The sequence below is a fragment of the Rhodoferax sp. LB1P47 genome (genome assembly GCF_056521445.1).
In genome coordinates, this window is the sequence record NZ_JBWMAU010000005.1 from 114,544 (window position 1) to 200,229 (window position 85,686).

General features: G+C 62.3%; 88 protein-coding genes, 1 tRNA gene, 1 other RNA gene and 4 pseudogenes (1 of these 94 only partly in view). 24 read left to right on the forward strand and 70 right to left on the reverse strand.

Annotated features, from left to right (window positions below):
• The 20 genes from ftsW to rnpB all read right to left on the reverse strand — a co-directional run.
• Window positions 1-1,227 carry the 5' portion of a putative lipid II flippase FtsW gene (gene ftsW, locus AC0969_RS08450; protein WP_479623709.1) on the reverse strand. 30 nt of this gene lie to the left of the window's left edge, so 1,227 of the gene's 1,257 nt are visible here — the first part of the coding sequence; its start codon is at window positions 1,225-1,227; its stop codon lies beyond the left edge, outside the window.
• Window positions 1,224-2,816, reverse strand: coding sequence for a UDP-N-acetylmuramoyl-L-alanine--D-glutamate ligase (gene murD, locus AC0969_RS08455; protein ID WP_479623710.1), 1,593 nt, complete (start codon window positions 2,814-2,816; stop codon window positions 1,224-1,226). The genes ftsW and murD overlap by 4 nt, the downstream gene beginning before the upstream one ends.
• Window positions 2,817-3,995 carry a phospho-N-acetylmuramoyl-pentapeptide-transferase gene (mraY, locus tag AC0969_RS08460; RefSeq protein WP_479623711.1) on the reverse strand — a complete coding sequence of 393 codons (1,179 nt, stop codon included), beginning with the start codon at window positions 3,993-3,995 and terminating at the stop codon, window positions 2,817-2,819.
• Window positions 3,985-5,364 (reverse strand): UDP-N-acetylmuramoyl-tripeptide--D-alanyl-D-alanine ligase, encoded by a 1,380-nt coding sequence (locus AC0969_RS08465; RefSeq protein ID WP_479623712.1) that lies wholly within the window; start codon window positions 5,362-5,364, stop codon window positions 3,985-3,987. The genes mraY and AC0969_RS08465 overlap by 11 nt, the downstream gene beginning before the upstream one ends.
• A complete protein-coding gene (locus tag AC0969_RS08470; RefSeq protein WP_479623713.1) occupies window positions 5,361-6,857 on the reverse strand; it encodes a UDP-N-acetylmuramoyl-L-alanyl-D-glutamate--2,6-diaminopimelate ligase in 1,497 nt (498 codons plus the stop codon). The genes AC0969_RS08465 and AC0969_RS08470 overlap by 4 nt, the downstream gene beginning before the upstream one ends.
• Window positions 6,857-8,587, reverse strand: a complete 1,731-nt coding sequence (locus AC0969_RS08475) for a peptidoglycan D,D-transpeptidase FtsI family protein (protein WP_479623714.1) — start codon at window positions 8,585-8,587, stop codon at window positions 6,857-6,859. Before AC0969_RS08475 ends, AC0969_RS08470 begins: the two co-directional genes overlap by 1 nt.
• A complete protein-coding gene (gene ftsL, locus AC0969_RS08480) occupies window positions 8,584-8,868 on the reverse strand; it encodes a cell division protein FtsL (protein WP_479623715.1) in 285 nt (94 codons plus the stop codon). Before ftsL ends, AC0969_RS08475 begins: the two co-directional genes overlap by 4 nt.
• A gap of 124 nt (window positions 8,869-8,992) precedes the next feature.
• The gene (gene rsmH, locus AC0969_RS08485) at window positions 8,993-9,943 is read right to left on the reverse strand and encodes a 16S rRNA (cytosine(1402)-N(4))-methyltransferase RsmH (protein ID WP_479623716.1); all 951 of its coding nucleotides are present in this window, start codon (window positions 9,941-9,943) and stop codon (window positions 8,993-8,995) included.
• A gap of 8 nt (window positions 9,944-9,951) precedes the next feature.
• Complete coding sequence (mraZ, locus tag AC0969_RS08490) at window positions 9,952-10,380, reverse strand: division/cell wall cluster transcriptional repressor MraZ (protein ID WP_315183183.1); 429 nt, start codon at window positions 10,378-10,380, stop codon at window positions 9,952-9,954.
• 271 nt (window positions 10,381-10,651) lie between these two features.
• Window positions 10,652-11,986 carry an ATP-dependent protease ATPase subunit HslU gene (gene hslU / locus AC0969_RS08495; protein WP_479623717.1) on the reverse strand — a complete coding sequence of 445 codons (1,335 nt, stop codon included), beginning with the start codon at window positions 11,984-11,986 and terminating at the stop codon, window positions 10,652-10,654.
• Between the two features lie 3 nt (window positions 11,987-11,989).
• On the reverse strand, window positions 11,990-12,538 hold the full coding sequence (gene hslV, locus AC0969_RS08500; RefSeq protein ID WP_315244551.1) for an ATP-dependent protease subunit HslV: 549 nt from the start codon (window positions 12,536-12,538) through the stop codon (window positions 11,990-11,992).
• 86 nt (window positions 12,539-12,624) lie between these two features.
• Entirely contained in the window at window positions 12,625-14,448 is a 1,824-nt protein-coding gene (locus AC0969_RS08505; RefSeq protein WP_479623718.1) for an STAS domain-containing protein, read from the reverse strand.
• Window positions 14,449-14,490: 42 nt separating this feature from the next.
• Entirely contained in the window at window positions 14,491-15,192 is a 702-nt protein-coding gene (gene dksA / locus AC0969_RS08510) for an RNA polymerase-binding protein DksA (protein WP_479623719.1), read from the reverse strand.
• A 53-nt stretch (window positions 15,193-15,245) separates the two neighbouring features.
• Window positions 15,246-16,289: a CobW family GTP-binding protein gene (locus AC0969_RS08515; RefSeq protein WP_479623720.1), complete on the reverse strand. Its 1,044-nt coding sequence runs from the start codon at window positions 16,287-16,289 to the stop codon at window positions 15,246-15,248.
• Window positions 16,290-16,398: 109 nt separating this feature from the next.
• The gene (locus AC0969_RS08520) at window positions 16,399-17,595 is read right to left on the reverse strand and encodes a class I SAM-dependent rRNA methyltransferase (RefSeq protein ID WP_479623721.1); all 1,197 of its coding nucleotides are present in this window, start codon (window positions 17,593-17,595) and stop codon (window positions 16,399-16,401) included.
• A gap of 18 nt (window positions 17,596-17,613) precedes the next feature.
• On the reverse strand, window positions 17,614-18,558 hold the full coding sequence (locus AC0969_RS08525) for a tyrosine-type recombinase/integrase (protein ID WP_479623722.1): 945 nt from the start codon (window positions 18,556-18,558) through the stop codon (window positions 17,614-17,616).
• A 2-nt stretch (window positions 18,559-18,560) separates the two neighbouring features.
• On the reverse strand, window positions 18,561-19,244 hold the full coding sequence (locus AC0969_RS08530; RefSeq protein WP_479623723.1) for a DUF484 family protein: 684 nt from the start codon (window positions 19,242-19,244) through the stop codon (window positions 18,561-18,563).
• 14 nt (window positions 19,245-19,258) lie between these two features.
• Window positions 19,259-20,128: a diaminopimelate epimerase gene (dapF, locus tag AC0969_RS08535; protein ID WP_479623724.1), complete on the reverse strand. Its 870-nt coding sequence runs from the start codon at window positions 20,126-20,128 to the stop codon at window positions 19,259-19,261.
• 133 nt (window positions 20,129-20,261) lie between these two features.
• A complete protein-coding gene (locus tag AC0969_RS08540) occupies window positions 20,262-21,107 on the reverse strand; it encodes a lipase family protein (RefSeq protein WP_479623725.1) in 846 nt (281 codons plus the stop codon).
• Window positions 21,108-21,264: 157 nt separating this feature from the next.
• Window positions 21,265-21,699: RNase P RNA component class A (rnpB, locus tag AC0969_RS08545), an RNA gene on the reverse strand.
• Window positions 21,700-21,760: 61 nt separating this feature from the next.
• Here rnpB and cysK point away from each other — a divergent pair.
• Window positions 21,761-22,678: a cysteine synthase A gene (gene cysK / locus AC0969_RS08550; RefSeq protein WP_479623726.1), complete on the forward strand. Its 918-nt coding sequence runs from the start codon at window positions 21,761-21,763 to the stop codon at window positions 22,676-22,678.
• A gap of 2 nt (window positions 22,679-22,680) precedes the next feature.
• On the opposite strand, the gene AC0969_RS08555 is transcribed toward cysK, so the two are convergent.
• Both AC0969_RS08555 and AC0969_RS08560 read right to left on the reverse strand, forming a co-directional pair.
• Entirely contained in the window at window positions 22,681-23,502 is an 822-nt protein-coding gene (locus AC0969_RS08555; protein WP_479623727.1) for a MipA/OmpV family protein, read from the reverse strand.
• Window positions 23,499-24,551, reverse strand: coding sequence for a chorismate transformation FkbO/Hyg5 family protein (locus AC0969_RS08560; protein WP_479623728.1), 1,053 nt, complete (start codon window positions 24,549-24,551; stop codon window positions 23,499-23,501). Before AC0969_RS08560 ends, AC0969_RS08555 begins: the two co-directional genes overlap by 4 nt.
• Window positions 24,552-24,765: 214 nt before the next feature.
• On the opposite strand from AC0969_RS08560, the gene AC0969_RS08565 reads away from it, so the two are divergent.
• The 3 genes from AC0969_RS08565 to AC0969_RS08575 are packed head-to-tail and all read left to right on the forward strand — an operon-like array spanning window position 24,766 to window position 27,658.
• Entirely contained in the window at window positions 24,766-26,097 is a 1,332-nt protein-coding gene (locus AC0969_RS08565) for an NAD(P)/FAD-dependent oxidoreductase (protein WP_479623729.1), read from the forward strand.
• 4 nt (window positions 26,098-26,101) lie between these two features.
• A complete protein-coding gene (locus AC0969_RS08570; RefSeq protein WP_479623730.1) occupies window positions 26,102-26,890 on the forward strand; it encodes a lysophospholipid acyltransferase family protein in 789 nt (262 codons plus the stop codon).
• Window positions 26,891-27,658, forward strand: coding sequence for a glycosyltransferase family 2 protein (locus tag AC0969_RS08575; RefSeq protein WP_479623731.1), 768 nt, complete (start codon window positions 26,891-26,893; stop codon window positions 27,656-27,658).
• Window positions 27,659-27,715: 57 nt separating this feature from the next.
• Here AC0969_RS08575 and AC0969_RS08580 read toward each other — a convergent pair whose 3' ends face one another.
• From AC0969_RS08580 to AC0969_RS08645, 14 genes and pseudogenes are all read right to left on the reverse strand, one after another.
• Window positions 27,716-29,041 (reverse strand): cation:proton antiporter, encoded by a 1,326-nt coding sequence (locus AC0969_RS08580; RefSeq protein ID WP_479623732.1) that lies wholly within the window; start codon window positions 29,039-29,041, stop codon window positions 27,716-27,718.
• A complete protein-coding gene (gene fabG / locus AC0969_RS08585) occupies window positions 29,038-29,757 on the reverse strand; it encodes a 3-oxoacyl-ACP reductase FabG (protein WP_479623733.1) in 720 nt (239 codons plus the stop codon). The genes AC0969_RS08580 and fabG overlap by 4 nt, the downstream gene beginning before the upstream one ends.
• A 147-nt stretch (window positions 29,758-29,904) precedes the next feature.
• On the reverse strand, window positions 29,905-30,351 hold the full coding sequence (locus AC0969_RS08590) for a hotdog family protein (protein WP_479623734.1): 447 nt from the start codon (window positions 30,349-30,351) through the stop codon (window positions 29,905-29,907).
• On the reverse strand, window positions 30,345-31,154 hold the full coding sequence (locus AC0969_RS08595) for a beta-ketoacyl synthase chain length factor (RefSeq protein WP_479623735.1): 810 nt from the start codon (window positions 31,152-31,154) through the stop codon (window positions 30,345-30,347). Before AC0969_RS08595 ends, AC0969_RS08590 begins: the two co-directional genes overlap by 7 nt.
• Window positions 31,151-32,347 carry a beta-ketoacyl-[acyl-carrier-protein] synthase family protein gene (locus tag AC0969_RS08600; RefSeq protein WP_479623736.1) on the reverse strand — a complete coding sequence of 399 codons (1,197 nt, stop codon included), beginning with the start codon at window positions 32,345-32,347 and terminating at the stop codon, window positions 31,151-31,153. Before AC0969_RS08600 ends, AC0969_RS08595 begins: the two co-directional genes overlap by 4 nt.
• A gap of 28 nt (window positions 32,348-32,375) precedes the next feature.
• Window positions 32,376-33,101, reverse strand: coding sequence for a class I SAM-dependent methyltransferase (locus AC0969_RS08605; RefSeq protein WP_479623737.1), 726 nt, complete (start codon window positions 33,099-33,101; stop codon window positions 32,376-32,378).
• Window positions 33,098-33,880, reverse strand: a complete 783-nt coding sequence (locus AC0969_RS08610) for a polysaccharide deacetylase family protein (protein WP_479623786.1) — start codon at window positions 33,878-33,880, stop codon at window positions 33,098-33,100. The genes AC0969_RS08605 and AC0969_RS08610 overlap by 4 nt, the downstream gene beginning before the upstream one ends.
• Entirely contained in the window at window positions 33,880-36,243 is a 2,364-nt protein-coding gene (locus AC0969_RS08615; RefSeq protein ID WP_479623738.1) for an MMPL family transporter, read from the reverse strand. Before AC0969_RS08615 ends, AC0969_RS08610 begins: the two co-directional genes overlap by 1 nt.
• A gap of 8 nt (window positions 36,244-36,251) precedes the next feature.
• On the reverse strand, window positions 36,252-36,827 hold the full coding sequence (locus AC0969_RS08620) for a LolA-related protein (RefSeq protein WP_479623739.1): 576 nt from the start codon (window positions 36,825-36,827) through the stop codon (window positions 36,252-36,254).
• On the reverse strand, window positions 36,824-37,750 hold the full coding sequence (locus tag AC0969_RS08625) for an LpxL/LpxP family acyltransferase (protein ID WP_479623740.1): 927 nt from the start codon (window positions 37,748-37,750) through the stop codon (window positions 36,824-36,826). Before AC0969_RS08625 ends, AC0969_RS08620 begins: the two co-directional genes overlap by 4 nt.
• Window positions 37,747-39,409: pseudogene (locus AC0969_RS08630) on the reverse strand (AMP-binding protein). The gene AC0969_RS08625 and the pseudogene AC0969_RS08630 overlap by 4 nt, the downstream one beginning before the upstream one ends.
• Before the next feature lie 18 nt (window positions 39,410-39,427).
• Window positions 39,428-40,090, reverse strand: a complete 663-nt coding sequence (locus tag AC0969_RS08635; protein ID WP_479623741.1) for a COG4648 family protein — start codon at window positions 40,088-40,090, stop codon at window positions 39,428-39,430.
• Window positions 40,087-40,395, reverse strand: a complete 309-nt coding sequence (locus AC0969_RS08640; protein ID WP_479623742.1) for a phosphopantetheine-binding protein — start codon at window positions 40,393-40,395, stop codon at window positions 40,087-40,089. Before AC0969_RS08640 ends, AC0969_RS08635 begins: the two co-directional genes overlap by 4 nt.
• 86 nt (window positions 40,396-40,481) lie before the next feature.
• Window positions 40,482-41,810: a S41 family peptidase gene (locus tag AC0969_RS08645; protein WP_479623743.1), complete on the reverse strand. Its 1,329-nt coding sequence runs from the start codon at window positions 41,808-41,810 to the stop codon at window positions 40,482-40,484.
• Between the two features lie 363 nt (window positions 41,811-42,173).
• On the opposite strand from AC0969_RS08645, the gene AC0969_RS08650 reads away from it, so the two are divergent.
• From AC0969_RS08650 to AC0969_RS08660, 3 genes are all read left to right on the forward strand, one after another.
• Window positions 42,174-43,796: an NAD(P)/FAD-dependent oxidoreductase gene (locus AC0969_RS08650; protein ID WP_479623744.1), complete on the forward strand. Its 1,623-nt coding sequence runs from the start codon at window positions 42,174-42,176 to the stop codon at window positions 43,794-43,796.
• 344 nt (window positions 43,797-44,140) lie between these two features.
• On the forward strand, window positions 44,141-44,980 hold the full coding sequence (locus AC0969_RS08655) for a M90 family metallopeptidase (RefSeq protein WP_479623745.1): 840 nt from the start codon (window positions 44,141-44,143) through the stop codon (window positions 44,978-44,980).
• 141 nt (window positions 44,981-45,121) lie between these two features.
• Window positions 45,122-46,804 carry a hypothetical protein gene (locus tag AC0969_RS08660; RefSeq protein ID WP_479623746.1) on the forward strand — a complete coding sequence of 561 codons (1,683 nt, stop codon included), beginning with the start codon at window positions 45,122-45,124 and terminating at the stop codon, window positions 46,802-46,804.
• Here the strand turns inward: AC0969_RS08660 and AC0969_RS08665 are convergent.
• Window positions 46,801-47,616: a helix-turn-helix transcriptional regulator gene (locus tag AC0969_RS08665; RefSeq protein ID WP_479623747.1), complete on the reverse strand. Its 816-nt coding sequence runs from the start codon at window positions 47,614-47,616 to the stop codon at window positions 46,801-46,803. The genes AC0969_RS08660 and AC0969_RS08665 overlap by 4 nt on opposite strands.
• Window positions 47,617-47,723: 107 nt before the next feature.
• Here AC0969_RS08665 and AC0969_RS08670 point away from each other — a divergent pair, with 107 nt between their 5' ends.
• Together AC0969_RS08670 and AC0969_RS08675 are read left to right on the forward strand one after the other, a co-directional pair.
• Window positions 47,724-48,701, forward strand: a complete 978-nt coding sequence (locus AC0969_RS08670; RefSeq protein WP_479623748.1) for a Bug family tripartite tricarboxylate transporter substrate binding protein — start codon at window positions 47,724-47,726, stop codon at window positions 48,699-48,701.
• Between the two features lie 16 nt (window positions 48,702-48,717).
• Complete coding sequence (locus tag AC0969_RS08675) at window positions 48,718-49,188, forward strand: DUF3237 domain-containing protein (protein WP_479623749.1); 471 nt, start codon at window positions 48,718-48,720, stop codon at window positions 49,186-49,188.
• Here the strand turns inward: AC0969_RS08675 and AC0969_RS08680 are convergent.
• A complete protein-coding gene (locus AC0969_RS08680) occupies window positions 49,175-49,627 on the reverse strand; it encodes a DUF6691 family protein (RefSeq protein WP_479623750.1) in 453 nt (150 codons plus the stop codon). The two genes, AC0969_RS08675 and AC0969_RS08680, sit on opposite strands and share 14 nt — an antisense overlap.
• A gap of 22 nt (window positions 49,628-49,649) precedes the next feature.
• A complete protein-coding gene (locus tag AC0969_RS08685; RefSeq protein ID WP_479623751.1) occupies window positions 49,650-50,051 on the reverse strand; it encodes a YeeE/YedE family protein in 402 nt (133 codons plus the stop codon).
• Window positions 50,052-50,124: 73 nt separating this feature from the next.
• Here AC0969_RS08685 and AC0969_RS08690 point away from each other — a divergent pair, with 73 nt between their 5' ends.
• The 4 genes and pseudogenes from AC0969_RS08690 to AC0969_RS08705 all read left to right on the forward strand — a co-directional run bounded on the left by AC0969_RS08690 (window position 50,125) and on the right by AC0969_RS08705 (window position 52,318).
• Window positions 50,125-50,370, forward strand: coding sequence for a metal-sensing transcriptional repressor (locus tag AC0969_RS08690; protein WP_479623752.1), 246 nt, complete (start codon window positions 50,125-50,127; stop codon window positions 50,368-50,370).
• 9 nt (window positions 50,371-50,379) lie between these two features.
• A pseudogene (locus tag AC0969_RS08695) lies at window positions 50,380-50,880 on the forward strand (MBL fold metallo-hydrolase); the annotation flags it as partial.
• A 138-nt stretch (window positions 50,881-51,018) separates the two neighbouring features.
• Window positions 51,019-51,468 (forward strand): rhodanese-like domain-containing protein, encoded by a 450-nt coding sequence (locus tag AC0969_RS08700; RefSeq protein WP_479623787.1) that lies wholly within the window; start codon window positions 51,019-51,021, stop codon window positions 51,466-51,468.
• A gap of 64 nt (window positions 51,469-51,532) precedes the next feature.
• A complete protein-coding gene (locus tag AC0969_RS08705) occupies window positions 51,533-52,318 on the forward strand; it encodes a type III pantothenate kinase (protein WP_479623753.1) in 786 nt (261 codons plus the stop codon).
• A 32-nt stretch (window positions 52,319-52,350) separates the two neighbouring features.
• On the opposite strand, the gene AC0969_RS08710 is transcribed toward AC0969_RS08705, so the two are convergent.
• A complete protein-coding gene (locus tag AC0969_RS08710) occupies window positions 52,351-53,544 on the reverse strand; it encodes a M20 aminoacylase family protein (RefSeq protein ID WP_479623754.1) in 1,194 nt (397 codons plus the stop codon).
• A 10-nt stretch (window positions 53,545-53,554) separates the two neighbouring features.
• Window positions 53,555-54,691 (reverse strand): ABC transporter substrate-binding protein, encoded by a 1,137-nt coding sequence (locus tag AC0969_RS08715; protein ID WP_479623755.1) that lies wholly within the window; start codon window positions 54,689-54,691, stop codon window positions 53,555-53,557.
• Between the two features lie 35 nt (window positions 54,692-54,726).
• On the opposite strand from AC0969_RS08715, the gene AC0969_RS08720 reads away from it, so the two are divergent.
• Both AC0969_RS08720 and AC0969_RS08725 read left to right on the forward strand, forming a co-directional pair.
• Window positions 54,727-56,811 carry a molybdopterin-containing oxidoreductase family protein gene (locus AC0969_RS08720; protein ID WP_479623756.1) on the forward strand — a complete coding sequence of 695 codons (2,085 nt, stop codon included), beginning with the start codon at window positions 54,727-54,729 and terminating at the stop codon, window positions 56,809-56,811.
• A gap of 475 nt (window positions 56,812-57,286) precedes the next feature.
• Window positions 57,287-57,883, forward strand: a complete 597-nt coding sequence (locus tag AC0969_RS08725; RefSeq protein ID WP_479623788.1) for a ProQ/FINO family protein — start codon at window positions 57,287-57,289, stop codon at window positions 57,881-57,883.
• 195 nt (window positions 57,884-58,078) lie between these two features.
• On the opposite strand, the gene AC0969_RS08730 is transcribed toward AC0969_RS08725, so the two are convergent.
• From AC0969_RS08730 to AC0969_RS08855, 26 genes are all read right to left on the reverse strand, one after another.
• Window positions 58,079-58,155: transfer RNA gene (locus tag AC0969_RS08730), tRNA-Met, on the reverse strand.
• Between the two features lie 21 nt (window positions 58,156-58,176).
• Window positions 58,177-58,575, reverse strand: coding sequence for a 50S ribosomal protein L17 (rplQ, locus tag AC0969_RS08735; RefSeq protein ID WP_479623757.1), 399 nt, complete (start codon window positions 58,573-58,575; stop codon window positions 58,177-58,179).
• A gap of 124 nt (window positions 58,576-58,699) precedes the next feature.
• Window positions 58,700-59,692 carry a DNA-directed RNA polymerase subunit alpha gene (locus tag AC0969_RS08740; RefSeq protein ID WP_295959425.1) on the reverse strand — a complete coding sequence of 331 codons (993 nt, stop codon included), beginning with the start codon at window positions 59,690-59,692 and terminating at the stop codon, window positions 58,700-58,702.
• Between the two features lie 108 nt (window positions 59,693-59,800).
• Entirely contained in the window at window positions 59,801-60,424 is a 624-nt protein-coding gene (rpsD, locus tag AC0969_RS08745) for a 30S ribosomal protein S4 (RefSeq protein WP_295959421.1), read from the reverse strand.
• 106 nt (window positions 60,425-60,530) lie between these two features.
• Window positions 60,531-60,935, reverse strand: coding sequence for a 30S ribosomal protein S11 (rpsK, locus tag AC0969_RS08750; RefSeq protein ID WP_092757621.1), 405 nt, complete (start codon window positions 60,933-60,935; stop codon window positions 60,531-60,533).
• Between the two features lie 18 nt (window positions 60,936-60,953).
• Complete coding sequence (gene rpsM / locus AC0969_RS08755) at window positions 60,954-61,319, reverse strand: 30S ribosomal protein S13 (protein ID WP_295959417.1); 366 nt, start codon at window positions 61,317-61,319, stop codon at window positions 60,954-60,956.
• A 23-nt stretch (window positions 61,320-61,342) separates the two neighbouring features.
• Complete coding sequence (gene rpmJ / locus AC0969_RS08760; protein ID WP_028820150.1) at window positions 61,343-61,456, reverse strand: 50S ribosomal protein L36; 114 nt, start codon at window positions 61,454-61,456, stop codon at window positions 61,343-61,345.
• 86 nt (window positions 61,457-61,542) lie between these two features.
• Entirely contained in the window at window positions 61,543-62,859 is a 1,317-nt protein-coding gene (gene secY, locus AC0969_RS08765) for a preprotein translocase subunit SecY (protein ID WP_479623758.1), read from the reverse strand.
• Window positions 62,860-62,882: 23 nt separating this feature from the next.
• A complete protein-coding gene (gene rplO, locus AC0969_RS08770) occupies window positions 62,883-63,314 on the reverse strand; it encodes a 50S ribosomal protein L15 (RefSeq protein WP_479623759.1) in 432 nt (143 codons plus the stop codon).
• A gap of 9 nt (window positions 63,315-63,323) precedes the next feature.
• Window positions 63,324-63,506 (reverse strand): 50S ribosomal protein L30, encoded by a 183-nt coding sequence (gene rpmD, locus AC0969_RS08775; protein ID WP_092757618.1) that lies wholly within the window; start codon window positions 63,504-63,506, stop codon window positions 63,324-63,326.
• A 14-nt stretch (window positions 63,507-63,520) separates the two neighbouring features.
• Window positions 63,521-64,045 (reverse strand): 30S ribosomal protein S5, encoded by a 525-nt coding sequence (rpsE, locus tag AC0969_RS08780; protein ID WP_092757617.1) that lies wholly within the window; start codon window positions 64,043-64,045, stop codon window positions 63,521-63,523.
• Between the two features lie 17 nt (window positions 64,046-64,062).
• The gene (gene rplR, locus AC0969_RS08785) at window positions 64,063-64,428 is read right to left on the reverse strand and encodes a 50S ribosomal protein L18 (RefSeq protein ID WP_295959407.1); all 366 of its coding nucleotides are present in this window, start codon (window positions 64,426-64,428) and stop codon (window positions 64,063-64,065) included.
• An 11-nt stretch (window positions 64,429-64,439) separates the two neighbouring features.
• Window positions 64,440-64,973, reverse strand: coding sequence for a 50S ribosomal protein L6 (rplF, locus tag AC0969_RS08790; RefSeq protein ID WP_295959404.1), 534 nt, complete (start codon window positions 64,971-64,973; stop codon window positions 64,440-64,442).
• Window positions 64,974-64,989: 16 nt separating this feature from the next.
• Window positions 64,990-65,385 carry a 30S ribosomal protein S8 gene (gene rpsH, locus AC0969_RS08795; protein ID WP_479623760.1) on the reverse strand — a complete coding sequence of 132 codons (396 nt, stop codon included), beginning with the start codon at window positions 65,383-65,385 and terminating at the stop codon, window positions 64,990-64,992.
• A gap of 21 nt (window positions 65,386-65,406) precedes the next feature.
• Window positions 65,407-65,712, reverse strand: coding sequence for a 30S ribosomal protein S14 (rpsN, locus tag AC0969_RS08800; protein ID WP_479623761.1), 306 nt, complete (start codon window positions 65,710-65,712; stop codon window positions 65,407-65,409).
• 8 nt (window positions 65,713-65,720) lie between these two features.
• On the reverse strand, window positions 65,721-66,260 hold the full coding sequence (gene rplE / locus AC0969_RS08805; RefSeq protein WP_315192382.1) for a 50S ribosomal protein L5: 540 nt from the start codon (window positions 66,258-66,260) through the stop codon (window positions 65,721-65,723).
• Between the two features lie 2 nt (window positions 66,261-66,262).
• Window positions 66,263-66,583, reverse strand: a complete 321-nt coding sequence (rplX, locus tag AC0969_RS08810) for a 50S ribosomal protein L24 (protein WP_315226761.1) — start codon at window positions 66,581-66,583, stop codon at window positions 66,263-66,265.
• A 9-nt stretch (window positions 66,584-66,592) separates the two neighbouring features.
• Window positions 66,593-66,961 carry a 50S ribosomal protein L14 gene (gene rplN, locus AC0969_RS08815; protein WP_068674584.1) on the reverse strand — a complete coding sequence of 123 codons (369 nt, stop codon included), beginning with the start codon at window positions 66,959-66,961 and terminating at the stop codon, window positions 66,593-66,595.
• Window positions 66,962-67,164: 203 nt separating this feature from the next.
• Entirely contained in the window at window positions 67,165-67,983 is an 819-nt protein-coding gene (locus AC0969_RS08820; protein ID WP_479623762.1) for an HAD-IIB family hydrolase, read from the reverse strand.
• Window positions 67,980-69,578 (reverse strand): glycerol-3-phosphate dehydrogenase/oxidase, encoded by a 1,599-nt coding sequence (locus AC0969_RS08825; RefSeq protein WP_479623763.1) that lies wholly within the window; start codon window positions 69,576-69,578, stop codon window positions 67,980-67,982. Before AC0969_RS08825 ends, AC0969_RS08820 begins: the two co-directional genes overlap by 4 nt.
• 121 nt (window positions 69,579-69,699) lie before the next feature.
• On the reverse strand, window positions 69,700-71,430 hold the full coding sequence (locus AC0969_RS08830) for an ABC transporter substrate-binding protein (protein ID WP_479623764.1): 1,731 nt from the start codon (window positions 71,428-71,430) through the stop codon (window positions 69,700-69,702).
• An 89-nt stretch (window positions 71,431-71,519) separates the two neighbouring features.
• The gene (locus AC0969_RS08835; RefSeq protein WP_479623765.1) at window positions 71,520-71,828 is read right to left on the reverse strand and encodes a DUF2160 domain-containing protein; all 309 of its coding nucleotides are present in this window, start codon (window positions 71,826-71,828) and stop codon (window positions 71,520-71,522) included.
• Window positions 71,829-71,843: 15 nt separating this feature from the next.
• Window positions 71,844-72,656, reverse strand: a complete 813-nt coding sequence (locus AC0969_RS08840; RefSeq protein ID WP_479623766.1) for a carbohydrate ABC transporter permease — start codon at window positions 72,654-72,656, stop codon at window positions 71,844-71,846.
• Window positions 72,649-73,542 (reverse strand): carbohydrate ABC transporter permease, encoded by an 894-nt coding sequence (locus tag AC0969_RS08845; protein WP_479623767.1) that lies wholly within the window; start codon window positions 73,540-73,542, stop codon window positions 72,649-72,651. Before AC0969_RS08845 ends, AC0969_RS08840 begins: the two co-directional genes overlap by 8 nt.
• Window positions 73,539-74,609, reverse strand: a complete 1,071-nt coding sequence (locus tag AC0969_RS08850; protein WP_479623768.1) for an ABC transporter ATP-binding protein — start codon at window positions 74,607-74,609, stop codon at window positions 73,539-73,541. The genes AC0969_RS08845 and AC0969_RS08850 overlap by 4 nt, the downstream gene beginning before the upstream one ends.
• Complete coding sequence (locus AC0969_RS08855; protein WP_479623769.1) at window positions 74,609-75,682, reverse strand: ABC transporter ATP-binding protein; 1,074 nt, start codon at window positions 75,680-75,682, stop codon at window positions 74,609-74,611. The genes AC0969_RS08850 and AC0969_RS08855 overlap by 1 nt, the downstream gene beginning before the upstream one ends.
• Window positions 75,683-75,830: 148 nt before the next feature.
• On the opposite strand from AC0969_RS08855, the gene AC0969_RS08860 reads away from it, so the two are divergent.
• The 3 genes from AC0969_RS08860 to AC0969_RS08870 all read left to right on the forward strand — a co-directional run bounded on the left by AC0969_RS08860 (window position 75,831) and on the right by AC0969_RS08870 (window position 78,474).
• Window positions 75,831-76,601: a DeoR/GlpR family DNA-binding transcription regulator gene (locus tag AC0969_RS08860; RefSeq protein ID WP_479623770.1), complete on the forward strand. Its 771-nt coding sequence runs from the start codon at window positions 75,831-75,833 to the stop codon at window positions 76,599-76,601.
• Window positions 76,598-78,091, forward strand: a complete 1,494-nt coding sequence (gene glpK / locus AC0969_RS08865; protein ID WP_479623771.1) for a glycerol kinase GlpK — start codon at window positions 76,598-76,600, stop codon at window positions 78,089-78,091. The genes AC0969_RS08860 and glpK overlap by 4 nt, the downstream gene beginning before the upstream one ends.
• 119 nt (window positions 78,092-78,210) lie before the next feature.
• On the forward strand, window positions 78,211-78,474 hold the full coding sequence (locus tag AC0969_RS08870; protein ID WP_479623772.1) for a hypothetical protein: 264 nt from the start codon (window positions 78,211-78,213) through the stop codon (window positions 78,472-78,474).
• A 112-nt stretch (window positions 78,475-78,586) separates the two neighbouring features.
• Here the strand turns inward: AC0969_RS08870 and AC0969_RS08875 are convergent.
• The 3 genes and pseudogenes from AC0969_RS08875 to cadR all read right to left on the reverse strand — a co-directional run.
• Window positions 78,587-79,156 (reverse strand): annotated as a pseudogene (locus AC0969_RS08875) (EamA family transporter); the annotation flags it as partial.
• Window positions 79,157-79,158: 2 nt separating this feature from the next.
• A complete protein-coding gene (locus AC0969_RS08880; protein WP_479623773.1) occupies window positions 79,159-79,779 on the reverse strand; it encodes a class I SAM-dependent methyltransferase in 621 nt (206 codons plus the stop codon).
• A gap of 19 nt (window positions 79,780-79,798) precedes the next feature.
• Complete coding sequence (cadR, locus tag AC0969_RS08885; RefSeq protein ID WP_479623774.1) at window positions 79,799-80,230, reverse strand: Cd(II)/Pb(II)-responsive transcriptional regulator; 432 nt, start codon at window positions 80,228-80,230, stop codon at window positions 79,799-79,801.
• A gap of 78 nt (window positions 80,231-80,308) precedes the next feature.
• Between cadR and AC0969_RS08890 the strand changes: the two genes are divergently transcribed.
• The 6 genes and pseudogenes from AC0969_RS08890 (at window position 80,309) to AC0969_RS08915 (ending at window position 85,606) form a co-directional block, all read left to right on the forward strand.
• Window positions 80,309-82,534 carry a heavy metal translocating P-type ATPase gene (locus AC0969_RS08890; protein ID WP_479623775.1) on the forward strand — a complete coding sequence of 742 codons (2,226 nt, stop codon included), beginning with the start codon at window positions 80,309-80,311 and terminating at the stop codon, window positions 82,532-82,534.
• Complete coding sequence (locus tag AC0969_RS08895; RefSeq protein WP_479623776.1) at window positions 82,531-82,980, forward strand: disulfide bond formation protein B; 450 nt, start codon at window positions 82,531-82,533, stop codon at window positions 82,978-82,980. The genes AC0969_RS08890 and AC0969_RS08895 overlap by 4 nt, the downstream gene beginning before the upstream one ends.
• Complete coding sequence (locus tag AC0969_RS08900; RefSeq protein WP_479623777.1) at window positions 82,977-83,630, forward strand: DsbA family protein; 654 nt, start codon at window positions 82,977-82,979, stop codon at window positions 83,628-83,630. The genes AC0969_RS08895 and AC0969_RS08900 overlap by 4 nt, the downstream gene beginning before the upstream one ends.
• Window positions 83,631-83,643: 13 nt before the next feature.
• Window positions 83,644-83,769, forward strand: coding sequence for a hypothetical protein (locus tag AC0969_RS08905; protein ID WP_479623778.1), 126 nt, complete (start codon window positions 83,644-83,646; stop codon window positions 83,767-83,769).
• An 84-nt stretch (window positions 83,770-83,853) separates the two neighbouring features.
• Window positions 83,854-85,383 (forward strand): annotated as a pseudogene (gene istA, locus AC0969_RS08910) (IS21 family transposase).
• The gene (locus tag AC0969_RS08915) at window positions 85,376-85,606 is read left to right on the forward strand and encodes an ATP-binding protein (RefSeq protein WP_479623779.1); all 231 of its coding nucleotides are present in this window, start codon (window positions 85,376-85,378) and stop codon (window positions 85,604-85,606) included. The pseudogene istA and the gene AC0969_RS08915 overlap by 8 nt, the downstream one beginning before the upstream one ends.
• Window positions 85,607-85,686: the final 80 nt, after the last annotated feature.

An 85,686-nucleotide genomic window follows, 5' to 3' on the forward strand; every position in this document is an offset into this window, starting at 1 on the left:
GTTTTCAAAATCAACGCGCAACACCACCGCCAACGCCACCAGATTCCACAAAATCGCCGAGCCACCAAAGCTCATCAGCGGCAGCGTCAGCCCCTTGGTGGGCAATGCGCCCAGGTTCACGCCCATGTTGATGAAGGTCTGAAAGCCCATCCACAGGCCCACACCCTGGGCCACCAACCCGGCAAACAGGCGGTCCAGCGCGATGGCTTGGCGGCCAATGTGCATGATGCGGCGGATCAGCCAGAAGAACAGGCAGATCACCGTGACCACGCCGACCAGGCCAAACTCTTCGCCAATCACGGCCAGCAAAAAGTCGGTGTGCGCCTCGGGCAGCCAGCTGAGTTTTTCGATGCTGCCACCCAGTCCTACGCCAAAAATCTCGCCCCGGCCAATGGCGATGAGCGAGTGGGTGAGCTGGTAGCCCTTGCCCAGGGCGTTGGTGTCGCTCCAGGGGTCGAGGTAGGCAAAGATGCGCGCCCGGCGGTAGTCGTTGAAGGCGATCATCAGGCTGAACGCGCCCAGCAAAATGGTGGAGATCAAAAAGAACATGCGGGCGTTGACCCCGCCCAAAAACAGAATGCCCATGGCGATCACGGCGATCACCATGAACGCGCCCATGTCAGGCTCGGCCAGCAACAAGATGCCGATGACCCCCATCGCCAGCCCCATCGGCCAGACGGCACGCAGAAAGTGCTCCTTCACGTCCATCTTGCGCACCATGTAGTCGGCGGCGTAGACCACGGTGGCGAACTTGGCCATTTCAGACGGCTGGAAGTTCATCACCCCCAGCGGCAGCCAGCGCCGCGCACCGTACACCACCTTGCCCACGCCCGGAATCAGCACCAGCACCAGCAGCACCAGCGAGAACAAAAACAACCACGGAGCCCAGCGTTCCCAGGTGCGCAGCGGCACCTGAAACGAGATCAGCGCCGCCACAAACGCCACGCACAAAAAGAGGGCGTGGCGGACCAGGAAGAAGTTGTGGTCGTACTTGGCGAAGCGCGGGTTGTCGGGCATGGCGATGGAGGCCGAATACACCATCACCAGCCCCCAGGCCAGCAGCGTCACCGTGACCCACAGCAGCGTTTGGTCAAAACCATGCACCCGCTGCGGCTGGCTGGGCGTGCGCGAGAAGCCGCTGGCCCCCAGCTTGACCGGCAAGGCATCGGCAGCGGCCTTGGGCAGGCCCTTGAACCAATCACCAAAGCGCAGGGACATCTGGCTCATGCGCTGCCTTCCCCGGCATCGGCCAGGGCCATCACGGCATCAATGAACACCTGGGCGCGGTGTTCGTAATTTTGAAACATGTCAAAACTGGCGCAAGCGGGCGACAGCAGCACCGCGTCGCCGGGGTGGGCGCGCTGGCTGGCGAGTTGCACCGCCTCGGCCATGCTGGCGGCATCCACCAGGGCTACACCCGCGTCGGCCAGCGCCACGCGGATCAGCGCTGCATCGCGGCCGATCAACACCACGGCGCGGGCGTAGCGGGCCACGGGTGCGGCCAGCGGGGTGAAGTCTTGGCCCTTGCCCTCGCCGCCCAGGATGGCGACGATGCGGCGCTCGGCCCCCAGGCCGGTGAGCGCGGCCACCGTGGCCCCAACGTTGGTGCCCTTGCTGTCGTCAAAGTATTCGATTTCGCGCACCACATCGACCGACTCGACCCGGTGCGGCTCGCCCCGGTATTCGCGCAGGCCGTAAAGCATGGGGGCCAGAGCGCAGCCTGCTGCCGTGGCCAAAGCCAGTGCAGCCAGCGCGTTGACGGCGTTGTGGCGGCCCCGGATACGCAAAGCGTCGGCAGGCATCAGGCGTTGGATGTAGAGATCGTCGGCGGCTTCGCTGCGTTTGCGCTTGGTTTCATCGGCCTCCAGCGCACGCACCAGCCAGGCCATGCCGTTGACCACTTCGATGCCGAAGTCGCCGGGGCGCTGCGGCATGTCGCCGCCAAAAGTGGTGTGGCGGCGCAGTTGGGGCTTTTGCAATTTGACGCGGATGGGTTCGGGCAGCATCGCCATCACGCTGGGGTCTTCGCGGTTCAGCAGCATCAGGCCTTGCTGGCCAAAGATGCGGGCCTTGGCCGCGCCATAGGCCTGCATGCTGCCGTGCCAGTCCAGGTGGTCTTGGGTCAGGTTGAGCACTGCAGCCGCCGTAGGCTCGAAACCCCGGGCCGTGTCGAGCTGAAAGCTGGACAGCTCCAGCACCCAAACTTCGGGCAGGGTGTTGGCTGCCATGTGGCCGGCCAGCGTATCCAGCAGCGTGGGGCCGATATTGCCCGCCACCGCCACGGTTTTACCGGCACGGGCCACCAGTTGCCCGGTGAGCGAGGTGACGGTGGTTTTGCCGTTGGTGCCGGTGATGGCCAGCACGGCGGGCTGGTAGCCCAGCGGCGCGGCGGGTGCGGCAATGGCCACGGGGGCCTCGTCATCTTCAGACGGCGCAGTGGCTTCTTCTTCGGCTTCTGGCTCCGCCACCGCAGGGGCCTGGCCCAGATCGGCCAGCGCCCGGGCAAACAGCGTCAGTTCGCCGCCCACGGGCAGGCCTGCGCGCTGCGCCTCGGCCAGCACCGGGGCCAGGGCCTCGGGTGACAGGCCCGGCGAACAGTACACGGCGCGCACGCCCTGGGCCAATGCGGCAGTAAACGGACCGGCAATGAACATAGCGGCGGACACGTCGGTCTGCAAGGTCGCCAGTTGCGGCGGAGCCTCGCGCGTGTCGGCTACGGTGACCTGCGCACCATGCTGGGCGCACCAACGCGCCATCGCCAGGCCGGACGCACCGAGGCCCAGGATCAACACGGGGAGGTCTTGCAAGTGCTTCATTTACCGCAGCTTCAACGTGGACAAGCCCACCAGGCACAGCAGCATGGTGATGATCCAGAAGCGCACCACGACCTGGGTTTCCTTCCAGCCGCTTTTCTCAAAGTGGTGGTGCAACGGGGCCATCTTCAAAATGCGCCGACCCGCACCGTATTTCTTCTTGGTGTACTTGAACCAGCTGACCTGCAACATCACCGACAGGGCTTCCACCACGAAGATGCCGCCCATGATGGACAGCACCACTTCCTGGCGCACGATCACCGCCACCGTGCCCAGCGCGCCGCCCAGTGCCAGCGCACCCACGTCACCCATGAAAACCTGTGCCGGATGGGTGTTGAACCACAAAAACGCCAGCCCGGCCCCTGCCATCGCCGCGCAAAACACCAGCAGCTCACCCGCGCCGGGGATGTGCTGCAAAAACAGGTATTTGGAATACACCGAGCTGCCCGTCACATAGGCAAACACGCCCAGCGCCGAGCCCACCAGCACTACCGGCATGATGGCTAGGCCGTCCAGGCCGTCGGTCAGATTCACCGCGTTGCTGGAGCCCACGATGACCAGATACGTCAGGATGACAAAGCCCAGCACGCCCAGCGGGTAGCTGACCTCTTTGAAAAACGGCAGCTGCAGCCCAGCCTTGGGCGGCAGGCTCAAATCAAAGCCCGACTGCACCCAGCTGAAAAACAGCTCCAGCACCCGCATATTGGAGTTTTCAGAAATGCTGAATACCAGGTACAGCGCGGCCACCAGCCCGATCAGCGACTGCCACATGTATTTTTCGCGCGAACGCATGCCCTCGGGGTCTTTGTTGACCACTTTGCGCCAGTCGTCTACCCAACCAATGGCCCCAAAGCCAAAGGTCACCAGCAGCACGATCCACACAAAGCGGTTGCTCAAGTCGACCCACAGCAGGGTCGAAATGGCGATGCACAGCAAGATCAGCACACCGCCCATGGTGGGTGTGCCCTGCTTGGCGAGGTGGCTTTCCATGCCGTAGCCGCGAATCGGCTGGCCGATCTTCAGTGCGGCCAAGCGGCGGATCACCACCGGACCTGCGGCCACGCCGATCAGCAGCGCCGTCATGGCGGCCATGACCGCACGGAAGGTGAGGTACTGGAAGACGCGGAAAAACCCGAACTCGGGCGACAGGGTTTGCAACCACTGGGCAAGACTAGGCAGCACGGGGGGAATCCTCGGAAGGTTGTTGTTTTTGGATGAAAGCCACGACCCGCTCCATCTGCATGAAACGCGAGCCCTTGACCAGCACGCTGGCCACCTCGGGCAGCTGGGTCTGCACCGCCGCCAAAAGCCCGTCGATGCTGTCGAAGTGCTGAGCCCCAAACGGGACCAGGTGTTGGGTGAGCGGGCCCAAAGTCAAAATCTGCTCAATGCCGCAGCGCTGCGCCTGGGCACCGGCTTCGGCATGGAACTGCGGCCCTTGGTCGCCCACCTCGCCCATGTCGCCCAGCACCAGCAGGCGTGGGCCGGGCAAGGCAGACAGCACGGCGATGGCGGCCTGCACCGAATCGGGGTTGGCGTTGTAGCTGTCGTCCACCACCGTCACGCTGCGGCCTGCGATGTGCAGGGCCAGCGCCTTGGAGCGGCCCTTGACCGGCTCGAACGCCGCCAGTCCTTGGGCGATAGCGGCCAGCGGCACGCCCGCAGCCAGGGCACAGGCGGTGGCGGCCAGCGAGTTCTTTACGTTGTGCAGCCCGGCGATGTGCAGCGCGTAGTGCAGCGGGCCTGCCGGGGTGTGGACCTGGACCTGCCATGCGCCATGGGCCCACAGTGGGGTGTCGGCGCACACATCGGCCGCTGACAGGGCGAATTGCAGTGGGCGGTGCGGCGCGCTCAAGGCTTGCCACACGGGGGTGAAGTCGTCGTCGGCCGGAAAAACCGCCACGCCGTCGGCGGCCAAGGCGGCCAGCACGCTGCCGTTTTCTTGGGCCACGGCCTCCACCGTCTGCATGAATTCCAGGTGCTCGCGCTGGGCGTTGTTGACCAAGGCCACGGTGGGCTGGGCCATAGCGGCCAGCAGCGCGATTTCACCGGGATGGTTCATGCCCAGCTCGACGACAGCCAGCCGGTGGTGGGCACGCAGGCGCAGCAGCGTCAGCGGCACGCCAATGGCGTTGTTGTAATTGCCCTGGGTGGCCAAAAAGGCCTCCGGCTGGGCGGCACGCAGGATGGAGGCGACCATCTGCGTCACGGTAGTTTTGCCGTTGCTGCCGGTCACGGCAATCAGCGGCAGGTGGAACTGGGCGCGCCAGCCGGTGGCCAGGGTGCCGAGTGCGGCCAGGGTGTCTGCCACCTCGATGCACGGCAGGCCGGGCAGCGCGTAGCCGGGGTGGCACAGAGCCGCCACCGCGCCGCTGGCTTGCGCCTGGGCCAGCAAGGTATTGGCATCAAAAGTGTCGCCCTTGAGGGCCACAAACAGGTCGCCGGGTTGCAGGCTGCGGGTGTCGCTGTGTACGCGGGTAATGGCAACGCTGCCGTCGCCCACCAGCCGTGCGCCGGGCAGCAGGGCCAGGGCTTGTTGCAGCGTCATCATGCGGCGGTTCCTTGGCTACCGACACCACGCAAAGCCAGGGCGGCTTCGGCATGGGCCTTGTCCGAGAAGGCGTGCTTCACGCCCGCCACCTCTTGCGTCGTCTCGTGGCCCTTGCCCGCCAGCAGCAGCACGTCGGCGGGAGCGGCCTGGGCGATGGCGTCGGCAATGGCCAACGCCCGGTCGGCCTGCACATGCACGCAGGCGTTGTGGCTCAGGCCCAGCAGAATCTGGCTGATGATGTGCTCGGGTTTTTCGCTGCGCGGGTTGTCGCTGGTGACCAGCACCAGGTCGGCGTTCTTCTCGGCCACAGCGGCCATCAGCGGGCGTTTGCTGTTGTCGCGGTCGCCACCGCAGCCAAACACGCACCACAGCTTGCCGCCACGGGCTTGCGCCAGCGGCTGCAAGGCCAGCAAGGCCTTGTCTAGTGCGTCGGGGGTGTGGGCGTAATCGATGGCTACCAGCGGCTGGCCGGGTGGGTTGATGCAGTCCATACGGCCGGGCACGGGTAGCAGGCCGTGGCCGGCCTGCACCGCCTCGGCCAGCGGCACGCCTACTGCACGCATGGCGCCGATCACGCCCAGCAGATTCGCCACGTTGTACTGCCCGATGACGGCGGTGCACAGGCTGTGGCGGGCACTGCCCTCCACCACCTCAAAGCACAAACCACCGGCTTCGTAATGGATGTTGCATGCTTGCAAGCGGGCCGCGTGGGTGCAGGAGAGCGTCCACACGTCCATATCGGTCAAAGATGCCGCCAGCGTCGCGCCTTGCGGATCGTCCACATTCACCACGGCCGCTTGCAAACCGGGCCAGCGGAACAGTTCGGCCTTAGCCTGCCAGTAGGCTTCGGTGCTGCCGTGGTAGTCCAGGTGGTCTTGGGTGAAATTGGTGAACACGGCCACGCGGATGCGTGTGCCGTCCAGGCGGCGCTCGTTCATTCCGATGCTGGAGGCCTCGATGGCGCACGCGCCCAGCCCCAGGTCCACAAAGCCCCGGAACGCCTGCTGCAAGCGCACCGGGTCGGGAGTGGTCAGGCCGGTGGCTAGCACATCGGGTGGAATTCCTATGCCCAAAGTGCCCACTACCGCACAGGGTGTCTGCGCATATAGCTCTGTTTTTGATAGCGCCTGTGCCAACCACCACGCGGTGGAGGTTTTGCCGTTGGTGCCAGTGATGGCCAGCACGTCCAGGCGGTCGCTCGGTTGCTGGCAGTAAGCGGCGGCAATCGGGCCGGTGGCGGCTTTCAGGCCGGTGTAGCTGGCGACGGCATCGCTGTCAAAGCCAAAAGCCTCGCTGCCAGCCTGCTCAACGAGGCAGGCAACCGCGCCCTGGGCCAGTGCGGCCTGCACAAACAGGCGGCCATCCACGGCTGCACCCGGCCACGCGATGAAGCCGTCACCTGGCTGAATGGCCCGGCTGTCCACTTGCAGGCTGCCGCGCACCCGGCTTTGCAACCAGGCCACCGCGTCAGAAGGGGTATGGAGTTGCAACATCAGAAAGACTCATCCACGGCTTGGGTGACTACCTGGGCCTGGACATCCAGGTCGGGCTGCACGCCCATCATGCGCAGGGTTTGCTGCACCACTTCGCTGAACACGGGTGCCGCTACCTGGCCGCCGAAATACTGGCCCGCGCTGGGCTCATCCACCATCACGGCAACGATGATGCGGGGCTTGCCAATCGGGGCCATGCCGGTAAACCAGGCGCGGTATTTGTTGCTGGCGTAGCCTTTGCCCACCTGTTTGTGTGCCGTGCCCGACTTGCCACCCACCGAGTAGCCCACCGTCTGCGCCTTGGGGCCGGTGCCGCCAGGGCCTGCGGCCATTTGCAGCATCTTGCGGATGGCGGCGGCATTTTGGGCCGAGAACACCTTGACCCCCACTGCCGGTTCATTGCTTTTAAGAATTGTGGCCGGGATGATTTCGCCGTCGTGCGCAAAGGCGGTGTACGAGTGCGCCATCTGGAACAGTGATGCCGACAGCCCGTAGCCATAGGACATGGTGGCCTGCTCGATGGGCCGCCAGGTTTTCCAGGGCCGCAAGCGCCCGGACACCGCGCCGGGGAAGCTGATTTGCGGCTTCTGGCCAAACCCGACCGCCGTAAACGTGTCCCACATTTCATGCGCCGACATGCGCTGGGCGATCTTGGTGGCACCCACGTTGCTGGACTTCTGGATCACGCCTTCCACCGTCAACAGCCCGTAGTTGTGCGTGTCGGTGATGGTGGAGCCGGTGATGGTGAGACGGCCGGGGCTGGTGTCGATCAGGGTGTCGGGCTTGATGCGGCCCGCCTCTAGCGCCATCGCCACGGTCAGCGGCTTCATGGTGGAGCCGGGCTCGAAGGTATCGGTCAGGGCGCGGTTGCGCAGCTGCTCGCCGGTGAGATTCTTGCGCTTGTTGGGTACGTAGCTGGGGTAGTTGGCCAGCGCCAAAATTTCGCCGGTCACTGCATCCAGCACCACCACGCTGCCCGCCTTGGCCTTGTTGGCCACCACCGCATCGCGCAGCTTTTGGTAGGCAAAAAACTGCACCTTGCTGTCGATGCTGAGCTGGATCTCGCGGCCATCCACCGGCGGCACCTGGTCACCAATGTCCTCCACCACCCGGCCCAGGCGGTCTTTGATGACGCGGCGCGAACCCGGCTTGCCGCCCAGGTCTTTATTGAAGGCCAGCTCAATGCCGTCTTGGCCGTTGTCTTCGACATTGGTGAAGCCCACCACGTGCGCAATGGCCTCGCCCTCGGGGTACTGGCGCTTGTATTCCTTGCGCTGGTAGACGCCCTTGATGTTCAGCGCCGCAATTTGCCGGGCAATGGGTTCGTCCACCTGGCGCTGCACCCACACAAAGCTCTTGTCTTCGTTGAGCTTTTTGTTCAGATCGGCCAGCGGCATCTCCAGCAGCTGGGCCATTTGCTTGAGCTTGGCGGGGTCGTGGTCCACGTCTTCGGGAATGGCCCAGATGCTGGGCGCAATCACGCTGGAGGCCAGAATCAGGCCGTTGCGGTCCAGAATCCGGCCCCGGTTGGCGGGCAGCTCCAGCGTGCGTGTAAAGCGCACCTCGCCCTGGCGCTGGAAGAAGTCGTTGCCAATCACCTGGATATAGGCCGCGCGGGCGGCCAGCCCCATGAAGCCGAGCGCAATCGCCGCCACCACCAACTTGCTGCGCCACACCGGCGTTTTGCTGGCCAGCAAAGGGCTGGAGGTGTAACGGACGCTGCGGCTCATGGTGCCGTAGCCCCACTGGCATCCACCGTCACGTACTGGGTGATGGCCGGGGTGCTGGTGCGCATTTGCAGCTGCTCTTTGGCCAGCTTTTCCACCCGCAGTGGCGTGGCTTGGGCGCGCTTTTCCACTTGCAGGCGCTCGTTTTCAATCTCTAGCTTGTGCGACAAGGCAATGGCCCGGTCTACCTCGACAAACCGGCTGCGCGAGTCGTACTGCACCCGCACCAGGTACAGCGCACTGGCAATCACCGCCAGCATCAGTACCAAATTTAGCCGAGTCATGGTGTTATCGCCCCCACGCTTGTCACTGCGTGTACTACGCTGCCCCCCAAGGGGGCCGCATTTTGCCTTGGGGCGGCCCGGCGGCAAAACTCGCCGCACGGACTCGTCACTGCGTGTACTTCGTTCATGCTGCCGTCCTGCGGGCCACGCGCATCACCGCGCTGCGCGAACGCTTGTTGCCCGCCACCTCAGCCGCGCTGGGTTTCACCCGGCCCAGAGCCTCCAGCTTCATCACGGCGGTGCTGCCCAGCATCCAGCTCGGTGCCCGGCGGTCCACCACTTCACGCGCATGCTTGGCGATGAACTGCTTGACGATGCGGTCTTCCAGGGAGTGAAAGCTGATCACCACCAGCTGCCCGCCCGGTTGCAGCACCCGCAGACTGGCGTCTAACGCGAGTTGCAGCTCTTCCAGCTCCGCATTGATAAAAATCCGAAAAGCCTGAAAGGTCCGTGTGGCAGGGTTCTGCCCGGCTTCACGGGTCTTGACCGTGCCAGCCACGAGGTCGGCCAGTTCGGTGGTTGTCGTGATCGGGCCGCGTTCTTGTCGGCGCGCAACAATCGCCTTTGCAATGGGCCCAGCAAACCGTTCTTCACCGTAGTCACGTACCACCTCTGTGATCTGTTGAACCTCGGCCGTTGCCAGCCACTCGGCCACACTCTCGCCGCGCGTGGGGTCCATGCGCATGTCAAGTGGACCGTCGAACCGAAAGCTGAACCCCCGCACCGGATTGTCGATTTGCGGCGAGCTGATACCCAGGTCCATCAACACCCCTGCCACACTGGCATCGGGCAGCTCACCCAGATGGCGAAAGCCCTGGTGGCGGATGGAAAAACGCGGGTCGGCAATGGTCGCAGCCTCGGCAATCGCGTCCGGGTCGTGGTCAAAGGCGATCAGGCGGTCTTGGGGGGCCAACCTGGACAACAGCAGGCGCGAATGCCCCCCGCGACCAAAAGTAGCATCGACGTAAGTAGCCACAGCGCCATCGGCGCTGTGGGTTAAAGAGTCCGGCTTGTCGAGAAGAGCATTAACTGCTTCATCCAACAAGACGGTGGTATGTTTCCACAACGCTTCCACCGCATACCTTAGAAAGAAAAATCCTTGAACACTTCGGGCATCTCGCCCTGCATGGCTTTGGCTTCTTGTGCGTCGTAGGTGGCTTTGTCCCACAACTCAAAATGCCGCCCCATGCCCAGCAATACGGTTTCGCGCTGGATACCCGCGCCTTCGCGCAACTCGGGCGACACCAGCACCCGGCCCGTACCGTCTAGCTCCACATCCATAGCGTTGCCCAAAAAGATGCGCTTCCACCACTGGGCGGACATGGGCAGCTCGGCAATGCGCTCGCGGAACTTCTCCCACTCGGGGCGAGGGAACAGCATTAGGCAACCATGGGGATGTTTGGTGATGGTCAGTTGGCCGCCAGCGGTCGCGCTCAGCACGTCACGGTGCCGGGTCGGCACCGAGAGCCGACCCTTCGCATCCAGACTGAGAGACGAAGCCCCTTGAAACACAAAAACTGCCCACCCTTGCTAGTGAGTAACAACCAAATGGGCGATGCGAAGGCACTTTTCACCACTTAATTGCACTTTTTTGCACTGTATCAGGAAAAAAACACTGCGCCCACCGGTGGCGCAGTATTTTTTCAATCAAATCAATGACTTAGCCGCAATAGCGCAAGTTGACGCGCACAAAATTCGTTCTAAATTAAGCACTTAGAAGCGTTATTGAATGTGCGAAATGAATACACAGGCAGCTTGTAACAAAGATAAACCCACCGCTGGCTCACAAAATATAGCGCGACAAGTCTTCGTTCTTGCTCAACTCCTTGAGCCGCGCATCCACATAAGCCGCGTCGATCACCACGGTTTGTCCGTGCAGCCGGGCCGCGTCAAAGCTGATGTCGTCCAGCAGGCGCTCCATCACGGTAGATAAGCGCCGTGCACCGATGTTTTCGGTACGCTCGTTCACGTCAAACGCAATATGCGCCAGCCGGGTGATGCCTTCGGGCAGGAAGTCCAGCGTCACGTTTTCGGTAGCCAGCAACGCTTGGTACTGTTTGACCAGCGAGGCGTGGGTTTGCACCAGAATCGCCTCGAAATCCTGCACCGACAGCGATTGCAATTCCACCCGGATCGGGAACCGCCCTTGCAGCTCGGGAATCAAGTCGCTGGGCTTGCTCAAATGGAATGCCCCCGAAGCGATGAACAGAATGTGGTCGGTCTTGACCGTGCCGTACTTGGTGGACACCGAAGTTCCCTCCACCAGCGGCAGCAGGTCGCGCTGCACGCCCTGGCGCGACACCTCGGCCCCGCTGCCTTCGCTGCGCGAGGTCACTTTGTCAATCTCGTCAATGAAGACGATGCCGTTTTGCTCGGCATTGAAGATGGCCTGGGTTTTGATCTCTTCCTCGTTGACCAGCTTGGCCGCCTCTTCTTCGACCAGCAACTTCAGGGCCTCGCCAATCCGCAGTTTGCGGGTTTTGCGCTTGGTCTGGCCGATTTGGCTGAACATGCCGCGCAACTGCTCGGTCATTTCTTCCATGCCGGGTGGGCCCATGATTTCCATCTGGGCTTTGGCATCGGCCAAGTCGAGCTCGATCTCCTTGTCGTCCAGCTGGTGTTCGCGCAGTTTTTTACGGAAGCTCTGGCGGGCCGCGCTGTCAGGGGTATCAGAGGTGTTGCCCGGCCCTTCCAGGCTGCGCGCGGTGGGAATCAGGATGTCCAGGATGCGGTCTTCGGCAGCGTCCTCGGCCCGGCCGCGCACTTTGCGCATCTCGGTTTCGCGGGTTTGCTTGACGGCAATGTCGGCCAGGTCGCGGATGATGGCATCCACGTCTTTGCCCACATAGCCCACCTCGGTGAACTTGGTGGCTTCGACCTTGATAAACGGCGCATCGGCCAGCCGCGCCAAGCGGCGGGCGATCTCGGTCTTGCCCACGCCGGTGGGGCCGATCATCAAAATATTCTTGGGTGTAATTTCATAGCGCAGCGGCTCTGCTACTTGCTGCCTGCGCCAGCGGTTTCGCAAGGCAATGGCGACGGCCCGCTTGGCCTGGTGTTGGCCGACGATGTGCTTGTCTAGCTCAGCAACAATTTCTTGGGGGGTCATGGAGGACATGGTTCAGTCCAGGGTTTCAATAATGTGGTTCATGTTGGTGTAAATGCACAGCTCGCCTGCGATCTCCAACGATTTTTTGACGATCTGCGCCGCCGACAACTCGGTGTTGTCCAGCAGCGCCTTGGCTGCCGAGTGGGCGTAGGCACCGCCCGAACCAATGGCCACAATGCCGTGCTCGGGCTCCAGCACATCGCCATTGCCGGTAATGATCAACGACGCGGTGCTGTCGGCCACGGCCAACATGGCTTCCAGGCGGCGCAGTACGCGATCGGTGCGCCAGTCTTTGGTGAGCTCGATGGCAGCGCGCACCAGATGGCCCTGGTGCTTTTCCAGCTTGCCCTCGAAGCGCTCAAACAAGGTGAAAGCATCGGCGGTTGCGCCCGCAAAACCGGCTAGAACCCGATCGTGGTGCAGTTTGCGTACCTTGCGGGCCGTGCCTTTGATGATGATGTTGCCCAGCGTGACCTGGCCGTCGCCGCCAATAGCGACTTGCACGCCGTTGGGGGTTTGGCGGCGCACGCTGATGATGGTGGTGCCGTGAAATTGTTCCATGGGATGCCGATAAGGATGGGGGCCGCAAATACAAGCGCGGGAGCTGAGGGCGACGCAGCGGCGCTGCGAAAGTCCGACTATTCTGATTAATTCCGGCGCGGAATGACCTTGGCATTTTCATTAATGCCAATCACGTTAAAGAAGATTGCGGCCAATCGGTGCAGCCCGGTAAAGTGCACGCTACGGCCTGCAGCCTGTTGTTCGGCAGCCCAATTCAACACCGAACCCGCCGCAGAGAAGTCAATGCGCGTCAAGGTATCGCACGCCACCACCAGCAGGTCACTACCGCCAGCCCGCGCATCCACCACCGCCAAAACGGCCGAAGCATCGCCCAACACCATGCCCGACAAAACGCCCAAAGACACTGGCGCAGTAGCCAGTCCTGGTGCAAGGGTCCGCACGCCCATATCCGAGTCATTGAAGTCGGCCGACCCCAACGTGGTCGTGGGCAGCACGGGTGGCATCCCGCTATCGTCGCCATCGACCGCACCCCCGGCCTCGCCCAGCGCAAGATAACTACACTGCGGCGGCAGCCACGGAGGAGGTGACACCTCGTAGGTAATGCAATACTCCAACGCCACCATATCGAAGGCATCTGGACTCTTCAATATGCGTAGCAGCTCCAGCCGCGCACGCCACCAATGGGGGTGTACCGTGGCATGGCCCGACACCGTATGGGTCTTGAGGACATCGTGCAGATGCTCTACATCCACAAAGCTGAGCTGCACAGCCTGGTCCGCCCATGCCTCAAAAACATCCCCCAAACCCTGCACCGCAGCGCTGTCGATCACCCCAAGACTAGCCCAGCCGACCTGCACCGACACCGGAGCACGCAAACGCAAGGCAGCCTGCAACCCGCTGATCGCGGAAACACTGAGAACCGACGGACAGGCCCAGGTAAAGCGGCCATCCGCCCCCGCAGCAGTATCTGACACTACTGTCTCCGCGAGTGACAAGCCGGCCTGGCCCGGAATCGAAAACCAAGCGGGCGCTGTGCGTCCAAAGCGGGTGGCGAAATCGATAGCAACCGTATCAAACCGGTCTTGCTGGTTGGTTGCGCGGTACAGGTCAAACAGCGCAGACCAGACCTCGGAGTGCGCAGGCATGTCCGGATTGGCCTCAAACAAATCTTGGAGAGCGCGTTCGGCACCAGCCACATCACCATTGGCAAAACGGATGGCGGTTTCTTCCAGTTCGGGGTCGTGCTCGTAGGCCATATCGAGCTCGGGCAAGTCCAATTCCGGCGCGCTCGGCATGGCAATACCCCGGGCTAGGGGGGCCGCCGCCAAATCCAAATCAAGACTCAGGCTTTGGTCCAGTGCGGCCAGCATGTCCACAATGGGCTCGGCACTGGGAGCACGCATATTCCATGGCCGCTCATCAGGCAAAGGCGATACGTCCGTAGGCGCAAACGCATTCGCGAGATGGGCCGCATGGGTGGACAGCCCGGCGGGCACAGTGGGGGCGTAAGACCGGGAGTTGCCCAGCGGATGGACATCGGTAGATTGCAATCCGGCATGGCCCGACATGCGCACCGGCTGGCCAGCCCCGGTATCTTTGGCTTTCCACCATTGCTTCGACATTTGCGCTTCGATGTCGTCGATTTTTTTAATCGTGCCAGCCCGGTCGTCCAGCTTGGACTGCATGCTGCTCTGGAAAAACGATGGCGGCTCAATCGCATCCGGTGATGGCTGCACTTCACGCTGGCGCAGCTTGCGCAATTGGTCGAACTCGCGGCGACGTACAAAGTCGTTGCGCTTTTTGCGCTCAATCATCTCCTTGAGCATCTGCTTGCTGTACTGGCTCTCCTTGTCGAGCTCGGGCTGGTCCAGGTCGGACCAGTTCGTCGTCGGATTACGGACGAACTTGACGACCTTGGACAGCAGACCCGAGGGTTCGTTAGGCGGCATGGCGTGTCAGCTTGGGCGGCGGAAGAGTGGCGTACCGGGCACTCAATCGCCAAACATTTTTTGCTTCAACTCGCGGCGCTGCTGGGCTTCCAGCGACAGCGTCGCCGTGGGGCGAGCCAGCAAACGGCCGACACCAATGGGTTCGCCGGTTTCGTCGCAGTAGCCGTAGTCGCCCGCGTCGATACGGTTGATGGACTGCTCGATCTTCTTCAGCAGCTTGCGTTCGCGGTCGCGGGTGCGCAACTCCAGGGCGTGCTCTTCTTCGATGGTGGCGCGGTCGGCCGGGTCGGGCACCACCACGGTGTCTTCGCGCAGATGCTCGGTGGTTTCACCGGCGTTGTTCAGCATGTCCTGCTTGAGCACGGTGAGCTTGAGGCGGAAAAACGCGGTCTGCTTTTCGTTCATGTACTCGGAGTCGGGCATGGCGATGACTTCGGCATCGCTCAGCTTGTCGGCCGGGGTGGTTTTCCAGTTGTTCGCCAGCTTAGGGTCTTTTTTGGCGGCCACGTGCGGTGGCGGCACGATCATCGGCTCTGGCGCGCTCTGCATGTAGCTGGACTTGGCAGCGGTGGAGGCCACCGTGGGAGCCATTGACGGCACCGTGAGCGAAGCCAGACGTGACGAAGGACGCACGCTTTTGGCCGGAATCGACGTGTAACGCGGGCTGGTCTGGACTGCCGGAGTGGCTTCGGTGGCAGCCGCTACGGGGGCGGGGGTAGGCTTGGTCACTTTGGTGGTACTCATAGTTGGCGCAGGGCTTTAACGTCCCGCTATCGTCATTGTTTCGGTTCTGGGCGTTACACCAAACACTGTTCCATACCTTGCAAAAAGATGTCTTTGGGCAATTCGATACCGATAAACACCATTTTGCTGCCGCGTTTTTCGCCTGCGGCCCACTCTGGGCCGAGGTCGCTACCCATCAATTGGTGTACGCCCTGAAAAATGACTTTACGCTCGGTGCCTTGCATATTCAAGACACCTTTGTAGCGCAGCATGCGCGGGCCATAAATATTGACGATGGCGCTCAGGAAGTCTTCCAGCTTGGCCGGATCGAAAGGCCGGTCGGACTTGAAAACGAAGCTCTGCACGTCGTCGTCATGGTGGTGATGGTGCCCGCCTTCATGGCTGTGCGAAGGGTGGTCGCAATGCTCGCCCTCGGCATGGTCGTGGCCGGCGTGGTCGTCTTCCTTGAGGAAATCAGGGTCGATGTCCAGCTTGGCGTTCAGGTTGAAGCCGCGCAGGTCGAACACTTCGCTCAGGGCCACTTCACCGAAGTGCACGGCTTTTTGCGGCGCACGCGGGTTCATGTGCTTGAGGCGGTGCATAAGCGCATCGACCTCGGCGGGCTCGACCAGATCGGTCTTGCTGATGAATATCTGATCGGCAAAACCCACCTGGCGGCGGGCTTCCTGGCGGTCGTTGAGCTGGGTGGCGGCGTGCTTCGCATCCACCAGGGTCAGGATCGAGTCCAGCAGGTAGCTTTCGGCGATCTCGTCGTCCATGAAGAAGGTCTGCGCCACCGGGCCGGGATCGGCCAAACCGGTGGTTTCGATCACCACGCGGTCAAAGTCCAGCAGGCCCTTGCGCTTTTTGGCGGCCAGCAGGCTCAGGGTGGCGCGCAGGTCTTCGCGGATGGAGCAGCAGATGCAGCCGTTGTTGAGCTGGATGATTTGCTCGCCTGGCTCGGACACCAGAATCTCGTTGTCGATATTTTCTTCGCCGAATTCGTTCTCGATAACGGCGATTTTCTGACCGTGGGCCTCGGTTAGCACGCGCTTGAGCAACGTGGTTTTGCCGGAGCCTAAAAAGCCGGTCAGGATGGTGACGGGAATGAGAGCCATGGGTTCTTTCGTCGCTAACTTTTCACCGGGGGCCGTGCGGCCCACCCGATTTCGTGGAAATTAACAGGTGGGGAGTGTAGCGGCCAAATCGACCTGAAACCGTCCCGGGTTATTTACGCAAAACCACCAAGCCCTTGAGGTATTCGCCCTCGGGGAAATTGACCGTCATCGGGTGGTCGGGCGCGCCGCCCAGGCGTTCGCTGATGTAGCCGTCCACCCCCGCGTCGATGCCAGCGGAGGCGACGATTTTATGGAACAAATCGGCGTTGATGCCGCCCGAGCACGAGTAGGTAAACAGCACGCCGCCCGGCTCCAGAATCTTGAAGGCCAGACGGTTGATGTCTTTGTAAGCCCGGGCGGCACGGTCGGCGTGGGCGGCGGTGGGGGCAAACTTGGGCGGATCCAGCACGATGCAATCAAACGTCTGGCCCTGCGCGGCAAACTGGCGCAGCGAAGCGTTGACGTCGGCATCCATGAAAGTGACGCACTCAGGCGCAAAGCCGTTCAGCGCCACATTGGCCGCCGCCCGGGTCAAAGCCGGGCCGGACGAGTCGATGGAGGTCACATGGCCCATGCTGCCGCCAGCCCGCATGCCCGCCAAAGCCGCCACGGTGAAACCGCCGGTGTAGCTAAAGCAGTTCAGCACACGCTGAAATTGCAGGCGCTGGGCGTAGCGGGCCATCTTTTGGCGGCTGTCGCGTTGGTCTAGGTAGAAGCCGGTTTTGTGGCCCTCGGCAATGTCCAGCGTGAGCCGCCAGTCATGCTCCTGGATGGTCAGCTCGGTCGGGCCGTCGCCACGCAGCCAGCCGGTGGCGGGCTCCAGGGCTTCCAGCGCGCGGCTGCTGGCGTCGGACCGCTCGTACAACTTGGTCAGGCCAGTGGCGGCCAGGATGGCGTCGATGAGCACGTCTTTCCAGCGCTCCACCCCGGCAAACAAAAACTGCGCCACCAGCGTGTCGCCGTAGCGGTCCACGATCAGGCCGGGCAAACCGTCGGATTCGCCGTGGACCAGGCGCATGCCGTCACTATTTACATCAAATCGGGCTCTAGCGCTTATAGCAGTTGCGACAGCAGCTACAAAAAACGCAGCATCAATGCGCTGGGCCTCGTCGAAGCTCCAGGCACGGGCACGTATTTTGGAGCTGGGGCTGAATGCGGCCCAGGCCAGGAACTTGCCTTCGCTGGACTCGACACGCACGGTTTCGCCTGCGTCGGCACCGCCCCGGGCGATGGCTGATTCAAAAATCCAGGGGTGGCGGCGCTGCAAAGAGCGCTCTTTGCCTTCTCGTAAACGTATGGTTTTCATAGGGTTGGATTGTGGGGCCTACTTTGTGCCGGGCAGTTTGGCTCTCGGATGGGCTGCATCGTAGGTGGCCGCCAGGTGCTGAAAATCCAGCCGGGTGTAGACCTGGGTGGTACTGATGTTGGCGTGGCCCAGCAGTTCTTGCACCGCCCGCAGGTCGCCGCTGCTTTGCAAAATGTGGCTGGCAAACGAGTGGCGCAGCATGTGCGGATGCACCGGGGTGAGCGTACCTGCCAGCTGGCTGCGGCGGCGCAGGCGTTGCCACACCGAAGTGGCGGTCAGCCGGGTGCCAAAACGGCCCAGAAACATGGCGGGCGACAGCTCTGCGCCCTGCCCTTCGGTGCGCATGTCCAGCCACGCCTCCAAGGCGGCCACGGCAGTTTTGCCGATGGGCACGATGCGCCGCTTGCTGCCCTTGCCCAGCACGTGGGCCTCTCCCGTGGCCAAATCAACCCAGCCTTTGGCCGACTTGCCAGGCTGGGCGTCCAGCCCGGTCAGTTCGCCCACCCGCAGGCCACCGCCGTAGAGCAGCTCGACCATCGCTGCGTCGCGGGCTTCCAGCCAGGGATCGTCGGCTTCGTTGTCAAAATCGGCAAAACCCACGGCCTCATTCAGCCCCAGCGCCTTGGGCAGGGGTTTAGCGGATTTGGGGGCGCGCACGTCTTGCACCGGGTTGCTAGCCACCTGACCCTGGCGGCCCAGCCAGACGTAAAAACCACGCCAGCCCGACAAAATCAGCGCAATACCGCGCCCGCTGCGGCCCTGGCTGTGCATTTGCATCACCCAGCGGCGGATGTGGTGGTGGGCCACATCAGTGAGCGCCACCCCGGCGGCCTCGGCCTGCGTGCCCAGCTTGAGCAGGTCCAGCGTGTACAGCGCCAGCGTGCGCTCGGCCAAGCGCTTTTCAAAGCGCACGTAGTCCAGGTACTGGGCGACCAGCGGGTGCGGGGCGCTGGCCTCTGGCATGTTTAAGCCCGCAGGCGCGACAGGGCCGCCCCGGCCAGCTCGGCGATGCGCTCCAGAAAGTCGGTGCCCATCGCCGACTCGAAGCGCTGGCCGTCGGGCGATGCCAACACCAGCATGCCAAAGGCCGGGCTGGGGCTGTTGAGCACGCCGGTGCGCAGCGGCATCAGGGCGATCGACATGGCGGCCGCCGGGTTGGCCAGCCAGCTGACGGCCTCAAAGCCGGAGTTCACGCCGCAGAACGGCGCGGTGAGCGACGAGGCAAAGATTTTGGCGTCTTCGCCCACGCCTTGCGCCCAGGGGGCCTGGGCGTATTCGTCGGTCACGCCCCAGACCTTGATGGCCACCTGCGGCACGGCAAACTGCACTTCGATCTCGTGGGCGATGCGCTCGGGCAGATCGGCGGGGGCGCGGGTCAGCAGCAGGCTGCGGGCCCAGCGTTGCAGCTTGTCGGCAATGATCACGTTCTCATTGCCGTTGCGCACCATGTCCATGATGCGGTGCTCCAGGCCCTTGATCTTCTCGCGCAGCATTTCGGCCTGGCGCTCTTGCAGGCTGACCGCCCGGTTGCCGTGCGGGCTGGTGAGCTGCACCGAGGCCAGCACCTGCGAATGGCGCTCGAAGAACTCGGGCGTATTGGTCAGGAAGTTGGCGATGTCGTCTTCGGTGATGGGGTTGTTGGTGTTCATTTGAAGATGCTCAATTAATCTGGAAGGGTGATGCTGCCGTCAAACACGGTGGTGGCCGGGCCGGTCATCAAAACGGGCTGGCCCATGCCCGCCCACGCGATAGTCAACTGGCCGCCGAGGGTGTCCACATCGACCTGCGCGTCCAGCAGGCCCAGGCGGATGCCCGCCACCACTGCCGCACACGCCCCTGTGCCGCAGGCCAGGGTTTCGCCCGCGCCGCGCTCGAACACCCGCAGGCGGATGTGGCTGCGCGACACCACCTGCATGAAGCCCACGTTGACCCCGTTGGGGAAGCAGGGCTGGCTTTGCACTTGCGGGCCGACGGTGGGCACCGGGGCGGTGTCCACATCGTCTACCAGCAGCACGGCGTGCGGGTTGCCCATCGACACAACCGCTACGCTTTTAATAGCTGCCTGTGCATACTCTATATGCGCTAGAGGCCATTTTTGCCAATTATTTATGGCTTCGGGCTGCAAGCCTTGCGGATCGAACGGAATCTGCGCCAGGTCAAACACCGGCAGGCCCATGTCCACCGTGACGCGGCCATCGGCCTGCATGTGCAGTTGCAGCACGCGCTCCATGGTTTGCACGCGCACGCTGCTCTGCGTGGTCAGCCCCCGGCTGTGCACGAAGCGCATGAAGCAGCGCGCGCCGTTGCCGCAGTGCTCCACCTCGCCGCCGTCGGCGTTGTGGATGGCGTATTCAAAATCGATGCCGGGTGCGGTGGCGGCGCGCACGGACAAAATCTGGTCCGCGCCCACGCCAAAGTGGCGGTCGGCCAGGAATCGGTACTGGTCTTTGCGCAGGCCGAGGCGGCCCTGGGTCTCGTCGAGCACCACAAAGTCGTTGCCCGCGCCCTGCATTTTGGTGAATGGGATGTGCATGGCGGAATTATCGCTGGCGGACTGCCCCTATCCACCCCCCAGGCGGCCGTGCGGCGCACCTTTCACCCCCGTTTTGCGGTGCTTCGGGCACAAACCAGGAGCGGACGCGTGACGGCGCGCGCGCAGAACATGGTTACGGAAAGAAAGCCCGCGCATAGTTGATCGGCGCGTGGTCGGCCAGCTCGCGCAACAGCACGTTGCCGGTGCACCCGGCGTACTGCCGCAGGTACTGGAGCCGGCCCAGATCCCGGTCTTCGGAGGCCACTTCGGCGCTGGGGCCGGCCAGCACCCGCCCATCGTGGGTTACCAGGGTCGCGGGCTCGGGATGCGCATAGCCCAAGGAAGACGGCGGAAGGCGGGCCACGATGTCGCAGCAGTCAACCAAGCGCGTAACCGCCAGGCCTGCCAGCGACGCCACAAACGCCGCATCGCCCACACGCGGGCAACCCAGGGTGATGAGCACGTTGGGCCGCCAGACGCTGGCGGCCAAGCTCGCCAACGCAGCCCCCAGGCTGTGGCCGGTCAGCAACAGGCTGTGGCGGTCGGCGCACGCGGATGCCAGCCAGTCGGCAATGGCAGGCTGCACCAGCCCAAACGCCTTGGCAAAGCCGCTGTGCACCTGGCCTTGGCCGGTTTGCCACGGCACAAGCGCCAACGAAACATCGGCCAGCAGATCTTTGAAATCATCGGGCTGGGTACCACGGAAGGCAACGAGGGCCAGGCCATCGCCCGGACGGAAAGCGCCAAACGCCTGTGTGCCGCCATGGTCAAACGGCTGCAAGCGCTCAAAACCCAGGCACTGCAACGCACTGCGGAGCCGCAACCGGTCTGGCTCGGACGACTCCGCCCGGTAATAGGCCAGCCGCGCCGCCTCGATGGCCAGCTGCAGCGGGGTGTAGCGCTGGCCAGCGACCCAGAGGGGGTCGCGGTTTTGCGGGGAATAGAGCGCGTCACGGGTGGGGTCGTAGCCGATGGGCATGCAAGCTCCTGGTTGGGGGAAGCGTGGCGGCCATGGACACACCCGATGGCGGCCCATCCTAGAAGTTCGCGGGCAGCATCCACAGGAAAAATGCTATCCAATTAAGAGCTGCTTACGCAGACTAGTTGTGCGCTAGAGGCTTATTTCATTAAAAATAGTGTGAAGCCCACCGATAAGCCGGATTCTGTGCGCGAAGGTTGCCCCTCGTGTGACCGCCATTAATCTGGGCCGGGGATCGCTCGCCCGGCTCGGTGCTACCTACCCGCCAACTCAGGGGGCCCCGTCAACGTTGGCCTATTTGGTATTGCTGCGCGTAGAGATTGCCCGTTTCACCCTTTGCGGGCTCTGCCCGCAAAGGGTGCTGTGCTGCCCCGGCTTGCGCCGGGGGCGTGCGGCTTACGCCACCCACGTGCCAACTTGCGCTGACACCGCACAGACCACCCACGGGGGTTGCCTGCAAAGACTCGTCTCTGTTGCTCTAATCCTCACCTCACGGTGGACAGCCATTAGCTGCTACGCTGCCCTATGCAGTCCGGACGTTCCTCCAGTGCTTGGTTTCCCAAATTGCACCAGCGGCGGTCTGGCGGGCTTCACAGCTGCATTATCGCCGTACGCCACAATCATTTATTTGCTGACCACTTCAAAGGAAATTTATGCCCGCCGACACCATCCTGCACACCATTGGCAACACCCCGCACATCCGTATCCAGCGCCTGTTTGGCCCGGGTGCCAATGTGTGGATCAAGTCCGAACGCAGCAACCCCGGCGGCTCGATCAAGGACCGGATTGCGCTGGCGATGGTCGAAGACGCGGAAGCCTCCGGCGTGCTGCAACCCGGTGGCACCATCATCGAACCCACCTCGGGCAACACCGGCGTGGGCCTGGCGATGGTGGCGGCGGTCAAGGGCTACAAGCTGGTGCTGGTGATGCCCGACAGCATGTCCGTGGAGCGCCGCCGCCTGATGCTGGCCTACGGCGCCACGTTCGACCTGACCCCGCGCGAAAAGGGCATGAAGGGCGCCATCGCCCGTGCCCAAGAGCTGGTGGCCGCCACGCCCGGCAGCTGGATGCCGCAGCAGTTTGAAAACCCGGCCAACATCGCCGTGCACGTACGCACCACAGCGCAAGAAATTCTGGCCGACTTCCCCGATGGACTCGACGCGTTAATTACCGGCGTGGGCACGGGTGGCCACATCACCGGCTGCGCCCAGGTGCTGAAAGCCGCCTGGCCGAATTTGAAAGTGTTTGCCGTCGAACCCACGGCTTCGCCCGTCATCTCCGGCGGCGCACCGGCGCCACACCCGATCCAGGGCATTGGTGCAGGCTTCATCCCGAAGAACCTGGACGTATCGCTGCTGGACGGCGTGATCCAGGTCGATGCCGAACCGGCCCGCGAATGGGCCCGCCGCAGCGCCCGAGAAGAAGGAATGCTGGTGGGTATCTCCAGTGGAGCCACGCTGGCGGCGATTGCGCAAAAGCTGGCCGAACTGCCTGCGGGCGCACGGGTGCTGGGCTTTAACTACGACACCGGCGAGCGCTATTTGTCGGTGGACGGCTTCCTGCCCGCTTGAACCTACTGTGATTCTTTAAAGATCCAGGCCACGCCGATGCCTGCGGTGACGTAGCTTTTGCTGCGCACCAGCGGGCTGTCGGCGAACACGGCGTGGCGCACGTCGTCGGCGCGGGCAAATGCGCCCACCCACCACTGGTCAAAGCGCTTGGTCAGCGCCACGATCATCTGCGTGCCGCCGTAGCCGCCGTGCGCGGCATAGGCCGGGCGGTTCGTGGCGGCGTACTGCGCGTCAACGCTGTAGTAGTAAGCGTGGTTGCGGGCCGAACCCAACATCAGGCCGCCCACCAAACCCAGGTTCCAGCCGGGCAAGCCCGCCACGTCTTGGATGTCCAGATTCAGGCTGGGCGTGGCGACCAGGCCCACGCTGCGGCCAAAGTTATCGGCCCCGATGGTGAAGCCGGTGCGCACCGGCAGCCGAAAGTCGAACTTGACGCGCCGGTCATCCGAGCGGGCCAGCGTGACCTCCAACGACGGCCCCACCTCCACCGTGGCATCCAGATCGGGCATGCCCGCACGGGCGCGGTTTTTACTGCTATCGACCGGCACGGAAGCCCCCAGGCTGATTTCCAGCCGGGCGCGGTCGGTGTTGAACAGCTCGCCGCGCACGCCGTCTTTGTCCACCTTGATGCGCTCGCCCCGGTAGACAAAATACGGAATCGGCAAGGCGTAGATGTGGGATTCGTCCGAACCCCGGTAGTCGGGGATGCGCAGGGCCGATCCGCCCACGCCCAGTTCCCACTTGGGCAGGGGGCGTTCATCGGCATGGGCCAGGCTGGCCAAGCAAGCAGCCGCCATGAGGCCGTAGCGGCAAGAGGTGTTCATGGTGTGTTCTCGGGGGCAGTGGACACGGGCAGGCAGCCGGTGGCTTCGATTTCCATCAGCAGGTCGTCGCGGCACACGTCGGCTTGCACATACACGCGCACGGCGGCAGGCGGCAGCTGCGTGTCCAGCACCGCCCGCACCGCCTCAAAATCGGCCGCGTGGCGCACGTACACCTTGTATTGCACGGCGGCCAGGGTCCAGCCTTCCGAGCCTTCCGCCAGATTGGCCTGGGCCAGCAACACGGCGATGTTGCGCAGGGTTTCTTCGGTTTGCGCACGCACATCTCCCACGTGCAGAGTTTGGTGGCCGACGATGCTGGCGGTGCCGCTGATGAACAGCCAGCGCTGGCCCGGCAACGCTGCCAATGCTGCACGAGAAAACGAGGGCGTGCGCGGTCCGTATTGGTCGGGGTAGAAGTAGGCACTGACTTGGCGCGGGTTTTCTATGGCCAGCGGTGGCACTTTGGCGGCCAAAAAGTACACGTGCAAGCCGCCGCCGTGGGTGCCCAGCGCACAGGCCGCCGGGGCATCGGCCAAAAACGGCCGGGCCATCTTGCGGAAGGCATCTTGTCGGCCGATGTTGAACTGCAGGTAGCGCTCCATGCCGCAGGTCACCGTGTTGATGCCCGCAAAGTAGTTCCACACCCGCAGCAAATGCGGGTAGCCCAGCGACTCCAGCGCGGCAAACACGGCCAGATAGGCCTGCTCCGACACCTGTTGCAGCAAGGATGGACGCAGCGGGTCGTAAGCACCGCCTGGGTGGCTGGCCACATCGCTGTCAGTGTCCGGGATGCTGATGGCACCGAACAGCACGTCGTCGGTCATGGCGTAGTGCAGCAGGCCCAGCGTGCCGGTGCGCACCGGCTGGTCGGTATGCCACCGCTCCAGCACATCCCCGGGCTGGCCGAGGACCGGGGTGGCGATCTCTAATGTGCTGGATGTCGGCGTGGCACTGCCGAACCGTACGACCCCTAGGGCAACTGGGTGGGGCCCGGCATCGCGGGACAGGTATTGCAAAGACAACGGCGGGGCAATGGGTGCCAGACTCAAGGGCATAAAGGACAAAGCGTTTTCGGTCGAGAGAAAAAGGGTCGCAAGCGTTTTTGCTTTCCATAATAAACGCATTCAAGACCCTGATTTTCGGGGGAAAGAGACTCCCAGTGCCTGGGCGTGGGGCGTTGTGTGCCAAGTAAAATCTCCCGCTTCTTGATTCGGTCGATGCCCGTCCGGGCCACTGTTATCCATGCACTATGAAGGCCGACCCATGACCGAATTGCCCCCTGCGGCTACGCAGCCCACCCCTTGCGATGTGCTGGTGATTGGCGGCGGACCGGCAGGCTCTACGGCGGCCACTTTGCTGGCCGAACGCGGCTACAAGGTAGTGCTGCTGGAGAAGGCCCACCACCCGCGCTTTCACATTGGCGAATCCCTGCTGCCCGCCAACCTGCCCTTGCTGGACAAGCTGGGCGTGCTGGAACAGGTGAAAGCCGTGTCGATGGAAAAGTGGGGCGCAGAATTTGTCTCGCCCTGGCACGATGCCAAAAGCGCCACCTTCCACTTTGCCGATGCGTGGGACAAGTCCATGCCGTTTTCCTACCAGGTGCGGCGCTCGGTGTTTGACGAAATCCTGATCCGCAATGCCGCCACCAAGGGGGCCGAGGTGGTTGAGGGCTGCCGCGTGCGCGATGTGGACTTTGCCCCCGACCAGAGCGGGGCCACCATCCATGCCGAGCACGACGATGGCCGCCAGGGCGCGTGGCAGGCCAAATATGTGGTCGATGCCTCCGGGCGCGACACCTTTTTGGGTAAAAAGTTTGACTCCAAAAAGCGCAACCCCAAGCACAACAGCTCGGCCATGTACGGCCACTTCACCGGGGCCAAGCGCCACGACGGCCAGGACGCAGGCAACATCACCATCTTCTGGTTTGACCACGGCTGGATCTGGTTTATTCCGCTGGCCGACGGCACCACCAGCGTGGGCGCGGTGGTCTGGTCGTATTACCTGAAAACCCGCAACCAGCCGGTGAAAGACTTCTTCTTGGCCACCCTGGCCATGAGCCCGGCTTTGTCCGAGCGGCTGGCCGGGGCCACGCTGGCATCTGACGTGGAGGTGACAGGCAACTTCTCGTACAGCTGCGACCAGACCCACGGCCCCAACTACCTGCTGCTGGGCGACGCCTTCACCTTCATCGACCCGGTGTTTTCGTCCGGCGTGATGCTGGCCATGCACGGCGGCTTCGTGGGGGCCGAGACGGTGGACACCTGCCTGCGCGAGCCCGCCCGCGCGGCCCAGGCGCTGCGCCGGTTTGACCAGCAAACCCGGCTCGGGCCAAAAGAGTTTTCGTGGTTCATCTACCGCGTGACCAACCCCACCATGCGCGACCTGTTCATGGAGCCGCGCAACAACTTCCGCGTCAAAGAGGCCCTGCTGTCCATGCTGGCGGGCGACATTTTCGGCAAAACCCCCATCTGGAACTCGCTGCGCATCCTCAAGGGCATTTACTACGCCGTCTGCGCACTCAACTTCAAGCGCACCTGGCAGGCTGTGCGCCGTCGCAAAAGCAATATCCGCGTGCTGGATGCGGGCAGCGTCTAAACCTTTGCCAGCCCATCGGTTGTTACGCGGCATCCGCCACGGCTTGAACGCGCTGCGCCTGCATGTGGGCCTGCTGCTGTTTGCCGTGGTGTGCGTGGACTGGACGGTGTTGGCCCTGCCGCTGTACTGGCTGCTGCCGCGTGCGGCGGGCACCTGGGTGGGGCGCTGGGGTATCACCCTGGTGTTTCGCGAATACTTGCGGCTGCTGTCATGGATGGGGGCCTGCAAGTTTGACCTGTCCGCACTGGACGCGCTGCGCGACGCGCCGGGCATGGTGATTGCACCCAACCACCCCTCGCTGCTGGACGCGGTGCTGGTGATCTCGCGCCTGCCGCATGTGTCGTGCGTGATGAAGGCCGATCTGATGGACAACTTGCTGCTGGGCTCCGGCGCCCGGCTGGCACGCTACATCCGCAACGACTCGCCGCGCTCGATGGTGCAGCTGGCGGTGGCCGATGTGCGCAAAGGTAACCACCTGCTGCTGTTCCCCGAAGGCACGCGCACCACCCAGCTGCCAGTGAACCGGCTGCAAGGCACCGTGGGGCTGATCGCCAAGCAGGCCCAGGTGCCCGTGCAAACCGTGTTTATCGAGACCAACTCCGCCTTTCTGGGCAAGGGCTGGCCGCTGCTGCGCCGCCCAGCCATGCCCATGGTCTACCGCGTGCGACTGGGCCAGCGCTTTGACCCGCCCGACAACGTGGAAGCCTTTGCCCGCACGCTGGAGCAGTATTTTCATACCGAACTGGCCCACGCCCTGCTGCCCGACCTGCCTGTGACTAAACATTCCCGCTAAATGACTTCTGCCTCCTCCACCCACCTCGTGTTGATCCCCAGCTACAACCCCGGCATCAAGGTGGCCGACACCGTACGCGCCGCCCGGGCCCAGTGGACCCCTGTATGGGTGGTGGTAGACGGCAGCACCGACGGCAGCGCCGCCCTGCTGCAAGCGATGGCCACCGCCGACCCCGGCTTGCAGGTGCTGGTGCTGCCGCACAACGTGGGCAAGGGCGCGGCCGTGTTGCAGGGCCTAGACCGGGCAGAGGCACAGGGCTTCACCCACGTACTGACGATGGATTCTGACGGCCAGCACCCGGCGGCGCTGATCCCCAACTTCATGGCCACCTCGCAGCAGCAGCCCGCCGCGATGGTGCTGGGCGTGCCCGTATTTGCCGCCGACGCACCCCAGCTACGCGTGCAGGGCCGCAAAATTTCCAACGGCTGGGCCAACCTGGAGACGCTGTGGGCCGGCATTGGCGACTCGCTGTTTGGCTTTCGGGTCTACCCCATCGCCCCGCTGCGCCAGGTGATGCAAGGCCAGCGCTGGATGCGCCGCTTCGACTTCGACCCCGAGGCTGTGGTGCGCATGAGCTGGCGCGGCGTGCCTGTTGTGAACCTGCCCGCCACGGTGCAGTACTTCACCGTGGCCGAAGGCGGTGTGTCGCACTTCAACTACCTGCGCGACAACTGCCTGCTGACCTGGATGCACAGCCGCTTGTTTGCAGGCTTTTTATTGCGCCTGCCGCTGCTGATAGGGCGGCGGCTGAAATTAATGGTCTTTTAGACCTCTAGCGCATATATAACCTGCGCTAGTAGCTATTAAAATAATAGCAGTCAGATTTTATGCCGCTACGCCCACCGGAACGGGTAGCGCATGCCCCACCTTGGGCAACCAGCGGCGCAGCAGCGGCGTGGTGATGACGGTGCTGCCAATCGCCATGATCACCAGCATGGTGAACATGTTTTGCGAGATCACGCCCAGGTCAAAGCCCACGTTGATGATGATCAGCTCCATCAGCGCCCGGGTGTTCATCAAGATGCCCAGGATGCTGGCCTCGGGGTGGTTCAGGCCGGTGGCGCGCCCGGCCAGATACGCCGCACCAAACTTGCCCAGCGTGGCCAGGCCAAACACCAGTGCGCACCAGCCCCACAGCGCCAGGCTGTCGAGCCCGCCGATGTTGGTGCGCAGGCCGGTGTAGGTAAAGAAGATTGGCAGGAAGAACACCAGTACAAACGGGCTGATCCGCGCCTTCCAGGCCCGCACAAAGCGGTGCTCGTCGTGTAGCACCACGCCCATCATGAAGCCGCCAAAAATCGCAAAAATGCCCAACTGGTAGGTGGCCATGCCCGACACAAAAATCATCGCCAGCGCAATGCCCAGCAGGTGCGGATGAAGGTCGTCGCTGTCAGCCGCCTGATCGCGCTCGAAGTGGCGAATCACCCGTTGCATCAGCGGCCGCACACCCCACTGCCAGAGCAGTAAAAAGCCCAGCACCAGCAGCACTTTCACGGCAAACGTCAGCGCGTCAAAGTTCGACACCGCCAACGTGCTGACCAGGGCCAGCAGCAGCCAGCCCACCACATCGTTGATGGCGGCGCAGCTGATGGCTATCACGCCCAGTGGGGTGCGCGTCATCTGAAATTCCATCAAAATGCGCCCCAAAATCGGCAGCGCGGTGATCGACAAGGCCGTGCCTATAAACAGCGACGACACCAGCGCATCGGCCTGCGGCGACAAAATCGGCGCACTCACCCAGCCCAGGCCCACACCCAGCGCAAACGGCAGCAGCATGCAGGCGGTGCTAACCCACAGCACGGTGCGACGGTTGCGGCGCTCGGTCAGGTGGCCAAAGTCAAACTCCAGCCCGATCTGGAACATCAGCAAAATCAGCCCGATTTGCGACAGTATCTGCATCGGCTCACTGGAGGCCGACTTGAACACCAGGGCAAACGTATCGGGGGCCAGCAACCCAAACAGCGAGGGGCCGAGCAGAATGCCCACAATGATTTCCCCCACCGCCGCCGACTGCCCCCAGCGCGTGGCCAGCGCCCCGCCCACGCGCCCGGCCAGCACGATCAGCGTGAGCTGCACCAGGGTAAAAAACAATAGCAGCTCGGCCTTGTGGACCGAACCAGCCGCCGCCACCGCATGCGCTGCACCAGTCATGCCATGCCTCCGTTAATAGAAATAATCTGGCCGCTGATGTAGGCGGCGCGATCCGAGGCCAAAAAGCTGACCAAATCCGCCACCTCTTCGGGCTGACCGGCGCGCTTCATGGGCACCATCTGGGCAATGCGGGTGGCATCAAACGCAGCGTCGCTCATGGCGCTCTGGATGATGCCGGGGGCCACGGCATTCACCGTAATGCCCCGGCTGGCCAGCTCCAGCGACAGCGATTTGGTGGCGGCGTGCAAAGCCCCCTTGGCTGCCGAATAGTTCACCTGGCCCCGGTTGCCCATTACGGCCGCCACCGAGGTGATGCTGATGATGCGGCCCCAGCGGGTGCGGGCCATCGGCAGCGTCAAAGGCTGGGTGACGTGGAAGAAGCCGTTCAGCGACACATCCAGCACCCGCTGCCATTGCGCCAGCTGCATGCCGGGGAACACCACATCCTCGTGGATGCCCGCATTGTTGACCAGCACCTGGATCGGGCCTTCGGCCAGCAGCAGGTCGAGCGCCGCCGTGGTGGCTGCTGCATCGGTGATGTCGAAGGCCACCGCCTGGGCTTGGCCGCCCGCCAAGGTGATCTCATCCACCAGTGCCTGCGCCGCCGCCACGCCCCGGTTCGCGTGGACGATCACCGCCAAGCCGTCACGGGCCAGTTGGCGGCAAATGGCCGCGCCAATCGTCCCGCTGCCGCCGGTCACCAGCGCACGTTTCATGGCTCACCCCCAGGCTGCGCTACGCTGCGCCACCCCCCTTGCAGGGGGCGATACCAGTGGCCCGGCAAAGCCGGTTCCACGGCATCTCTGAGGGCGCGCGTTATGGCTGCAAACTGGGTATGCATAGATACGGTCATCGAAGATTCTTTAAAAATGGGGGGTGAATGCACTGGCATCCAGCACCACGGCGGCCCGGCCGGTCAGCAGGGCCTGGCCGTCGGTGGCCACCGTGAAGCGGTAGAGGATGTTGTTGGCATCGCCGGTGATGCGCTCGGCGGTGATGGTGAGGTCGCCCACCAGGTCGTCCAGGCGCGGCACGCACAGCTCTACCGCGCGCACGCTGGCCAGGTAGCCGACGCGGGGCGCAGCATCCACCTGCGCCAGCAACGCACCGTGCACGGCCATCGCCTGGGCGGCATATTCCACGCCGCAGGCTGCACCCAGCCGCCCGTGGGCCCGCAACGGGTTGTCCAACGCCCGGTGGCTGCTGGCAGTGCAGACGATGGTGGTGTCGTCCCACTGGGCCACGCGGTCCAGCAGGCACATGCGGCCCTGGTGCGGAATGCGCCGGGCAATGTCGGCGGCGTTCAGCACGGGGTGAACACCAGTTCCAGGCGGCAGCCGTCCAGATAGTCCAAGCGCACCACCCCAGTCTGCTGGCGGGCCAGCGCGGCCAGCAACGGCAGGCCGCGTGCAGCAGGAATGCTCTGGCGCTGGGCTTCCAGCACGGCATCCATCAACACATCGGCAGGGCCAGAACTGAGGTAACTGGACGGGTGCAGCGTGACCTGACCCAGGCTGTGGGCGGTGCGCACGGGCGACAGCACCAGGGCCAGGCCAAAGGTGTCGGGCACCGGGCGGGCACTGCGCAGCGGCTCGGGGTAGTCGGTGTCAAAGGCCACTAGCAGCACCGGCTCGGCCTGCACCACCGCCTGCGTAATCGCTTCGACCAGCCCGGCGGCAAAGCTGCCGTCGAACGCGCACAGGGCGGTCGATGCAGCCATCGCCCCGGTGGCAATGCCCCAGTAGCCCGAGGCCGCGTTGTGTACCGAGTTGTGAAAACGGGTGGGCGAAATCAGGCGGTCGTCCGAGGCCAATTGGCTGCAAATTTCGTGGCAATTCACCCCGTCGCCGCTGGACGAGGTAAACACCGACACCACATCCCGCACCGCCAGCCCCGCCGCTGCCACCGCCGCATAGCCCACCGCCTGCGAGACGCGGATGATGGGGCCGGACCGGCGGCGCTCGGCGGGTGGCAGATGCGTCGGTGCGGTCAGCACGGTCTTGAGCCACTGGCCGGGCGCACGGCCCGCCAACTGCTCTTGGCCCTGCGCCCAGTCGGCAATGCCGGGGCCGAGCAGCCCCACGCCGTCGATATATACGGTCAGCGCGGTCATCCAGCGGCTCCCAAAACCAGGCTGCAATTGGTGCCGCCAAAACCAAAGGAATTGCTGAGCACGCGGCGCAGCGGCCTTGCCTGGCCGTGCAGCAGATAGGCCACGTCCAGCCGGGCATCCAGCGCCTCGGTGTGTACGCCGCCGGGCATGAAGCCGTGTTGCAAAGCCAGTGCGCAAAACACCGCCTCCAGCCCGCCTGCCGCGCCCAGGGTGTGGCCGGTGGCGCCCTTGGTGGAGCTGCATGGCGTTGCATGGCCGCCAAACACCGCCCGCACCGCCAAACCTTCGGCGGCATCGTTGCTCTGCGTGGCGGTGCCGTGCAAGTTGATGTAGTCGATATCGCCCGCCTCCAGCCCCGCACTGCACAGGGCCTGCTGCATGGCCAAACGTGCCCCCAGCCCCTCGGGGTGCGGCGAAGACATGTGGTGCGCGTCGCTGGACTCGCCTACGCCCAGCAGCAGCACCGCGTCGGCAGGTAGCACTGCGGGGGCACGCTCCAGCAGCACAAAGGCTGCGCCTTCGCCAATCGAAATCCCGCTGCGGCCCGCATCGAACGGGCGGCACGGCTGGCTGGACAACAAGCCCAGCGAGTTGAAGCCATACAGCGTGGTCAGACACAGGCTGTCCACGCCGCCCACCACCGCCGCGTCGATCAGGCCCGCCGCCAGCATGCGCTGGGCCGAGGCAAACACCTTGGCGCTGGACGAGCAGGCGGTGGACACGGCCATCGCCGGGCCGGTGAGCGCGCAGCTGCGGCGCACAAAGTCGGCCACCGAATACGGGTTATGGGTTTGCGGGTAGCAAAAATCGGCGGGCAAGGCCCCCGTAGTGGCATCGCGGTGCTGGTAGGCCAGCTCGGTCTGCAAAATGCCCGCCGTGCTGGTGCCCAGAAACACCCCCACCCGCTGCGGCCCCACGCGGGCCGCCACAGCCTGCACGGCAGCCAGAAAACCGTCCTGGCGCAAAGCCAGCTGGGCCAGCCGGTTGTTGCGGCAGTCAAAGGCTTGCAAGTCGGGTGGCAACACCTCATCGTCCACCCCGCTGACACGGCCGATCCAGGTGTCCAGCACGGCGGACCCGAAGTCGCAGGGGGTCAAGCCGCTGCGCTGCGCCCGCAAAGCATCCAGCGCCGAGGCCAGCCCGTGGCCAATCGCGCTGGTGGCGGTGAAATGGGAAAGAAGAAGTGGTTGCACAGGCGAGAAGGAAAAAACTAAGCGGATTCTAAAGACGGGCGACTAGCAGCACATTGGCAAATAGCGTGCCCTGGCTCATGGGTTCCGGCGTAACGGTAAAGCCCAGCGCCTGCAAGCGATCGACCCACGCAGCCAACGGACGGCAGTGCAAAGCCCCCAGGCGGTGGCCGCGCAAGGTGGTGACCACAAAGTCCACCCAGTTGCTGAAGCGAAACGGCCAGCCCGCACCCGCATCGCCAATGCGCAGCAGCAGCACGCCGCCAGGGTTCAAGGCAGCTTTAACGCGGCGCAACACCTCGTCTTGCGCGGCAATGGGCACGTAATGCAGCACGTCCAGAATCACCACCGCATCCACCGGCGCGAAGGCGGTAGTGCACATGTCCCCGGCCACAAAGCCGACGCGGCCTGCCTGCACGGCATCTGGCAGGGCTGCCAGCGCACGCTGCACGTCATGCTGCATCAGCTCGATACCCTGGATGTGCTGCGGGTTGGGTGCTGCCGCCCAGTCGGACGGCCAGCGCCCCTGTACTGCCAACTGCTGGGCCGACAGCAGCCACGAAGTCAACAAGCCCTGGCCGCAGCCAATATCCAAAATACGCGCCCGCCCGGCCAACAAGCCCCGGGCCAACAGCTGCACAAACGCCGGGTCGCCGCCCAATTTGCCTGCGGCGAAACGCCAGGCGTAATGGCCTGCGGCCCGGTAAGGCGCGGCGGCCTGGGTAATAAGGGCGCGAACCGTCAAGGAAAGAGTCATAGCAAGGCAGATCGGAGGGTGACAGTTTTTAAATCGGCGGCGCGTATGGCGGCCAGCAAGAGGGGCAGCACTTCCAGAATCACCGGCACGCCCTGGGCGGTGACGGCCGCGTGGCGGTCGTGCAGCAGCAAGATATCGCCCGCCCGCAAATGGCGGGTCAGGGTGCGGGCCACGGCGGGGGCATCGCCGTTGCGGGTGTCAAAACCGCGCCGTGTCCAGCTGGCCAGCTGCAAACCGTGGCGCTGCAACACCGGGTCGAGGAACACATTGCGCAGCCCGGCGGGGGCACGAAAGAAGCGTGGCGGCGTGCCGCACAGGCCACTCAGCGTGGTTTGTGCGGCCTGTATCTCGCGCTGCACACCACGCGGCCCCAGCAGGGAAAAGTTATGCCGGTGCTGCTGGCTGTGGTTTTCAATTGCGTGGCCCCGGCGCACGATGTCAAGGCACAGGTCAGGGTGCAGCGCGGCCTGCGCGCCGATGCAAAAAAACGTGGCACGGGCGGCGTACTGGTCTAGCAGATCGAGCACCAACGGCGTGACCAGCGGATCGGGGCCGTCGTCAATCGTCAGCGCCACCTCGCCGCGTGCGGCTGCGGCTGCGGGCAAACGCGTCCAGTTGGAACCCAGCAACGCGCAGCGCGGAAGCAGGCCCGCCAGGGTGACGACAGCATGGTTCAGCACCAGCACGGCCAGCGCCCAGCGCCATTGCGCGGGCTGCAGCACCCAAGCGCCCACCGCGCCGACATGCAGGCACAGGCTGGTCCAGAGCGTCCAATGCATCACGCCGCCCGAGGGGTCTGCGCCCACACTGCCGAGAAGCACAGGGCCAGCACCGCGCCCGGCCCCACCGTCAGCCCAATGGCTTGCAACACCGGCACCTGCGAGAAGCCCAAAATGCCAAAGCCGGCCACCGTGGTCATATTGGCAAACAGCAGAGACGCCAGCGTGCGCGGGGTGATGTCGCCCTTGCCAGAGCTAAAAAACAGCGCGTAGTTAGAGCCCACGGCCACAATCAGCAGCAAGCCTACCAGGTGCAAAATCGTCAGGCTGTGCCCGGCCGACACCAGCGCCGCCGCCACGCACAGCACCGCGCCCACCAAGGGCGCCAGCACCCGCAACACTGCCAACGGCGAGCGCAGGGCCACGGCTAGCAGCAGCACGATGGCCAGCAGCCCAGCTCCCGACAGCAGCACCGCCTCGTGTAAATAGCTAGCGTACAGGCGGTCGGTTTCGCCCTTCATATCCACAAACATCGCACCCGTACCGGCCAACAAAGGGCGGATACGGGCCGGGTCGATCTCGCCGTTGGCGGGTGGGTGCAGCGGCATGAAAACGCTCCAACGCGGCGAACCATCGGCGGTTTTTTGCTGCAACAGCATGCCGTCTACCGCTAGCGCCAAAGACGTGCCGTCCAGGTCCGCCCGCTGCAAGGCCGGGGCCAGCCGCGCCGCCTCGGCCTCTTGCACAAACGGGGCCAGGCGTTCGGCGCGCAGCGGCATGTCGACCAGCGCCTCGGTCAGCCGCACCTGCAAGTCGGCGGTGGCGGGCAGGCTGGCCTGCCGGGCCTGCTGGGTGGCAAGGCTGGGCAGCAAGGTGGTGGGGCTGTCCACCCCGGCGATACGGTGCTCGTCCACCAGCGGTTGCAGGCGGGCGACGACTTTTTCAGCGCCCTTTAATACGGCTTCCTGGTTAGCGCCAGATACCACCACCAGGTAGCGCACATCGGGCGCGCCCAAGTCGGCACGCAGCGCGCCGTCCAGGGCCATGTCGGAGGCGGAAACCGGACTCAGCGCCGCCAGCTCCTGGTTCCACACCGTGTTGCGCTGCACGGCCAGCGCCAGCGCGGCCACCGCGCACAGGCCCAGCACGGCCCAACGCAGGGCCGCCGCCCGCCGCACCAGCAGCGCCAGCCGCAGGCCCAGGGCCGATACATCGCGCACCTTAAAGCGCTGGGGCAGCAACTGCGGCAGCACAAACCGGGTGACCAAGGCCGCAGCCACCAGCCCGGCAATCGAATACAAGCCCAGTTGCGCCAAGCCCGGAAAGCCCGACAACAGCAGGGATGCAAAGCCGCAGATCGAGGTCATCACCCCCAGCCGGATGGTGGGCCAAAAGCGTTGCACCCAACCGTTGTCCGAATCGGACTGCTCGGACTGCACAAACAGGTAGATGGAATAGTCCACCGCCTCGCCGATCAGCGTGGTGCCAAAGCCCAGCGTGAGGCCGTGCACCGTGCCAAAGCCCAGGCTCACCGCCGCAATGCCTGCCACCGCGCCCACCAGCACCGGCAGCAGGCCCAGCGCCAGCGTGACCACCGAGCGGTAGATCAACCACAGCAAGAGCACGATCAACACGATGCTGATGGTGGACAGCCGCGTAACCTCAGACTCGATGGTGTTGCGCACGTTCACGCCAAACACACCGGGGCCGGTCAGCACGATTTTGGCGGTGGTGGCCGCGCCTTGGTGGGCCGCCACGGCCTCGGCAAACGCGGCGTGGATGCGGTCCATCGCCCGCTGCTGGCCGTCGGTGTCAGAGCCTGCCGCACGGGTTTGCAGCAGCAACAAGGCACGTTCGCCGTCGCGCGATGCCCACACGCCGTCGGCGGTACGCGGGCCGGTGCCGCCCCGGCCTAATTGGTCGAGCAGCAGTGGCAACTCGCCGGTCGGGTCGCGGGGCAGCAGCGATTTGACCAGCAGCCCGGCGGGCGAGGCCAGCAGGTCCAGCGTGTCGCCCAGGGCCGCGCGCAGGCCGTCCACCGTGAAGTGCGCGGGCTGCATGGCCGGGCTGAGCTGGTAGCGGTGCGCCATTAAAAATGCCTGGTCGCGCTCCAGGGCCACCGTTTCGCCGTTGCTGACGCTGCTGAATTGCGGCTCGCTGCGCAGCTTTTGGGCCACGGCTTTGGACAGGGCGGCGCGGGTAGTGCCGTCGCTGCCCTCTATGCCCACCAGCACCAGGCGCGAGACCAGGCCGTCGCGCAACTGGTCCACCAGCAACTGCTGCTCGGGCGTGGGAGCCTGGGGCAAAAAGGCCGACATGTCGGCGGTAAAACGGGTTTGGTGCACCACTGCGCCGCCCAGCAACAGGGCGATCAGGGCCAGCCATACCGGTAGGAAGCTGCGGCTAAAAATACGCTGGGTCATGCGCCTCTTCATGGGGCGACGGCGTTGTCGATGCGCATCAGCGAGCGGTCTTTGTCGGCCTGCTCGATTTCGATACTGCGCAGCTCGGCGCGCTCACCCTGCATGGTGATGCGCTGCACCACGGCCAACATCTTGGGATTCAGCGGGCGCAGCACCAGGCTCCAGCGGGCTTCGCTGCCGTCCAGCGTCAATTGGTACAGGCGCTCCAAAGAGGCCCGGTCGCCCGCCAGCGTGCCTCGGATGCTTTCCACAAACACGGCCAGCTCGGGGTAGTCTTTGACGCGCAGCACGTACTGGCGCTTGCCGCGCTCCACCGTCACGGTGTCGCGGTCGAGCACCAGGGTTTCGGGCTTGGGCAGCAGGGTGCGTTTTTCCAGCCGGTCGGGGGCGGTGTAGAGCAGCTCGCCAGACGACAACACGGGTTTGTCCAGCAGGGCAATGAATTTTTGCTCGGTGAACGTGGCCCGCCCGGAGGTATTGCGGGCCAGGGATTGCATGAGCTGCTCCAGGTCCCAGGCGTGGGCCGATAAGGCTGCGCAGCCCAAAGCCAAAGCCGCCATAGATCGAAAGAATTTTTGCATCATGGGCTTAAATGGGGCGTGGCCGGTGGTTGCCAGAAGTCGAAGAAATTGAACCAATTGGTGGGTGCGGCGTGGCAGTACTTTTCCAGCAGTTCCACGTAACGCGCCATCGCGACCTGCACGGCGGCTTCGCGCCCGCCCGCAGGAATCTGCGAGAAGTCGGCCACGGTTTCAAAGTGGATGTCGTAGCGGTTGCCGCCACCATACAACCCCACCATGAACAGCACCGGACGACGCAATATCGCGGCCATGCGGAACGGCCCCACCGGCAAGGCCGCAGCAGCCCCCAAAAACGGCAGGCTGCGCGTGCTGTCGCTGCCCAGCGAGCGGTCGGCCAGAATGCCCACCACCGCGCCCGACTCCAGCAGGGCGTGCACTTCCATCATCGAGTCCACCTTGCCCAGCGGCACGATGTGGCTGTGGGCGGCGGGGTTGATGGCCTGCAGCAAGGCGTTGATCTTGCGTGCATTTTCTTCAAACATCACCATCGCCAACCGCAGGCCCGGCTGCTGCTGGCCCACGGCGCGCAGCACCTCGAAGCTGCCCAGGTGCGCGCCCAACATGAACGCGCCGCGCTGCTGGGCCAGCACCTCCAACACCTGGCTGTGGCCGTGTATCTGGATGTCAAACAGATCAAAGCGGTCGTTGACCAGATAAATCCGGTCATGGACCATCGAGGCGAAGGCCATGAAGTGCCGAAACTGCCAGCGCCAGCCGATTTTTTGCCCCGGCAAAACGCGGCGTAAATACTGCCGCGATGCCAGCCGCGCCGTGGGCGCCAGCAGTAAAAAGTAGGCCGCAATGCCGACCAGAATGCCGCGCGCCACCCGCCGCCCCAGCCGCAGCGAGATCCAGGTCATGAGCCTCAGCATCAGCATATTGCTGCGCTCCGGGCGCTGCTTCCAGTGGTCGGAGAGGTCGTTCATGGCGGCATCCGGGAGGTCAATGCCAGCTGCCCGGTCGCCACCTTGCGGCTGCCGCAGGTGATGTCAAAACGGGCGCTGCCGGGCGTGGTGCACACCAGGGCAAAGGCCAGCAGCTCGCCGGGGCGCACCGGGCTTAAAAACTTGGCGTTGCCGATCTGGCCGGCCACGCTGGCAGTCACCGTCTCGGCCCACAGCAGCACCGCATCCAACAACACCACGCCGGGCAGGATGGGCGCGCCAGGGAAGTGCCCGGCAAAGGCGGGGTGGTCAGGTGCTACCGGCCAGGTGGTTTCAAACTGCATGGGGTTTGGAGGCGGTTTGCGCCAGCGCCTGCAAGGCTTCGCGTGGCAGTTTGCCGGTGCTGTTGCGCGGCAACTGCTCCAGCAGCCGCAACGGGCGCGGCAGAAAAATCGGGTCGATGCGCTCGCGCAGCGCGGCAAGCAACGCGGCCTGCGTGAAACCCGGGGCCACCACAAAGGCCATCAGCCGGGTCACGCCGTCAACCCCGCGTTCTTCGGGCATGTAAAACGCGCCATCCTGCACCCCGGCAATGGCGTTGAGCTGGTGGTTCAGATAGGCCAGCGAGCTGCGCTTACCGGCAATATTGACCAGGTCGGCAATCCGCCCGTGCAGCAAGAAATGCGTGGCACTGAGCGGCTCCAGTACGTCGCCCATTGGCACGGGCTGCTCCACATGGCCGCCCGAGACCCAGGTGCCGCCGTCTTGCGCGGTCAATTGCAGGCCGGGAAAGAGCTGCCATTCGGCCCCTTGCGCGGTGCGCCGGGTGGCGACCTGGCCGGTTTCGGTGGAGCCATAAATCTCCAGCAGCGGCATGTGCAGTGCGGCCTCTGCTGCCTTCGCCAACTGCGGCGACAAAGGCGCGGTGGCCGACACCACCAGGTCCAGCGCCGGAATCTCCAGCCCGGAGTCCAGTAAAGCGCGCAAATGCACCGGGGTGGTGACCAGCACGCGGGGCCGGTCCACCTGGGCCAGGGCGCTGCAAATATCGGCCGGGTAAAACGGGTGGTCGGCGCTGAACACCGCACCGCTTTGCCAAGCCACCAGCACGGTGGATTCAAAGCCGTACATGTGCTGCGGTGGCACGGTGCCGACGATGCTGTGCACGGCCCCATCTGGCCGCGCCACCAAGCCCAGCCGCTCGGCCTCGGCGCGCACATTGCGCACCAGCGCACCCCAGGTTTTGCGGTGCGGCACGGGCCGGCCGGTGGAGCCAGAGGTAAACACAAAAGCCACGGTTTGGTCGGCCGGAATCTGCGGCACGGCAGTGGCGGGCGCGTCGGCGGCAGCCCAGGCTGTGGGGTAGACGCATTGCGGCAAGGCGATGGTGCAGGGGCCGTCGCTCAGGCAAAACACATCCGGGGCAAACACCTGCATCTGGTGCACCATCTCGGGCGTGTGGGTAGACGGCAGCAGGCTGGTTTTACCCGCCACCATCGCAGCGGCCAGGCCCACGGCGAAGTGGTAGCGGTCGGCACAGGCGTTGAGCACGTGGCCGCCTGCGGGCAGCACGGCTACCAGCTGCGCCACGTCGGCCACAAAGCGGGCCACGGTGACGCTTTGGCGGTTGGCACCACGGGGTCGGCGCGTGGCCACCACATCGGTCAAATGGGCGTGCGCCACAAGGGGAAAGGTCAACATCGAAAAAATCAAATCAAATTATTGCAACGGCGGCCTGCCCACCTGCCGATAGGCCTGCACCGCCTGCCACAGGCCGGTAACGTCTTGCGGCGGCAGCACGCAGCGGCGCACCAGGTAGTCGCCCACAAACATCAGCGCCACCAAGGGCAGGCCCAGCAGGTTGGCAAAGCCCGACCACCAGGCCATCGGTGCAAAGCTAAACAACAACACCGACAGGCTGGCCATCAGGCCAAAGTACAGCGTCCAGGCCCAGGTGACACCGCGCGTGTAGCGCTGCAATGGCGGCGACAGCGGGCCGTGCACCACAGCGGCGAAGCGCGCCACCAGGGGTGTCTGGCCGGCGGCCAGGGTGCGCCCAAAGGCGATGCACAGCAGGCTTTGCATGCCCGCGTGTTCCAGAAAAAACAGCCATTGGTAGTGCAGCCGCAGCCAGTCGCCCATACTGGCCAGGCCCACGGCCCCAGCCACGCACAGCGCCAGCATCAGCGGCCGGTGCGCCGAATGCCAAGCCAGCGATACGGCCAGCACCAGCACCCAAAACAGGGCCGTTAGCACCTGCCACACGCCGGGTGCGGGGTGGATGCTGGCCAAGTGCGCCAACAGCGAATAGGCCACACACAAGGCCGCGCCCCCGGCGACTTTGCCCCAGCGCAGCCAGCGGGCAAAGGTCGTCGGAATCACTTGCTGCGCTGGGCGGCGATGTGGTCGCTCAGGCTGCGCAGGGAGCTGAAAATTTGGGCGTTGTCTTCGTGGTCGGCGCGCAGTTGCAGGCCGTATTGCTTGGACACGCTGAGCGACACCTCCAGGATGTCGATCGAGTCCAGGCCCAGGCCATCGCCGTACAGCGGCGCATCGGGGTCGATGTCGGCGGCGGCGACTTCCAGGTTCAGGGCACCCACCACCAGTTCGGCCACTTCGCGCAGTAGGGCCGCATCGGCGGAGACAAAAGAAGTGGTGGGCGCGGTGGAAACAGGGAGTGCAGACATGGGAGAGGTGTTTAGAAGAGGGCTGCGTACCGCATGCAGCGTACGTAAAGACCCTCGATTTTAGCGGGCGATATCAGGGCGCTGGGTCAATCCAGCCGCATCTGCGGTGGGCTGATGTCGCCAAAGCCACGCGACGGCACGCGCGCCAGGCTCTTGGCGGCGCTGGCCACTGTGGGGCAGCTCCCGGAGGCGATAAATGACAAGGCGGCGGCGGTGATCGACTCCGCCGGGTCGCCCAGCACATGGTTCACGTCGTCGGCCACGGAGCAGCTGGGCACGATGCCGTCACTGGGCACAGACACATTTTGTGCATTGGTAGTCACGATATTCACCGCGTTGTAGGTGGTGCCACAGGCATCGACCGGCTGGAACGCATACGGTTTGCCGTAGCTGGTGCTGCCCAGGGTGACCACGGTTTTATAGGGCCGCAGGGCGTTGATGACCATTTCGCTGGCCGATGCGGTGCTGGCCGAGGTGATGGCGAACACCCGGGTCAAACCCTCCAGCGGCGCGGTGGGCAAATTGCTGGTGGTTAAAAAATTCTGGGTGGAGTTGCGGGCGGTGTTTTTGGCGTTGAACTGGTACTTCGCAAAGACCCTGCCGATCTGCCCCGACCCTGCGATCAAGCCCGCCAAATACCGTGCCTGCTGGGTGCTACCGCCGCCGTTGTAGCGCAGGTCCAGCACCAGCTCGGTCACGCCTGCGGCCCGAAACTGGTCAAACGCAGCGCCCATCGCCGTGGCCCCGGAGGCAATGAACTCCTGGTACATCAAATACCCGGTTTTGGCCCCATTGGCGGCCGTGAGCACCTTCACAGTGTGTACCGGGCTGAGGGCGTAAGTGGCGGATTGCACGGTAAAACTGCGCTGGGTGCCCGCCGCGTTTTGCACCACGAAGGTACGGGATACACCGGTGATGGACACGGCCGTCAACGCGCCATTGGCGATGTCGGTCGAGGTTTTGCCGTCGATGGTGACGATGCGGTCGCCGCGCAGCAAACCGGCTTGGCCCACGGGGCTTAAAGGTTCGACCATTTGCACCACCAAAGTGGTACGCGCCGAGTCCAACCAGTCCGTCCGGTAGCCATAGCCGGTGCGGGTGCCTTCCACATAAAACTGGTCGGCGCTGGCCGTGGTTTGGGCGTAGCTGTAGTGGTCGGTGGGCTGGTACAGCAGGCTGTCGAAGTAGTCGCCCATGCTGGCGGCAGCGGCATTGGGCACGCCCTGGTGGTCGTACCAAAAATACTGGTCGTTCATGTAGTCGCGCAGCCAGGCCCGCTGACCCGACACGTCGCAGCTGGCCGCTGCGCTGGGGTAGCCCGAAGCCACCGGGGGCGTGGCCCCGCTGCCACCGCCGCCGCCGCAGCCCGCCAAAGCCACCACCCCCATCACAGCCACACAAGCCAAACCGCGCATAGAGTACTTTCCACAGATTGATAAGAGGCGCAGTGTCGTATGCATCGGCAGATCGAAATTCTGCAACCCGATGGCTTTTTGCATACAAAAGACAGTTTTCTCCGCCGTGCAGACTTAATTTTTTAGGCTATTTTCAGGCATGAAAGTGGCCTAAAGCGCTTATTTTAATTGCGCATATAGCTATCAAATTTAACATCAAAAACAATAGCAATAGATACCCCAACTTGCCGACCGGGCGCGGCAGCCGCCATGCCCACTTCATCCTCCATTTGGGGGATGAATGCCCCGCCCGGGCCGCCAGCGGCCAGCTTCTAAAATCCCCCCTCTTGCTTGATAACTACAAGCCACCAGGCTGCCCCCCCCATGATCCGCATCTCCGAACTCAAACTCCCCCTGGCCCACGCCGAAGAGGCGCTGGCCGCGCTGGTCGCCCACACCCTGGGCCTGGCGCCCGCGCAGATTGCGCACTTCCGCATCTTCAAACGCAGCTTCGACGCCCGCAAAGCCGCGCTGATGCAGGTCTACATCGTCGATGTGGCCTTGGTAGATGCGGCACAAGAGGCCGAACTGCTGCGGCAACACCCCGACAACCCGCACCTGCGCCCCTGCCCCGACATGGTCTACATCCCGGTGGGACAAGCACCGGCCGACATGCCCATTCGCCCGGTGGTGGTTGGCTTCGGCCCCTGTGGCATTTTTGCGGCGCTGGTGCTGGCGCAAATGGGCTTCAAACCCATCGTGCTGGAGCGCGGCACCTCGGTGCGCCAGCGCACCCAAGACACCTGGGGCCTGTGGCGCAAAAACGTGCTCAAGCCCGAGAGCAATGTGCAGTTTGGCGAAGGCGGTGCGGGCACGTTCTCGGACGGCAAGCTGTACAGCCAGATCAAGGACCCGCGCTTTCTGGGCCGCAAGGTGATGCAAGAATTTGTGAAAGCCGGTGCGCCCGAAGAAATTCTGGTCGCCGCGCACCCGCACATCGGCACCTTCAAGCTGGTTAAGGTGGTGGAGCATCTGCGCGAGCAAATCATTGCGCTGGGCGGTGAGGTGCGGTTTGAACAGCGGGTCACCGACGTAGAAATTGTGGATGGCAAGATGCGTGGCCTGACCGTGCTGAACCAAGCCACGGGCGAAACACAAGAGCTGCGTGCCGACCACGTGGTGCTGGCCCTAGGCCACAGCGCCCGCGACACCTTTGCCATGCTGCATGCGCGCGGTGTGTATGTAGAAGCCAAGCCGTTTTCCATCGGCTTTCGTATCGAGCACCCGCAAAGCCTGATCGACCGCGCCCGCTGGGGCCGCCACGCAGGCCACCCGCTGCTGGGCGCGGCGGATTACAAACTGGTGCACCACGCCAACAATGGACGCGCCGTCTACAGCTTTTGCATGTGCCCCGGCGGCACCGTGGTGGCCGCCACCAGCGAGCCGGGCCGCGTGGTGACCAACGGCATGAGCCAGTATTCGCGCAACGAACGCAACGCCAATGCCGGCATCGTCGTCGGGATCACGCCCGAAGACTTCCCCAGTACGCACCCGCTGGCGGGCATTGAATTGCAACGCCAGCTCGAATCCCACGCCTATGTGCTGGGCGGCAGCAGCTATGAAGCCCCAGGCCAACTGGTCGGCGACTTCATCGCCGGGCGCTCCTCCACCCAGCTTGGCAGCGTGGAGCCATCCTACAAACCCGGCGTGCTGCTGGGCGACCTGCACAGCGCCCTGCCCGGCTACGCGATTGAGGCCATCCGCGAGGCGCTACCTGCCTTTGGCCGCAAGATCCAGGGCTTTGATCTGCATGATGCCGTGCTGACCGGCGTAGAAACCCGCACCTCCTCGCCCATCAAAATGACCCGGGACGGCGACTTCCAAAGCCTGACCGTACGCGGCCTGTACCCGGCCGGCGAAGGCGCCAGTTACGCGGGCGGCATCTTGTCGGCCGGGGTGGACGGCATCAAGGTGGCGGAGGCGGTGGCGCGGAGTTTGCTGGCCTGATGGAATAAATACCGACCCAAACTCCTGCCCGGTGCTATCCGCAGGGCAGCGGATGGTGGATGCGGCGCTAGGGTTTGGGATAAACCACCGTTGGCCCACCACGGACGCTAGCCCAGTGGGGTCAGACCATCCATGCGCGCTGAAAAGTAGGTGGGCAGCACGGCTCCAAACCGCATGCGTGTTCTGACCCCGCTGGGCGGTTAAACAGCCCAAAGACGCGGACCGCGTAACAGACATTGCGGGTCGCCATTGGGGCATCGGATATTCCGAATACAGCACGCCAAACCGCTCGCCTGGTCGCCGCTATTGCAAATCTCCCTTGCAGCACCCAGCTAGCATTGCCCATGGACACCCCCACCGCCACCTTCCTAGCCCTCCTGCTCCTCACCACCGTCTGCACTCTAGGCTGGTTCACCCCCAAATGGTGGATCGCCCGGCGCCGACGCAAGCTGCGGCAGCAGCCCTTCCCCGCTGCGTGGCGCACGATCCTGCGCCGCCGGGTGCCGCTGGTGCGGCGCATGCCCGCAGACCTGCAACTCCAGCTGAAGCAGCAGATGCAGGTCTTCATCGCCGAGAAGGCGTTTCTGGGCTGCGCGGGCTTAACCATTACCGATGAGATGCGGGTGGTGATTGCCGCCCAGGCCTGCCTGCTGGTGCTCAACCGGCCCACCGGCCTGTACCCGCACCTGCGGCAAATTTTGGTCTACCCGGGGGCGTTTGCGGTGCAGCGCACGCACAGCGATGGCGTGGTGCAGCGGGAGGAGCGGCAGGCGCTGCTGGGCGAATCCTGGGCGCAGGGGCAGGTGATTTTGTCGTGGCACGACGCGCTAGAGGGCGCGACCACGCCCGGCGATGGGCGCAACGTGGTGGTCCATGAATTTGCCCACCAGCTGGACCAGGAAAAAGGCCATGCCAATGGCGCACCGCACCGCTATCGCAGTAAAGGTAACGCCGACCCGGCCCGCTGGTCCGAGGTGTTCCACGCGGCCTACGCCAAACTACGGCGCGAAGCCCATGTGGGCGAACCCGGCCTGTTGAACCACTACGGCGCACAAGACCCGGCCGAGTTCTTCGCCGTGGTGTCCGAGGTGTTCTTTGAGCAGGCGGCGGAATTGAAGGACTACGACCCGGCGCTGTACCAGGAACTCAGCGGTTACTACCGGGTGGACCCGGCGGGCTGGTGACCAAGGGTTTTTAAACGGAATAAGCCACCAACGCATATTTAACCGGCGGTAGTAGCTATTACTTATATAGCAGACTACCCCATGTAACAAGATGCCGGGGCTCCTCTACACTTTGGGGCAATAACGCCCCACGGACTGCCCATGCGCCCAGACACCGCACCCACCACGCCCCCAGTTGTCGAGCACTTCCGCCAGGTGCTGCTGTGGCCCGTGCGGCTGATGCCGGTGCGCGGCAGCGAGGGCTCGGTGGCCAAGCCCTGGGAGGTGCTGGCCGACATGGCAGATGTGGGCGACACCTCTCCCTGGCGCGAGGTGGTGGACGAATTTACCGGCGACAGCAGCCGCTTCCACGAGCGGCATTACAACGAGTTCGTCACCTTTTTGCCCTACGTACAGCGGTTTTTGTACGGCGAAGGCCTGCCCAAACATGCCACGCAAGGCAAGGCCCAGGGCTCACCGATGCGCGTCTTTCGCCGCCACGACATTGCCGCCGTGCGGGTGGTGCCGCGCCCTGGCGACGCGCCCGTCACGCTGGACACGGTGCATGTGGATCTGTACTTTTTCCTCGACGTGGACCTGGTGCTGCTGAACGTGGAGGTGGCCACCCAGCACCTGCCACTGGAGACGGCGCAAGAAATCCTGTACCGCTTTGGCCGCGCCTATCCGGCGGGCTGGGACGCTGCGGGCCAGGCCCTGCACTGCCTGGCCAGCGCCGAGTGGCTGGACGCGCAGGGCAACGTGCTGGCCGCATCGGATGCCAACCAGCGCGATGCGTTTTTAGAGCACGTCAGCACCCGGCGCGCGCCGCGCATGTCGGCCCACTGGGACTTCATCATGCAGCCGCTGGTGGGCGACCACTCAGACCACCCCGGCGCGCTGCGGTTTCGGCAGATCGAGTACTACCGCATGCCGATGATGGCCTACCTGGCGCTGGACCGGCCCCGCGACCTGTCGCGCAGCGACTTTGTGCGGCTGGGGCTGGTCACCGGCTCGGGCGCACGCGAAGCGGCGGGCGGCTGCGCCCTGCCCTACGGCGAACAGCATCTGGCGGATTTCGAGGCCAAATACTGCTACGACCGCTTCTGGGCCGAGGGCGGTGCCGCCCCCAACACCCGCTACCTGTGCAACGGCCACGCGCTGGTGGTGGTGGGCGATGCGCGCAGTGACTTCTACGGCTGCCGCGATCGGGGCGTGCTGGCGCAGTTTCGGCACCAGCATTTTTTGCTGTTTTTGATAGCACATTTCCAGAAGGCCGCGCTGCTGATGTACTCGGACCGCATGGCCGAGACGCTGAAAAACCTGGATATCCGCGACGCGGCCAGCATCCGGCATTTCAAGCGCTCGATCCGCGATGGCTTCTCCAGCTTTTTGCGCTTCACCCACCGCTACTGGTTCCACGAAATCTCCGAGCAGGCGCAGGTACGCGCCCTGTTCCACATGTGTGCGCAGCACCTGGAGCTGGACCCGCTGTACGCCGAGGTAAAGCAGCGCATTGCCGAGATGAACCAGTACCTGGAGGCCGACAGCCTGCGCCGCCAGGCCAACACCGTGGTGCGCCTGACGGTGGTGACCATCTTCGGCCTGATCGGCACCGTGACCACCGGCTTTTTGGGCATGAACCTGCTGGCCGAGGCCGAATCTCCGCTGGGGCGGCGGCTGGCCATCTTTGCCACCGTCTTCCTCCTGACCACCGCGCTGACGGTCTACACCATGGTCAAGTCCAAGCGCCTGTCGGATTTTCTGGACGTGCTGTCCGACGAGCGCACCAACGCTTGGCAAAAGACCAAGGCGCTGGTCGGCGTGTGGACGCGCAAGGACGACTAGCCCTGGGCCGCCAGCACCCGGGCAAACAGCTGGTTGCGGAAGTGGATGCCCAGCCGGGCAAAGGCCCGCTGGCGGTAGGTTTTGACCGTCGGCAGGCCCAGACCAAGCTGGCAGGCAATGCCGTCCAGCGTCAGCCCTTGCAAGATCCCGGCACACACCTCGCACTCGCGCAGCGTCAGGCCCGGGTGCAGGCGCTGCACCCGCTGCACCTGGGCGGCAAAGCCCACATCCCGCGCAGGCGCGGCGGGCGCGGAGTCTGGCAGAAGCGGTAGCCGCAGCAGCAGGTGCTTGTGCGCCAGCGCCAGCAGGGCCGGGGCCAGCTGGGTGAAGTCGGCAATCTGCGCGTCGCGGAAGGGCCGCTGGTGCTGGTGGCGGTAGAAGTTGATGGCAAACAGCGCGCCGTCCCCCTGCGGCTCCACCACCGACACCCGCTCGGCCATGCCATGCGCCTCGTACACCTTGGCGCGGTGCTCGGGCGGCACCTCTTGGGCGGTGATGTGGCGGACCACATGGCCGGCTGTGGCCGCAGGCTGGCACAGCGTGCTGTCGCCCACATACGGGCCCGACAGGTAGGCCCGCCAGCAGTCGCGGGTGGTGTCGGGCACGCCGTGGCTGGCCGACATGTAGATCACCGGCGGGCACAGCGGCCCGGTGCGGTACACCGAACACGAGGCCGCCGGCAGCAGCGGGAACAGGCTGTCCAGCAGGGTTTGCTCAAAATGCGGCTCGCCCAGGCGCGGCACGGCCTGGGTCAGCACATGCAGTAGCTCGCCGGGGGTGGCGGTATCTGTATGGGCAGCCCACTGTCGCATCTTCGCTCCTCACATTGCAGGGTTTACACGTCGTCTTCAGGGATGACAGGATACGGCCCACCCCGGCTCTACGCTATGCAGCATTACACCTAGACCGGAGACACGCCATGCCCACCCCTTCCCGCCGCCGCGTACTCGCCACCCTGCTCACCGTCTTGGCCTGCACGGCGGCCAGCGCCCAGACCAGCTATCCCCACAAACCGGTGCGCCTGGTGGTCGGCTTTGCGGCGGGCACCGGGCCCGACATCGTGGCCCGCCTGGTCGGCCAGAAGCTGGCCGAGGGCTGGGGCGTGGGCGTGGTGGTCGACAACAAACCTGGTGCCGGAGGCCTGATCGCCGCCACCGAAGTGGCCCGCGCCGCGCCCGACGGCTACACCCTGCTGCTGGGCGAAACCGGCCAGCTGGCCATAGCGCCCAGCAGCTACACCAAGCTGCCCTACGACGTGCAGCGCGACTTTGCCCCGGTCAGCCAGGTGGCCAGCGTGGACTTTGCTTTTCTGGTGAATCCGCAAAAAGTCAGCGCCCGCACCGTGAAAGAGTTTGTGGATGCGGCCAAGGCACAGAAGGGCCTGTTCATGGCCACCTTTGGCGCGGGCACGCCGGGGCATTTCGGGGTCTTCATGCTGGGCGACGCGCTGAAGCTACAGCCCGAGCCGGTGCACTACAAATCCACCGGCGACGCACTCACCGGCCTGTTCGGCGGCGACGTGCAGGGCGTGTTTGCCAGCATCGGCCTGGCCGCACCCAACGTCAAAGCCGGCAAGCTGGTCGCCCTGGCCACCACCGGCGCGGTGCGCACCAGCAGCCTGCCCGAGGTGCCCACCTTCAAAGAGCAAGGCTACCCCGAGCTGGAATTCAACTCCTGGTTTGGCGTGGTGGCCCCGGCCAAAACCCCCACCGACGTGTTGGCCAAGCTGAACGCCGACATCGCCCGCGCGGTGCAGTCTGCCGATGGCAACAGCAAGCTGGAAGCCGCTGGGTTTCGCGCCATCGGCAGCAGCCGCGAGGACTTCACCCGCAGCATCACCGCCGACACCGCCAAGTGGGGCAAGGCCGTGGCGGCCACCGGCTTCAAGGCCGATTGAGCACACTAAGCACGCCATGCACCACCCCATTGACACCCCTGCCCTGGCTTTCTTTGCCGACCTGTCCGTGCAAGTAGACGCCCCGCAGGAAGTGGGGTCCACCGCCTACGGCCAACGCCGCCTGATCCCCATCCTGGGCGGTAGCGCCCGAGGTGACGGCTGGACGGCACGGGTGCTGCCCGGCGGGGCCGACGCGCAGTTGGTGGTCAACGCCACGCTGACCACGCTGGATGCGCGCTACTGCCTGGAAACCGATGGCGGCGACCTGATGTACGTGCACAACCGCGCCATCCGCACCGGCCCGCCGGAATTGATGGCCCGGCTGGTGCGCGGCGAACCGGTGGACCCGGCGCAGATCTACTTCCGCTGCCTGCCGCACTTTGAAACTGCCGCCCCGGCCTTGCAATGGATCAACCAGCGGCTGTTTGTGGGCAGCGGTGCGCGCTACCCGCAGACGGTGGAGATGCGGTTTTTTACTTTGGGCTGAAGCGTTTGGCCAAGCCCATGCCGACCAGCATGGCGAGTACAAACACGGCAACGCCTGCGCCACCCGTCAGCACGCTGGCCAGCGCCGGGCCGGGACAGTAGCCCGCCAGGCCCCAGCCCACGCCAAACAGTGCCGCGCCCAGCACCAGCCGGGTGTCGATGTCTTGCCGCGTGGACAGCTGGAAGGCCGTGGCCAGCCAGGGCTTGCGCGCCGGATGCCGGACGTTGGGCGGGGTAAGGGCAAAGGCGGGCAACGTCACCAGCAGCGCGCCGCCCATCACAAACGCCAGGCTGGCATCCCAGGGGCCAAAGCGCTGTGCATCCCACAGGCCGCCCAGGTTCAAGAAGCCCTGCACCTTGGCGGGCAGCACCATGCCCGACAGCACCAGCCCCGCCGCAAACAAACCACCCGCCAAGGTTGCGAAGATAATTTTCAACATGTTTTAGCCCTCTAGCGCTTATTTAACCTGCGGCTCTAGCTATAAATACAGTAGCAAATCCGCACCCCATGAACACCCCTGTGGCCACCAGCGAACGAACCGATCGCCGCCCCAGACCACACACGCCGTGGCCGCTGGTACAGCCCGAGCCCAGCACCGTGCCCACGCCCACCAGCAAGCCAGCAGCCACCAGCACCGCCCAGTGGGGCGACGGCAGCGCAGGCATGCCCCGCGTCAACAGCGCCCCCACGCCCACCAGCCCGGCCAGAAACGCCCAGCGCCAGGCCCGCTCGCCCGGCTGCGGCGACAGCGCCCCCGCCACGATGCCGCTGATACCGGCCACCCGGCCCAGCGCTGCCAGCAGCAGCCAGCTGGCCGCGCCAATCAAAATGCCACCCAGGGTGGCTTGCAAAAAAGGATGCATAGAAAATCTCCTTGACGGGTTTAAAAAATATACCCACGGGGGTATAGTAACCTACCCCGTCCCCAGGAGCCCCATGTCCCAACTCACCGACCCCGCCAAAAAGAAAACCCTGCTCGCCCGGCTAGCCCGGGTAGAAGGGCAACTGCGCGGCGTGCAGCGCCTGATCGAGGCCGAAGCCGATTGCGAAAAAGTGGCCCAACAGCTATCGGCCGCACGCAAGGCGCTGGACAAATCGTTTTTCACCATGGTGGGCTGCATGATCGAGCAGGGCCACCTGCCCGCCGAGCAAGTGGCCGACATGCTGGCCAAATACGCCTAGGAACACCCCATGCAGCCCATCCAACTCTTCGACCCCGCCACCAGCACCTACACCTATGTGCTGGTCGATCCGCTCAGCCGTGCCGCCGTCATCATCGACCCGGTAGACACCCAGCTGGAGCGCGATCTGGCACTGCTGCAAGCCCACGGCCTGTCGTTGGTGTGGGCCCTGGAAACCCATGCCCACGCCGATCACATCACCAGCGCGGGCCAGTTGGCCGAGCATGCCGGGGCCAAAACGGCGGTGCCCGCAGGCTGCGGCATCAGCGGCGCGGCGGTGCAGTTGCAGCACGGCGACTTGCTGCCGTTTGGCAGCGAAACGGTACAGGCGCTGCACACCCCCGGCCACACGGCGGGCAGCATGTCGTTCGTCTGGCGCAACCATGTGTTTACCGGCGACACGCTGCTCATCGGCGGCTGTGGCCGCACCGATTTCCAGTCGGGCAGCGCCGAGGCGATGTACCACAGCATCACGCAGATTCTGTTTGCCCTGCCCGATGCCAGCGTGGTCTGGCCGGGGCACGATTACCACGGCAAAACCCACTCCAGCATCGGGGCCGAGAAGGCCCACAATCCGCGCATAGCCCACACAAGCCTCACGGAATTCACCGCCACTATGGACGCACTGAACCTGCCCCGCCCGCAACGCATGGACGAAGCCGTGCCCGCCAACCTGGCCTCGGGCCTGTGGCCAACCGCCCGCCCCGCCGAGGGCTACGCAGGCGACGTATCACCCCAGCTAGCCTGCCAATGGTGGCAGGCGGGCGAGGCGGTGCTGGTCGATGTGCGCACCGATGCCGAACGCGCCTGGGTTGGCGAAGTGCCGGGAGCCGTCGCCCTGGCCTGGAAGCAGTGGCCCGGCATGGCCATGAACGCCGATTTCGACACCGGCCTGCAAGCCGCGCTAGCGGGTGGCAAAAAAGCCGTGCTGCTGTGCCGCAGCGGGGTGCGATCGGTGGCAGCCGCCAAACGCGCCACCGAGCTGGGGCTGGAGGCCTACAACATCCTGGAGGGCTTCGAGGGCGACCCCGACACCGAGGCCCACCGGGGCCGCAAGGGCGGCTGGCGTTTCCACAACCTGCCCTGGCGGCAGAGCTAGGCAAACGCCGTGCGGCGTTACGCGGCACATTGATAATGCGGGGAAAAATACCGGAGACCGCAGAATGAGTTTTCTCGCCATCGACATTGGCAACACCCGCCTCAAATGGTCGTTGTACGACGCGCCCCGCCCTGGGGCCGCGCTGCTGGCCCATGGCGCAGAGTTTCTGGAAAACATCGACAAGCTGGCCGATGGCCCCTGGGCTGAGCTGCCCACGCCCACCGCCATCCTGGGCTGCATCGTGGCCGGCGATGCCATCAAGCGCCGTGTGCTGGAGCAGTTGGAGCTATGGGATGTGACCCCGCAGTGGGTGGTGTCCAGCGCCGCCGAGGCCGGTTTGACCAATGGCTACGACCACCCCACCCGCCTGGGGGCCGACCGCTGGGTGGCCATGGTGGGGGCACGCCATCGCATGCTGGCCCAAGGCCCGGCGCGGCCGATGGTGGTGGTGATGGTAGGCACGGCGGTGACGGTGGAGGCCATCGATACCCACGGCAAGTTTCTCGGCGGGCTGATCCTGCCCGGCCACGGCATCATGCTGCGTGCGCTGGAATCCGGCACGGCGGGCCTGCACGTTCCCACCGGCGAGGTGCGGCTGTTTCCCACCAACACCAGCGACGCACTGACCAGCGGCGGCACCTACGCCATCGCCGGGGCCGTGGAACGCATGGTGCAGCACGTGCGCCAGCACTGCGGAGCCGAACCCGCCTGCACCATGACCGGCGGCGCAGGCTGGAAGATGGCGCCCAGCATGTCGGTGCCGTTTGATCTGGTAGATAACCTGATTTTTGATGGATTGCTGGCGATGGCGGCAGAACGCTTCAAAGCACCAGTTTTACAAGCTTTTTAGACCTCTAGCGCATATTGCACCTCCGCAAGTAGCTACTTATTCAATAGCAACCATGCTTCGGCGAGCCGCACCCAGTACGTCGCCCCCAACGGAATCAGATCGTCGTTGAAGTCGTAGCTGGGGTTGTGCAGGGTGCAGGGGCCTGCGCCGTGGCCCATAGCGCGGTGGTCGCCGTCGCCGTTGGCAATAAAGCAGTAGGCCCCCGGCTTGGCTTGCAGCATGTAGGCGAAGTCTTCCGCACCCATCGTGGGCTCTTGGGTCAGCACGTGGTCGGCCCCCACGATGTCGGTCAGCACCTGGCGGGCGAAGGCGGCCTCGGCGGCGTGGTTGATGGTGGGTGGGTAGTTGCGGGCAAATTCAAAGTCGCAGCGGGCATTGAAGGCGCTGCACAGGCTGTCGGCCATCTGGCGCATGCGGGCTTCGATCAAGTCCAGCACCTCCAGCGTGAAGGTGCGCACCGTGCCTTGCAGCTCTACGCTGTCGGGCACGATGTTGGTGGCCGAGCCGCCGTGCAGCATGGTGACCGACACCACGCCTGCGTCGATGGGCTTTTTGTTGCGGCTGATGATGGTCTGGAAGGCCAGCACCATCTGGGCCGCGATGGGCACGGGGTCGATGCCCATATGGGGCATGGCGGCATGGCTGCCTTTGCCGTGGATGGTGATCTTGAATTCGCTGCTGGAGGCCATCACCGGGCCGGGGCTGACGGCAAACTGGCCCACCGGCATGCCGGGCCAGTTGTGCATGCCAAACACCGCATCCATCGGGAAACGGGTGAACAGGCCTTCTTGCACCATCTCGCGGGCGCCGCCACCGCCTTCTTCGGCGGGCTGAAAAATCAGGTAGACCGTGCCGTCGAAGTTGCGGTGCTCGGCCAGATACTGCGCCGCTGCCAGCAGCATGGCGGTGTGGCCGTCGTGTCCGCAGGCGTGCATCTTGCCGGGGTGCTGGCTGGCGTGGGCGAAGGTGTTGAACTCTTGCAGCGGCAGCGCGTCCATGTCTGCACGCAGACCAATGGCGCGCGCAGACGTACCGTTTTGCAAAATGCCCACCACACCCGTACCCGCCAGGCCCCGGTGGTGGGGAATGCCCCATTCGGTCAACTGCCGCGCCACCAGATCGGCGGTCCGCACCTCCTGAAAGCTCAGCTCCGGGTAGGCATGCAGTTCACGGCGCAGGGCGGCAATGCCGGGGGCCTGTTGCACCAGTTTGTCGATCACAGGCATGGAGCTCTCCTTACATGCGGATGCGGCCATCTCCGGTGAGCATGGACAGATCCACAAAACTCGATCCTACATGTTCGCTGGCCGATAGCTTGACTGCAAAACCGCCGTACGACTGCGTCCCCAGCGATTCCAGCCCGGTCACCAGTGCATCACGGCTGATGCCTTTGCTCGCAGCAGCCCGCTTCAACCCGTCGACCAGGACCTTGGCGGCCAAATAGCCCTCCATGCTGGAAAAATTAACCTGCGCATCACCGCCGGCGGCCTTTACCGCGTCGGCAAAATTGCGGGCCAGTGCGGTGCTTGTACTGTAGGGAGATGGCATAACCTGTGACACCACAATGCCGGCACCTTCTTTGCCGAGTTCGTCTGCCAATGCCTGCGTGCCGACAAACGAGACATTGAAAAACTGCCCGCCGTAGCCCACCTTGCGGGCCGCCCGGATAAACGCTGCGCAGGATTTGTACGCACTGATTTGCACAATCGCCTGCGGCTCGGCGGCACGCAGGGCTTGCGCCGCAGCGGCCACATCCACGGAGTTGCGCTCCACCGTGGCCAGCGCCACCGGCTTACGGCCCAGTTTGGCGAGGGCCAGCGTGACACCTTCCAAACCCGCTTTGCCATAGGCATCGTTTTGGTAGAACACCGCAATACGGTCCAGCCCCAACTGGGTGAGCTGCTTGACGATCAGGGCGGTTTCGTCCTGGTACGAGGCACGTATGTGAAACGCATATTTATTGAACGGGTCGCGCAAAGCCATCGCCCCGGTGAAAGGGGCCACGAACGGTGTCTTGGCCTGGGTGGCCAAGGGCAATGCCGCCAAGCTGGTGGGGGTGCCGATATAGCCAAACAAAGCCACAGCGTCGGCCGCCAATAGCTTACGGGTGTTCTCCAGGCAACGTTCGGGCTCGTAGCCGTCATCGAGTGTGCGAAGTTCAATCTGTCGCTGGCCCACGCCGCCTTGCGCATTCACTTGGTCGAAATACAGTTTGGCACCTTGGGCATACTGGATGCCTAGCTGGGCCGCAGGCCCGGTCAGCGCCGCCGATTGACCCACCAAAATCTTGCCGCCAGGTTGCGCTTGGGCAATTGAAAAACCAGTCATTGCGGCGGCCCCGGTAGCGATGGAAAAACAGCGTCTATTTATCATGGATACATTTTGTCACAGGCAGAAGTAACGAACCTATGCAAGACCCAGACCACTCTACTACCACCTTGCCACACCAGGTACGCGGCGCGTGCCCGCACGACTGTCCCGACACCTGCGCTCTGCTGACCACGGTGCAGGACGGCATCGCGATCAAAGTGCAGGGCAATCCAGCCCATTCGCACACCGATGGCGTGCTGTGTACCAAAGTGTCGCGCTACACCGAGCGGACCTACCATGCCGAGCGCATCCTGCAACCACTGAAACGCAGCGGCCCGAAGGGTTCGGGCCAGTACACGCCGGTGGGCTGGGTTGACGCGCTGACCGATATCGCCGCACGGCTACAGGTGATTGCCGCACGCAATCCCGAGGCCATCGTCCCCTACAGTTATGCAGGCACCATGGGACTGGTACAGGGTGAAAGCATTTCGGCGCGGTTCTTCCACACGCTGGGCGCATCGCTGTTGGATCGCACGATTTGCGCATCGGCCGGAGGCGAAGGTCTGGTGCACACGCTGGGTGGCAAGGTGGGCATGCAGGTGCAGTTTTTTGCCGAATCCAAGCTCATCCTCATCTGGGGCAGCAACTCCATCGGCAGCAACCTTCACTTCTGGCGCTACGTGCAGCAGGCCAAACGCGACGGTGCACGGCTGGTGTGCATCGATCCGCGCAAAACCGAAACCGCTGAAAAGTGCCACGCGCACATCGCACTGCGCCCTGGTACCGATGCGGCTCTGGCCTTGGCCCTGATGCACCAACTCATCACCAACGACTGGCTAGACCACGCCTACCTGGCCGAACACACCGTCGGCTGGCCCGCGTTACGTGAACGCGCCTTGCAATGGCCGCCCGAGCGCGCCGCCGAGGTCTGCGGCGTGCCGGTCGAACAAATCACATCCCTGGCACACGACTACGGGCAGTGCTTTGTCAACGGACAACCGGCCGCCATACGCCTCAACTACGGCATGCAGCGCACCCGGGGCGGCGGCAATGCCACCCGCGCCGTGGTGAGCCTGCCAGCGCTGATCGGGGCCTGGCGGCACCGTGCGGGCGGCGTTTTGATGAGCAGCTCGGGCCAGTTCCCAGTGCAGCGCGCGGCCTTGCAGCGGCCCGACTTGCTGGCCGGGCGCAGGCCCCGCACCATCAACATGAGCACCATTGGCGATGCATTGCTGGACACGACCGCACCGAAGATCGAGGCACTGGTGGTCTACAACAGCAATCCCGTCGCCGTGGCCCCTGAGTCCGGCAAGGTCGTGCAAGGCTTTGCGCGCGAAGATTTGTTTACCGTGGTGTTAGAGCACTTCCAGACCGATACCGCCGACTACGCCGACTACATCCTGCCCGCCACCACGCAACTGGAACACTGGGATGTACACAGCAGCTATGGCCATACCGATGCCTTGTTGAATCGCCCTGCGATTGCGCCACTGGGCCAATCCAAAACCAATACCCAGATTTTCCGAGAGCTAGCCGAGCGCATGGGGTTCACGGACCCGTGTTTCCGTGACAGCGATGAGGCGCTATGCAGCATGGCCTATGGTGAGCAAGTGGACTTTGCCGCACTACAGGAACACGGTTTTGCGACGATTCCGCTAGCCGATGCGCCATTTGCCCTGGGGCAGTTCCCCACGCCATCTGGCAAATGTGAATTTTTCAGCGCACGGCTGGCGGCGCAGGGTCTGGATGGCCTGCCGGATTACCTGCCCAACTACGAAGCGGCGGGCACATCCAAAGACTTTCCGCTGGCCATGATTTCACCGCCTGCACGTAATTTTTTGAATTCCAGCTTCGTCAATGTCACTAGCCTGCGCAGCATCGAAGGTGAACCGCTGCTAGAAATCCATGCCGACGATGCCCTGCAACGGGGCATCACCAGCGGTGCTGTGGTGCGCGTCTTCAACCAACGCGGCACGTACCGCTGCAAAGCCAAGGTATCGGCCCGCGCCCGCATGGGGGTGGTGAATGGACTGGGGGTGTGGTGGCGAAAACTGGGGCTTGATGGCAGCAATGTGAACCAGCTCACCAGCCAGCAGTTGACCGATTTAGGCCGTGCGCCTACGTTCTATGACTGCTGGGTCGAGGTCGCTTTGGATGCGCCCCCTGAAACAAAAAAAATCTAAGCCGAAACAGCAGACTTGTCGCTCTTCGCCTTCGCGACTGCGGCGGGTGCACCAACCACTTGCCAGATCGTTTTGAAACCCGTGTCGGGAATCTGCAAAGGTTTGGTACGCGCGGCCTCTGGAGGGGTAACGACAACCGCAGGAGCTTTCTTAGCCATGAGCACTTTCAAAATTTTGGGAGGGCCGATTGTCGCAGCACTGCCATACGAACCTGTATCGCAAGGCACACTCTTACGCATTGACGGACGTGTAGCGTTGCTCTGCAACGACAAAACGCCTTTGCCTTACGCCGCGTGGGCGGGCTGACCCGCAAAGGCTCCCACAAGTTTTCGATGAAAATAGAGTCTGTTCGCGCACTCTTTGCGCCCGTTCCCCACCGCACACCCTCATCACCGTGACTACACCCCCAGCCCTCAGCACCCACAACGCAAAACCACATGTGCCCCGACTACCGCGCGCACCACGCAGCCGAGAGGTGCACCCCTTGCTGCACACGCTATACGACCTTTATCCCAAGGTATTTGGCGCACAGGCTTTACCGCTAAAACTCGGCATCTTTCACGAATTAGTTGCCAACCACCCCGAACTACTGGAAGCCAAGGCCCTGCGGGAAGCATTGGGGCAGCACACCCGGTCCACCCGCTACCTGGAGCAAGTCGCTACAGGAGTCCAACGCCACGACCTGCAAGGCAACCCGGTAGAGAGTCTGGCACCTGAACATGTGCACCAAGCCATTATGGAAGTCGTGCGCCGCGACCGCGCAGGCAATAGTCCGGCAGCGCAAGCCAAACTGCGTATGCGCCTGCGTAACGCCTTTGAAGTCTCCGGCTTGAGCCGTGGCGCATACGCAGAGCAGGTCAAGCCACCACTAGAGGCATGGAATGCGTTACTGGACCACGCCTATACAGAAGATGGTGCAGCAGCAGCCAAACGCGAAGCCTTGTTGAAAGCCTTTGAAGCCAGCGGACGAACTTTGGCCCAGTTTGCAGACATGTATGGCATGGATTTGAGCAACACCGAAGCCTCGCTAGAGCAAGCCAAACAAGACCGGGCCCGTAAGCAAGTGGAATAAAGCCTTGATCCGTGGCACAGCAATTAGGTGCCACGGAATCCAGATCCTGCGAAAAAGGGGTTCACCGTGATGGCCAAATAAACCCTGAAAGAAGAACTGGCTGCTACCCATACGCGGCACTAAATAGCGGATGGCAGAAATTAAAAAACCCACACAAGGTGGGTTTTTTAACTCGTAGCAACAAGTACTACTGATTGGTTGCGCGAGTAGGATTTGAACCTACGACCTTTGGGTTATGAGCCCAACGAGCTACCAGGCTGCTCCATCGCGCGGTATTCTACTATTGTAGCAGCTTATGCTTGGTCAGCCGATATTTCTACGGCTTCTTTTACATCAGCGCGATCTACCAGTTCCACAAACGCCATAGGTGCATTGTCACCCACACGGAAACCCATCTTCAAAATACGGGTGTAGCCGCCTGGACGGGCCTTGAAATGCGGGCCAAGGTCGTTGAACAACTTGGTCACGCTATCGCGGTCACGCAAACGATCAAAAGCCAAGCGACGGTTAGCAACCGTTGCTTCTTTTGCCAAAGTAATCATCGGCTCGATCACACGGCGCAATTCTTTAGCCTTGGGCAAAGTGGTTTTGATGGCCTCATGCTCAATTAGCGAGTTCATCATGTTGCGCAGCATCGCTAAGCGGTGCGAGGTGGTGCGGTTAAGTTTACGAAGTCCGTGTCCGTGGCGCATGGTGCATACCTTTCAATTATTTTGACGCACAGCCGTATAAGGTACTGCGCGTTGCACGTGTCCTTTGCAGGACATTTATAAAGGCCAACACAGCACCAAAATGCTGTACTAACCATGTTTTCAATTAACGCTTATCTAAGCCTGCCGGTGGCCAGCTTTCAAGCTTCATACCCAAGGTAAGACCGCGCGAAGCGAGGACTTCCTTGATTTCATTAAGCGATTTGCGACCCAGATTAGGAGTCTTGAGTAATTCATTCTCGGTGCGCTGGATCAGATCACCGATGTAATAAATGTTCTCAGCCTTCAGGCAGTTCGCAGAGCGAACTGTCAATTCCAGCTCATCCACAGGACGCAACAAAATTGGGTCAAACTGCGTGTTACCACGCGGTGCTGGCTGTTCAAACACGCCAGCCAATTCGCTGCCTTCCAGCTGCGCAAATACTGCGAGCTGTTCAACCAAGATTTTAGCCGATGCGCGCACTGCATCTTCCGCCGAGATCGCACCATTGGTTTCGATCTCTACCACCAGCTTGTCCAGGTCAGTACGCTGCTCAACGCGAGCGCTTTCGACGGTGTAGCTCACGCGCTTGACAGGAGAAAATGAAGCGTCCAGCACAATGCGGCCGATCGACTTGGTTTGCTCATCGGCATAACGGCGCATGCTGCCAGGAACGTAACCGCGACCTTTTTCGACCTTAATCTGCATGTCCAACTTGCCGCCTTGCGACAAATGCGCAATCACATGGTCTGGATTGATGATTTCAACATCGTGTGGGGTCTGGATGTCTGCCGCAGTAACTACGCCATCGCCGTCTTTGCGCAGGCTCAACGTAACTTCGTCACGATTGTGCAGCTTGAAAACAACGCCTTTGAGATTCAACAAAATGTTCACAACATCTTCTTGAACACCGTCAATCGAAGAATATTCATGCAGCACACCTGCAATCGTCACTTCGGTTGCCGAATAGCCCACCATGGAAGACAACAGTACGCGGCGTAGTGCGTTACCCAATGTATGCCCGTAACCGCGTTCGAACGGCTCTAACGCAACTTTCGCACGGTTGTGGCCCAGCTGTTCTACGTTGATGGCTTTGGGTTTCAGCAAATTAGTTTGCATGCATGCTTCCTCTTAGTACCCCCAGCTCGTTACACCGGTAAGGTAAGTGTTGGTTCTAGGCCGCAGTGCCCCGCAGCCTAGGAACAAAATCAAACGACAAATGCGGAATTAACGCGAATACAACTCAACGATCAGAGATTCATTGACATCAGAAGCGAACTCATCACGGTCTGGTACTTTCTTGAAAATACCTTCGGTCTTTTCAATGCTGACTTCAACCCAAGCAGGCAAACCCACTTGTTGTGCCAATTGCAAGGCTTCAACAATACGGTTCTGCTTCTTCGACTTGTCGCGAACAGCGACCACGTCGCCAGTCTTGACCATGTACGAAGGGATATTCACGCACTGGCCGTTCACCGTCATCGCCTTGTGCGACACCAACTGGCGTGCTTCAGCGCGTGTGGAGCCAAAGCCCATGCGGTATACGACATTGTCAAGACGCGATTCCAGCAGGAACAACAAATTGGCACCGGTATTACCCTTACGGCGATCGGCTTCTTCGAAATAGCGGCGGAACTGGCGCTCCAACACACCATACATACGCTTTACTTTTTGTTTTTCGCGCAGCTGTAAACCGAAGTCAGACGTACGGGCACCAGAAGTGCGACCGTGTTGACCTGGCTTGGAGTCAAATTTAGCCTTGTCGCTGATCGAGCGACGAGCGCTTTTCAGGAAAAGATCAGTGCCTTCACGGCGAGAGAGTTTGGCCTTGGGACCGAGATAGCGTGCCACTTGAGCGTCCTTAAATATTATCTTCCACGCAGAAACGTGGGAGCCATCTGCGGAGTGCAGATGGCGGTGGGCTTATAAAAACCGAACCGAAATGAATCCGGTGAAATTAGATGCGACGACGCTTTTGAGGGCGGCAACCGTTGTGTGGAACGGGAGTCACATCTGCAATCGAAGTGATGCGGATACCGAGGGCACCCAGAGCGCGAACCGAAGATTCGCGACCAGGACCCGGGCCTTTGATTTCGACATCAAGATTCTTGATACCTTGTTCAATGGCGGCACGACCAGCCACTTCGGACGCAACCTGGGCAGCAAAAGGAGTCGACTTACGCGAACCCTTGAAGCCCTGGCCACCGGAAGAAGCCCAAGACAACGCATTGCCTTGACGATCAGTGATCGTGATGATTGTATTGTTAAACGATGCGTGCACATGTGCGACACCGTCAGATACGTTCTTGCGAACTTTCTTACGTACGCGCTGCGATGCGTTGCTTTGTTGAGCTTTAGCCATAGTGATTTCTCAATCCCTTTATTTCTTCAATGAAGCCGCAGCCTTGCGCGGTCCCTTACGTGTGCGTGCGTTGGTACGCGTACGCTGACCACGCATGGGAAGACCACGACGGTGGCGGAAGCCACGGTAGCAGCCGATGTCCATCAATCGCTTGATGTTCATCGTAGTTTCTCTACGCAAATCGCCTTCAATGGTAAAGAGAGCGATTTGGTCGCGGATCTTTTCCAGATCTGCATCGGTCAAGTCTTTGACCTTTTTGGAATATGCAATGTCGCAAGCTTCGCAAATCTTGCGAGCGCGGGTGCGACCGATGCCAAAAATAGCGGTTAAGCCGATTTCGGAATGCTTTTGCGGCGGAATGTTAATACCAGCGATACGTGCCATGTGCGTCCTCTAAAACTTTTCTATCAACCTTGACGCTGTTTGTGGCGTGGATCTGTACAGATCACACGAACCACGCCCTTGCGCCGGATGACTTTGCAGTTACGGCAAATTTTCTTAACCGAAGCTGAAACTCTCATTTAATTCTCCTAAAACTCTGAATACCGTGCGATTGAATTCTCTGGAACAAAACACCAGAACCCATGACCAACTTTTAACTTACCAATTACGCATTGGTAGAAGACTTGAAGTTAGCCTTTTTCAGCAATGACTCATACTGTTGAGACATCATGTAGTTTTGAACCTGGGCCATGAAATCCATGGTCACGACCACAATAATGAGCAGTGACGTTCCACCAAAATTAAATGGCACGTTGTATTTCAAGACCAATATTTCCGGAACCAAACACACAAAGGTGATGTACACCGCACCTGCCAAAGTCAACCTCAGCAATATCTTGTCGATATAGCGAGCAGTCTGTTCACCCGGACGGATACCAGGAATAAACGCGCCGCTTTTCTTCAGGTTGTCTGCTGTTTCGCGGCTGTTGAATACCAGAGCCGTGTAGAAAAAGCAGAAGAACACAATGGCACTGGCATAGAACAACACATAGACTGGCTGTCCTGGGCTCAACATACCTGCAACATCTTTCAACCAGCGCAATGACTCCGAAGCACTAAACCAATTCACAACCGTTGCAGGCAACAAAATAATCGATGAAGCAAAGATCGGAGGAATCACACCAGCCATGTTGAGCTTCAAAGGCAAATGCGAAGACTGTCCGCCGTATACCTTATTACCCACCTGCCGCCGTGCGTAATTCACCAGAATCTTTCTTTGACCGCGCTCAACGAACACGACAAAGTAAGTGACCAAGGCAACCACCGCAACGATAAAGATGGAGGCAATGATGCTCATAGCACCGGTGCGCACCAACTCCAGCAAACCACCGATGGAACCCGGCAATCCAGCCGCAATACCGGCGAAAATCAAAATGGAAATTCCATTGCCCAAACCGCGCTCTGTAATTTGCTCACCCAACCACATCAGGAACATGGTTCCAGCAGTCAAACTTACTACAGCTGTCATGCGAAAACCAAAACCTGGCGACAGTACCAGCCCTGGAGAACTCTCCAAACCAGTGGCAATTACCAGCGACTGAAACAGTGCAAGGCCTAGGGTTCCGTAACGCGTGTACTGAGTGATCTTGCGACGACCCGATTCGCCTTCTTTCTTCATCTGCTCAAACATCGGAACCACATAACCCATCAATTGCATGATGATAGAGGCGGAGATGTAAGGCATGATGCCTAAAGCAAATACAGTAAACCGGGACAAGGCACCGCCAGAAAACATATTGAACAAACTCAATATGCCGCCTTGCTGACCTTTAAAAAGCTGCTGCAGTTGCGTTGCATCGATGCCAGGCACAGGAATATGTGCGCCGACACGATAAACAACCAGCGCGAGCAACAAAAACACCAAGCGACGACGCAAGTCGCCGAACTTACCCGTCTTTGCGATTTGAGCGCTAGTTGCCACCGAACGTTTCCTTCAACAAAAACTTAAACCAAGCTGCCACCAGCGGCTTCAATAGCCACCTTAGCCGCTGCCGTAGCACCAATGCCTGTGAATTTAATAGCCTTAGTCAGTTCGCCGGTCTTGATGACCTTGACAACCTTGGCCCATTCGGCGATCAGGCCAGCTTGCTTTAATGCCAAGGCATCAACTTCAGCAAGACCCAATTTCTCCAGTGCTTCCAATGTGACTTGAGCGTTGTATCGCAGCAAATGCGATTTGAATCCACGCTTAGGTAAACGGCGCTGCATAGGCATTTGACCGCCTTCAAAGCCGACTTTGTGGTAGCCACCCGAACGGGATTTTTGCCCCTTGTGGCCACGGCCTGCGGTTTTACCCAGACCAGAGCCAATGCCGCGACCGACGCGACGCTTGGCGTGCTTTGCACCCGCTGCGGGCTTAATGCCATTGAGTTCCATCGTCAATCCTTAGATGATTTTGACCAGATAACTGATCTTGTTGATCATGCCGCGGACTTCGGGCGTGTCTTGCAGTTCGCTTACGCTGCGAATCTTGCGCAGACCCAAGCCACGAACGGTTGCACGGTGCGATTCTTTGGTACCAATCGGGCTGCGAACCAGCGTCACTTTGAGTGTTTGTTGCGTTGTCATTTGAATAACCTTGCTCAGACGAAGATTTCTTCGACATTTTTGCCGCGCTTGGCAGCAATGTCTGAAGGAGTGGTCGAATTACGCAATGCATCCAAGGTGGCACGCACCATGTTGTATGGGTTCGACGAACCATGGCTCTTGGCCACGATGTCGGTGATACCCATCACTTCAAACACTGCGCGCATAGGGCCGCCTGCAATGATGCCGGTACCCTTGGGGGCAGGAGCCATCATCACGTTAGCTGCGCCATGTTGGCCAGTCACTTTGTGGAAAACGGAACCGTTTTTCAGAGTGACCTTGACCATGTTGCGGCGGGCTTCTTCCATCGCTTTTTGCACAGCAGCAGGCACTTCTTTCGACTTGCCCTTACCCATGCCAACGCGACCTTCGCCATCACCTACCACGGTCAAAGCTGCGAAACCAAGAATACGGCCACCCTTGACCACCTTGGTAACGCGGTTGACCGCGATCATCTTTTCACGCAGGCCGTCTTCAGGCCCTTCAGCCTTACCCTGCATTTTTCCTTGAACTTTAGCCATGATTTATTCCGATCTGCTTAGAACTGCAAGCCAGCTTCGCGGGCAGCATCGGCAAGCGCCTTGACGCGTCCGTGGTACGCAAAACCTGAGCGATCAAACGCTACTTTTTCAACGCCAGCTGCTTTTGCTTTTTCAGCAATTAGCTTGCCAATGGCTTGTGCTGCGGTGGTGTTGCCACCCTTGCCAGCGCCGCCCAGCTCTTTGCGCACAGCCGCTTCGGCGGTAGATGCGCTGGCCAGAATCTTGGCACCGTCGCCAGAAATAACACTGGCGTAGATGTGCAAGTTGGTGCGGTTCACCGTCAGGCGTGCAACGCCTTGGGTTGCAATGCGGATGCGGGTTTGACGCGCACGACGGAGACGCTGTTCTTTTTTGGTCAACATGTTGCGGCTCCTTATTTCTTCTTGGTTTCTTTGATCGTGATCTTCTCATCCGAATAACGGATGCCCTTGCCCTTGTAAGGCTCAGGAGGACGGATCGCACGAATCTCAGCAGCCACTTGACCCACACGTTGACGATCCGCACCCTTGATCAGAATTTCTGTAGGGGTTGGGGTTGCAACGGTGATGCCAGCAGGCATATCGATATTGACGGGGTGGGAGTAACCCACAGCCAAGTTCAGCTTAGCGCCTTGGGCGGCAGCTTTGTAGCCCACGCCAACCAGGTTCAGCTTCTTCTCGAAACCCTTGGTCACACCCACCACCATATTGTTCACCAGCTGACGCATGGTGCCCGACATGGCATTGGCTTCACGGGACTCATTGGCAGGGGCAAACGTGAGCTTGCCAGCGTCATTGGTCACAGTAACCAGAGCATTTTGGGTCAACGACAGCGAACCGCCGGTGCCCTTAACATTAATTTGGTCGTCCTTGATTGCTACATCCACACCAGCGGGGATAGCAACAGGCATTTTTCCTACGCGAGACATTTGCTATTTCTCCTGCTTAAGCGACGTAGCACAAAACTTCACCACCGATACCGGTAGCGCGGGCTTTGCGGTCCGTCATCACGCCTTGCGGAGTGGTAACAATTGCCACACCCAAGCCATTCATGACTTGAGGAATGGCGCCGTGGCCTTTGTAAACACGCAAGCCGGGACGGCTAACGCGCTCAATACGCTCGATCACAGGGCGACCGGCGTAATATTTCAAGGTAATTTCAAGTTCGCTTTTGCCGGCTTCGGTTTTCACCTTGAAGCCATCAATGTAGCCTTCGTCTTTCAAGACTTGGGCTATCGCGACCTTCACTTTGGATGAAGGAATCGATACAGTCGTTTTGGCCACCATTTGCGCGTTGCGGATGCGAGTCAGCAAGTCGGCGATGGGATCACTCATACTCATGTTTAGGTTCTCCTGCCTTACTTACCAGCTGGCCTTGACCATACCGGGGATATCGCCAGCAAAAGCCAGTTCGCGAATTTTTGCGCGAGCCAAGCCAAACTGACGGAATGTTCCACGAGGACGACCCGTGATTGCGCAACGGTTACGTTGGCGCGTAGGGTTTGCATTGCGTGGAAGCTTTTGCAAAGCCAAGCGGGCTGCAGCACGCTCGTCGTCGGTTTTCTTGGCATCGGTCGAAGTCGCCTTCAACTCTGCGTGTTTTGCTGCGTACTTCGCGACCAATTGGTCACGCTTGAGTTCGCGCTGGATCAAAGCTTGTTTAGCCACACGTCACCTCAATTCTTGAACGGAAAACGGAACCCGGCGAGCAGTGCTTTGCACTCTTCGTCGTTCTTGGCCGTTGTCGTGATGCTGATATTGAGGCCGCGCAAGGCATCAACCTTGTCGTACTCGATTTCAGGGAAAATGATCTGCTCTTTCACGCCGATGTTGTAATTTCCACGGCCATCAAAAGCACGACCAGAGATACCACGGAAGTCACGCACACGGGGCAAAGCCACGGTAACGAAACGATCCAGGAATTCAAACATCTGCACGCCGCGCAAAGTCACCATGCAACCAATGGCCTGGCCTTCACGGATCTTGAAACCCGCGATAGCTTTTTTAGCCTTGGTCACCACAGGGCGCTGACCTGCAATCTTGGTCAGATCGGCAACAGCGTTGTCCATGACCTTCTTGTCAGATACCGCTTCGCTCACACCCATGTTCAGGGTGATTTTGGTGAAACGCGGAACCTGCATCGGCGAGGTGTAGCCAAACTTGGCCATCAGCTCGGGAGCGACTTTATCGCGATAGAGTTGTTGTAGACGTGCCATGCTCATGCAACCTTGATTTCTTCGCCGCTAGACTTGTAAACGCGGGTGCGCTTGCCATCTGCCAGCAACTTGATTCCAACACGATCAGCCTTACCGGTAGCCACATTGAAGATGGCCACGTTGGACTGGTGAATAGGCATATTCTTTTCGATGATGCCGCCTGCCTCACCCTTCATGGGGTTTGGCTTAGCGTGCTTCTTGACCATGTTGATGCCATCAACCAACAGATAAGAATCATCTTTACGCAGCGCCACGGTGCCGCGCTTGCCCTTGTCGCGCCCGGTGAGCACAACGACTTGATCGCCTTTGCGAATTTTGTTCATGGTGCGTCCTTACAGAACTTCAGGAGCCAGGGACACGATCTTCATGAACTTTTCGGTACGCAATTCGCGCGTCACGGGTCCAAAGATGCGGGTGCCGATGGGCTCCAGCTTTGCGTTGAGCAACACTGCTGCGTTGCCGTCGAATTTGACCAAGGAGCCGTCTGCACGACGAATGCCTTTGGCCGTGCGCACCACCACTGCACTGTAGATCTCGCCTTTTTTGACGCGACCACGTGGAGCGGCTTCTTTAATGCTCACTTTGATGACATCGCCAACGCTTGCATAGCGACGCTTGGACCCGCCCAGCACCTTAATGCAGAGGACGGATTTCGCACCAGTATTGTCGGCAACATCTAACCGGGATTCAGTTTGGATCATGTCTATGTTTTCCCAACTTGCATCAGTTGAACCGGTTTACCACCGACTCGCCTGATCAGTCTTGGGCCCGTCGTCCACGCTACAAACCACTCATAGCGCTTCCTTTGGGCAGAAGCATCGCTTTTTAAGAGCGAAGCCCACGATTATGCCGAGTATTTATTGATGCGTCAACTGCCATTGCACAAAAACAGCATCGACCTCCATCAAAAATGGGCCAATACGGCGTTTGCGGCCTCGGAAAAGCCCGCGCCGCGCTCGTTTTGGGTGATGTAGCGAGGCTTGAACGCCATTTGTGCCGCAAACCGTCGCACATTGGCAACACCGATGCTGTGCGGCAGTGCTTCGAACATGCGTTGGTCATTGGTGGAGTCGCCCACATACGCCCAACGCCCGCGCTCGGCGGCTAAATCACGTCCCAGCAAGGATTTCACTATCCAGCACGCGCCCACCCATTTGTCATGCTTGCCAAACCAACCATTGATATGGATGGAGCTCACCGTGGCGTGCATGCCTTCGGATTGCAAAATCGCCACCACTTGGTCGATTTTCGCGGCGGGCAAATGGGTGAATTCGCTGTGGTCGATCGCTATATCGGTTTCACGCCCAGCGGAGTCTTTCGAAAGTTGGACCCCAGGCACTTCAGCCAGCACCCTTTGTACGACTTGCTGCATGCGGGCGAAGTTCGTGTGGCGGGTAGCGGCATCCTGTAGATATAATTTTGATAGCTGTCCTCGCATATAGGATGTGGGCTGGAGAGCTATTTTGCATGTATTTAACAGCGCGACAGCGCCATTTTCCGCAACTATCGCATCTACCGGCCAACTCTGCGCGAAGGGCTCGCTCCAACCCACTGGCCGACCGGTGATGGCGATGACTGCCAGGCCTGCCGCCTTTAAATCCGCCAAGGCTTGCAGCGCATCGGCCGTGATGGCGCCATCTGTGGTCAGGGTATCGTCAATGTCGGTTAGTACGCCAATCAGACCGCGCCGCGCCTCCAGCGGCCATTGCACCAAGGGCTTCACGTGGGCAGCGTCAGATAGAGCTGCGCCAACGCTGCAAACGAATCCAGTTGCGGATCGACACCCGTCTCCTCCCGCAAGATCTCGGCAACTGCCGGAGCGATATCCCCCGCCAGCTTGGCATCCAGAAACAACAAACGGCTGCGCCGGGCCAGCACATCCTCCACGGTGCGGGCATATTCAAAGCGCGCCGCAAAACGCACCATGCCCTCAGTGACCCCGCCACCCAGCCAACGGGCTCCGCCGGGCAATGCCTGCACGGCGGGCTGTTCGGTTCCATATGCATGCAGGCCGGGTGCATCGCTGATCCTTGGCCGCTGCGGATCGTTGACCGCACCCGCGCCCACCAACCGCAGCGTCGCCGTTGTGCCCGGCTTACGCGGTTGCAGCAAAGCGGCCTCGAAGCATTTGTCCAGCACGTCTTCGGCCATGGCGCGGTAGGTGGTCCACTTGCCGCCCGTCACGGTCACAAGGCCGCTTTTGCTGACCAGCACCGTGTGCTCGCGGCTGATGCCCTTGGTATTGCCGCCATCCTCGTCTTGTGGCTTGACCAGTGGACGCAGGCCGACCCAGACGCTTTTAACATCGGCTCGGGTGGGTGCGCGGCTTAAATAACGGGCCGACTCATTCAGGATGAAATCCACCTCTTCTTTGAACGGGCGCGGCTCGCGGGCCAGGTCGTCGCGCGGTGTATCGGTAGTGCCAAGAATGACTTTACCCAGCCACGGCACGGCGAACAGCACGCGGCCATCGGCGGTTTTGGGCACCAGCATGGCGTGGTCGCCGGGCAAAAACTCTCGGTCCACCACGATGTGTACGCCCTGACTGGGAGCCACCATGGGCTTGACCTCCCGTCCGGTGGCTTCGCCGTCTTGCTGGCGGAAGGTGTCCACCCACACGCCGGTGGCATTCACTACGCAGCCTGCGCGCAGGGTGATCTTGGCGCCGGTTTCACCGTCTACGCAGTGCACGCCCGCCACTTTGCCGTCTTCGTGCAGCAAGCCGGTGGCGGCACAGTAATTGACAATCTCTGCTCCATAGGCCGCCGCAGTGCGGGCCAGCACCAGGGCCAGCCGAGCATCGTCAAACTGGCCATCCCAGTACTTGACACCGCCCTTAAGGCCCCGGGCCTGTACGGTGGGCAGGTATTGCAGGGTTTTATCGCGGCCTAAAAACTCGGTTGGACCCAAACCCGCTTTGCCCGCCAGCGCGTCGTACATCTTCAAGCCGATGCCGTAAAACGGTGTATCCAACAGCTTGTACGACGGCATCACAAAAGCCAGTCGCTGGGCCAGATGTGGCGCGTTGTTGAGCAGCGTAGTGCGTTCATGCAGTGCCTCGCGTACCAAGGCGATGTTGCCCTGGGCCAGATAGCGCACGCCGCCGTGGACCAGTTTGGTCGCGCGCGATGAAGTGCCCTTGGCAAAGTCGTGCGACTCGACCAGGGCGACGCTGAACCCACGGGACGCGGCATCTAGTGCCACCCCCAAGCCGGTCGCACCGCCACCCACCACCACCAGGTCGAAACGGGCAGGAGCGGTCAATTGCGCCATCAACGCGGTACGCAAGGTCACTTGGGGAGGGGGTGCGAGCGACATAAACCTACATTTCACCAATCAAACCATCCCGCCAAGAGCGAAGCCCGGCGGGATGAAAAAAGGCCGCGTAGTCCAGAGTCCACGCGGCCCGCTCAGGGCCTATTGCATCCCAGTTACGGCATTAACGCACCTTGCCATTCTTCCAAGCGTTCAGCAGCGTTTCGTAAGCTATAGTTTCGCCTTTTGGCTTCTCGTTGGCCAACTTCTTCCAGGGCGCGCCCTTGTCGCTCAGGTACTTGTTGGGGTCGCCTTTGGGGTTGAGCTTGGGTGCGCAATGCGCCATGCCCGCGCGTTCCAGTCGCGACATGACCTGGTCCATCTCTTCCGCCAGGTTGTCCATCGCGCCCTGTGGGGTCTTTTCACCCGTCACGGCCTGGGCTACGTTCTTCCACCACAGCTGTGCCAGCTTGGGGTAATCAGGCACATTGGTACCGGTAGGCGACCAGGCCACGCGGGCAGGGCTGCGGTAGAACTCCACCAAACCACCCAGCTTGGGGGCCAGATCGGTCATGGCCTTGCTCTGGATGTCGGACTCACGGATGGGGGTCAGGCCCACCACGGTCTTCTTCAGCGAAGTGGTCTTAGCCGTCACAAACTGTGCATACAGCCAGGCTGCGGCGGTCTTGTCGGCATCGTGGTTGGCAAAGAAGGTCCAGGAACCTACGTCCTGGTAGCCGTTTTGCATGCCCTGCTTCCAGTACGGGCCGTTCGGGCCAGGGGCCATGCGCCACTTGGGCGTGCCGTCGGCATTCACCACCGGCAGGCCGGGCTTGATCATGTCGGCGGTGAACGCGGTGTACCAGAAGATTTGCTGGGCGATTTGGCCCTGGGCGGGCACAGGACCGGCTTCGCCGAAGGTCATACCGCTGGCCTCTTTGGGCGCGTACTTCTTCATCCAGTCCACGTACTTGGTCAAGGCGTACACGGCAGCGGGCGAATTGGTGGCACCACCGCGCGACACCGAAGCACCGACCGGGGTGCACTTGTCGGCACCTACGCGGATGCCCCACTCGTCCACCGGCAAGCCATTCGGGTTGCCAATATCAGCCGTACCGGCCATGGACAGCCAGGCATCGGTAAAGCGCCAGCCCAGGGATGGGTCTTTTTTGCCGTAATCCATGTGGCCATAGACGGGCTTACCGTCGATGGTCTTTACGTCTTCGCTGAAGAAAGCAGCAATATCTTCGTACGCGCTCCAGTTCTGCGGCACGCCGAGTTCGTAGCCGTACTTGGCCTTGAACTTATCTTTCAGGTCTTGGCGGGCAAACAGATCGGCACGAAACCAATACAGGTTGGCAAACTGTTGGTCAGGCAACTGGTACAGCTTTTTGTCGGGACCGGTGGTGAAGCTGGTGCCGATAAAGTCTTTCAGGTCTAGGCCTGGGTTGGTCCACTCTTTGCCCTTGCCTGCCATGTAGTCGGTCAGGTTCATCACCTTGCCGTAACGGTAGTGCGTACCAATCAGGTCGGAGTCGGTGATCCAGCCGTCATAGATCGACTTGCCGGATTGCATGGACGTTTGCAGCTTCTCAACCACGTCACCCTCTTGGATCAGGTCGTGCTTGACCTTGATGCCGGTGATCTCCTCAAACGCCTTGGCCAGCGTCTTGCTCTCGTATTCGTGGGTGGTGATGGTTTCGGACACAACCGAAATTTCCTTTACGCCCTTGGCTTGCAGCTTTTTGGCCGCATCAATAAACCACTTCAGCTCGGCGGCTTGCTGGTCCTTGTTCAGAGTCGAAGGCTGGAACTCGTTGTCGATCCATTTCTTGGCTGCCGCCTCATCGGCGAAAGCGTGGCCCGTCAGCGCGCACACGGCGGCGATGGCCAGGTGGGAATAACGCATCTTCATGTCTCGTCTCCTGATTGGTATGCACCCCCATAGATCACAAAGGCTTGCTCGGCTCTGGGGGAGAGGAAAGCCGAATCCTTAAACATCCCTTAACCCTTGCGCATCACCAGCGCCAAGACCGCCATAGACAGCACAAAGCTGATCCAGATCGACGGATCGCCTTCCAGGCTGAACCACGCGGCAAACTTGCCGCTTAGGCCGACAAAAATCAGGTTCACATACGCAGCACTCAGCAAACCGATAAACAAGCGATCGCCCCGGGTGGTTTCCATCGGTAAGAATCCGCGCCGCACCGTGGTGGGCGACTTGATCTCCCACACTGTCATGCCCGCCAACATCAGCGCGATGCAAATAAAGAAAACTGCGACCGGCAAGGTCCACGCCATCCACTCAAACATAGCTACTCCTTCGCTTCAAACTCTGCCCATCGCAAAACCTTTTGCGATGTAATTGCGCACAAACCAGATCACGATGGCACCGGGAACGATGGTCAATACACCGGCTGCCGCCAGGGTGGCCCAGTCCATGCCGGATGCCGACACGGTGCGCGTCATGGTGGCCACGATGGGCTTGGCGTTCACGCTGGTCAGGGTGCGGGCAAGCAGCAGTTCGACCCAGCTGAACATGAAGCAGAAGAACGCCGCCACCCCCACACCGGCCTTGATCAACGGCAGGAAGATGGTGATGAAAAAGCGCGGGAAGGTGTAGCCGTCGATGTAGGCCGTCTCGTCGATCTCGCGCGGAATACCGCTCATGAAGCCCTCCAGAATCCATACCGCCAGCGGCACGCTGAACAGCAAATGCGCCAGCGCCACCGCCAAGTGCGTGTCCATCAAACCCACGGTGGTGTAGAGCTGAAAAAACGGCAACAAGAACACCGCCGGCGGGGTCATGCGGTTGGTCAGCAACCAGAAGAACACATGCTTGTCGCCCAGGAAGCTGTAGCGCGAAAACGCATACGCCGCAGGCAGCGCCACGGTGAGCGTGATCACCATGTTGATGCTCACGTAAATCAGGCTATTGATGTAGCCCGAGTACCACGACGGATCGGTCAAGATGGTGCGGTAGTTGTCCCAGGTGAAGTGCTGGGGAAACAGCGAAAAGCTGGCCACGATTTCGCTGTTCGTCTTGAACGACATGTTGACCATCCAATAGATGGGCAGCAAGGCGAAGATGATGTAGGCGAACAGAAAGATCGTCCGCTTTTGAAATTTAGGTTTATTCATGGCCGCCTTCTTTTTCTTGGGTGCCGACACGCTGCATCCAGTTGTAGAGGATGAAGCACAGCAACAGGATGATGAGGAAATAGATCAGCGAGAACGCCGCTGCTGGCCCCAGGTCAAACTGGCCCACGGCTTTTTGCGTCAGGAATTGCGACAGAAAGGTGGTCGCATTGCCCGGCCCGCCACCGGTCAGCACAAAAGGCTCGGTATAGATCATGAAGCTGTCCATGAAACGCAGCAGCACACCAATCATCAGCACGCCGCGCATCTTGGGCAGCTGGATGTAGCGGAACACCGCCAGCTTGCTGGCGCCGTCGATGCGTGCGGCCTGGTAGTACGCATCGGGAATAGAGCGCAAGCCCGCATAGCCCAGCAAGGCCACCAGCGGCGTCCAGTGCCACACGTCCATTAACAGCACGGTGAGCCAGGCATGTGTGGCGTTGCCGGTATAGCTGTAGTCAATGCCCATGCCCTGCAAGGCAGCCCCCAGCAGCCCAATATCCGAGCGGCCAAAAATCTGCCAGATGGTCCCCACCACATTCCACGGGATCAGCAGCGACAGCGACACGATCACCAGCACCACCGAAGCCTTCCAACCATCCGCTGGCATCGACAAAGCCAGCAAGATGCCCAGCGGAAGTTCCACCGCCAGCACCGCCAGAGAGAAGGTGATTTGCCGCAGCAACGCCGCGTGCAGCTCTTCGTCGCGCATCACCGCCACAAACCACTCGGTGCCCACAAACACGCGGCGCTCGGGCGAGATGATGTCTTGCACCGAATAGTTCACCACCGTCATTAGCGGGATGATGGCGGAAAACGCCACGCAGATCAGCACCGGCAGAATCAAGAACCAGGCCTTCTGGTTCACCGGTTTGGTGGTGGTGCTCATTGCACAATCTCCTCGTTCTTATAAAAGCAGGTGTGCTCGCCCAACACCTGTAGCCACAGACTTTCACCCACCGCAGGCAGTTGCACCTCGGGGCTCAGGCGGGCTTTGAGCACTTTGCCATCGACCATCGCCGTCAGCATCACATGGGTGCCTACGTCCTGGATCTTGGCCACCGTGCACAGCAGCGCGCCCAGGGTTGCAGGCTGCGCCAAAGCCACGTATTCGGGCCGCACGCCCAGCTTGAGCGCACCGATGGGCAGCGCGCGGGGCAAGGCCCATTGCGCACCCGCCACTTGCAATTGGCTGCCAGTGGCCTGCGCAGGCAAAAAGTTCATTCCGGGCGAACCAATAAAATTGCCCACAAAGGTATGGCTGGGCCGCTCAAACAGCGCATCGGCCGAGCCTACTTGCACGGCACGGCCACGCGTCATCACCACCACCTGCTCGGCGAAGGTCAGCGCCTCGACCTGGTCATGGGTCACGTAAATCAACGTCAGCTTGAGCTCGCGGTGGATCTGCTTGAGCTTGCGCCGCAGCTGCCATTTCAGGTGTGGGTCGATCACCGTCAACGGCTCGTCAAACAGCACCGCCGACACATCGGGCCGCACCAGGCCTCGGCCCAGCGAAATCTTCTGCTTGGCATCGGCCGCCAGGTTGGCTGCGCGCTGGTTGAGCTGGCCGCTCATCTCCAGCATCTCTGCAATCTCGCCCACGCGCTTGTCGATCTGCGCCTGCGGTACCTTGCGGTTGCGCAGCGGAAAAGCCAGGTTCTCGGCCACCGTCATGGTGTCGTAGATCACCGGGAACTGGAACACCTGGGCGATATTGCGCTCCTGCGGCGAGGCACGGGTCACGTCCTTGCCGTCAAACAGCACCGTGCCCTGCGATGGAGCCACCAAGCCCGACATGATGTTCAGCATGGTGGTCTTGCCACAGCCCGATGGGCCTAGCAGCGCATAGGCACCGCCGTCGTTGAAGGTCATCTTCAGCGGCAACAGAGCGTAGTCGCTGTCTTGCGTGGGGTTGGCGCGGTAAGCGTGCGCCAAGTCGAGTTCAATACGCGCCATTACGCAGCCCTCCGCCGCACGGGGGCCAAGAGCAAAGCGCCATGCCCGTCAAATACATACGCCTGCGTGGCGTGGAAGTACAAAGCCAAAGCTGTGCCCAATTCAAAATAGTGCACCCCTGTCAGCTGGGCCACCAGCTCGCCGATGGGCGTAGAGACATGCACAAAAGTGTCTGATCCCGAAATTTCCGCCAGCTCCACATGCCCCGTCAATGCCACATCCCCTGGGCGTTGCTGCACCCGCAGTGCACTGGCGCGCAGCCCCACAGTGAGCTTGCCGTCCGACGTGGGCGGCAAGTCCAGCGCCAACATCGGCCCGGCCTGCAATTGCACGCCGCCAGAAACCGCCTGGGCAGCCACCAAATTCATCGGTGGGTCGCTAAAAGCCCGCGCCACGCGCAGGGATTTGGGCTGGTGAAACACCTCGGCTGTGGGGCCGTATTGCAGCAGCTCGCCCGCATCCATCACCGCCGTGTAGCCGCCCAGCAGCAAGGCCTCGCCCGGCTCGGTGGTGGCGTAGACCACGGTGGATTCACCGGCGGCAAACAGCGCACTCAACTCATCGCGCAGCTCTTCGCGCAGCTTGTAATCCAGATTTACCAATGGCTCGTCCAGCAGCATCAACGGAGCCGCCTTGGCCAGCGCACGGGCCAGGGCCACGCGCTGCTGCTGGCCACCCGACAGCTCGGCGGGAAAGCGGTCCAGAAACATCTCGATGTGCAGCTTCTCGGCCAGCGCACGGACTTTTTGCTCCATGTTTTTTTCACCGCGCAGCTTGAGTGGCGAGGCGATGTTGTCGCGCACCTTGAGCGAGGGGTAGTTGATGAACTGCTGGTACACCATGGCCACATTGCGCTCGCGCACCGGCTGGCCCGTCACGTCCACGCCGTCCACCTTGACCCGGCCATGGGTGGGCACATCCAGGCCCGCCATGATGCGCATCAGGCTGGTCTTACCCGCCTGGGTGGCACCCAGCAGCACGGTGACCGCACCAGGCTGGGGGGCAATACCCATCTCGTACAGCCACGTCTGCGCCCCCACCTTTTTGCTGATGCCTTCTAAGCTCAACTGCATCGTGTTCCTTTACTGAAATGGATTTAAATCTTCGAATTTGATAATTATTGTTCGTTTACGTTTCTTTTTTCTCAGTAACAACCCTTGGTAGGTTCTTTGTCTTTCGTTTTAAAGTCGCCAGCACGACTTTTAACCAAAACAGAACAACGTGAATCCCAACCCCCGACAACTACTGCTGCTGCAAGCGGTGCAAGCCCAGGGCTCCCTCACCGTAGACCAACTGGCGGACAAGCTGGGCGTGACCCTGCAAACCGTGCGCCGCGACGTGCAGCGCATGGCCGATGACGGCCTGCTCACCCGCTTCCACGGCGGCGTGCGCGTGCCCAGCTCCACCATTGAAAACATAGCCCACCCGCAGCGCGAAAACCTGCACGCCGAGGGCAAGGCCCGCATCGCCCGCGCAGTAGCCGCCGAGGTGCCCAACGACTGCTCGCTAATCCTCAACATCGGCACCACCACCGAGGCCATCGCCAAGGCGCTGATGCAGCACAAGGGCCTGCGCGTCATTACCAACAACCTGAACGTGGCCACCATCCTCAGCGCCAACCCGCAGTGCGAGGTGATCATCGTGGGCGGCGTGGTGCGCGGGCGCGACCGGGGCGTGGTGGGCGAGGCTGCTATAGATTTCATACGCCAGTTCAAGGTAGACATTGCGCTGATCGGCATTTCGGCCATAGAAATAGACGGCACGCTACGCGACTTTGATTACCGGGAAGTGAAGGTGTCGCAAGCCATCATCCACCACGCCCGCGAGGTCTGGCTGGCCGCCGACAGCAGCAAATTCAACCGCCCGGCGATGGTGGAAGTGGCCTGCCTGTCGCAGATCGACCGCCTGTTTACCGACGCTCTGATACCCGACCCCTTCCCCGCCCTGCTGCGCGATGCCCAAGTCCGCTGCCACATCGCTACATCCCCATGACCTACCTCCTCGCCCTTGACCAGGGCACCTCCAGCTCGCGCAGCATCGTGTTCCACGCCGATGGGCACATCATCAGCCAATCGCAGCTCGAACTGCCGCAAATCTTTCCGCAGCCGGGTTGGGTAGAACACGATCCCGCCGAGATCTGGCGCACCCAGCTGGCCACCGCCCGTGACGCGCTGGACCAGGCTGGGCTCACCGCCCGGGACATCCGCGCCGTCGGCATCACCAACCAGCGCGAAACCACCGTGGTGTGGAACCGCGCCACCGGCCAGCCCATCCACCACGCCATCGTCTGGCAAGACCGGCGCGCCGAACCCACCTGCGTGCAACTGCGCGCCGATGGCATGGCCGATGTGATCCAACGCAAAACCGGGTTGCTGGTAGACGCCTACTTCTCCGGCACCAAACTCAAATGGCTGCTCGACCACGTACCCCAGGCCCGGGCGCAGGCCGAGCGCGGCGAGCTGGCGTTTGGCACCATCGACAGCTGGCTGATGTGGCAACTCACCGAAGGCCAGGTGCACGCCACCGATGTCAGCAACGCATCGCGCACCATGCTGTTCAACGTGCACACCAACCAGTGGGATGCCGAGCTGCTGGCCGCGCTGGACATCCCCGCCAGCCTGATGCCCGCCGTCCAACCCAGCAGTGCGATCTACGGCGAAGTCAGCCCGGCGCTGCTGGGCCACGCCATTCCCATCGGCGGCGTGGCGGGCGACCAGCAAAGCGCGCTGTTCGGCCAAGCCTGTTTCAAGGCCGGCATGGCCAAAAACACCTATGGCACCGGCTGCTTCATGCTGATGCACACCGGCAGCAGCTTCCAAACCTCGCACAACGGCTTGCTCACCACCAGCGCGGCCCAGCCGTCTAGCCAGCCCGAATTCGCCATCGAAGGCAGCGTGTTTGTGGGCGGCGCGGTGGTGCAGTGGCTGCGCGACGGGCTCAAGGCCATTCCCCACAGCAGCGAAGTGCAAAGCCTGGCCCAAAGCGTGCCCGACTCCGGTGGCGTGATGTTTGTACCCGCCTTCACCGGCCTGGGCGCACCCTACTGGAAGCCCGAGGCACGCGGCAGCATCACGGGCTTAAGCCGTGGCACCACGCTGGCCCACATTGCCCGCGCCGCGCTGGAGAGCATCGCCTTTCAGAGCGCGGCCCTGCTGCTGGCCATGGGCCGCGACGCGGTGCAGGCCGGGGGCACGCCCGTGGCCGAGCTGCGGGTAGATGGAGGGGCCTGCGTCAACGACCTGCTGATGCAATTCCAGGCCGATCTGCTGGGCATTCCTGTGGTGCGCCCGGCAGTGACGGAAACCACCGCCCTGGGGGCCGCCTACCTGGCGGGGCTGGCCGTGGGGGTGTACCGCAACACCGACGAACTGGCCGCCCTGTGGCGTGCCGAGCGGCGCTTTGTGCCCACACTGGCGCGCACCCGCGCCGCCGAGTTGATGGCCCGCTGGGAGCATGCGGTGCGGCAAACCGTGTTGGAATAAATCGCGGTTTTTAATTAAGCCTTGCGATAGAGGGTTAACCCTAGTATTTTGCTTGCGACAGTAAAGGGTTAACCCTATAATTCACTCCAGCGCCAACCCGGCGCATAGGAGTAAACACCATGTCCACCAACACCCTGCAACTGACCAGCGCCACCCATGCCCCCGTCAGTTCTGCCCTGCAAGAATTCGTTGCCGCCGCCGCCAAGCTGGCCGCCGCCGTGTCTGCCACGCTGTTCAAAACCGCTGCGCCCCGCGCCCTGACGGTGTTTGACGAAGCAGAACAAGTCCGCAAAATGGCCGAGTCCTATGCCGAGAGCGACCGTGGCTTTGCCGCTGACCTGTTCGCCGCCGCCGACCGGCATGAAATGGCCAACGGCAAGTAAGCAGCGTTCACCCCAAAAAAGGAGGCTTTGCCTCCTTTTTTATTTGCTGCACTTTATATAGCAATCATCGCAGGTGATACCTGCGCTACAGCCACTTTTCTTATAAATTTATTCAGTGCCCATGCCGGTGATGGATGTCGAGAAAGTGTGCATGGCTGTGCTGTAGCGGCGCATGCGGGTGCGGATGGGTATGCGGCGCTACGCCGTCCCAGGCAAAGTCGTGCGCATGCTGGTGGTGCGCATCGTGTGTGTGCCGATGGACATGTGCCAAGACCACATGGGTATGCGAATGGGCGTGGTGTTCGGTCAAATGCAGCCACACGCCCACCGCCATCAAGGCCGCAGCCACCCAAAACACCCCGCCCGTGGGCTCGCCAAACACCAATACCGCCATAGCGGCCCCAACAAACGGCGCAATCGAAAAATACCCCCCGGTGCGTGCCGCGCCCAGCCCACGCAGGGCCAGCACAAACAGCAGTATGCCCAGCACGGTGCGGCGATCGGCGTTTTCACGGAACACCAGCCACGCCAACACCGCCGTCAGCACCGACTCAAAATTCAGCAGCAGCGAGGCGCTGGCCGCCGTGGTGTGCGCCAGCCCCAGCATCAACAGCAGCGGCCCCAGCGCCCCGCCAAACAAAATGGCCGCGCCCAGGGCGGGCGGCGCGGCGCGGTGCAGCGGGTTCATGCCAGCCACTTGCGGCACATGCAGTAGATGAAGTGCTGGTCAGTGCCCAACGGTGTGTGGTGCAGTTGTTCCTCGTGGGCAAGCAAGGTGAAGGCCGCGCCAAATTCCGCATGCAGCGCATCCGGGGCGTAGCGCATGACCGGCAGGCCGCTGCATTGCGCCGGGCCATTCACGCCAAAGGTGGCCACGATGGCGTGGCCACCCGGCTTGAGCGCCCGCAACACCTGCCGCACGTAGGCCGCACGGTCTGCATCGGTGGTCAAAAAATGGAACACCGCACGGTCGTGCCACAGGTCGATGCTGTGCGGCGCCAGGTCAGCCCGGGTGATGTCGGCCACCACCCAGCGCACGGTATCAGCACGCGGCCCCAGGCGGTGGCGGCTCTCGGCCAGCGCAGCAGCCGACAGGTCCAGCACGCCCACCTGGGTATAGCCGCCATCCAGCAGGTCATCGACCAGGGTGGAGGCTCCGCCTCCCACATCCAGAATGGCGGCATCGCACCCCAGCCCGCTGGCGCGGATGAAGCGCATCGACATCTCGGCATGCGGCTGGAACCAGCTCACGCCGTCGACGGGCTTGGTGGTGTAGACGGTTTCCCAGTGGTTTTTGGTGTGCATGGTGGACTCCTTGAGGATGTCATCCTAAATGGGTATGCCGCGTGGCTTGGGAGTCAACCGCCATCGCCGCCAGCCCTTGCAAAATACCGCAGGCATCCACCGCCTGCGCCGATCCACAGCGCTCGCGCAGGGCGGTTAACTGCAACTTCAGCTGCGCCAGCTCCCGTATCCGCTCGTCCACATGGGCAATGTGCTGGTCGAACACAGCGTTGACCGCGCCGCAGTCGCTGGCGGGCTGGTCGGCCAGCGCCAGCAGGGCATGGATTTCGGCATGGCTCATGTCCAGCGCCCGGCAGTTGCGGATGAGGCGCAGCCGCTCCAGGTGCGCCGGGCCATACACCCGGAAGTTGCCCGCCGTGCGCGCAGGCGCGGGCAGCAACCCTTCTTTCTCGTAGTAGCGCACCGTCTCCACCGTGCACTGGGCGGCCAGCGCCAATTCACCAATCTTCATACGGTCTTTCGTAAATAGGGGTTGACTCTACAGTAGCTTCAGGTTGCTTAATGGGGAAAACCCGATCCAGAAAGCCCTATGTCCGACCACACCCACCACCACGAACACTCGCACACCCACGGTCATGGGCATGGAGAAACCGCCTGCTGTGGCAGCCATGCCGAGCCCGTGCAGGCCCCGCTGGGAAAAGCCGAGGCCACCGATGGCCGCATGCAAACCCCCATCCGTATCATGCAGATGGATTGCCCCACGGAAGAAGGCCTGCTGCGCAAAAAGCTGGGCAACATGCCCGGCGTGGCGGGGATGGAGTTCAACCTGATGCAGCGCGTGCTAACTGTGACCCACGCGCCCCAGGCCATTGACAGCATTCTGGAGGCTGTGCGCTCTTTGGGCTTTACCCCGGAAATCGCCGACGGATCACCCACCGCGAGCACGCCCGAACCCACCAAACCCTGGTGGCCGCTGGCATTGGCCGGGGTTGCGGCCATCGCGTCAGAGGCCGTGCAATGGGCAGGCTTGCCCCCCTGGATGGCGGCGGTGCTGGCCACCGTAGCGGTGCTGGCGTGCGGGCTCACTACTTTTAAGAAGGGCTGGATCGCCATCCGCAACGGCCAGCTCAACATCAACGCGCTGATGAGCATTGCCGTCACCGGCGCGTTGCTGATTGGCCAGTGGCCCGAGGCCGCGATGGTGATGGTGCTGTTCACCGTGGCCGAGCTGATCGAAGCCAAGTCGCTGGACCGCGCCCGCAACGCCATCCAGGGCCTGCTGCAACTTGCCCCGGAACGCGCCACCGTGCAGCAAGCCGATGGCACCTGGCGCGAGGTGGCGGCCAAAACCGTTGCCCTCGGTGCCAAGGTCCGCATCCAGCCCGGCGAACGCATTGCGCTGGATGGCAACATCACCAGCGGGCGCTCCGCCATCAACCAGGCCCCCATCACGGGCGAAAGCCTGCCGGTGGAAAAAGCCGAGGGCGACCCCGTCTTCGCTGGCACCATCAACGCATCCGGCTCATTTGAATACACCGTAACCGCTACGGCAGGCAACAGCACCTTGGCGCGCATCATCCACGCGGTGGAAGAGGCCCAGGGCGCACGCGCCCCCACGCAGCGCTTTGTGGACCAATTCGCCCGCGTCTACACCCCGGCGGTCTTCGCCATCGCCGTCGGCATCGCCGTTCTGCCGCCGTTGTTCATGGGCGGCGACTGGTTCGACTGGATCTACAAGGCGCTGGTCTTGCTGGTGATTGCCTGCCCCTGTGCGCTGGTTATCTCTACCCCCGTCACCATCGTCAGCGGCCTGGCGGCGGCGGCTCGCCTGGGCATTCTGGTCAAGGGCGGCGTGTACCTGGAGCAGGGCCGCAAACTCGGGTGGATCGCACTCGACAAGACCGGCACCCTCACCCACGGCAAACCGGCACAAACCGACTTCCTGGTGTGGAATGGCAGCGACAGCGCCGACACCCGCAGCCTGGCCGCCAGCCTGGCCGCGCGCTCAGACCACCCGGTCTCCAAAGCCGTCACCGCAGCAGCCACAAAGGATGCCATTCCCCTGCGCCATGTGGACAGCTTCGAGGCTCTGCCCGGACGAGGCACCCAAGGCCAGATTGACGGCACGCTCTACACCCTGGGCAACCACCGTCTGGTCCACGAATTGGGCCTGTGCTCGGACGCACTGGAGGCGGAGTTGTCCGCGCTGGAAAAGCAAGGCAAAACCGCCATCCTGCTGGCCCGTGCCGATACGGTGCTGGGCCTGTTCGCCGTGGCCGATACCGTGAAAGACAGCAGCAGCCAAGCCATCACCGAGCTCCATGCGCTCGGCATCAAAACCGCCATGCTCACCGGCGACAACGTCCACACCGCCCAGGCCATTGCGGCACAAGTCGGCATCGACGAGGCCCGTGGCGACCTGCTGCCCGAAGACAAACTCAAAGCCATTGAAAGCATGCTGGGCAAAGGTGGCGCGGTGGGCATGGTGGGCGACGGCATCAACGACGCCCCCGCCCTGGCCCGCGCCGACATCGGCTTTGCGATGGGCGCAGCAGGCACCGGCACCGCCATCGAAACGGCAGACGTAGCCCTGATGGACGACGACCTGCGCAAGCTGCCCCGCTTCATCCGCCTGTCGCGCAAAACCCATACCCTGCTGGTGCAAAACATCGTGTTGGCGCTGGGCATCAAAGCCGTGTTTCTGGTGTTGACGCTTACCGGCAGCGGCACCATGTGGATGGCCGTGTTTGCCGACGTGGGGGCCAGTTTGCTGGTGGTGGCCAACGGCCTACGGCTGGTGCGGTTTCGCGCATGATGCCCGCCACCCCGACCGCGATCGCCACCACCCCACGCCAATGGCAGTGGCTTTTAGCCTGCTGGCTGCTGGCCCTGGTGTCCACCGCAGGCAGCCTGTTTCTGAGCGAGGTGATGGACTACGTGCCCTGCGTGCTCTGCTGGTACCAGCGCGTCCCGATGTACGCTCTGGTGGTGGTGCTGGCGGTAGGCATGCACGCCCAGGACCCGGGCGTGGTGCGGTACGCCAAACCGCTGGCTCTGATCGGCGCAGCACTGGCGGCCTACCACTGCCTGCTGTACCTGGGCTTCATCCCCAAAAGTATCCAGCCCTGCGGCAAAGGCCCGTCCTGCGCCGAGGTCAAGCTGGAACTGTGGGGCGTTGTGACGATTCCATTGATGTCGCTATTGGCATTTACCGCCCTGTGGATGGGCTTGTTTTTAAGTGAGAAAAAGAGACCTGTATGACGAAAACCAGTACCTTGATCGGCGCCGCCATTGCAGTGGCGCTGCTGTTTGTAGCGGGCATGTGGTTCTACCAAAAGCAGCAAGGCGCAGAGCGCGCCGATGCCGCCATCCAGAACGCCGCCGCGCTGGTGAAGTTCCACTCCCCCAGCGTCGGCCCGGTGGATGCCAAAGTCACCATTGTCGAGTTTTTAGACCCCTCTTGCGAAGCCTGCCGGGCCTACTACCCGCTGGTCAAAGCCGTCATGGCCGAGCACCCGGGCAAAGTGCGGCTCGTGTTGCGCTACGCCGCGTTCCACCAGGGCTCAGACACCGTCGTCAAAATCCTAGAAGCGGCAAAAACCCAGGGGCTGTACTGGCAAAGCCTGGAAGCGGTGTTCAAGTCCCAGCCCGTCTGGGCCGAACACGGGAACCCGCAGATAGAGCGCGTCTGGGAGTTTTTGCAACCCATCGGCCTGGACGTTGAAAAAGCCAAACGCGACATGCTAAGCCCCGCCATTGCCGCCATCCTGGCGCAAGACACGGCCGACGTCACCGCTCTGAACGTGGCCAAAACCCCCACCTTCTTCGTCAACGGCAAGCCCCTGCTGGTGATGGGCGAACAGGGCCTGCGCGACCTGGTAGCCCAAGAAATCAAAGCGGCCGACCGCTGAGGACAAATATCCCATGCAACACCCGCGCGATGCCAAATTTGATGCAGTGGCCGCCCACATGGGCTACAACTTCGAGGAGGAGATCAAGATTGGCGGCAACTACACCTCTGTTGCCGCCGACCGAAAACTGACCCACTAGAGGCCACACTGCCGATCTAAAACTGACCCAGGTGTTTTACTAGCGCGGCCTACTTTTTAGGCAGGAGCAAACAAGGTGATCACCATGGGAATGTTGGGAAAAATACGGCGCATGCATTTGCGCGACAAAGTGTCGTTGCATGAAATCGCCAAGCGCACAGGACTGTCACGTAAAACGATACGCCGCTGGCTCAGGACACCCGAGGAAGTAAAGACTCCGACCTACAAAAGAGCTGCGGGGTTTGGCAAGCTGACAGGCTTTACCGACGAACACGAGCTTGCCCTCAAAGCTGATGCCCGCCGCAATAAACAAGACCAGCGCACAGGCAAAGCGTTGTTTATCCAAATCAAAACCAGCGGCTACATGGGTAGCTACAGCCGAGTCACCGATTACATCCGCCAGTGGAAAGCAGCCGAGAGTAAAAAGCCCCACGCCTTCGTCCCCTTGATGTTTGAACTGGGTGAAGCCTTCCAGTTCGACTGGAGCGAAGAAGGCATGGTGGTCGGAGGCATCTACCACCGCATGCAGGTATCCCACATGAAACTGTGTGCAAGTCGGGCCTTCTGGCTGGTGGCCTACCCCAGCCAAGGCCACGAGATGCTGTTCGATGTCCATACCCGCTCCTTCGCCGCCCTAGGCGGGGTTGCCCGCCGAGGCATTTACGACAACATGAAGACGGCGGTGGACAAGGTAAAGAAAGGCAAGGGCCGTACCGTCAACGCCCGCTTCGCCGTCATGCGCGCGCACTAGCTCTTCGATGCCGATTTCTGCAACGTCGCCAGCGGCTGGGAGAAGGGTGTGGTCGAGAAGAATGTCCAAGACAGCAGGCGGCGCATCTGGATCGACGCGCAGACCCACAAATGGAGCAGCTTTGAAGAGTTCAACGCCTGGCTGGGCGAGCGCTGCCGGGCGCTGTGGGGAGAGATCCGCCACCCCGAGTACAGGCTCTTCAGCGTCCTAGAAATGCTGGAGCAAGAACGCCCCGAGATGATGTCCATGCCGACACCGTTTGACGGCTACGTCGAGCGGTCTGCCAAGGTCTCCAGCACCTTCCTGGTGGCGGTAGCGCGCAACCGTTATTCAGTCCCTTGTGAATTGGCTGGCCAGTACGTCAGCACCCGGCTGTACCCCCACCGGGTAGAGATTGCCACCGACGAGGCCATTGTGGCCAGCCACGCGCGCGTGGCCGATAGAGGCCACATCTACTACGACTGGCAGCACTACATCGACTTGGTACAACGCAAGCCCGGAGCTTTGAGAAACGGTGCACCCTTTGCCGACATGCCCGCGCCATTGCTGCGCTTACGCCAAGGACTGATGCGCCATGACGGGGGCGACAAAGTCATGGCACAGGTACTCAACTTTGTCGCCAGCCACGGTCTGGAGGCGGTACTGGTGGCGGTGGAATTGGTCATCGAATCAGGGGTACTCAGGACCGAGCACGTCCTCAACGTACTGGCGCGCTTGAACGCCACACCGATACCCGAATCGGTTCAGAACAGCCTGCAGCTCAGGGAGCCTCCTGCGGCCAACACGGGGCGTTACGACAGCCTGAGAAGTTTGGTTGATCCGGGGCACGACACCGATACCTTGATGGAGGTGGGTCATGCGTGATATTGCTGCTGAACTCAAAGAACTGCGCCTACAGGGCATGGCCGTGGCTTGGGAGGAATTGGCAACACCGGAAGGCCAGTCAACGGATGTAGGGGTACAAGCATCGCGTTGGTTGATCGAGCATTTGCTGCAAGCTGAACACACGCAGCGGGCCTCTGCCTCGGTGCGCCACCAGATGAAAGCGGCTAAGGCAAGGCTGAATAAGTCCAGAACTGGCGCGTGACTTGCATGCCTGTATTCATCACTCGCAAGGCGACAAAGATGAAGCAACAAACCCTGGCCATGGCAGCCGACCAAGAAGCT

Bases quoted from the DNA above. Each gene is read 5' to 3' on its own strand.
- murD (WP_479623710.1), bottom strand. From the start codon at position 2,816: ATGAAGCACTTGCAAGACCTCCCCGTGTTGATCCTGGGCCTCGGTGCG.
- AC0969_RS08465 (WP_479623712.1), bottom strand. From the start codon at position 5,364: ATGATGACGCTGCAACAAGCCCTGGCCCTGCTGCCCGGCGCACGGCTG.
- AC0969_RS08470 (WP_479623713.1), bottom strand. From the start codon at position 6,857: ATGTTGCAACTCCATACCCCTTCTGACGCGGTGGCCTGGTTGCAAAGC.
- AC0969_RS08475 (WP_479623714.1), bottom strand. From the start codon at position 8,587: ATGAGCCGCAGCGTCCGTTACACCTCCAGCCCTTTGCTGGCCAGCAAA.
- ftsL (WP_479623715.1), bottom strand. From the start codon at position 8,868: ATGACTCGGCTAAATTTGGTACTGATGCTGGCGGTGATTGCCAGTGCG.
- hslU (WP_479623717.1), bottom strand. From the start codon at position 11,986: ATGTCCTCCATGACCCCCCAAGAAATTGTTGCTGAGCTAGACAAGCAC.
- hslV (WP_315244551.1), bottom strand. From the start codon at position 12,538: ATGGAACAATTTCACGGCACCACCATCATCAGCGTGCGCCGCCAAACC.
- AC0969_RS08505 (WP_479623718.1), bottom strand. From the start codon at position 14,448: ATGCCGCCTAACGAACCCTCGGGTCTGCTGTCCAAGGTCGTCAAGTTC.
- dksA (WP_479623719.1), bottom strand. From the start codon at position 15,192: ATGAGTACCACCAAAGTGACCAAGCCTACCCCCGCCCCCGTAGCGGCT.
- AC0969_RS08515 (WP_479623720.1), bottom strand. From the start codon at position 16,289: ATGGCTCTCATTCCCGTCACCATCCTGACCGGCTTTTTAGGCTCCGGC.
- AC0969_RS08520 (WP_479623721.1), bottom strand. From the start codon at position 17,595: ATGAAAACCATACGTTTACGAGAAGGCAAAGAGCGCTCTTTGCAGCGC.
- AC0969_RS08525 (WP_479623722.1), bottom strand. From the start codon at position 18,558: ATGCCAGAGGCCAGCGCCCCGCACCCGCTGGTCGCCCAGTACCTGGAC.
- AC0969_RS08530 (WP_479623723.1), bottom strand. From the start codon at position 19,244: ATGAACACCAACAACCCCATCACCGAAGACGACATCGCCAACTTCCTG.
- dapF (WP_479623724.1), bottom strand. From the start codon at position 20,128: ATGCACATCCCATTCACCAAAATGCAGGGCGCGGGCAACGACTTTGTG.
- AC0969_RS08540 (WP_479623725.1), bottom strand. From the start codon at position 21,107: ATGCCCATCGGCTACGACCCCACCCGTGACGCGCTCTATTCCCCGCAA.
- cysK (WP_479623726.1), top strand. From the start codon at position 21,761: ATGCCCGCCGACACCATCCTGCACACCATTGGCAACACCCCGCACATC.
- AC0969_RS08555 (WP_479623727.1), bottom strand. From the start codon at position 23,502: ATGAACACCTCTTGCCGCTACGGCCTCATGGCGGCTGCTTGCTTGGCC.
- AC0969_RS08565 (WP_479623729.1), top strand. From the start codon at position 24,766: ATGACCGAATTGCCCCCTGCGGCTACGCAGCCCACCCCTTGCGATGTG.
- AC0969_RS08575 (WP_479623731.1), top strand. From the start codon at position 26,891: ATGACTTCTGCCTCCTCCACCCACCTCGTGTTGATCCCCAGCTACAAC.
- AC0969_RS08580 (WP_479623732.1), bottom strand. From the start codon at position 29,041: ATGACTGGTGCAGCGCATGCGGTGGCGGCGGCTGGTTCGGTCCACAAG.
- fabG (WP_479623733.1), bottom strand. From the start codon at position 29,757: ATGAAACGTGCGCTGGTGACCGGCGGCAGCGGGACGATTGGCGCGGCC.
- AC0969_RS08595 (WP_479623735.1), bottom strand. From the start codon at position 31,154: ATGACCGCGCTGACCGTATATATCGACGGCGTGGGGCTGCTCGGCCCC.
- AC0969_RS08605 (WP_479623737.1), bottom strand. From the start codon at position 33,101: ATGACTCTTTCCTTGACGGTTCGCGCCCTTATTACCCAGGCCGCCGCG.
- AC0969_RS08610 (WP_479623786.1), bottom strand. From the start codon at position 33,880: ATGCATTGGACGCTCTGGACCAGCCTGTGCCTGCATGTCGGCGCGGTG.
- AC0969_RS08615 (WP_479623738.1), bottom strand. From the start codon at position 36,243: ATGACCCAGCGTATTTTTAGCCGCAGCTTCCTACCGGTATGGCTGGCC.
- AC0969_RS08620 (WP_479623739.1), bottom strand. From the start codon at position 36,827: ATGATGCAAAAATTCTTTCGATCTATGGCGGCTTTGGCTTTGGGCTGC.
- AC0969_RS08625 (WP_479623740.1), bottom strand. From the start codon at position 37,750: ATGAACGACCTCTCCGACCACTGGAAGCAGCGCCCGGAGCGCAGCAAT.
- AC0969_RS08640 (WP_479623742.1), bottom strand. From the start codon at position 40,395: ATGTCTGCACTCCCTGTTTCCACCGCGCCCACCACTTCTTTTGTCTCC.
- AC0969_RS08645 (WP_479623743.1), bottom strand. From the start codon at position 41,810: ATGCGCGGTTTGGCTTGTGTGGCTGTGATGGGGGTGGTGGCTTTGGCG.
- AC0969_RS08650 (WP_479623744.1), top strand. From the start codon at position 42,174: ATGATCCGCATCTCCGAACTCAAACTCCCCCTGGCCCACGCCGAAGAG.
- AC0969_RS08655 (WP_479623745.1), top strand. From the start codon at position 44,141: ATGGACACCCCCACCGCCACCTTCCTAGCCCTCCTGCTCCTCACCACC.
- AC0969_RS08660 (WP_479623746.1), top strand. From the start codon at position 45,122: ATGCGCCCAGACACCGCACCCACCACGCCCCCAGTTGTCGAGCACTTC.
- AC0969_RS08665 (WP_479623747.1), bottom strand. From the start codon at position 47,616: ATGCGACAGTGGGCTGCCCATACAGATACCGCCACCCCCGGCGAGCTA.
- AC0969_RS08670 (WP_479623748.1), top strand. From the start codon at position 47,724: ATGCCCACCCCTTCCCGCCGCCGCGTACTCGCCACCCTGCTCACCGTC.
- AC0969_RS08675 (WP_479623749.1), top strand. From the start codon at position 48,718: ATGCACCACCCCATTGACACCCCTGCCCTGGCTTTCTTTGCCGACCTG.
- AC0969_RS08680 (WP_479623750.1), bottom strand. From the start codon at position 49,627: ATGTTGAAAATTATCTTCGCAACCTTGGCGGGTGGTTTGTTTGCGGCG.
- AC0969_RS08685 (WP_479623751.1), bottom strand. From the start codon at position 50,051: ATGCATCCTTTTTTGCAAGCCACCCTGGGTGGCATTTTGATTGGCGCG.
- AC0969_RS08690 (WP_479623752.1), top strand. From the start codon at position 50,125: ATGTCCCAACTCACCGACCCCGCCAAAAAGAAAACCCTGCTCGCCCGG.
- AC0969_RS08700 (WP_479623787.1), top strand. From the start codon at position 51,019: ATGGACGAAGCCGTGCCCGCCAACCTGGCCTCGGGCCTGTGGCCAACC.
- AC0969_RS08705 (WP_479623753.1), top strand. From the start codon at position 51,533: ATGAGTTTTCTCGCCATCGACATTGGCAACACCCGCCTCAAATGGTCG.
- AC0969_RS08710 (WP_479623754.1), bottom strand. From the start codon at position 53,544: ATGCCTGTGATCGACAAACTGGTGCAACAGGCCCCCGGCATTGCCGCC.
- AC0969_RS08715 (WP_479623755.1), bottom strand. From the start codon at position 54,691: ATGATAAATAGACGCTGTTTTTCCATCGCTACCGGGGCCGCCGCAATG.
- AC0969_RS08720 (WP_479623756.1), top strand. From the start codon at position 54,727: ATGCAAGACCCAGACCACTCTACTACCACCTTGCCACACCAGGTACGC.
- rplQ (WP_479623757.1), bottom strand. From the start codon at position 58,575: ATGCGCCACGGACACGGACTTCGTAAACTTAACCGCACCACCTCGCAC.
- AC0969_RS08740 (WP_295959425.1), bottom strand. From the start codon at position 59,692: ATGCAAACTAATTTGCTGAAACCCAAAGCCATCAACGTAGAACAGCTG.
- rpsK (WP_092757621.1), bottom strand. From the start codon at position 60,935: ATGGCTAAAGCTCAACAAAGCAACGCATCGCAGCGCGTACGTAAGAAA.
- rpsM (WP_295959417.1), bottom strand. From the start codon at position 61,319: ATGGCACGTATCGCTGGTATTAACATTCCGCCGCAAAAGCATTCCGAA.
- rpmJ (WP_028820150.1), bottom strand. From the start codon at position 61,456: ATGAGAGTTTCAGCTTCGGTTAAGAAAATTTGCCGTAACTGCAAAGTC.
- rplO (WP_479623759.1), bottom strand. From the start codon at position 63,314: ATGGAACTCAATGGCATTAAGCCCGCAGCGGGTGCAAAGCACGCCAAG.
- rpmD (WP_092757618.1), bottom strand. From the start codon at position 63,506: ATGACAACGCAACAAACACTCAAAGTGACGCTGGTTCGCAGCCCGATT.
- rpsE (WP_092757617.1), bottom strand. From the start codon at position 64,045: ATGGCTAAAGTTCAAGGAAAAATGCAGGGTAAGGCTGAAGGGCCTGAA.
- rplR (WP_295959407.1), bottom strand. From the start codon at position 64,428: ATGTTGACCAAAAAAGAACAGCGTCTCCGTCGTGCGCGTCAAACCCGC.
- rplF (WP_295959404.1), bottom strand. From the start codon at position 64,973: ATGTCTCGCGTAGGAAAAATGCCTGTTGCTATCCCCGCTGGTGTGGAT.
- rpsH (WP_479623760.1), bottom strand. From the start codon at position 65,385: ATGAGTATGAGTGATCCCATCGCCGACTTGCTGACTCGCATCCGCAAC.
- rplE (WP_315192382.1), bottom strand. From the start codon at position 66,260: ATGGCACGTCTACAACAACTCTATCGCGATAAAGTCGCTCCCGAGCTG.
- rplX (WP_315226761.1), bottom strand. From the start codon at position 66,583: ATGAACAAAATTCGCAAAGGCGATCAAGTCGTTGTGCTCACCGGGCGC.
- rplN (WP_068674584.1), bottom strand. From the start codon at position 66,961: ATGATCCAAACTGAATCCCGGTTAGATGTTGCCGACAATACTGGTGCG.
- AC0969_RS08825 (WP_479623763.1), bottom strand. From the start codon at position 69,578: ATGTCGCTCGCACCCCCTCCCCAAGTGACCTTGCGTACCGCGTTGATG.
- AC0969_RS08830 (WP_479623764.1), bottom strand. From the start codon at position 71,430: ATGAAGATGCGTTATTCCCACCTGGCCATCGCCGCCGTGTGCGCGCTG.
- AC0969_RS08835 (WP_479623765.1), bottom strand. From the start codon at position 71,828: ATGTTTGAGTGGATGGCGTGGACCTTGCCGGTCGCAGTTTTCTTTATT.
- AC0969_RS08840 (WP_479623766.1), bottom strand. From the start codon at position 72,656: ATGAATAAACCTAAATTTCAAAAGCGGACGATCTTTCTGTTCGCCTAC.
- AC0969_RS08845 (WP_479623767.1), bottom strand. From the start codon at position 73,542: ATGAGCACCACCACCAAACCGGTGAACCAGAAGGCCTGGTTCTTGATT.
- AC0969_RS08850 (WP_479623768.1), bottom strand. From the start codon at position 74,609: ATGGCGCGTATTGAACTCGACTTGGCGCACGCTTACCGCGCCAACCCC.
- AC0969_RS08855 (WP_479623769.1), bottom strand. From the start codon at position 75,682: ATGCAGTTGAGCTTAGAAGGCATCAGCAAAAAGGTGGGGGCGCAGACG.
- glpK (WP_479623771.1), top strand. From the start codon at position 76,598: ATGACCTACCTCCTCGCCCTTGACCAGGGCACCTCCAGCTCGCGCAGC.
- AC0969_RS08870 (WP_479623772.1), top strand. From the start codon at position 78,211: ATGTCCACCAACACCCTGCAACTGACCAGCGCCACCCATGCCCCCGTC.
- AC0969_RS08880 (WP_479623773.1), bottom strand. From the start codon at position 79,779: ATGCACACCAAAAACCACTGGGAAACCGTCTACACCACCAAGCCCGTC.
- cadR (WP_479623774.1), bottom strand. From the start codon at position 80,230: ATGAAGATTGGTGAATTGGCGCTGGCCGCCCAGTGCACGGTGGAGACG.
- AC0969_RS08890 (WP_479623775.1), top strand. From the start codon at position 80,309: ATGTCCGACCACACCCACCACCACGAACACTCGCACACCCACGGTCAT.
- AC0969_RS08895 (WP_479623776.1), top strand. From the start codon at position 82,531: ATGATGCCCGCCACCCCGACCGCGATCGCCACCACCCCACGCCAATGG.
- AC0969_RS08900 (WP_479623777.1), top strand. From the start codon at position 82,977: ATGACGAAAACCAGTACCTTGATCGGCGCCGCCATTGCAGTGGCGCTG.
- AC0969_RS08905 (WP_479623778.1), top strand. From the start codon at position 83,644: ATGCAACACCCGCGCGATGCCAAATTTGATGCAGTGGCCGCCCACATG.
- AC0969_RS08915 (WP_479623779.1), top strand. From the start codon at position 85,376: ATGCGTGATATTGCTGCTGAACTCAAAGAACTGCGCCTACAGGGCATG.